The sequence below is a fragment of the Coraliomargarita algicola genome (assembly GCF_033878955.1).
GTDB classification, from domain to species: Bacteria; Verrucomicrobiota; Verrucomicrobiia; order Opitutales; family Coraliomargaritaceae; genus Thalassobacterium; species Thalassobacterium algicola.
Map to the genome: position 1 here is coordinate 5,118,532 of NZ_CP138858.1, position 115,343 is coordinate 5,233,874.

Annotated in this window: 94 protein-coding genes and 1 pseudogene (2 of these 95 only partly in view); 70 read left to right on the forward strand and 25 right to left on the reverse strand. The window is 50.2% G+C overall.

Annotation, left to right across the window (positions count from 1 at the left end; genetic code table 11):
- From SH580_RS20910 to SH580_RS20965, 12 genes are all read right to left on the reverse strand, one after another.
- Window positions 1-747 carry the 5' portion of an aldehyde dehydrogenase family protein gene (locus SH580_RS20910; protein WP_319832752.1) on the reverse strand. Its footprint begins 729 nt before the window's first position, so the window shows 747 of its 1,476 coding nt (coding positions 1-747); the start codon lies at window positions 745-747; its stop codon lies beyond the left edge, outside the window.
- Between the two features lie 10 nt (window positions 748-757).
- Complete coding sequence (locus SH580_RS20915) at window positions 758-1,804, reverse strand: hypothetical protein (RefSeq protein ID WP_319832753.1); 1,047 nt, start codon at window positions 1,802-1,804, stop codon at window positions 758-760.
- 2 nt (window positions 1,805-1,806) lie between these two features.
- Window positions 1,807-2,568: a DeoR/GlpR family DNA-binding transcription regulator gene (locus SH580_RS20920; RefSeq protein WP_308950898.1), complete on the reverse strand. Its 762-nt coding sequence runs from the start codon at window positions 2,566-2,568 to the stop codon at window positions 1,807-1,809.
- Between the two features lie 525 nt (window positions 2,569-3,093).
- Window positions 3,094-3,858: an imidazole glycerol phosphate synthase subunit HisF gene (gene hisF, locus SH580_RS20925; RefSeq protein WP_319832754.1), complete on the reverse strand. Its 765-nt coding sequence runs from the start codon at window positions 3,856-3,858 to the stop codon at window positions 3,094-3,096.
- A gap of 138 nt (window positions 3,859-3,996) precedes the next feature.
- Window positions 3,997-5,772, reverse strand: a complete 1,776-nt coding sequence (locus SH580_RS20930) for a hypothetical protein (RefSeq protein WP_319832755.1) — start codon at window positions 5,770-5,772, stop codon at window positions 3,997-3,999.
- 214 nt (window positions 5,773-5,986) lie between these two features.
- Window positions 5,987-7,162, reverse strand: a complete 1,176-nt coding sequence (locus tag SH580_RS20935) for an aldose 1-epimerase family protein (protein ID WP_319832756.1) — start codon at window positions 7,160-7,162, stop codon at window positions 5,987-5,989.
- 26 nt (window positions 7,163-7,188) lie between these two features.
- Window positions 7,189-8,286 (reverse strand): PfkB family carbohydrate kinase, encoded by a 1,098-nt coding sequence (locus SH580_RS20940; protein ID WP_319832757.1) that lies wholly within the window; start codon window positions 8,284-8,286, stop codon window positions 7,189-7,191.
- A 94-nt stretch (window positions 8,287-8,380) separates the two neighbouring features.
- On the reverse strand, window positions 8,381-8,989 hold the full coding sequence (locus SH580_RS20945; protein ID WP_319832758.1) for a LutC/YkgG family protein: 609 nt from the start codon (window positions 8,987-8,989) through the stop codon (window positions 8,381-8,383).
- 7 nt (window positions 8,990-8,996) lie between these two features.
- Window positions 8,997-10,388 (reverse strand): lactate utilization protein B, encoded by a 1,392-nt coding sequence (locus SH580_RS20950; protein WP_319832759.1) that lies wholly within the window; start codon window positions 10,386-10,388, stop codon window positions 8,997-8,999.
- Between the two features lie 3 nt (window positions 10,389-10,391).
- Complete coding sequence (locus tag SH580_RS20955; RefSeq protein WP_319832760.1) at window positions 10,392-11,165, reverse strand: (Fe-S)-binding protein; 774 nt, start codon at window positions 11,163-11,165, stop codon at window positions 10,392-10,394.
- 108 nt (window positions 11,166-11,273) lie between these two features.
- The gene (locus SH580_RS20960) at window positions 11,274-12,752 is read right to left on the reverse strand and encodes a rhamnulokinase (protein WP_319832761.1); all 1,479 of its coding nucleotides are present in this window, start codon (window positions 12,750-12,752) and stop codon (window positions 11,274-11,276) included.
- Window positions 12,753-12,763: 11 nt separating this feature from the next.
- Entirely contained in the window at window positions 12,764-13,528 is a 765-nt protein-coding gene (locus SH580_RS20965; RefSeq protein ID WP_319832762.1) for a DeoR/GlpR family DNA-binding transcription regulator, read from the reverse strand.
- Window positions 13,529-13,633: 105 nt separating this feature from the next.
- Between SH580_RS20965 and pduL the strand changes: the two genes are divergently transcribed.
- The 12 genes and pseudogenes from pduL (at window position 13,634) to SH580_RS21025 (ending at window position 22,706) form a co-directional block, all read left to right on the forward strand.
- Window positions 13,634-14,305, forward strand: coding sequence for a phosphate propanoyltransferase (gene pduL / locus SH580_RS20970; protein WP_319832763.1), 672 nt, complete (start codon window positions 13,634-13,636; stop codon window positions 14,303-14,305).
- Window positions 14,306-14,388: 83 nt separating this feature from the next.
- Window positions 14,389-14,658: a BMC domain-containing protein gene (locus tag SH580_RS20975; RefSeq protein ID WP_308985030.1), complete on the forward strand. Its 270-nt coding sequence runs from the start codon at window positions 14,389-14,391 to the stop codon at window positions 14,656-14,658.
- Window positions 14,659-14,684: 26 nt separating this feature from the next.
- Entirely contained in the window at window positions 14,685-14,963 is a 279-nt protein-coding gene (locus SH580_RS20980) for a BMC domain-containing protein (RefSeq protein WP_308985031.1), read from the forward strand.
- 93 nt (window positions 14,964-15,056) lie between these two features.
- A complete protein-coding gene (locus tag SH580_RS20985) occupies window positions 15,057-16,241 on the forward strand; it encodes an acetate/propionate family kinase (protein ID WP_319832764.1) in 1,185 nt (394 codons plus the stop codon).
- A 63-nt stretch (window positions 16,242-16,304) separates the two neighbouring features.
- Window positions 16,305-16,610 (forward strand): BMC domain-containing protein, encoded by a 306-nt coding sequence (locus SH580_RS20990; RefSeq protein ID WP_308950880.1) that lies wholly within the window; start codon window positions 16,305-16,307, stop codon window positions 16,608-16,610.
- 6 nt (window positions 16,611-16,616) lie between these two features.
- Entirely contained in the window at window positions 16,617-16,931 is a 315-nt protein-coding gene (locus tag SH580_RS20995; RefSeq protein ID WP_319832765.1) for a EutN/CcmL family microcompartment protein, read from the forward strand.
- A 171-nt stretch (window positions 16,932-17,102) separates the two neighbouring features.
- A pseudogene (locus tag SH580_RS21000) lies at window positions 17,103-18,392 on the forward strand (aldehyde dehydrogenase); the annotation flags it as partial.
- Between the two features lie 45 nt (window positions 18,393-18,437).
- Window positions 18,438-18,701, forward strand: a complete 264-nt coding sequence (locus tag SH580_RS21005; RefSeq protein WP_319832766.1) for a EutN/CcmL family microcompartment protein — start codon at window positions 18,438-18,440, stop codon at window positions 18,699-18,701.
- Complete coding sequence (locus SH580_RS21010) at window positions 18,698-19,003, forward strand: EutN/CcmL family microcompartment protein (RefSeq protein ID WP_319832767.1); 306 nt, start codon at window positions 18,698-18,700, stop codon at window positions 19,001-19,003. The genes SH580_RS21005 and SH580_RS21010 overlap by 4 nt, the downstream gene beginning before the upstream one ends.
- Before the next feature lie 124 nt (window positions 19,004-19,127).
- Window positions 19,128-20,228 (forward strand): class II aldolase/adducin family protein, encoded by a 1,101-nt coding sequence (locus tag SH580_RS21015; RefSeq protein ID WP_319832768.1) that lies wholly within the window; start codon window positions 19,128-19,130, stop codon window positions 20,226-20,228.
- Between the two features lie 139 nt (window positions 20,229-20,367).
- Window positions 20,368-21,366 carry a malate dehydrogenase gene (locus SH580_RS21020; RefSeq protein ID WP_319832769.1) on the forward strand — a complete coding sequence of 333 codons (999 nt, stop codon included), beginning with the start codon at window positions 20,368-20,370 and terminating at the stop codon, window positions 21,364-21,366.
- A gap of 107 nt (window positions 21,367-21,473) precedes the next feature.
- Window positions 21,474-22,706, forward strand: a complete 1,233-nt coding sequence (locus SH580_RS21025; protein ID WP_319832770.1) for a zinc-dependent alcohol dehydrogenase — start codon at window positions 21,474-21,476, stop codon at window positions 22,704-22,706.
- 9 nt (window positions 22,707-22,715) lie between these two features.
- On the opposite strand, the gene SH580_RS21030 is transcribed toward SH580_RS21025, so the two are convergent.
- The 5 genes from SH580_RS21030 to SH580_RS21050 form a co-directional block, all read right to left on the reverse strand.
- Window positions 22,716-23,318 carry a flavin reductase family protein gene (locus SH580_RS21030; RefSeq protein ID WP_319832771.1) on the reverse strand — a complete coding sequence of 201 codons (603 nt, stop codon included), beginning with the start codon at window positions 23,316-23,318 and terminating at the stop codon, window positions 22,716-22,718.
- A gap of 147 nt (window positions 23,319-23,465) precedes the next feature.
- Window positions 23,466-26,981: a caspase family protein gene (locus SH580_RS21035; protein ID WP_319832772.1), complete on the reverse strand. Its 3,516-nt coding sequence runs from the start codon at window positions 26,979-26,981 to the stop codon at window positions 23,466-23,468.
- Between the two features lie 122 nt (window positions 26,982-27,103).
- Window positions 27,104-30,607 (reverse strand): caspase family protein, encoded by a 3,504-nt coding sequence (locus SH580_RS21040; RefSeq protein ID WP_319832773.1) that lies wholly within the window; start codon window positions 30,605-30,607, stop codon window positions 27,104-27,106.
- Between the two features lie 176 nt (window positions 30,608-30,783).
- Window positions 30,784-32,277, reverse strand: coding sequence for a C1 family peptidase (locus SH580_RS21045; RefSeq protein WP_319832774.1), 1,494 nt, complete (start codon window positions 32,275-32,277; stop codon window positions 30,784-30,786).
- Window positions 32,278-32,326: 49 nt separating this feature from the next.
- On the reverse strand, window positions 32,327-32,788 hold the full coding sequence (locus SH580_RS21050; RefSeq protein WP_319832775.1) for a hypothetical protein: 462 nt from the start codon (window positions 32,786-32,788) through the stop codon (window positions 32,327-32,329).
- A 279-nt stretch (window positions 32,789-33,067) separates the two neighbouring features.
- Here SH580_RS21050 and SH580_RS21055 point away from each other — a divergent pair, with 279 nt between their 5' ends.
- From SH580_RS21055 to SH580_RS21085, 7 genes are all read left to right on the forward strand, one after another.
- Window positions 33,068-33,913, forward strand: a complete 846-nt coding sequence (locus SH580_RS21055; RefSeq protein ID WP_319832776.1) for an SCO family protein — start codon at window positions 33,068-33,070, stop codon at window positions 33,911-33,913.
- 127 nt (window positions 33,914-34,040) lie between these two features.
- A complete protein-coding gene (locus SH580_RS21060) occupies window positions 34,041-35,120 on the forward strand; it encodes a type IV pilus twitching motility protein PilT (RefSeq protein WP_319832777.1) in 1,080 nt (359 codons plus the stop codon).
- A 1-nt stretch (window position 35,121) separates the two neighbouring features.
- Window positions 35,122-35,817: a ribonuclease HII gene (locus SH580_RS21065; RefSeq protein ID WP_319832778.1), complete on the forward strand. Its 696-nt coding sequence runs from the start codon at window positions 35,122-35,124 to the stop codon at window positions 35,815-35,817.
- A 228-nt stretch (window positions 35,818-36,045) separates the two neighbouring features.
- Entirely contained in the window at window positions 36,046-36,282 is a 237-nt protein-coding gene (locus SH580_RS21070; protein WP_319832779.1) for a hypothetical protein, read from the forward strand.
- Window positions 36,283-36,390: 108 nt separating this feature from the next.
- Window positions 36,391-37,242: a metal ABC transporter substrate-binding protein gene (locus SH580_RS21075; protein WP_319832780.1), complete on the forward strand. Its 852-nt coding sequence runs from the start codon at window positions 36,391-36,393 to the stop codon at window positions 37,240-37,242.
- A complete protein-coding gene (locus SH580_RS21080; protein ID WP_319832781.1) occupies window positions 37,242-38,045 on the forward strand; it encodes a metal ABC transporter ATP-binding protein in 804 nt (267 codons plus the stop codon). Before SH580_RS21075 ends, SH580_RS21080 begins: the two co-directional genes overlap by 1 nt.
- On the forward strand, window positions 38,005-38,880 hold the full coding sequence (locus SH580_RS21085) for a metal ABC transporter permease (protein ID WP_319832782.1): 876 nt from the start codon (window positions 38,005-38,007) through the stop codon (window positions 38,878-38,880). The genes SH580_RS21080 and SH580_RS21085 overlap by 41 nt, the downstream gene beginning before the upstream one ends.
- A gap of 95 nt (window positions 38,881-38,975) precedes the next feature.
- Here the strand turns inward: SH580_RS21085 and SH580_RS21090 are convergent, their stop codons facing one another.
- Window positions 38,976-39,578 carry a chromosome partitioning protein ParB gene (locus tag SH580_RS21090; protein WP_319832783.1) on the reverse strand — a complete coding sequence of 201 codons (603 nt, stop codon included), beginning with the start codon at window positions 39,576-39,578 and terminating at the stop codon, window positions 38,976-38,978.
- A 62-nt stretch (window positions 39,579-39,640) separates the two neighbouring features.
- A complete protein-coding gene (locus SH580_RS21095; protein ID WP_319832784.1) occupies window positions 39,641-39,805 on the reverse strand; it encodes a hypothetical protein in 165 nt (54 codons plus the stop codon).
- A 195-nt stretch (window positions 39,806-40,000) separates the two neighbouring features.
- On the opposite strand from SH580_RS21095, the gene acs reads away from it, so the two are divergent.
- Together acs and SH580_RS21105 are read left to right on the forward strand one after the other, a co-directional pair.
- A complete protein-coding gene (gene acs, locus SH580_RS21100; protein ID WP_319832785.1) occupies window positions 40,001-41,965 on the forward strand; it encodes an acetate--CoA ligase in 1,965 nt (654 codons plus the stop codon).
- Between the two features lie 182 nt (window positions 41,966-42,147).
- Window positions 42,148-42,597: an REP-associated tyrosine transposase gene (locus SH580_RS21105; protein WP_319832786.1), complete on the forward strand. Its 450-nt coding sequence runs from the start codon at window positions 42,148-42,150 to the stop codon at window positions 42,595-42,597.
- 123 nt (window positions 42,598-42,720) lie between these two features.
- Here SH580_RS21105 and SH580_RS21110 read toward each other — a convergent pair whose 3' ends face one another.
- Window positions 42,721-43,770, reverse strand: a complete 1,050-nt coding sequence (locus tag SH580_RS21110; RefSeq protein ID WP_319832787.1) for a LacI family DNA-binding transcriptional regulator — start codon at window positions 43,768-43,770, stop codon at window positions 42,721-42,723.
- Window positions 43,771-43,851: 81 nt separating this feature from the next.
- Between SH580_RS21110 and SH580_RS21115 the strand changes: the two genes are divergently transcribed.
- From SH580_RS21115 to araD, 3 genes are all read left to right on the forward strand, one after another.
- On the forward strand, window positions 43,852-45,510 hold the full coding sequence (locus SH580_RS21115) for a ribulokinase (protein WP_319832788.1): 1,659 nt from the start codon (window positions 43,852-43,854) through the stop codon (window positions 45,508-45,510).
- Between the two features lie 88 nt (window positions 45,511-45,598).
- Window positions 45,599-47,089: an L-arabinose isomerase gene (araA, locus tag SH580_RS21120; RefSeq protein ID WP_308951847.1), complete on the forward strand. Its 1,491-nt coding sequence runs from the start codon at window positions 45,599-45,601 to the stop codon at window positions 47,087-47,089.
- Window positions 47,090-47,111: 22 nt separating this feature from the next.
- Entirely contained in the window at window positions 47,112-47,810 is a 699-nt protein-coding gene (araD, locus tag SH580_RS21125; RefSeq protein ID WP_308986264.1) for an L-ribulose-5-phosphate 4-epimerase AraD, read from the forward strand.
- Window positions 47,811-48,101: 291 nt separating this feature from the next.
- Here araD and SH580_RS21130 read toward each other — a convergent pair whose 3' ends face one another.
- Window positions 48,102-48,890: a VC0807 family protein gene (locus SH580_RS21130; RefSeq protein ID WP_319832789.1), complete on the reverse strand. Its 789-nt coding sequence runs from the start codon at window positions 48,888-48,890 to the stop codon at window positions 48,102-48,104.
- A gap of 25 nt (window positions 48,891-48,915) precedes the next feature.
- On the opposite strand from SH580_RS21130, the gene SH580_RS21135 reads away from it, so the two are divergent.
- The 19 genes from SH580_RS21135 (at window position 48,916) to SH580_RS21225 (ending at window position 71,523) form a co-directional block, all read left to right on the forward strand.
- Window positions 48,916-49,563, forward strand: coding sequence for a phosphopantothenoylcysteine decarboxylase domain-containing protein (locus SH580_RS21135; RefSeq protein WP_319832790.1), 648 nt, complete (start codon window positions 48,916-48,918; stop codon window positions 49,561-49,563).
- Between the two features lie 9 nt (window positions 49,564-49,572).
- A complete protein-coding gene (locus SH580_RS21140; RefSeq protein ID WP_319832791.1) occupies window positions 49,573-50,742 on the forward strand; it encodes a sensor histidine kinase in 1,170 nt (389 codons plus the stop codon).
- Between the two features lie 759 nt (window positions 50,743-51,501).
- Entirely contained in the window at window positions 51,502-52,146 is a 645-nt protein-coding gene (locus SH580_RS21145; protein ID WP_319832792.1) for a helix-turn-helix transcriptional regulator, read from the forward strand.
- Between the two features lie 93 nt (window positions 52,147-52,239).
- A complete protein-coding gene (locus SH580_RS21150) occupies window positions 52,240-52,644 on the forward strand; it encodes a hypothetical protein (protein ID WP_319832793.1) in 405 nt (134 codons plus the stop codon).
- 149 nt (window positions 52,645-52,793) lie between these two features.
- Entirely contained in the window at window positions 52,794-53,171 is a 378-nt protein-coding gene (tnpA, locus tag SH580_RS21155) for an IS66 family insertion sequence element accessory protein TnpA (RefSeq protein WP_319832794.1), read from the forward strand.
- Window positions 53,164-53,514 (forward strand): IS66 family insertion sequence element accessory protein TnpB, encoded by a 351-nt coding sequence (gene tnpB, locus SH580_RS21160; protein ID WP_319832795.1) that lies wholly within the window; start codon window positions 53,164-53,166, stop codon window positions 53,512-53,514. Before tnpA ends, tnpB begins: the two co-directional genes overlap by 8 nt.
- Window positions 53,515-53,628: 114 nt before the next feature.
- Window positions 53,629-55,068 carry an IS66 family transposase gene (gene tnpC, locus SH580_RS21165; RefSeq protein ID WP_319832796.1) on the forward strand — a complete coding sequence of 480 codons (1,440 nt, stop codon included), beginning with the start codon at window positions 53,629-53,631 and terminating at the stop codon, window positions 55,066-55,068.
- Between the two features lie 282 nt (window positions 55,069-55,350).
- Window positions 55,351-57,330: a glycoside hydrolase family 97 protein gene (locus tag SH580_RS21170; protein ID WP_319832797.1), complete on the forward strand. Its 1,980-nt coding sequence runs from the start codon at window positions 55,351-55,353 to the stop codon at window positions 57,328-57,330.
- A gap of 33 nt (window positions 57,331-57,363) precedes the next feature.
- Entirely contained in the window at window positions 57,364-58,758 is a 1,395-nt protein-coding gene (locus SH580_RS21175; protein WP_319832798.1) for a sulfatase, read from the forward strand.
- Between the two features lie 6 nt (window positions 58,759-58,764).
- Window positions 58,765-60,186, forward strand: a complete 1,422-nt coding sequence (locus SH580_RS21180) for a sulfatase family protein (protein ID WP_319832799.1) — start codon at window positions 58,765-58,767, stop codon at window positions 60,184-60,186.
- A 44-nt stretch (window positions 60,187-60,230) separates the two neighbouring features.
- Window positions 60,231-61,550: a tetratricopeptide repeat protein gene (locus SH580_RS21185; protein WP_319832800.1), complete on the forward strand. Its 1,320-nt coding sequence runs from the start codon at window positions 60,231-60,233 to the stop codon at window positions 61,548-61,550.
- Window positions 61,525-63,342: a tetratricopeptide repeat protein gene (locus tag SH580_RS21190; RefSeq protein WP_319832801.1), complete on the forward strand. Its 1,818-nt coding sequence runs from the start codon at window positions 61,525-61,527 to the stop codon at window positions 63,340-63,342. Before SH580_RS21185 ends, SH580_RS21190 begins: the two co-directional genes overlap by 26 nt.
- Window positions 63,342-64,451, forward strand: coding sequence for a tetratricopeptide repeat protein (locus tag SH580_RS21195; protein ID WP_319832802.1), 1,110 nt, complete (start codon window positions 63,342-63,344; stop codon window positions 64,449-64,451). The genes SH580_RS21190 and SH580_RS21195 overlap by 1 nt, the downstream gene beginning before the upstream one ends.
- A 25-nt stretch (window positions 64,452-64,476) precedes the next feature.
- A complete protein-coding gene (locus tag SH580_RS21200; protein ID WP_319832803.1) occupies window positions 64,477-65,283 on the forward strand; it encodes a MotA/TolQ/ExbB proton channel family protein in 807 nt (268 codons plus the stop codon).
- Window positions 65,284-65,307: 24 nt separating this feature from the next.
- A complete protein-coding gene (locus SH580_RS21205; RefSeq protein ID WP_319832804.1) occupies window positions 65,308-65,724 on the forward strand; it encodes an ExbD/TolR family protein in 417 nt (138 codons plus the stop codon).
- Between the two features lie 9 nt (window positions 65,725-65,733).
- Window positions 65,734-66,165 (forward strand): ExbD/TolR family protein, encoded by a 432-nt coding sequence (locus SH580_RS21210; protein WP_319832805.1) that lies wholly within the window; start codon window positions 65,734-65,736, stop codon window positions 66,163-66,165.
- A 32-nt stretch (window positions 66,166-66,197) separates the two neighbouring features.
- Window positions 66,198-67,292, forward strand: coding sequence for a hypothetical protein (locus SH580_RS21215; protein WP_319832806.1), 1,095 nt, complete (start codon window positions 66,198-66,200; stop codon window positions 67,290-67,292).
- A gap of 106 nt (window positions 67,293-67,398) precedes the next feature.
- Complete coding sequence (locus SH580_RS21220; RefSeq protein ID WP_319832807.1) at window positions 67,399-70,791, forward strand: hypothetical protein; 3,393 nt, start codon at window positions 67,399-67,401, stop codon at window positions 70,789-70,791.
- 18 nt (window positions 70,792-70,809) lie between these two features.
- Window positions 70,810-71,523, forward strand: a complete 714-nt coding sequence (locus tag SH580_RS21225) for a hypothetical protein (protein ID WP_319832808.1) — start codon at window positions 70,810-70,812, stop codon at window positions 71,521-71,523.
- Between the two features lie 502 nt (window positions 71,524-72,025).
- On the opposite strand, the gene SH580_RS21230 is transcribed toward SH580_RS21225, so the two are convergent.
- Both SH580_RS21230 and SH580_RS21235 read right to left on the reverse strand, forming a co-directional pair.
- Window positions 72,026-74,080, reverse strand: a complete 2,055-nt coding sequence (locus SH580_RS21230; protein WP_319832809.1) for a sensor histidine kinase — start codon at window positions 74,078-74,080, stop codon at window positions 72,026-72,028.
- Window positions 74,081-74,082: 2 nt separating this feature from the next.
- Window positions 74,083-74,739 carry a response regulator gene (locus SH580_RS21235; RefSeq protein WP_319832810.1) on the reverse strand — a complete coding sequence of 219 codons (657 nt, stop codon included), beginning with the start codon at window positions 74,737-74,739 and terminating at the stop codon, window positions 74,083-74,085.
- A gap of 211 nt (window positions 74,740-74,950) precedes the next feature.
- Between SH580_RS21235 and SH580_RS21240 the strand changes: the two genes are divergently transcribed.
- The 11 genes from SH580_RS21240 (at window position 74,951) to SH580_RS21290 (ending at window position 92,157) form a co-directional block, all read left to right on the forward strand.
- Window positions 74,951-75,754 (forward strand): PEP-CTERM sorting domain-containing protein, encoded by an 804-nt coding sequence (locus SH580_RS21240; protein WP_319832811.1) that lies wholly within the window; start codon window positions 74,951-74,953, stop codon window positions 75,752-75,754.
- A gap of 304 nt (window positions 75,755-76,058) precedes the next feature.
- A complete protein-coding gene (locus SH580_RS21245) occupies window positions 76,059-77,507 on the forward strand; it encodes a sulfatase (RefSeq protein ID WP_319832812.1) in 1,449 nt (482 codons plus the stop codon).
- A gap of 66 nt (window positions 77,508-77,573) precedes the next feature.
- Window positions 77,574-78,959, forward strand: coding sequence for a sulfatase (locus SH580_RS21250; protein WP_319832813.1), 1,386 nt, complete (start codon window positions 77,574-77,576; stop codon window positions 78,957-78,959).
- 104 nt (window positions 78,960-79,063) lie between these two features.
- A complete protein-coding gene (locus tag SH580_RS21255) occupies window positions 79,064-81,538 on the forward strand; it encodes a glycoside hydrolase family 95 protein (protein WP_319832814.1) in 2,475 nt (824 codons plus the stop codon).
- 85 nt (window positions 81,539-81,623) lie between these two features.
- The gene (locus SH580_RS21260; RefSeq protein ID WP_345786238.1) at window positions 81,624-82,238 is read left to right on the forward strand and encodes a sulfatase-like hydrolase/transferase; all 615 of its coding nucleotides are present in this window, start codon (window positions 81,624-81,626) and stop codon (window positions 82,236-82,238) included.
- Window positions 82,239-82,246: 8 nt separating this feature from the next.
- Complete coding sequence (locus tag SH580_RS21265) at window positions 82,247-83,236, forward strand: family 43 glycosylhydrolase (RefSeq protein ID WP_319832816.1); 990 nt, start codon at window positions 82,247-82,249, stop codon at window positions 83,234-83,236.
- A gap of 107 nt (window positions 83,237-83,343) precedes the next feature.
- Window positions 83,344-84,744: a sulfatase family protein gene (locus SH580_RS21270; RefSeq protein WP_319832817.1), complete on the forward strand. Its 1,401-nt coding sequence runs from the start codon at window positions 83,344-83,346 to the stop codon at window positions 84,742-84,744.
- Window positions 84,741-86,162 (forward strand): sulfatase family protein, encoded by a 1,422-nt coding sequence (locus SH580_RS21275; RefSeq protein ID WP_319832818.1) that lies wholly within the window; start codon window positions 84,741-84,743, stop codon window positions 86,160-86,162. Before SH580_RS21270 ends, SH580_RS21275 begins: the two co-directional genes overlap by 4 nt.
- Before the next feature lie 9 nt (window positions 86,163-86,171).
- A complete protein-coding gene (locus SH580_RS21280) occupies window positions 86,172-87,578 on the forward strand; it encodes an arylsulfatase (RefSeq protein WP_319832819.1) in 1,407 nt (468 codons plus the stop codon).
- A 104-nt stretch (window positions 87,579-87,682) separates the two neighbouring features.
- Window positions 87,683-90,595, forward strand: coding sequence for a putative glycoside hydrolase (locus SH580_RS21285; RefSeq protein WP_319832820.1), 2,913 nt, complete (start codon window positions 87,683-87,685; stop codon window positions 90,593-90,595).
- Between the two features lie 14 nt (window positions 90,596-90,609).
- On the forward strand, window positions 90,610-92,157 hold the full coding sequence (locus SH580_RS21290; RefSeq protein ID WP_319832821.1) for a sulfatase family protein: 1,548 nt from the start codon (window positions 90,610-90,612) through the stop codon (window positions 92,155-92,157).
- A gap of 79 nt (window positions 92,158-92,236) precedes the next feature.
- Here SH580_RS21290 and SH580_RS21295 read toward each other — a convergent pair whose 3' ends face one another.
- Window positions 92,237-92,896 carry a response regulator gene (locus SH580_RS21295; protein WP_319832822.1) on the reverse strand — a complete coding sequence of 220 codons (660 nt, stop codon included), beginning with the start codon at window positions 92,894-92,896 and terminating at the stop codon, window positions 92,237-92,239.
- Window positions 92,897-92,915: 19 nt separating this feature from the next.
- Entirely contained in the window at window positions 92,916-94,898 is a 1,983-nt protein-coding gene (locus SH580_RS21300) for a hypothetical protein (protein ID WP_319832823.1), read from the reverse strand.
- Between the two features lie 194 nt (window positions 94,899-95,092).
- Between SH580_RS21300 and SH580_RS21305 the strand changes: the two genes are divergently transcribed.
- The 16 genes from SH580_RS21305 to SH580_RS21380 form a co-directional block, all read left to right on the forward strand.
- A complete protein-coding gene (locus tag SH580_RS21305) occupies window positions 95,093-95,839 on the forward strand; it encodes a hypothetical protein (RefSeq protein ID WP_319832824.1) in 747 nt (248 codons plus the stop codon).
- Window positions 95,840-96,177: 338 nt separating this feature from the next.
- Window positions 96,178-98,628, forward strand: coding sequence for a right-handed parallel beta-helix repeat-containing protein (locus SH580_RS21310; protein WP_319832825.1), 2,451 nt, complete (start codon window positions 96,178-96,180; stop codon window positions 98,626-98,628).
- Window positions 98,629-98,643: 15 nt separating this feature from the next.
- On the forward strand, window positions 98,644-98,958 hold the full coding sequence (locus tag SH580_RS21315) for a hypothetical protein (protein ID WP_319832826.1): 315 nt from the start codon (window positions 98,644-98,646) through the stop codon (window positions 98,956-98,958).
- 87 nt (window positions 98,959-99,045) lie between these two features.
- On the forward strand, window positions 99,046-100,539 hold the full coding sequence (locus tag SH580_RS21320) for a sulfatase-like hydrolase/transferase (RefSeq protein WP_319832827.1): 1,494 nt from the start codon (window positions 99,046-99,048) through the stop codon (window positions 100,537-100,539).
- Window positions 100,540-100,666: 127 nt separating this feature from the next.
- Window positions 100,667-100,888, forward strand: coding sequence for a hypothetical protein (locus SH580_RS21325; protein WP_319832828.1), 222 nt, complete (start codon window positions 100,667-100,669; stop codon window positions 100,886-100,888).
- On the forward strand, window positions 100,885-101,568 hold the full coding sequence (locus SH580_RS21330; protein WP_319832829.1) for an alpha/beta hydrolase family protein: 684 nt from the start codon (window positions 100,885-100,887) through the stop codon (window positions 101,566-101,568). The genes SH580_RS21325 and SH580_RS21330 overlap by 4 nt, the downstream gene beginning before the upstream one ends.
- 65 nt (window positions 101,569-101,633) lie before the next feature.
- The gene (locus tag SH580_RS21335; protein ID WP_319832830.1) at window positions 101,634-103,151 is read left to right on the forward strand and encodes a sialate O-acetylesterase; all 1,518 of its coding nucleotides are present in this window, start codon (window positions 101,634-101,636) and stop codon (window positions 103,149-103,151) included.
- 12 nt (window positions 103,152-103,163) lie between these two features.
- A complete protein-coding gene (locus SH580_RS21340) occupies window positions 103,164-104,684 on the forward strand; it encodes an alpha-L-fucosidase (protein ID WP_319832831.1) in 1,521 nt (506 codons plus the stop codon).
- 367 nt (window positions 104,685-105,051) lie between these two features.
- Window positions 105,052-105,339 carry a transposase gene (locus tag SH580_RS21345; RefSeq protein WP_319832832.1) on the forward strand — a complete coding sequence of 96 codons (288 nt, stop codon included), beginning with the start codon at window positions 105,052-105,054 and terminating at the stop codon, window positions 105,337-105,339.
- Window positions 105,340-105,341: 2 nt separating this feature from the next.
- Complete coding sequence (locus SH580_RS21350; protein WP_319832833.1) at window positions 105,342-106,331, forward strand: IS3 family transposase; 990 nt, start codon at window positions 105,342-105,344, stop codon at window positions 106,329-106,331.
- A 127-nt stretch (window positions 106,332-106,458) separates the two neighbouring features.
- Entirely contained in the window at window positions 106,459-107,085 is a 627-nt protein-coding gene (locus SH580_RS21355; protein ID WP_319832834.1) for a histidine phosphatase family protein, read from the forward strand.
- Window positions 107,086-107,157: 72 nt separating this feature from the next.
- Window positions 107,158-107,334, forward strand: coding sequence for a hypothetical protein (locus SH580_RS21360; protein WP_319832835.1), 177 nt, complete (start codon window positions 107,158-107,160; stop codon window positions 107,332-107,334).
- Between the two features lie 541 nt (window positions 107,335-107,875).
- Entirely contained in the window at window positions 107,876-111,079 is a 3,204-nt protein-coding gene (locus tag SH580_RS21365) for a chitobiase/beta-hexosaminidase C-terminal domain-containing protein (RefSeq protein WP_319832836.1), read from the forward strand.
- A 12-nt stretch (window positions 111,080-111,091) separates the two neighbouring features.
- Entirely contained in the window at window positions 111,092-112,738 is a 1,647-nt protein-coding gene (locus SH580_RS21370; protein WP_319832837.1) for a hypothetical protein, read from the forward strand.
- Between the two features lie 43 nt (window positions 112,739-112,781).
- Complete coding sequence (locus SH580_RS21375) at window positions 112,782-114,362, forward strand: hypothetical protein (RefSeq protein ID WP_319832838.1); 1,581 nt, start codon at window positions 112,782-112,784, stop codon at window positions 114,360-114,362.
- Window positions 114,359-115,343 carry the 5' portion of a hypothetical protein gene (locus tag SH580_RS21380; RefSeq protein ID WP_319832839.1) on the forward strand. The gene runs 521 nt beyond the window's last position, so only the first 985 of its 1,506 coding nucleotides appear in the window; it begins with the start codon at window positions 114,359-114,361; its stop codon lies beyond the right edge, outside the window. Before SH580_RS21375 ends, SH580_RS21380 begins: the two co-directional genes overlap by 4 nt.

Consider the following 115,343-nt stretch of genomic DNA (forward strand, 5'->3'; position numbering starts at 1 on the left):
TTTACCTATGAGTTTACCGATTTGAGGTGAGCCGGTAAAAGACATGTGTTTGAGCAGTGAGTGTTCTGCCAGAGGTTGGCCGCAGGCACGACCCTCGCCAGTATAGATATTAATGACACCATCCGGGATTCCAGCTTCTTTTATTAGATGACCAAGATAGAGAGTGGCTAATGGCGTCACTTCGGATGCTTTAACGACAACAGTATTACCCGCCGCGAGTGCAGGTGCAGGACCCCAGCAGAAAAGTGTGAAAGGGAAGTTCCAGGGGAAGATGAAGCCGCATACGCCGTAAGGCTTACGCTGAACGTGCGCATCGATGTCGTTGACTTCTAGCGGAACAGTATACTCTGCTTCATTGCTGAGATTGGCAAAGTAGTCAAAACAGTCTGCGCCGAAGGGGATATCGAATCCACGTGAGTTTTCGATGGGTTTACCCACATCGATGGACTCCAATTGAGCTAGAGTTTCTAGGTTTTCTCGAATTAAGCCCGCAAATCGTTTGAGCAGAGCCGCTCGATCAGATACGGGCATCGCAGCCCATTCAGGGAATGCTTTGTCGGCAGCCTGCATGGCTTGATCAACGGTGGATGCCTCGGCGGAGGCTACGGAGGCTACGACCTCGCCGCTGGTGGGGTCGATGACCGGTATGGTGGATTTACTCGAATACCATGTGCCGCCAATAAAAGAGGCAATTTGCTCTTGTGCGAGGAATTCGGTGACGAGGGAGTGGGGAGGGATGAGTGACATATCTGGGGTATTAATAGGTGAGTTTGTTTTCGGTTAGTATAAGGTCGTCTTTCAATTCTCGTAACGGGCTGATGTTGACCCTCGCGAGGTCGCCGTGGTAGGCTTTGACCGCTTCGATGGGGGTGATTTCGCCATCGGTGATGCGCCGCATGTATTGAATAAAAGCTAAGGGGTGTTCGGATAAATTGATCTTTCGACCAAAGAGAGCTACCTTTGCGCCGTATTTTTGAGCGTCATGAATGAGTTGAAAGGCATCTAGAGTTGTTCCCGAACTACCGCCTAAAATACCAACGACTAGATTGCTATCATAAGCGACGAGCTCTTCCAGTGGCCCGGGGCCATTGTAAGGGATTTTTAGGAAAATTGGACGACCGACCTTGGTGACACCTGCTAGGCAGCGAATAATACTATCGTTGAGGAAGGCTCCTGTTTTTTGAGGATCAAATCCTGGATCTACGTTGGGGTTGAACACTTCCAAAAAGTAGCGAAACTTCTTGGCTTCAGCTTCGAGACGAAACTTGTGGAAGGCTTCGAGGGCGGCGTAGTCTTGGTCCAGATTATTGGTGAAGGTGACTGAATAAAGGCCGAGATCCGCACCTGTGTAGGGCTTGTTGTAGTCTGTTTCCGTCTTTCCGTATTTGATGTGATCCAATGTCGCAGTGCGGAAGTGGCGTGAAGGGTGATTGGCGTAGCTTCCTCCGCGAACGGCCCAGATGTCAGTGGTATCGTTGGCTCTGGCGGCAGGAGTGATCGGGGAGTTTTTAAAAAGCCCTTCATCAATGCCAAGACGCTCGAGGTTGGATGCTGAGAGCAGCATGATGTCGACGACTTGCTGCTTAATCACCTCTCGTATCTGCTCATGGTATTGAGAGAGTGTTTTATAGCGGTTGCAGCTTTGGCTGTCGCCATCTTTATTTTGAGCTAGCCGTTTGGGACCTGGTGCCATGGCGCCAAATGCCATGTCGGCGTCTTTGGCATCCGCAATAATGAAGTCATTACGCGTATCGATCCCTTGGGAAATTCGCTGTAGTTTTTGATCAAGAGTTTTTAGTGTCATTATCATTTGACTCCAACTACGTTCACTTGCAGCTGCTGTTGAAGATGTTTTTGAGTGGTAGATTCTGGCGCTTTGTCGGTGATTAATCTGTCGAAGTCGGACCAGCGAGCGAATCGGACGGGAGCGCTGGATATCCATTTTGAATGATCGCAAACAAGGATCGATTGATTCGAAGATTGAATTGCATGTTGCTTGACTGAGGCTTCTAGAGTTTCAGTGGTATAGGCACCTCGGGACACATTTAACGCACTCGCTCCGATGAGTGAGTAATCAACATTTAGATTCTCGAGCCAACTGAGTGCGGCTGATCCAATTAAAGCGCGCGATACTTCACGTAGGGTGCCTCCAATGCCTGTGACGCGAGCATTGTATTTGCATGCATCAATTAAAATTGGCAGGGAATTGGTAAATATAGGGCAATCACCGCGGCGCAGTAGAATCCTTGCGACTTCTAGGCAGGTAGTGCCTGAGTCGATGTAAACCGATGCACCTGTTGGAATTATGTTTGCTGCATAACTCGCGATTTCCCGTTTCTGTTCTGGAGCGGAGAGTTCTTTGTCTAAAAAAGAGGCTTCATTAATCGCTTCGGGACGAAGCAGGGCGCCGCCATGCGTTCTGACAATTTTTCCGTTCTCTGCGAGTTCCGACAAGTCGCGACGCAGCGTCGCCTCAGAGATGTCAAGCTGCTCTAGTAGAGTGCTAATTTTTACTTCTAGATCGATTGAAAGTAAGGAAAGTAGCTTTTGTTGTCGTATGTTTCTCATGTAATATGTGATTACATGTGATTGAAATAATCATTATGTCGAGCGTTTTATTACGCGTGATATTGTAAATGCGATATGTGATCATAGCGCTTCAACGCTTTGATGCCGTTTCATCGCAGGAAATATTAGCCCCACTTGCGATTGCTTGGCTGCTTCTGCAATTGGGCTTCCGCTTGTTTGGAGCTCATTCAGTTCGTAGAGCGAGAGGAGAACAAATCCCCATCGAGGTTCATCGCACGTGTCAGATCGGCAGGGGGCTGACTTATTTTCTGTAGGCCTGGGCGACTGTCTTCGTTTTTTTTTATCCTGCGCTAAGGCTTTCACTTGCACGCTTGGAGCTACGCCGTGGCAAGCGCTCGGGTACAGTGAACCATTAGTAGCCAAGCTATAGAAGTCGGCTCAAAGGGTTTTGGAGAAACACTATATATAAAGCGATAGTCACGGATGCCTATATCCCGCGGACTAATTTGAGGCAGAATCATTCTAAATTTTGATTTGCCCTAGGCTCTGTTTCCTTGTGGCCAGTTAAAGGCGAACGGGAAGGCCCTTTGACTGCAGGTGCTCTTTGGCTTGCTTGATGGTAAAGGTGCCAAAGTGGAAAATCGAAGCGGCTAATACAGCGCTGGTTTTGCCTTCGGTGATGGCGTCGGCTAGGTGATCGAGGGTGCCGGCGCCGCCGGAGGCGATGACGGGCACTTCGACGGCTTCGCTGACTGCGCGATTGAGTGCATTGTCAAAGCCAGCCTTGGTGCCATCGGAGTCCATGCTGGTGAGGAGAATCTCTCCAGCTCCGAGGGAGACGACTTTCTTCGCCCATTCAACTGCGTCGAGGCCCGTTGGCTTGCGACCTCCGTGTGTGTACACTTCCCACTTGTCTGTTTTGTTAACCACGCGCTTCGCGTCGATCGCAACCACAATGCATTGATTGCCGAAGCGGGCGGCGGATTCTTTGATTAAATCGGGGTTGAGGATGGCCGCTGTGTTGAGGCTGACCTTATCGGCACCTGCATTGAGCATGGCACGGATATCGTCTACGGTGCGCAGGCCTCCACCGACTGTGAGTGGCATAAAGCACTCCGAGGCGGTGCGCTCCACCACGTCGATCATGGTGTTGCGCTCGTCGCTGGACGCTGTAATGTCGAGGAATACGAGTTCGTCGGCACCTTGTTGTTCGTAAGCTTTGGCTTGCTCGACGGGGTCACCCGCGTCGATTAGATTGACGAAGTTAACGCCTTTGACCACGCGTCCGTCATGGACGTCGAGGCAAGGTATGATGCGAATCGATAACACTTTTTTTTGAATTAAGGATTAAGAATTAAGTATTAGGAGTTAGAATTAAAAGTCGGGAATGACGAATTGGGCGCACTGCAAGGCGAGCCTAATAAAAGCATTTCCTAATTCTTAACTCCTAATTTCTAATTCTCCTGTCTACTCGTCGGCAAATACGATGTCTGGCTCGAAGGAGAGCGCGAGACGGTCCTGAGTGCCTGGGCGCATGACCAATGGGCGGTCGCGCTGGAGGATTTGCAGGTAGTGTAAGTTCCCGTAGTAGGTGCGATACTTAGGATCGTCTGTGACGACTTCGAGTTCTTTCCATTCGGCTTGGAAGTCGTCTTTAATGACTTCGGTGCGATGCCCTTCATCTCCTAGTGTGAAGGCAGTCGCGACGCGGTAGCGACTGTGAGGGGCAGCGATGCCAAGAATGTAGCGCATTTTATCGAGTGTCACTTGCTGCTTCACGGTGAAGCAAAATTCGCATGTGATCTTACCCTTCAGGAAGGTCCATAGCACCTTGCAACTGCCGAGACCGTTAACGATTTCTTCATCTTTGGTGATGAGTTCCGGTTGATCGTATTTGAAATTGAGTGCATTGCGCAGTCCCATGCTGGTGGTGCAATTCTTCCCGTAAAAGGAGGGCACGATCACCTTGTCGCCAAAAGTCAGTTCTGGCTGCATGATGGGCAAATACATGTCCACGGGCCAGTCGAAAACCCCAGGGGAGTGCGGGAAGGCCAAGTAGTCGGAAGTGCCTTTGCCTAGCTTGCTGGAGCCCAGCAGAGGCAATTGCACTGCAAGTCCGGAATCGGGGTCTTGGTAAACAAAGAGACCTTGTTCCTTGCGGTGTGATTTGTCGAAGCTGACGTAGCGAGCTACTTTGCGAGCTGGCACTGGCGAGGCGGGGGCGGCACTGCCACCTGCAGAGCGTGCCAAGCGAGACCACTGGCAGAGGTAGCGAGCGGCGTCGAAGTTGGCCATACGTGTGGTATGGTAAGGCACTGTGCTGCGCTCTTCGTCGCGTATCACGAGATAGCCGTGTTCCTGGTCGAGGTAGGTGACGAAGAAATTCATGAAGAGACGGCGTACCGCATCGACGTAGAGGTCACGCTGATTGGCGGGAATCCAACCATCACGCAGTGCTTGTAGTGTGAGGCTGATGCAGTGCATCTGACCATAGGCACCGAGCGAGCGACCGTAGGCCCAGCCCACACCGTCTTGGCGAGCCAAGTCTGGAATGAGTTTTAGATATTTCTCCGAGTAAGAGCGCAAGCTTGGCAGCTTGCGTTCGCGCAGGTGCAAGTTTGCGTGAAGTTGCAGGGATTGGCGAATAAAGACGAAGCTCATGACACCGTAGATGTCGAATGCGCCGCCGAGACGGGCATCGTCGCCCGCCGCATCGTCGATGTAGCCAGTGGAAGACTTGCTGTCGATGCGCTCCAAGAAGCGGTCGATCAGGCGACCCGTTTCGTCTTTCTTAGACAGGCCTAGGCTGAAGCGAGTCACTGCTTTCGCAATGTTGAAAGCTTGGTAGTGGTTTTCGTAATCGCTGCGTTCGAGTAGAAGCTTGTCGAGTTGTTCGCGAGTGGGATCCATCAGGCGTTCCCAAACGGCGTTGCGATCTTTCGCGGGGCTGAAGGACAAGAGGCCCAGCGCTGCATAAGCGAGGCCGTTTTCCATTTCCTCCGGGGCAAAGGCCTGGGCGGTGACCGTGCGTGCTGCCAGGTCGACTAAATCGTAATCTCCGAGAGAGGTCTCATTGGTCGCGCGGTAATACTCGCCGATGGCAAGAGCTGCGTGTCCGGGCTCATCCAGACGGCTATTTTCGCCGGCTACAGGAGTGATCGTACCCTGTTCGGTGATTGATTCTAAATTATGTCCCAAAATGGATTGGGCCATGTCGAGGCATTGATCTGCAAAATTTTCCATTATCGAAAAGCGCGTCTTATGAGCGCATTAAAAAGGTCATGAAGCTTGCGCCATGGGAGCTTGTCAATAGCTTTCAGGCATTCAAATTTAGAGAAATTGCATATTCTGTGTGCTGTGTTTCCAAAATACCTCAAAAATGATGCCAACGATTGTGTTGGCATCATATTTATGAAGAAAGCGACAAGCATTCCGAAGGGAGAATGCGTCGACTTGATTAGCTGCCAGATAGGTGCCCAAGTGGCTGTGGGTGCACGGTTCCTTGCGCAGTTTTCTGAAGCGCCTGAATCTCAGATTCTACTGAGTCGACTGCTTCCTTAGTATCCAGGGCTTCGATTGTGATATTTGTGGTGCGCGACTCGCCTCCGGCTAAGCTGAGAACGCGGCCTTGCTCTCTTTCAAATCGGCGGGAGTTTGGATAATTGGTCGCGGGTTCGAGTCCGGTGACGTAGCCATCGGCGGTGCCTGCGGTGTTTTTCCACTGTGTGAAGCAGGGGAAGTCCTTGAGTGAGAAGCGCAGCAGGGAGGCTTGATCACCGGCGGCGTTGCGCAACATAGTAATTGTTTCCTGGTTGTCCGCCTGACCCGCTAGGTCATAGAGATAGGCTTGTTCGACGAAACCGATTTGAGGCGCGCCGTATTCGCCGAAAGTGTCGATGCCCTCGGTGGAGCGCGGGTCGCGCGGTGCGACTTGCTTGAAGGGGGCGACTAGGCGGGCGCCTTCTTCCAGGATGGGGGCTCCATAGTTTATGTGGTAGAGCATTTCGTGCTCTTGTGGGTTATTGCCTAGATTGGTCACTGTGTCGGTGATACGCATCGCGCCCGAGCCGAACTCGGTGCGGATCTCGGTGTTGAGTCGCAGGGCGGGGCCGAACATCATGGATTCGTCGACTTCACCACGAACGATAATTGCCTCGTCGGTGACTTCGATACTGACTGCGCGGGCGGGCACGTTAGCGATGTTGCCATGCAGTGTGAGTGGCACTTCGAACTCGTTGCCACTGTAGTCGAGCACGGTGTCCATGCCGGGGGCTCCCATGCTATTGAGACCACAGCGCACGAACCATTCGTTAAAGCCCTTGAGCCAGCCGAGACCTCCGCGATCCTGTAAATTGATAAACGCGGGGTTGACCGGATCTTTGACGGGGGAGTCCCAGCCGAGTGCGACCTCACCACATTGGCCCTTCCAGATGCCCATGCCGCGAGTGGGCAGGACGGCGAAGGAGAGTTTGCCGTTGTTGATCTCCACGACTTGGACGCCTTCTTGTAGGCCGCCGCGCAGAGTGTAGCTATTTACAGACCAGTTTGTGGGGCTTTCGCCTTTGAGTTGGACGGCTTTGAATCCTTCGGTTGATTGAGGGTCCAAGAGGGGTAGTTTATAAAGTGTCTTCATAATCGTTTCCTGTGTTTGGAGTTCCCTTATTTATCCGAGGCTTTTTCGATTTGTGCGATCAGCTCTTCCTTGGTCGGGCCCGTGGCGTGGGTGACGAAGAAGGCGGTGGCTGCATTGGCCATGACTAGGCGTTCCTTGAGTGGGAGGTCGCCGAGGGAGGCGCACATGTAGCCTCCGTTGAAGCTGTCGCCGGCTCCTGCGGAGCGGATGACTTTGGTTTGACGCTCTTGGATGGCATAGGCTTCGCCATCTTTCGCACTGGATGCGGCCGCAAATTCGGGCGTATGAACGACTAATTCGTCGAAGCCAATCTTCTCGCGGGCAAGTGTTAAAGTGGTCGCGATGGTTTCTGGCTTCAACTCGGGACGCTCGATGCCAATGCGTGAGCAGAGCTCTAGCACCTCGTGTTCATTGAGGCTAAAGGTCATGGGGATCTTGCTGTTGTATGGCTTGATCAGCTCCAGTGAATTTACGAAGGACTCACTGGATTTCTTTTTGATATCAGCGAAGTCGAAGAACATGCGGCGAGGCGGTGTGAGCGTCTCGTATTGCTTCATGAAGCCCTTGAAGAAGCCATCGAAATCAGCAGTCAACGACCAGTAGCCGAGGCCTAAGATGTCGACATCGGAGAACAGTTCTTTGAGCTGTGCTTCGGTGAAATATTCTTCGAAGTCCGCCCACGTGAGGTTGGAGACCGCTTCCAGGTTGCTCATCAATACCTTGCCGTCGCCAAATTCCAGGGCGATGGTGAGGGCGGGATCGCCGAGGGAGTAGATGTCGCAGATGTCCTCAAACTCGACAAAGGCCGGATCGATGCTGGCTTTGCCGTAAAGGCCCGGCAGGCGGGGCTTGAGTCCGAGGATGGCGGCGATGCGCCCGGAGTTGATACCGAAGCCACCTTCGCAGCGGCGTTTGGGCACGAGTTCGACGCCCACGCCACCGTCGGCGCGTTCGACCAGTAATTCGCCAAACATCTTGAGATTCGTCATTGCGCTATATTCGCTCTGACTTTTGCGCTCTTGGACGATCTCATAGGTCTCGTCGACGAATCCGTCGCAACCTAATAAAATGTTACCGCTGAGCTTGTTAATATAACCGACGTATTTTTCCATAACCGTATTCATAATTTGTATTTCTATATTGTGATATTATGTAGAACACGCCCCGGCGTGGGGAATGTTCGTGCTGCTTTGGTCGGTATAGAAAGTTGGTAGCTTTCTAGGAAAGTACGAGTGCGACTTGAATGCCAGGGCCGTGGACGCCTTCGATGAGGATGCCCTCGACGTCGGCCGTCTTGGAGGGGCCGGTCGCAAAGATGATCGAAGGGTCATCGCCGAAACGTTCGATGGCCGCCGGTATGTGTGGCACGATGTCGGCCTCGTCGATGACTGCGATGTGAATCCAGGGGGCGAGGGCGCCTAGGCGGGCCGAGGTATCGCCGTCTTTGAGCATGATGGTGCCGCTCTCGGCGATGCCTGCGCTACCTTTTGTGATGCCAAAGCTGTATTCGTTGATCTTGGATTCATCATATTCGGTATCGAAAGTAATGCCTTCGACGCCGTCGAGGAGGTGTGCCAGCGCGGGATCGCAGTAGCCGAAAGTGCTTTGCTCGGCTTTTAGAAACTCGGCCAGTGGCTCGACGGAGTCGTAAAAGCGACCACTGGCAAATGCGAGTTTGTCAGCAAACTGTGCCTTTAAACTATCGAACTGTCCGGAAGGTTTGCAGACCACTAGGGACTCTTCCCACTCAGGCTTTTCTGTGCGAGTGGGCAGGGGATCGAGGGCGGCGCGAATGGCGCTAAAGATTTTTTCTCTATCAGAACTCATGATGAAATTACTTTCTATTTTTGAACCATTTACGGAATTCGCCACCTTGGAATTTAGGCAACTTACGTGCGCCTTGCCAAGATTTAGCGGATGGGTGAGGCACTAATTCGGTGGGAATGTAGTTCATGGTGTGCCCCATGGAGAGTGCGGTTTTCCACATGGTAGGCTGTGAGCAAAGTGTGGCCCACATCGCGAGGTTTGGAGTGCCCTTCATGGCAACCTTCGCTCCTTCGCGCTTGGCCTTGTCGCGCAGGCGTAGCAATAGGTCCGGGATCGGAATATTGACCGGGCAGACTTCGTTACATGCGCCGCAGAGACTGGAGGCTTTGGGTAAGTCTGCGAGTTCCGGAAAGCGATTGCCTGCCAGTAGTGGACTCAGCACCGCACCGACGGGGCCCGGGTAGACGCTGCGGTAGGCGTGGCCACCGGACTGACGATAGATCGGGCAAACGTTGAGGCAGGCACCGCAACGGATGCAGCGGAGAATTTCGCGGCAGTCACTGGCCAGCACCTCGGTGCGACGATTGTCGACGAAGATAATGTGTGTTTGTTCGGGGCCGTGAGGTTGGTCCTTTGATTTGGGGCCCGCGATAAATTGATTATATACGGTGAGCTGTTGGCCGGTGCCGGAGCGACCGATTAAGTTTAAAAACAGGCCGAGGTCGCGGTCAGTGGGCACCAGTTTTTCGATGCCGATCACTGCGATGTGAATTTTGTTGGCCGCCATGCAGAAGCGCGCGTTGCCTTCGTTGGTGACGAGCACCACGCGGCCACTCTCTGCCGAAACAAAGTTACCACCTGTCAGGCCGACATCGGCATCGATGTATTTTTGGCGTAGGTGCTTGCGGGCGCGGCGGGTGATGGTTTCGGGGTCGTCGTTGTAGTCGCCGAGGCCTTCACGCTCGAAGCTCTTGGCGATGCCGCGACGGTTCTTGTGCACGATGGGCGTGACGATGTGCGAGGGGTGATCGTTATCGATCTGAAGAATGAACTCGCCCAAGTCTGTCTCGACGACTTCTTTGCCGTTCTCCTCAAGGTATTTGAGCATATGCGTCTCTTCAGTCAGCATGCTCTTCGACTTCACCACGCTCTTGGCGTTGTTCTCGTTCATGATGCTGAGCACCTTGGCGTTGACGGCGTCGTCATCGACTGCGAAGTGCACCGTGGCACCGTTGCGCTGGAAGGAGGCTTCCGCCTGTGCCAGATAGGTGTCGAGGTGTTCCAGCGTGTGTTGTTTGATCAGGCCGGCGGTCTCACGCAGCTTGTCAGGATCGTCGTAGTCGCGGTGCAGCGTTGCGTAGCGGCGCTCGGACTTGAGCTTGGCGCCCATGAAGTTGGAATCGTGAACTTCGGGGTCGAGGTCGCGTGCCGTGCGGTCGATTTGTTGTTGAGTCTTCATAGCTTAGATCTTGCCTGCGTTTTTGAGAGAGTCGCGGAGGATTTGGGCGACGTGCATACGTTTTTGCGGGTAACCTTGTTTTTCCATCATGCCGCCGAAGTGCATCATGCAGCCCATATCGGCCGCGGCAACGATGTCGGGCTTGCTGGCGGTGAGTTTCTCAATTTTGAGCGTGCCCATACTGTTGGAAATGTTGGGGAAACTGACCGCGAAGGTGCCGCCAAATCCGCAACATTGTTCCGTCTCGTCAATGGGTTCTACAGTGAGGCCTTCGATCGAGCCTAAGAGGCTGGCCATCGCTTCCGGGCTACGTGAGCCGCGTAGGTGACAGCTGCGGTGTACGGTGATCTTGGCGTCAAATTTGCCGGGCCATTCGGTGACGCCGAGGCCGAAGACGATAAAGTCCAGCAACTCCCAGGTGCGGTTGGCCAGTGCTTGGATTTCCGGCAGGTCGGCTTCTTTTTCGAAAGCCAATGGTGCGCCATGGAAGACCATGGCTGCGCAGGAGCCCGAGGGAGCGACGATCGGTTTATCACCCGCAAATACCTTGGCGGTGTGGCGCACGACTTTGCGGGAGCTGACCCAATCGCCGGAGTTGAAGGCAGGCTGTCCACAGCAGGTCTGCCCGTCGGGCAGTTCGATCTCGCAACCGAGAAACTCAAGTATTTCGACGGTGGCTTGGGCCACGTCGGCATAAAAGGCGTCACAGAGGCAAGTCGTCATCAATTGGATGGACTTGCCTGCCGGGCGATTGGGAGGTGTGTGGAGCATGCTCATGTTGAGGAGATATTGAACGATCGACGCTTAACTTTGAGTGTGAAAGTTGAGTGTGTTTCGTGGATGATTGATGTTGTTTGTTGAAATCGTGTGCGCGTGCGTAGCAGTCTAGCTGCTGAGCTGCGCGAAGCGTTCTTTCACCGCGTCCCAAGCTGCGGTGTCGGTGGGTTCATAGGTGGTGATCGGGAAGGAATTGGCGACGATCTTGCGTCCTTCGGCGAGTGTGGTGATTACGCCGTCGGCCATCATTTGGGCGATGATGTTGCCCAGGCCAGTGGCTTCGACCGGGCCGGCCAGCACCTTGGTGCCCAGGGCATTGGCGGTGAATTGATTTAAGAGTTTGTCCTGGCAACCTCCGCCGACGATGTGGAGGCAGTCGGGCGCTTCGTCGGTGTAGTTGGGCAGTTTTGCCCAGACCTCCGCGTAGCGCAGGGCGAGGCTTTCGTAAATGCAGCGGATCGTTTCGCCCGGAGTTTCAGGGACTTGTTGCTTGGTTTCGCGGCAGAAGTCCTGAATCTTTTCCGGCATGCGTCCCGCCTCTGTGAAGCGAGGATCGTCCGGGTCGACCAGCGAGCGGAAAGGTTCGACCTTTGAGGCGAGGCCCGCCATATCGGCATAGCTGTAGTCGTGGCCGTGATCGAGCCAGTAGCGACGGGATTCTTGAATCAGCCAAAGACCGCAAATGTTTTTCAAGAAGCGCACGCTGCCATTGACACCGATTTCGTTGGTGAAGGCATCTTGAAAGGATTGCTCCGAAATGATCGGTTTGGGTAGCTCCAGTCCCATCAGCGACCAAGTGCCGCTGCTAAGATAAGCTGGCGTCGCCTTTTGGCTGGGGACGGCGGCCACTGCGCTGGCAGTGTCATGACCACCGACTGTGATGACTTTGAGCTTTTTCAGGCCGGTATGTTGCTTCAGGCCGGGGCGTAGCTCACCGAGCGTGTCGCCCGCGTCGCTGATCTCCTTAAAGAGGCGCTTGGGCAAGCCGAGGCGTTCGATGAGTGAGTAGTCCCAGTTCTCAGTGTTGGGATTGTAGAGTTGCGAGGTGCTGGCGATGCTGCGCTCATGCGTTTTGTTGCCTGTGAGCCAGTAGCCGAGCAAGTCGGGAGTGAATAGTATGTCCTCGGCCGCTGCGAGGGCGGGACTGTTTCGCTCTACTTCGGAGAGTAATTGAAAGGCCGAGTTGAAGGCCATGAATTGGATGCCGGTGGCTTCGTAGACTTCTTTTTTAGGAATAATGGAAAAAGCTTTGTCCATCATGCCGTCGGTGCGGGGGTCTCGATATTGGAAGGGCAGGCCCAGCAGGTGGCCGTCTTTGTCCAGCAGTGAGTAGTCGACGCCCCAGGTGTCGATGCCGACACTGATGGGTTGCTTACCATACTTTTTGGCGGCTGCCTTGAGCCCGTCTAGTATATCTAAATAAATTCCGGTTAGGTTCCAGTGGCGGCCGTCGGGGAGTTCCAGCGGGCGGTTCTCGAAGCGGTTCAATTCGTGGAGTTCGATGCGCTGGCCGTCGAATTCTCCGGCGAGGACGCGTCCGCTGCCACCGCCGAGGTCGACAGCGAGGTAGATCTTTTTCTCTGACATGTGTATGGTAGTTATGGTTGGGCAATCGTTACGGTGCAACCTTCTGCTCGTAGGTCTTGTACGAATTCAGTGGGGGCACCGTCGTCGGTTATGATTTCGGTAATGTCGCGTAAGTTTGCGAAGAAGTATTCGGAGTTCTTGTTTAGCTTTGTGGAGTCAACCAGTAGGACGACTTGTTGAGCAATCTGTATGAGTGTCTCTTTGAAGACCGCTTGCTGTTCGAAGCCTTCGGAGGGGCCTCGATGCCGATCGAGGCCGATGCAGGAGACAAAGGCGCAGTTGATGTTGTGTCGACGTAGCATGTTATAACTGTCGCCACTGATAAAGGTTTGTGTCTTCGGGTGGTAGTTGCCTCCGGTTGAAATGAGATCGACCTGTTCCATGCTGACTAATTGGTCGATGACTGCATAGGCGTTGGTCAGAACACGGTAAGGGAGGTCGGGGAGCATTGTGACCAGTGCAAAGCTAGTCGTGCTGCTGTCGAAAGCATAGGTTTGGCCGGGTTGAATTCGCTCCAGTGCGGCCCTTGCGATAGCTTCCTTTTTCTCGACCTGTAGTAAGTGGCGCTCTGTGAAGGATTGGAGCTTGGGGCGTCCGTTCAGACTGCTGGCGCCTCCATGGATGCGACTTAATTGTTGGTTTTCAGCTAGTGTTTGCAGATCGCGACGTATTGTTTCGTCGGTGACTTGAAATTCTTCAGCCAGATCGATGGTACGTACGGTGCCACGTTCTTCTAGGAGCGTGAGTATTTGCTGTTGGCGTTCTGGGGCTAGCATGCCCATTAATTTTTGATTTATTTGGGAAAACGCAAGAAATATGTTGACTTATGTGGGTAAAAAGTGGATTTCTTTCGTTAATTCCAACTTTATAAAGATATTTCTATGAGTCAATCACCCCTAAATCGTGCTCAAGTGGAGCAATTAGTGCGTCAAAGCCTCTCTCGTTTTGTAGGTCAAGGTAGTTCGCAGCAGAAGCAAGGTCCCAATCCGTTGGTCGTTAATATTAGTGCACGCCACTGTCACTTGTCGCAGGAGTCTGTAGAGGTCCTGTTCGGTAAGGGGCATAAGTTGACGCCAATGAAGGATTTGTATATGGACGGGCAGTATGCGGCTCAGGAGTCGGTGACAATGATCGGTCCTCGCAGTCGTGTGATTTCTAATCTGCGGATCTTAGGGCCTTGCCGTGATTTTGATCAGGTGGAGCTTGCTTATACGGATGCAGTTTCATTGGGCTTTAAGATTCCAATTCGCAACTCGGGCGACATCGCAGGCACGCCAGGTTGCATGTTGATGGGACCTGCTGGCTTTCTTGAGATGAAAGAGGGTGTCATTCGTGCTGCACCGCACGTGCACATGGCACCGGAAGATGCCGAGTATTATGGCGTCGAGAATAAGTCTTTCATGAAGTTACGCGTCGGCGGTGAGCTCGGTGTGACTTTTGATCGGATTTTTGTCCGGGTGGACCCTTCCTTTAAATTGGAAGTTCACATCGACACTGACGAGGGCAATGCCTGTGGCTTTACCCAAGATACACCCTGCGAGCTCATCAAGTAGTCGCCTTTTAATTATCCTAATTTTTTATTCTTCGCTTTCAGGCGTTTAATTCAAACACAATACACAACCAACCCACACATATTATGAGTGAATCCATCGGATTAGTAGAAACAAAAGGTCTTACCGGCTCCATCGAAGCCAGTGATGCTATGGCTAAGGCAGCTTCGGTTAGCCTTGTGAAGCAAATCTCCATCGGAGGCGGTTTTTTGACCGTTCTCGTTAAAGGAGATGTTGGCAGCGTGAAAGCAGCTGTTGAAGCGGGAGCCGAAGCGGCAAACCGCGTTGGCGAACTCGTCGCCTCCCACGTGATCGCGCGTCCGCACGATGACTTGATGAAATACTTTGAAGCTTAACCCTTAAAATCGGGAGATAAAATATTATGGCAAAACAAGCAATTGGAATGATCGAATGTAAAGGGCTCGTGAGCCTTATGGAAGCATGCGATGCCGCACTTAAATCAGCTGACGTCACTATGACTGGCTACGAAAAAATTGGTTCTGGCCTGGTTACTGGCTTTTTCACGGGTGATGTGGCTGCTGTAAAAGCTGCCGTTGAAGCCGGTGCAGATGCTGCTGGTAGCATTGGTGAAGTGGTCGCTGTGCAAGTGATCCCTCGTCCACACGACGACCTTAGCAAACTCGGCAACTGGATCGCCTAAGCGAGCTCGTTCGGTTTATCAGTGTTTCGGTTTTCAGTTCTCCAATTTATTTACGGGGAACTGGTAAACTGAAAACTATTTAACTCAAAAGATATGAAGATTCTCATCGCAAACCTTGGTTCCACTTCATTCAAGTATCGTCTATTCGATATGGATGATAGTAACGCTGCGCAACTTGCCAGTGGTGGCTACGAACGCGTCACCGACTATACAAACTGCATCGAAGATATGCTGGAAACTTTAGTCGGGGAGGGACATCTTCAATCAGGTGAGGAAATCGATGCCGTTGGTTTTAAAACCGTACTAGGCAAAGACCTCAGTGGTTGTGTAACAGCGGATGCGCGCGTCCTTGAAGCCCTCGAAGGTTTCAAGGAGGTCGCACCCGCCCACAATCCTGCATACGCAACGGGGATCCGTTGCTTCGCAGAAAAATTACCTACGGTCCCACGGGTCGCGCTCTTTGAGACGGCCTTTTATCAATGGATGACGCCAGCCGCATACAACTATGCGATTCCGCAGGCTTGGCGCGATTTGGGCATCCGTCGCTATGGCTTTCACGGTGCCAGCCACAAATTCGTAGCGGAACGCTCGGCGGAAATGCTAGGCAACGAAGTGGTCGCCGAACGCGTGCGTCAGCTCTATGTTGACGGCCCTGGTGAATATGAAGGCGCTCCCTTGCGCGTGCTCTCTTGCCACCTTGGCGGTAGTAGCTCCGTAACTGGGATTCAGAATGGCGTCGCCATCGGAGCTAGCATGGGCTTTAGCCCACAAGGCGGCTTGCCTCAGAATAATCGTGTCGGCGATCTGGATTCGATGGCCATCCCTTACGTTTGTAAGATGTTGGGCATCTCCGTCGAAGAAGCGGAACGTCAACTCAATAAAGAAAGTGGTTTGCTCGGGCTCTCCGGTGTGAGCAATGACGCTCGCGATATCTGCGAAGCGATTGAAGCGGGGAACGAGAATGCACAACTTGCGATCGACGTCTTGATCGATAGCATCCGCCATTGGGCAGGTTCTTTCTTCTTCAAAATGGGCGGTGCTGAAGCGATCGTATTTACCGCAGGTATCGGTGAGAATGATGCGGACCTGCGTGCATCGGTTTGTGCGGGGCTTGAAGACCTTGGCGTGCAGATCGATCCGCTTGCCAATGCAAAAGCAATACGTGGTGCCGAGGGCATTATTAGCAGCCCGGATTCAAAAATTAAAGTGCTTGTGATTCCTGCCAACGAAGAACTCGTCATCGCACGGGAAGTCTTCCGCAAAGTAAAAGCCAGCTAACTTTATTACCTAACTTTTTATCAATCTAAATTCAGACAATTAACATCAACCCACAAAAATATTATGGCAAAACAAGCAATTGGAATTCTCGAAACTAAAGGACTCATCGGTCTCGTTCAAGGCACAGACGCTATGCTCAAGTCAGCAAACGTTGAACTCGCTGGCCCTATGAAGGGTGTCGGTAGCGCACTGGTCAGTGCCGTCGTCACTGGCGATGTCGCTGCTGTAAACGCTGCGATCGAAGCAGGCGCCGAAGCGGCTGGCCGTTACGGCGAAGTCGTGAGCGCACACGTGATCGCTCGTCCTCACGAAGATGTTGAAAACGTCGTGCCTGCTCTTAAGTCCGCTCCTAAGCGCGCTGCTAAGTAAACTCCGATGTACCTCGGAAAAGTCATAGGATCCGTCGTATCGACGAAAAAGGATGAGTCCATGCGGGGGCGTAAGCTCCTCATGGTTCGCCCCATGCTGGTCGATCCGGAAGATCCCTCTAAATTCAAGCCCGGTAGCAATACCATCATCGCGATCGATACGCTCGGTGCTGGTGAAGGAGAGCTCGTCATGTTTGCACAAGGCAGTTCGGCTCGTCAGGCAGAGGGTTTGAAGCAACTCCCCGTCGATGCTGCCATCGTCGGACTGATCGATACGGTCAGCATCGGAGGTAAGAAGACTTACGAAGCCAAGAACAGTTAATTAATAGAAAGAATTTTATATGAGTCAGTTGAATGAAGCCGCGATACGCGATGTGGTGAGTGAAGTGCTCGCACAGCTCCAGTCCAAAGGGTCGTTTGGGATGCCGACGATCCAGTACGCCCCGGTAAGCATGGTGTCTTTGATGATGCCGATCAAGCCGTCACCGCTGCACGCAGTGGCTTCGAGCAGCTACAGAAAAAGGGTTGGGCTGCACGCACCCAGATCGTCAATATCGTTAAGAAAATGTGTGTCGATAACGCGGAGCGTTGGGGCGACATTGAGTATAACGAAACCAAGATCGGACGTCGCGCACACAAGCCTTTGAAGTTGCAAGGTGTCCAGAATGTGCTGGGACCTGAGTTCCTGGTGCCACAAGGCATGAGCGGTGATTTTGGTATCACAATGGATGAAGCCGCTCCTTGGGGCGTGATCGTGGGGGTGACTCCACTGACACACTCCGTGCCGACCATTGCGGGCAACATCATCAATATGGTGGCTGCGGGGAACTCTGTTGTCTTCAATCCTCACCCGGGGGGCGCTGCAGTGGCTGCATTGGCAGTCAATGAAATCAACGAGGCGATTAAGGCAGAAACAGGGATCACTAATCTGGTCTGCACCATTGAGAAGCCCACTCTCGATTCTTTCAATGCACTGTGTTCGCATGAGGATGTTGACTTACTCTGCATCACCGGTGGCCCCGGTGTGGTGGATGCGGCCATGAAAACTGGCAAACGCGCGATTTGTGCAGGTCCAGGTAATCCTCCGGTAGTGGTCGACGATTGCAGCGCACTTGATTTCGATCGTGTCGCTCGTGACATCATCACTGGTGGTGGTTTCGACAACAATCTGCTCTGCATCGCGGAGAAGCAAATTATCGCGGTGGCAGATTCTTACCAAAAGACTCTGGATGCGATGGTTCGTCAAGGTGCCGTTCTACTCACTGCACAGCAACTCGAAGCTATCAAAAAAGAAGTCTTCGACTTCAAGGATGGTGTAGGCTGTGGCAGTGCGGTTCTCAATCGTAAGTGGGTGGGTGCAAACCCTGATGCGCTCGCTCGCATCGCTGGCCTCAACATCGATTCCAGCGTTGAAATGCTGATTGCGGAAACAGATGCCAACGATCCATTTGTTCAAGAAGAGCAAATGATGCCATTACTTCCGATTGTTCGCGCCAATGACTTCAGCCAAGCGCTGAGCATCGCGAAGCAATCCGAGCACGGTGATAAGCACTCTGCAATGATCCACTCCATGAATGTCGAGCGTTTGACGCAGATGGGGCAGGAAATGGATACCACGATCTACGTGAAGAATGGTCCTTGTGTGGCCGGCCTCGGTATGGGTGGTGAAGGCTTTATTAGCTACTCCATTGCGACGACTACAGGTGAGGGGATTACGACACCACGCACCTTCACGCGCTATCGCCGCTGCACTCTGGTCAATAACCTAAACATCGTTCGATAGAGGTTTTTTATCCTCATTCTGATTTCCTAATTCTTAATTATTGTAATGATACTCGCCCGCGTAGATGGCCATGCTGTAGTCAGCATCGGTCACCCCAGCCTCAAGGCTCAGAAGATCGTGCTTTGCACGCCGATTGATGAGCATGGGGCGGACGCGGGATCGCCGTTTGCCGCACTCGATCCGATCGGAGCCGGGCAGCATACCCGAGTTTTCATTACCACCGATGGTTCGTGGACGCAAAATTCTGTTCACGATGACACTTCACCCATACGCAACCAAGTCATGGGCTTGGTCGACGACGCAGAATGAAAGTAGGTAAAGTCATCGGTAATGTGACACTTAGTCATGCGGACTCTGGTCTACGTGGCGGGCGTTATCTTGTGGTGATGCCGCAGGGAGCTAAAGAGTTGACGGGGCAGAATCCAAGTGGGCTTTCCGATGCTTGGGCACTGGTTGCTTACGATAACCTAGGAGCCGGAGTGGGGGACGACATCCTTTACGTCGAAGGTGCCGAAGCCATGCAGCCCTTCGAGCATCGCACTCCTCTGGACGCAATCAGCGTCGCACTTCTCGATACCTATCGTTATGAGCCGCCTCAGAGCGTCACATAACGGTTCATCACTTTCCTGTTCATTCGTTCCCAGTTGAAATCAGTGACTCCACCGAAAACCAATTCACTTTAACAATATTTAACACAAACCCGACCAGCTGAACACTGGTCAACCCACCAATATTATGAGCAAACTCTACACCGCAAAAGATCTCGAAAAAATGATCAAGCAAGGTCAGTGCCTCAGCACTGTTCCAGAAAATGCAAAGCTCACGCCCATGGCGCGCGACATCCTTCGTAAGAATAAGGTCAAACCGGGAGCCACCGCCGCAGCGCCTGCTGCAGCACCCGCTGCCTCCGCTTCAGGTGCGCCTCGTATCCACAATCCAGAGTTGCCGGATGCCGAGGACAATTGGAAGCCAGGCGGCGACCCCAAGACTGCAGCGGAGCTTGAAAAGTTTTTCTACTCGCCCGAGATTCAAGCGATCAAGGAGCGCATGTGTGGCATTGGTAAGCGCATTTGGAGTAAGGGCTATGTCGATGGCAACGGTGGTAACATCACTGTTCGCGTAGGCGACAACATGGTGCTTTGCACACCAACTCTGATCTCTAAAGGCTTCATGACTGCGGATGATATCTGCATGGTCGACCTCGATGGAAATCAAATTGCCGGCACACGTCCACGCACATCTGAGGTCAACACACACCTCGCGATTATGAAAGCGGAGCCTAAGGCAAAGTCTTGCGTGCATGCGCACCCAGTTTATGGCACTGCATTTGCGGTGGCAGGTGTCGTGCCTCCAGCTTGCTTGATTCCTGAGCCAGAAGTTTTCTTAGGTGTGATCGGTCTCGCTAGCTACCAAACTCCAGGCTCTCCAGAGAATGCTCGCGAAGTGGGCGCACTCGCCAAGAAGCACCAGTCTATTCTGATGCAGAACCATGGTGTGATCTGCTGGGGTAAAGATGTGGAAGATGCATACTGGAAGATGGAAAACACCGACGCTTTCTGTCAGACTGTTGCCGTCACTATGCAGATTGGTGGTCCTAAGCAATACGGTCCCGACAAGCTGAAGGAACTGATCGAGATTCGCAAAAAGCTCGGCATGCCTGATTCTCGCCTGGAAGAATTGAAAGAGTGTGAGCTCTGTGATGCGGGTGAAATCACCGTGCATACTCAGCCTCAGCCCTCTGCCTGCGCCTGTAATTTAGGCAGCGCTCCGACCGCAAATGCAGACGAAGCTTTGGTCCAGAAGATCACTGATATGATCATGCAAAAGCTCAGTTAGTTGACTTCGGTTTTTTGTTCTTTGTTTGCAGGTATTCAGATCCTTTATCAGCGATGGCTAGGTCGAGAAATATTGCAGGCATACAGAAAACCAATTAACTGAAAAATTGTTAACCTAAACCGTAAAAATAATTCTTCTTATGAAATCAAAAGCACCTATTCGTGTTGCCGTTACTGGCGCGGCTGGTAATATCGGCTACGCACTTCTCTTCCGCATTGCATCGGGGCAAATGTTTGGTCCGGATCAACCAGTTGCGCTGAACTTGATCGAAATCGAACCCGGAATGGCTGCACTTAAAGGTGTTGCGATGGAATTGGATGATTGTGCATTTCCTTTGTTGACCGAAATTGTGCAGACCTCCGACCTCGCGGTAGGTTTCAAAGATGTCGATTGGGCGCTGCTAGTCGGCTCCGTCCCGCGTAAGCAGGGCATGGAACGTGCCGATCTACTTGGCATCAATGGCAAGGTATTTGTCGGTCAGGGCAAAGCGATCAACGACAACGCAAAGCCAAGCGTGCGTGTGGTCGTGGTTGGTAACCCTTGTAACACTAACTGCCTGATTGCGATGAAGAGTGCGCCGGACATTCCAAATAATCAGTTCTTTGCAATGACTCGATTGGACGAGAATCGTGCCAAGACGCAATTGGCACAAAAGGCGGGCGTGTCGGTTAAGGAAGTTTCTGAGCTTTGTGTTTGGGGCAATCATAGCCCCACAATGTTCCCCGACTTTTATAACGCCAAGATCGGTCGTCTCAAAGCCACTGATGTCATCACTGATGCGGCTTGGTTGAAAGACACTTTTGTGCCAGTCGTCGGACAGCGAGGTAAAGCGATCATTGAAGCACGCGGTGCATCGTCGGCCGCTTCGGCTGCGAATGCAGTGGTGGATACTGTGCGTGATTTGTGCACCCCCACCCGTGGCGATTTCCACAGTGTCTGCGTGATTTCCAATGGTGAATATGGTACGCCTGCAGGTCTGATTACATCGATGCCCATCAAAGTCGATGCCATCGGTAAGTGGCGCGTTGTCGAAGGCATTAAATTGACTGATTATGCGAAGGAGAAGATTGCCGCTTCCAATCAAGAGCTACTGGATGAGCGTGAGATGGCCTTTGGTCAACTTGGTCTCAGCATCTAGCGGCTTCGTGCATATAATTTGATACCAGGCACCTTTAATCAGGTGCCTGTTTTGTTTCCACCTGAATATTCAGTGTATATCAACTGAGCTAGCATAACTTTTTTTGTATGAATGTAAGTAAAGAGCAAATTGACCGCATTGTGCGTGATGTCATCGCAGGTGTCGGCGCGCAGAATAAAGCAACACAAGCCCCACAGGCTGCAGCGGTTACATCGAGTTCCGCGGCTAAGACTGCCCGTGCTGCAGTGTTGGTTGAGCCGCGCAAATTTGAGATTAAGGAATTTCCGATCCGTGAGATCGGTGAGGATGAGATCTTGGTCAAAGTCGAAGCATGTGGAGTATGTGGCACCGATGTTCACTGCTATAAGTCAGACCCCTTTGGTCTCACACCCAACGTGCTCGGGCACGAAGGCACCGGAGAAGTTGTCAAGGTCGGTAGCGCCATCAAGATGGACAGTGTCGGCAAGGCCGTGAAGCCTGGCGATAAGATCGTGACCAGTCTGCTGGAAACCTCTCCCGATTGCTTGGTGGCCAAATATAATCCTGCCAAAGCCAACTTGAGTGATGATCTTAAAGTCTATGGTTTGCTACTCGATGAGCCCGATAATCATTTGAACGGCTATTTTGCTGAGTATATGATCATACGTCCCGGCTCTTCCTTCTTCGTGGTCAATGATATGAGCGTTGACCTACGTTGCCTGATTGAGCCTGCTGCCGTTGTATGTCACGCCCTCGAGCGTGCCAAGAGCTGTGGCAATAATCCTTTGAACTTCCGTACTCGCGTTGTCGTGCAAGGCTGTGGACCTATCGGATTACTGATGATTGCTGTGCTGCGAACACACGGCGTGAACAATATCATCGCACTTGATGGAAATCCCGATCGCCTCGAAATCGCTCGCAGCATGGGAGCCGATGAAGTGATCAACTATAAGGAGTATTCAGGCATCGACGAGATCGCAGAGAAGGTGAAGGGGCTAACCAAGGGACTCGGTGCACACTGGGGCTTCCAAGTCACTGGCGTGCCTGCCGCGCATGCGAATCTCTATAAGTTGATTCGTCGTGGTGGTGGTATCTGCGAGGTCGGTCACTTTGTGGATGGTGGCGAGTGTGCGATTAACCCGCACCGAGATATCTGTGCTAAAGAGATCTCACTGGTCGGTAGCTGGGTGTATAACAGTTTTGAATATCCCAACGCCTATCACTTCCTGCAACGTGCCGAGCGTATTGGACTGCCGGTTTCCTCATTGATCACCCATAAGTTCCCACTCGATCAAATCGATGAGGCGATCCAAGTGAACCTGCGCCAAGAAGGCATCAAGGTGGTAGTCGAAGCGAAGTAATTCTAGCAATTATTTCGGGCGTTCCATTTCGAACAAACGATCTGTTTGGCAGTACCAACTTGGGGAGGCCATGCGCCCGATTGGTTGGTAAGCGTCGACGTCGATGCGTTTCGTATTGGTGTCAATCATGCCTTCGCGCACATGCACGCGCTGGACAATACCCAGCACCACACGGTTGGAACCAATTTCAATCGTGCTGTGCTGACGGCATTCCAACGCAGCAGGTGCTTCGCGTATCCAAGGCACGGAGACACTTTCGCCCGCGACTAGACTTAACCCAAGTGTGTCCAGTTCACTTTGGCCATAAGGTAAAGAGGCCGCAGTAGCATTCATTGCGGCGGCCACCGCTTGGTCCACTAAGTGGATAATAAATTCGCCATTTTCTCGGATATTACGGGCTGTATCCTTAGGTACCCCCGCAGCACGGTCTCCCGGTGCAAAGGCAACCAGCGGAGGATTGGAACCAAATACATTAAAAAAGCTAAAGGGGGCTGCGTTGACCACACCTTCTGCATTCAGAGTGGTCACCCACGCAATCGGGCGCGGAGTGACCAGACTGGATAAAATTTTGTAGGCGTCTGCGGAATCTTTATTGATTAAATCAAAGGTCATTTCGTGGTCTTACAAGTTATAGAACCATTTGACCAGCCAGATCAGCCGTTTTCCGTGGTTCGCGTATCGATTAAGCTGTATAGTTTCGGAGGAAAAGCGTTTTTCGATATACATCGTTGAAAGCGCGCGGCGTGGGGCGCGAAGTTTTCACTCGGGGAGTGCGATTGGGAAGTCCTGACCATAGCCGTAACTGGCGGGGTATTGGGCGCTGCCTTTGTGCGCTTCAGTGACTTCGGGGACGCGTGCTTCGATGTAGGCTTTCAGCTCATTGACGGAGACGATGCCGTCGCCGGTGTCGGCCTTGCCGTTGAGGGCTTCGAGTAAGGTGTAAGTGAAGGCGCCGTGCCCGAGTGTTTTAAACTCAATTGCAGTTTGATCGCTCGCTGTCGCGGTCAGCCAGTGGGTGCCTGTGCTGCGGGCGAGTTGAGCGATGGCTTGCTCTTCCGCGGCTCCGCGCATCGCGACGGTCTTGAGTGCGCCTTCAGATTGGCAGGCGTCGAGTATGAAGAGTTGTTTTTGCGCGGCGATATCACGTGAGTATTCGAGTAGCTCGTAGCTGGATAGACCTCGTTTTTGCAGTGTGCTGCGATCGCCGTAGAGCTGGGTCATGTCGGCGGGAGCTAGGTAGAACTCCGCGTATTCGTCTTCGGAAACGACGCCATGACCTGCAAAGAAGAAGATGAAACTATCGCGTGCGGTGGCATCTGCCTGGATGTTTTCTAAGATGCCAATTATGTTTTCACGGGTGGCTTCGCTGTTCTTGAGTTGATAGACTTTGGTTTGCGAGTAAATCGTTTCAGAGCCTGCTTTGATGCTTTGGCTGATGGCCTCGGCATCGGCGACGGCATAATTCAAATTGTAGTCTGAGTTGCTGTACTCATTGATGCCGATGACGAAAAGATGTAGGCGCATGCCGGTGGAGTCGCTTTCCTCGCTGTTGGCGGAATAGACTATAATCTCGTCGGGCACGGACTCGGTCTCTTGTTCGTTGATGGCGATGGCACGAAAGCGGTTTTTGCCCTGTGCTAAGGGGAAGGTGTAGCTGGCTTCTTGGGTAAAGAGTTCGTCGCTGGGTGCGTCCTCGTCGTCTTCTACGAAGAGCCCACGGGTGCCGCCTGAAACGAGTTTTCCGTTTTGATAGATACGGATGTCTTTGATGGGGCTGCCTTCGCAGCTGGCTGAAATGTTGAGCGTGACGGTATCGGTGGCGATTTCGACGCTTTCGAACTCGTCTTCAACGGAGAGGCCGCGTTGTTGGGGGCCGTCGATCTTTAAGTGTAATCGGGGAGCGTAGCGTAGCTTGTCCAATCGGATCGTGGGCTTGGGGCTGAGGCCGTTAATAAGTGAACCCAATAGTCGTGGCCGATAGAATTTATCAAAGTAAGCGGCGAGTGGATTGATTTGATCGCCTTTTACGTAGAAAATGTTGGCGTGTGCATCCTGATTGGAAGTGAAGAGGCCGGTTTCAGGATTACGCACCAACCATTGATTTGTATTTTCAAATAGATAGAGGTCGGCTACGACAGCTGCCACTGCACTGTCGATGAGCTGTAGGCTTGAGCTGCCCAGTGTGTGAGCGAGTAAAAAATGGCTGTCAGCCAGGGGTGTCAGGATGTCGGGCTTTTGACTTAATTGAATTGTCGCTCGGGGCTTGGCACTGGGCAGTGCATATTGTGTGATCGAGGCGCTTTTAGATGCGGTTGCGATCCGTGAAAAGACGCTGCCTTTCGGGGAATACACATAGGGGTGTTCGTTGGCATAGTAATCGTTTAAATCACCGACCTTTGCGCCATCCACTGTTTGGAATTTGGCGATTTTTGTCTGCGCGTTATTGCTGGCTACGAAATGAGTGCCGCCTTCGATAAATTTGAGGTTTCGCATGTAGCACGCATCCTGATCGTAGCGTGCTTCTTTGCGCCATAGCTCTTTGCCAAGACTGAGGTCATGTAAGGTGAGGCTTTGACGATATTCGCCGTCTTGATGTTTGGAATTTCCATAGAGGATTCTGTTACCATCGTCGGAGATGGCGAGGATGGGGTCTGCTTCGACCATCGAGCTGATGTTATTCGGGACATCGATGGTGGCGACGACCTCAAGATCGTTGCTGCTGCCACTGCGGCAGACGACTAAGCGGTTATCAAACAGTAGAGCGATGGATTGTGCGTCGGGTGTGATTGCGATCGCTTTACGCCCACCCACTCTGTGGTGAATGCCGTATAGGGTGTAGCTTGTAGGTGATAATTGAATACGCTTACTTGTGGGGGCGCGGGGCGAATCAAGCATGGCGACTTGAGGGGATTTGCCGTCTATGTAGTAGATGGCGCCATCTTGCTCGGGGATGAATACCGCGATGTCCTGCAGGTCGCTAGGAGGCGGAGCCAGTTCTCGCACCTGGAGACCAGCTTCGTTGAGGTGGATCAAGCGAACGCTATTTCCTCGTACTGCCGCGAATTCAAAGCGATCGCCTTGCGGGTAGATGCTGTCAGGAGTCCAGGCTTGTTGCATCCAAGGCCCACGGAACACTTGACGGGCGGCATCAAAGAACTGTAGCGAGCTGGAGCCGTCTCGCTGTTCCATGGCGAGTAGCGGGCGGGTTGCTTCCTTTGTCTTAAAATTGCTGACGGCACGCGCTCTTTCCGAAGTTGGCCGTGTTTCTTGGCTAGCTGTCTGCGTTTGAAAATCATAGAGAACGAAACCCGCTTCGGTGGGGAGCAGCAGGATTTGCTCAATTGTATTCGGGAAGTCGATGCTTCGTAGCCGAGGCGCGTCCTGGCTATGTGTTGGTATGGTGCGGAGGACTTTATCGCTTTCTGGCGTAATGATGTGATAAGCCCAGTGCGAATCAGCCGGCTTTGCAGTGAGTAAGCTGCCGTCTGGCAAATAGCCAAGTAAGCCTTCCTGTGCTGGGTGCATGCGGTGGGCTCCGGTGTGGGGATTTATCTCTAAACTAGGATGTTGAGTGCCTGCTGCGAACAGCAAAGACTGCCGATCTTTGCTGGCGGTGAGTGTCCAATCGGGAGTGGGGGATTTTAGGTAGAAGCCGGGGCCAAAGCTATCCAGTGGGAGTTCTAGCTCGCAAAGCTTAGTGTGTTTACTGTCTGTGTCGGCTGTGATTTTGACCAGTGTGAGTAAGATGCTTTGTGAAGTCTTCGCGTCGTAATAGGGACTGCGTTTGAGGACATAGACGGCTGCTTCATCTGCAGCATACCAGTGTGCGATGCGATAGGGGGTAGATGCCTGTGCTGACCACTTGTATTTGTTGAAGTTGAATTCATCGTAGTAACTTACATTATTCTTTGAAATGACACACACCTGGCGTGGGATATGGGTGAAATGAACTGCAAGGAGTTGGCTGGCGTTATTCGCAGAGAAGTTTTTCTCGATGAAAGGAACGCGTTGTTCACAATCCCAAATTTTTAGGGAATCTTGATCATAGGTAAGTAAATATTTGCCATCGGGTGATTGTTCCATCCCGAGCAGTTGCCCTGAATGTGAACTCGGTGCCACGAGTCGCAAGGGCCCCATGGCCGCTTGGCGTTTTTGTTCGATAATGACTTCGGGCTTGGTTTCTTCGGAAGTGATCAATGCCTCGTATTGCGCATGCAGTGATGAGATCAATGAGAGGCCGATCAAGCAGAGACTGTAAAGGAAAGGACGCATCATAGTCGTAGGGGCGCCACTTGTGGCGCCCGCGGTAGTTTTAACGGGTGGGTGCTTTTTTAGGTTTGAATGTGTGCAGGCGGTGTTGGTGCTTTCGCGGTCTTCACAAGTGAAGACACCTAACGTTATTGATTTTTTAGGGCGACTGGGAAATCGCGGCCGTAACCGTAGCTGGTGGGGTATTGTGCGGTGCCTTTGTGCTGGGCGGTGATGCGTGGTAATTCGCTTTCGAGGTAGGCTTTGAGTTCGTTGATGCTAACGCGGGCGTCGCCGGAATCTGCGGCGCCGTTGAGCCCTGCGAGGAGGGCGTAGGTGAATGCGCCGTGGCCGAGCTCCTCAAACTCTGTGGCGAATTGAGAACTGCTGGAAGCGGTTAGCCAATGAGTTCCTGTCGCTCGCGCAAGTTGGGCCAGGGCTTTCTCCTGGCTGGCTCCTCGGCTTGTAAATACTTCGAGCGCGCCGCCTGAGTTACAAGCATCGAGAATGAATACTTGTTTTTGTGCCTGGATTGTTTCGGCGAGTTGTTTGAGTTTGAAGCTGGAGATGCCGTTCGTTTTCAGGGTGTCGGATGCTCCGTAAATCTGAGTGACATTGGTGGGGACGAGGTAGAAGAGGTCGTTCTCTTGTGACATGACTCCGTGCCCGGCGAAATAAAAGATAAAGGTGTCCTGCGGTTTTGCTGTGGCACGAATGCTGTCGAATTGAGCGAGTATGTTGTCGGCTGTGGCTTCGTGGTCAAAGATGGCATAGGTTGAGACCTCGTCGTAGAGTGCGGCATTTGCGGTTTTTAATGTTTCAAGAATGCTACTCGCATCGGGCAATGCGTAGTTGAGGGAGTACTTTGGGTTCTGGTATTCGTTGATGCCGACGACGAGAATGTGGAGTTTGTGACTGTTGCGATCGCTTTCGTCCGGATCTCCGAACTGGAGCTCGGCGAGCGCGGGGATTGATTGTATGCCATTTACATTGATGGCAACTAGTTTGAATGCATTCAAACCTGGGATGAGCTGCACTGGAAATTCATGGAAACTGGTCGGGCTTCCGGCGACTTCAAAACTTTTGATGAGCTTTTCGTTTTGGTATAGATTGAGTTCTGCGAGATTACCTATGGTCGAACCGGCCGAAAGCTTGAGCGTCATTTGCTCGCTAATGTAGGGCTGGTGTCGTATTTGGGCGGTGGGTGCGCGCTCGATTTGTTCAAACTCCAGGGCCTGCTCTGGGAGCTGAATGCCGGCTAAGAGCTTGGGCAGTAGGGTGGGCTCGTATGCCTTATCAAAAATTTGAGAGAGTGGCAGGAGTGCGATTCCTTGTTGGTAGCTGCCTTTGGCTTGAATGCTTGCAGTGGCATCGAAGTGTCCGTTGTTGGACTGTATCAGATAATCGCTGCCACCGTTATAGAAGGTTAGCGATGCGAGTTCATCGTGATTGGAGTCGGGTGCGAGCGAGTGAAAGTTTAAGGTGCCTGCGTCGGTTTGGCGTATCATTAAATCGGCTCCCGCAGGGAAGTGAATCGCGCTGGTGCCTGAGGCATCGTTGAAGGCGAAGTAACGTGGAGCTTTTTGTGTGAACTGTAGGCAATGAACTTCTTCTGAATTGTAGAATACGAGCAGTTCTTTGGATGGCTCATAATGAGTGTTAAAAATGAGGCGAAAGTCTGTGGGGTTCAATGCCGCCTCGGATAGTTTGAAATTTATCGATCGGCGCTCTAACAGGGCGCCTGTAGATGGCTGATACCATTCGATTTCACCGCTGCTCGCATTGAATAGACGGATCGCTTGATCGGTGTCGCGGAAGCCTGCGAAGTGTCGGTGCGGTCCGTCTAAGGGAGTCGTCCAAGACGCTTGCGGATAGTCGCTGAGCTCGCCATCGAGTGCGAATGCGCTTAGAACGCTGCTGGATGGAGTCGCATCGGGCTTTAGCTGAGTCTTGAGCTGATAGAGCCGGGAATCGTCAGGGGCAAAACTGTAATGCACGGGGGACTGCTCGATACGACCGTCGTTATCTCGCGGTGTGCCATGTTGATCGATTTGCAGGCCATTTTTCGGAGATTGATATTCGTAGAGGTACGCGTGGAAGCTATCCAGTTGCAGCAGCCACTTTTGTGAGGCACTTTGCAGAAAGTCGTTGGAGTAATTGGGGAGTATACTAGGCGGTGGATTCGTTGCAAAGCCGAGCTTGGTTCTTTCAGGATCATGCGGAAATACCTCGGGCGCGTAGCGATAGAGGATGTCTTCGGGGTCGACTCTGGAGAGAATGGAGGCGCCATCGGCTGAATACGCGACATCGACTGCTGTTTGTCCGCGCAGGCTATGTTGTATGCTAGAACGAGTGATGCGAAAAAAGTGCACGTTGTCGTTCTCGTCGGTGGCAAAGAATTCTGGTTTGGATGGATGAAAGGCGAATTCACGAAATTTAAATTTGCTCGGCCGGGCGACCTCTTTGATTTCGGTCTTTTCGGCTAAGTCATAGTGCACAAGTTGCGTGTCGCTGCCGTAGTCCTTTTGCACCGCTAGTAAGAGTTTGTTCGCATCTTGAGGCGCGTGACCCAGTAGCCGAATGCGGCTGTAGTCGAGAGAGAATCGCTGCAGTTCATTACCAGATTGTTTATCCACTTGAAAAAACGCGCCACTACGTGACAGCCATTGCGTCGCTTCCTCTGCGAGATAGTCGCCTTCAATCCGAGTGGCACGCATCTCTTTTTTATCCGCCACTTCGAAGTTTTGTAGTGTTTTCAAGCTTCCTGATTCAAGGTAATCAATGAAGAAGCGTTCTTTGCCTTCCTCTTTAATTATGCGTTGGGCGATGACCATACCCGCACGGCCTAGTTCGAATTCAACTCCCGGCACGTCGATAATACGTAGCACTTCGCCTTTGTATGGATCGAGTAAGTGATAGTTGCCCTTGGTGTTTGTGAATTCAAGAACCGTTGAATTCGGTTTTGTGGGTCGAACATGATTATACTCGATCTGAGTCGTTTGCGGGAATGTGTTGAGTGTTGTCAATTTTCCACTCTCCATCTCAAGCTCTATGACGCGCGTGTCGCCGTAGACATCGCTCTGCATGTGCGTTTTCGCGGGCGTGAGCTCGTTGGCTAAAATCAAAATACGCCCCGACTCGATGTGGGATAGTAACTGAAAAGCTCCGATTGCAGGAGCGGAATCGGGGGTGACTGTGGTGAGTCGTTTGGTGGCTTTGCCGGGATCTAAACGATAAATGTGGTAGGCTGTGCTCTTGCTCCAACTGCCTTCGGAGGTGACTAAGTAGAAGCAATTCGACTCTGGTGATTCGTAGACGAATGTGATTTCTTTCAAGTCCGACAATCGATCCGATTTACCTGTAGCAAGGTTTAAGCGATAGAAGCCTTGGACTGGATCCACATAGTAGAAAAAGCGGTCATCATTGGAGAAAAACGCAATCTGGGTGTGTGCGTCACTGACGATGAACTTTGGCAACAAAGTTTTGGCACTGGAGATCACGGTTCCAAATTGCCCGCTGGTGAGTGCGTAGTTTCTTTGAGGGCTGAGTGTATCCAGGCTCGCATTGCGATCGATGATCGTATCGGCGATGGCTGAGTGAGTGAGCTGCAAAAAGAGTGCAATGCAAAGAATTAAGGTTTGTAAGCGTTTCATGAGAATTTGGACAGGGCTGTGTCTGTATAGTCGAAGGTTTACAGTGCTTGAATTCGTAGGGGCGCCACCAGTGGCGCCCTCGGTAGTTTTAGCGGGTTGGTGTAATTTAGGTTTGGTTGTGTCCGGGCGGTCTTAGTGGTTTCGCGATCTTCACTAGTGAAGCACCTAAGTTTGGCTCAGTCATGTACGATTTCGACCATTAGTGGCACCACGTGGCCTTTGGTGTTTTCTTGCACGGCGAAGCCGATGCCGTCGGAGTCGTATTGGATATACTTCTGGTCAATTAGTCGGCTGCCGAGTGCTTTGCTGACTTTGACCGATAGGGTTCCGGTTTCGGATTCCATTGATTCAATCAATGAGCTGACGCTGAGTGGCTCATCGGAATAAAGCATGAGCAAGTAGTCGGTGCCAGGTTCCTTGTCCATGCGTACGACCTTGCGCTCGGAGGGGAAAGCGATGGTGCTGTTGCGCCCGATCATGGGGGACATGTTATCGTCGAAGGGCAGGATTTTAGTGATCTTTCCGGTCAGATCTGTGGCAAAGGCATAGAGGTAGGCGCGCGAATTGGTCGTCACAAAAAAACGGAAGCGTGTGCCGGATGGATAGGCGCGCGCGAGTCGATAGCCTTGGTAGCGATTGCCCGAAGCCGACTTGCCGTCTTCGACGATTTTAATCGCGGGCATCGGGGGGCCGTCGCGTTCTTGAAAGGCGACACTGCCTGCCAGCAAGAGCGGGATTTCGGGCGGGCGAATGGTATTCTTCTGATACGGCTGTGCCTTGGGTTGCTTACCATAGGCCTGAATGGCCGCAAAGCAGGCAGGCGCAAAATGTTCGTAGGGCACCCAGATATAGCCGCCATCGCCCCAGCCAGTGCCCCAACTGTTGATGATGCGAAAGGCGCCACCGTGCTTGTTGTCGTCGTAGCCGACGATGGCCATGGCGTGCGCCCCGTGACTGTCGGAGGCTTCGAGGTCGCCGGGTTGACGTGTCCAGACGCTGTGGCCACGTCGATGGAAGGAGGGATACACCGTGAAACCGATCAATACTGGAGACCCTTCAGAGAGTGCTTTCTTGATCGAGCGCACTTTGAATTCATTGTCTGGTTTGTTATTCACGTAGAAGAGCACTTGGTAGTCTACCAAGGGAAATTCGGTGGCTTTCAGCATATCGTTCGAATCGATGCCGATCGAGCACTGGTAGGGGACGTCCTTAATTTTGGCGGCCCCGACGGTAAGCATGAGCTGGAGTGCCTGCGCGATGTCGGTGCCTTCCTTACAATTGGGATCCGGTGTGACGAGCCGGATCTGCTCATAAATAAAGGAGGGCGAAAAGATGTTGGCGTTGATCTGTGCCTTTGAGGTTAAGCCGTGCTCAATCGCGTAGAGCATGGTGCGCATATGGTATGCGGAGACAAAGGCGGTGCAGGTGCCGTGCGGCCCCTGATTGCCAGGAGTCGGGCAGTATTTTTCCAAGGAAACCGAGGGCGGTAAATTGGCATACGTCTCCTCTGTGACGGGCGCCTTGTACGGGATGCTGCGATAGGTCTGCTCATTGAAGACCATGCCGGTGGCGTAGCGTGTGTCTTCAGTCGCGGGCTCTTGTGCCTGACCATGTTGGCTGCACAAAATCAGCGTGCAGATAGCTAATAGAAATTGAGATCGTCTAAACATATTAAAATTGAAACGTCACAGGGCGATTTTCCTTCGCGGGCTTATGTAGTCATGCCAGAATCTTCTCCAGCAATTGCTTCCATTGTGCACCTGCTGCTTTGCCGCCGAGCACATCGACGTCTTCCTGACCTGCGCCTCCTGCCCAGCGGTATTGATCTTCTAAATAATAGCTTGGCTCGACCGTGTTTTGCGGACGGATGAAGGAAAACTTGTAGCTTTGATTGAGGAGAGTGATGTGAATGCCGCCCTTGAAATAATACCAGGGCATTTTGTAGCCGCTGATCTCGCCCTTGCTGGCGCGTAGCAGGGGGCTCGGCTGTTCTTTTAGAATCGCGCCGCATGTTCCGTCCGGCATGGCGAAGCGATCCGCCAGCATCTGGATGTCGTGTTCACTAAACTTGCCCGGCCCACAGGCGACAAAAGTCAGGGCATTCCCATCCCAATGGAGCATGCCGGGGATACTTTTCGTCGCCCCCTCGAGGAGCCAGGCTCTGCTTTCGAATGCTGTCATCTTATCATTGTGGTTGGAACTGTGCTACAATGTCGTTTGAGAGATCGTTACGGAATACGTGTTTTCTAAGATATATACCTCATAATAATTTAGTATTTCGAGTTTTTATTATCTGAAATGATGGGCTGTATTAATTCTTATTTTAGAGGCTGGGAGCATTCGCATTCTTGTTAAATTTACTGCTGAAACTTTGCCGTGCGGGCTTTGTGGTGTCTTGAGCAGCTGCGAGTACTTGTTTAGTAGACTTGCATACGGGGGCGCTTTATTCTAATTGCGAGTATGCGTATTTGTCTTCTATCTTTTGTATTTTCTTTGCTGTTGGCTCTGACGGCACATGCGGTTGCCGTGCAGGGGCGGGTGAGCTCGGTTTTAATCGATGAGCGATCACTTGAAGTTGAGCTGACAGCATCGGAGGAGGGCGAGCTCGCCGTGGGTACTCCGCAGACTTTTCGTGTCGGAGCAGGCGATTTGGCGATCGGCTACGAAGGGCGTTTAATTAAGGGGAATGCTGCTTATTACGGTAAGCGCTGGCACTTAGAGCAGGTTTTTCCCTTGGATGGACAGGGCGCAAAAGCTGCTGGTGATGTGAATCAGCAATTGCATCAAGTCACCGCAGCGATGAGTCGCCGGAAATATGTGAAGCAGGGGGAGTATATCCCGAATTTTGCGATGATCGATCAGCATGGCGACTTCTTGCAAATTCGCCAATTGCAAGGAAAGCCATTCGTACTGAATTTTATTTTCACACGTTGCACTGTGCCGACCATGTGTCCGGCGTCGAGCACGCGTATGTCTACGATGCAGGATGCGGCTCGCGAAGCGGGGCTAGAGGATCTACAGTTTGTGACTATTACTTTCGATCCTGCCTTTGATTCACCAGGTATTTTGAAGCAATACGCTGAAGGCTATGGCATGGAACCTGAGAATTTTCACTTATTGACGGGCGAGCCTTCGGTGGTGGAAGACTTGTTGCGCCAGTTTGGAATTCTGACCATGGATGAAGCAGGCACGATCAATCATACCATGGCGACCTTGTTGGTGGATGCTAAAGGTCGTGTGGCTTATCGCAAAGAGGGGGCGACGTGGACCACTGACGAATTTCTTGCTGCGGCGAAAAAACTCTAGTTGAGATGGCCGGTCGTGCTTGTTGTTGTCCTATGTGAGACGATCTGCATGTGGCGGTAATACATTTATTAGATCTCAGTAATTCAGCTTGAGTTTCTACGTTTATTTCGGGAGCATCTTTAAGTATATGGCTCAGATTGATGTTTTCTTTGATGCGTTGCTCGAATTTAAGGGCTCCGATTTACACCTGACGACGGGAAATCCGCCTTTAATTCGTATCAATGGTGAACTGGAGTCGCTGGATTATCCGCCTTTGACCGATTCGGAGCTGACCGAGATGCTGTATGAAATATGCCCGGGGGATAAGGTGGCTGAGTTTCGAGATAATGGTGACATTGATTTCGCGCTGGGCTATGGCGATAAGGCTCGGTTTCGGGCTAATTATTTTCAGCAAAACAAGGGGATCGGAAGTGTTTTTCGTACGATCCCGATGAAGATTTTGACAGCGGAGCAGTTGGGCTTGCCGGACATTTGTCGTAAGTTTGCGGGTTTAAAAAAAGGCTTGGTTGTTGTGACTGGGCCGACGGGCTGTGGGAAGTCTACCACTTTGGCGGCAATTATTGACCAAGCGAACTCGACGCGCTCGGATCATATTTTAACGATCGAAGATCCCATTGAATTTGTTCACAAAAGTAAAAAAGCACTGATTAATCACCGAGAGGTGGGAGGGCACACTAAGTCGTTTGCAAGTGCCTTGCGTGGTGCATTACGAGAGGACCCGGATGTGATTTTGGTGGGTGAAATGCGTGATTTGGAAACGATTTCGTTGGCGCTTGAAGCTGCGGACACCGGGCACTTGGTCTTCGGTACCTTGCATACGCAGAGTGCCGCGAAGACGGTTGATCGAATTATTGATGTCTTTCCCTCCTCGCAACAACAGCAAATTCGGGCAACCTTGGCTGAGGCGCTGGTAGGTGTGGTTTCACAAAATTTGTTTAAACGAGTGGATGAGCCCGGGCGAGTGGCTGCATTTGAGGTTTTGGTGGTGGATACGCCGATTTCGAATCTGATTCGCGAGGGCAAGACCTTTCAGATTCCCTCAATGATCGAGGTGGGGCGTAAGAAGGGAAACCGCCCATTGGATGATTCGATCATGGAGCACCTCATGGCACAGCGAATTAGCGGCGAAGAGGCCTACGAGAAGTCGATCCATAAAGAGAAATTTCGTCCTTTCCTTGAGCGCGTACCTGAGCCATGGGAAGAGTAGTATGAATCTACTTCAGCAATACGACGCCGACTTACTTGAAAATTATACCACTTTAATTGGAATCGATGAGGCCGGGCGTGGTTGTTTGGCGGGGCCTGTGAGCGCGGGCGCATGCGTCGTCAGCCGTGCTCTGTTTGGCTCTCCGGCAGCGCTGCAGCAAAGTGCTTTGATTAACGACTCTAAGCAACTCAGCGCGGAAGCACGCGAGGGCCAATACTTGGTCTTGGAACAACTACAGGCACAGGGCTTAATCGACTTCGCGGTGGCTTTTGGTTCGGTCGAGGAGATTGCGGCACTCAATATTTTAGGCGCAACCCGTTTAGCCATGCAGCGGGCTGTAGATCAATTGGCAGAGCGTGCGAAAGACTGGAGCTTACCACACACCGCATCGGAAGATCCGCTTTTTCAGTGTGCTCGTGAGGTGAAGCTCATTGTGGATGGTCGTGCGCTTAAGCCTTTTCCCTATGCGCATGAAGGTTTGGTTAAGGGGGATGCCAAGTCTCTTTCAATCGCAATGGCGAGCATCGCGGCTAAGGTTACGCGGGACCGCGAGATGTATGCACTGGCTAAGGTCTACCCCGCGTATGGTTTTGAGCAGCATAAGGGATACGGTACTGCTGTGCATCGGAATGCGTTGAAGATGCATGGTGCCTCTCCGATACACCGCGAACTTTTTCTGCGTAAGGTCTTGGGCTAGCGGGGCTCGCTGATATTGGCTCTTATAGCATTTAGAATCTGGTTTACGGCCGGATCGCTACGAGTTCGTATTCTCTGGTAGCGATGCGACGGCAGTCGCGTCGAAGCAGTCGGTGGCTGGGCGACAGATCGACCTTGCTCGCGCAAGTTCGCTACGAGTTCGTATTCTCTAGTAGCGATGTGACGCCAGTCGCGTCGAAGCAGTCGGTGGCTGGGCGACAGATCGACCTTGCTCGCGCAAGTTCGCTACGAGTTCGTATTCTCTAGTAGCGATGTGACGCCAGTCGCGTCGAAGCAGTCGGCGACTGGGCGACAGATCGACCTTGCTCGCGCAAGTTCGCTGGAAAAAAATCAGCCCGAGCCGTTTGAATTGATTTCGTTGCCGCTTTATCTGATTGCCCGTGACGGCTTTTTCATTTGGCTTATGGTGGAGGCGGGACTCCAACAAGCGCAGCCAAATCGATAAAGCACTGTGATTGTCTATGAAGCCGCTTGAAAGTGCGCCAAATATTGTCTGTTATTTGTAAGACGCATCCGTTTTGTTCGTTTCATTACTATGCGTATATTAAATTCAGTGAAAGGTCTTCTTGTTTATATACTGTTTTTGACTGGGTGTGTCCCACAGTCGGAGCAGGCATCTACAGATCTACAAATTTGGGTCAGTTTGCTGCCACAGCAAACGATCGTAAAAGCGATCGTGGGGGAGCACGCGACTGTGAACGTGATGGTGCGTCCTGGGCAAAGCCCTGAAACCTATTCACCCGGAGTGCCTCAGATGGCGGCCTTGGCGAAGGCTGATTTATACTTTGGTATTGGCATGCCTTTGGAGCGTATGATTCAGGCTAAGATGGAGCGTTCTATGCCGCAATTGCACTTTGTGCAAACTGCAGATTTAGTCGATGCGGGGCATGAACATGATGCGGGGCATGTGCATAGTGAGGAAACTGACCCGCATGTTTGGATGGATCCACAATGGATGCTGGGCTTTGTGGACTATGTGCGGGATGCTTTGATTGCCCAGGAGCCGATGTTAGCCGATGAAATTATTGCCAATGCCGCGGCGGTGAGTGCACAGTTAAAAGCCTTGGATACTCGCCTAGCGGCTCAGCTTAAGCCTTACGAGGGGCGGAGCTTCTATATTAATCACCCCTCTTTGTCACACTTCGCTAAACGCTATGGTATTGTTCAGCGATCGATTGAACATGGGGGCAGTGCGCCTTCAGCAAAGCAGGTGGCAGAATTGGTACAGATTGCAAAGTCCGAGCAAGTCGGTGCGATTTTTACCCAGCCCGAGTTCGGGCGTAGTAGCGCCAGTGTGCTCGCACGTGCGCTTGATGTGGAACTCGTGGAGGTCGACGTGTTGAGCGCAGATTATTTTAGCAACATGCTAGACATCGCTCAGCGATTGCAAGATAGCTTTAAGTGATGAGCGAATCGGCACACAGTAGTTGTGGATGTCAGACGCATTCGGGCGAACCAGTGGTTTGCTTCGATGGCGTCTCGTTCAGCTATGGACGCAATCTTGTTATAGACGACGCCGACTTTGATATTTACCAAGGCGAATCGGTTTGTGTGATTGGTCCCAATGGTGGTGGTAAGTCCACCTTGCTTAAACTCATGTTAGGGCTGTTGACGCCTGATCAGGGTGAGATTCGTCTCTTCGGGCAATCAACCAAGCAGGGGCGGGCGCGTGTGGGTTATGTGCCGCAGCAGATCGAGTTCGATCCGCTCTTTCCAGTTTCCGCTTTGGATGTTGCTTTGATGGGGCGTTTGGGGAAGGGGAGCTTTGGTTTCGTGAGTCAGGCGGATCGCGCCACTGCGCGTGACGCATTGGCCAAGATGGGCTTGGCAGACCAGGCGAAACAGCCCTTTGCCAGTCTTTCGGGAGGACAACGTCAAGCGGTGTTAATTGCGCGAGCACTGGTCGCTGAGAGCGAATTATTGCTGTTGGATGAGCCCACGGCCCATGTTGATGTGGCCGCGGAGGAGCGCTTGATGAAGAGCTTGAAGGCGCTCGGCAGTGAGCTGACAGTGATCACGGTGTCACATGATTTGGCTTTCGTTTCCCGTTCCGTGCCGAAGGTTGTCTGCGTTAATCGTTGTGTGCATGTGCATCCAACCGCTAGGTTGACTGAAGCGCGTATTCGCGAACTCTACGGGCACGAAGTCCGTATGGTGCAGCATGATCATGAGCATCTTGACAGTCATGGGGGGCACCATCATGACTGATTTTTTCAGAGCCTTATTGGATCCGGATCTCGGTTTTTTACGCAATGCGCTACTACTGGGCTTGATCGGCAGCATCCCGTTGGGAGCGGTGGGCACATTTGTGGTGGCACGGCGGATTAGCTATTTGGCTGCGGCGATCGCGCACTCGGTGTTAGGCGGTATTGGAGTCGCACTTTATGCGCGCGAAGTGTTGGGCTGGTCTTGGTTGCACCCGATGTTGGGTGCGCTGTTGGCTGCGTTGACCGCGGCCGGGGTGATTGGTTGGGTATCGTTGCGCAGTAAGCAACGCGAAGACGCGATTATTGGCGCGATCTGGGTGACAGGTATGGCGATTGGCTTGCTCTTTATTTCGCGCACGCCGGGGTATGTGGATCCGATGGCATATTTGTTTGGCGATATTTTATTAGTGACTGCATCTGACCTGTGGATCGCCAGTGGGGTGGGGGCCTTGATTGTGGCGATACTCTTACTCTGGCACCGTCAGATCGTGGCAGTCTGTTTCGATGCCGAGTTTGCCGCGATTCGAGGTGTGCATGCAGATCGTATTTATTTGTTATTGCTGCTTTTGACTGCGTTGACGGTGGTTACACTTGTTTCGCTGGTGGGGATCGTTTTGGTGATCGCTCTGTTGACTTTGCCGCCGGCGATTGCCTCATTGCGCGCACGTAGCCTGGGGCAGATGCTCATTCACTCGATCCTATTTACCAGCTGTTTTGTATTCTGTGGCTTAGGGCTTAGTTATGCGCTGAATCTACCAACGGGACCGACGATCATTTTGTTGGCAGCGTTGGTCTATTTATTGGCCAACGCTGTCAAACGTGTCTGCGGCAATTAAGGCAAAATGCGCTTATCCCTGCGTGTTCGCCTGGGGGAGCACATCGTTACATAATAGATGATTGCGCTCTAAAGATAAGGAGTGTTGCAGGAGCTCTATGCAGTGCCTTTTTCTTTGGCCAACCAGCGTTCGATACGACGCACGGCGTCGGGGCGGCGTGGATCATCGGGCTTCATGCGGTTGAGCAAATTGAGTGCGGTTTCAGCGTAGTCGATGGCTGTCGCGCTCTTTAGTTTGTCGAGTTCGGAGTGCTTGATTTCGCCTTCGCGAATCATCTTACGGGCGTCGGCTTCGATCTCCATACTGGCACCGCCGGTGCCACGTTCTTCGCCTTTACCTTTGGCACCGCCGCCCCCGCCGCCGCCTGAGCCTTCGCTGGGCGAGCCGTCGTTTTCAACTTTCTGACTGCCGCCGCGTGGTTCACGTTCGATACCGGCCGGGTATTGTTTGCCATCTTTGCCAGTGACATGGCTTTGACTCTCGATACGGTTTTCCTTTTCCATCTCCATCCGGCAGCGACGGACGAGATCGGGGGAAACTTTACACATGGAGGCGATCAGAGCGTTGGACATTTCCGGCCATTCTTCGAGTGCAATCTCCGCTGCGTTACGCTTGTCGGCGTTGGAGCGGTAGATGCCGTTGGTGACATTGGCACCGAGTGCATGGCGCAGGGCATCCGTACGGGAGCCTTCATGCACTTCGGCTGCAATTTCTTCGTATTCGTTGCGTTGCGCTGCAAGAAAGCGGTGAAAGCCGTCGGCTAGCCAATACTTGGTGCCGTCGTAGTAGGTGACGATGGGGGGAATTGAGCGCCTTCCAGCATCGCTTCAGCGTAGCTGGAGATGGCTTCGTCGTTGGTGGCAACACGTGCTTGAGTGCCGCCGTAAATGTCGATTTTGTCGAGTCGTAGATCTTTGGTTTGCATAGTTGAGCGCGCTTTTTTGATCAAGGGATTGCTGGAAGACAACTGGAGATTTTAAATTCTAGAAAAATAGACCGTGAACGTGTGTTTTTTCGTAAATGTCATTGACCTTATTTCCGTGCGGCTTTGCCTTTCATCACTGATATCAGGTATGCTTTTGTGCCTGATTAGACCCTGAACAGAATTCTACCCACTACCATGACAACTGATAATTCCTCTATGGAATCGGTCTCACATGAGCACCGTAAGTTTCCCCCTGCCTCTGAGTTTGTTAAGTCCGCACATATTAGCGGTGAGGCAGCCTATAAAGCGCTCTACGAAAAGAGTATTCAAGATCCTGAGGGTTTTTGGGCCGAAGCGGCTGAAGAACTGCATTGGTTTAAAAAGTGGGACAGCGTGTTGGACGCATCCGAAGCGCCGTTTTTTAAATGGTTTGATGGCAGTCGCACTAATCTTTCTTACAACTGCCTAGACCGTCACATTGAAGCGGGGCGTGGTGACAAGATCGCGATCCACTGGGAGGGCGAACCGGGCGATGCGCGTGACATTAGTTACAAGCAGATGCACCTCGAAGTCTGCCGTTTCGCCAATGCGATGAAGGCGCGTGGTGTGAAAAAGGGCGATCGTATCGCAATTTATCTGCCGATGATTCCGGAGTTGGCCATTGCGGTGCTGGCTTGTGCGCGTATCGGTGCGGTGCATTCGGTGATTTTTGCGGGCTTCTCTGCGGACTCGATTCGTGACCGTGTGCTCGATAGTGAGACCTGCATGGTGATCACTGCCGATGGAGGCTACCGCCGTGGCAAGATGTTAGAGTTGAAGCAGATCGTGGACGAAGGCATTGCGAGCTGTGAGTGCGTGAAAGATGTGGTCGTGGTGAAGCGTGGCGATGCACACCCGGTCGACTGCAAGATGCAGGAAGGTCGCGACAGCTGGTATCATGATTTAGTGGCAAATGTGGACGACGATTGCCCGGCCGAAGAGATGGAGGCGGAGGATCTCCTCTTCTTGCTCTACACTAGTGGTACCACTGGTAAGCCTAAGGGCATCATGCACACCACTGCGGGCTACCAAGTGTATAGTTACCTCACCTCGAAGTATGTCTTCGACCTCAAACAGGATGATGTGTATTGGTGCACCGCTGATGTGGGCTGGATCACCGGACACACTTATATCGTGTATGGCATCATGCAAAACGGTGTGACACAAGTGATGTATGAGGGCGCGCCCAACCATCCGGATGAAGGGCGCTTCTGGGACATTATTGAGAAGTATAAAGTATCGATTTTCTACACGGCACCGACTGCGATTCGTGCCTTTATGAAGTGGGGCGACGACTGGGTAACTCGTAAAGATCTGTCGTCTTTGCGCCTGCTTGGCACCGTGGGAGAGCCAATCAACCCTGAGGCGTGGATGTGGTATCATAAGATGATCGGGGCGGAACGTTGCCCGATTGTGGATACCTGGTGGCAAACCGAAACCGGCGGCCACATGTTGACGCCGATGCCGGGCGCGACGGCGACCAAGCCAGGCTGTGCGACTCTGCCGTTTTTCGGGATCGAGCCTGCAATTTTGACCGACGATGGTGAGGCGGTGGAAGCGGGCATTCTCGCAATTAAGAAACCATGGCCGGGCATGTTGCGCGGTATCTATGGCGATCCGCAGCGTTTTAAAGACACCTATTGGTGTAAGTGGGGCGGGAAGTACTATTTCCCCGGCGATGGTGCCCGTCGTGATGAGGATGGCTACATCTGGATTCTTGGCCGCGTGGACGATGTCGTGAATGTATCCGGTCACCGTATCGGCACTGCCGAGTTGGAGAGCGTATTTGTCGAGCACAAGGATGTGGCTGAATCTGCGGTGGTCGGTGTGCCACACGAGATCAAGGGGCAGGGGCTGGTCGCCTTTGTGACCGTGATCGATGGGCGTGAGCAAGATGATCAGTTGCGCAAGGAGCTGGTCACGATGATCGATAAGAGCATCGGAAAATTTGCCCGCCCTGAGCGTATCTTGTTTTCCTCGGATCTGCCCAAAACACGTTCTGGTAAAATTATGCGCCGCATCTTGCGTGACATCGCCGAAGGCAAAGAGCTCGGTAATGTGACGACACTGGCCGATCCGACAGTGGTCCAGGATTTACAGCAGCAATATTTGAAAGGCTGAGGTAGGGCTCTTTCGCCGAAAGAGCCGTTGGCGGGTTAGAGGCTGTGTGCGTCTGCGATGTTCGTCTTCGTTTGCGGCTGGATCGGCGAACGGACGCCTCGGCGAGGCGTCCCTACCTGGCGTGCCTACTCATCGGACTCTTTTAATTGCATTTTGGGCAGGCTTTTGTTGTCATTTTTTGTATGTTACCAGAGCGTAAGCAATTGCCACATGGTGTGCCTTCTTGGGTGACGGAGGGGGCGATCTATTTTGTGACAGTTAATTGTGCGAAGCGTGAGACGAATCAACTTTGTCGGGAAGATGTGGCTGTTGAGTTAAAAGGTAGTATTCAGCTTCGACATCAGAAACGAGAGTGGTGGGTTCGACTATGTGTGTTGATGCCGGATCATCTTCATTTACTGATTTCCTTTTCTCGTGAGGTGTCGATGAGTGCTTCGATGGCTAATTGGAAGTGTTTTACGGCGCGTAAGTTGGGAGTTGGTTGGCAGCGTGATTTTTTTGATCATCGTATTCGTGATCTTCATTCACTTGAAGAAAAGGAGCATTATATTCGTCTGAATCCAGTCCGAAAGGGGCTGTGTAAGCAGCCATGTGATTGGCCTTACTGTTGGAATTCGGACGATTTCGCGTAGAGCGGTCTGTTCAGGTAGGGCTCTCTCGCCGAGAGAGCCGTTAGTCGAGGGCGTTTTGTGTGTCTGTAATTTTCGTCTTCGTTTGTGGCTGAATCGACAAACGGACGCCTCGGCGAGGCGTCCCTACCTGTTGATTACTAATGATCGCACCGTTTTCCCGTCGACCCAAGAGCCGCTGATCAAGGTGGCTCTTGGGTAGGGGGGCACGCCGCTTTCGCCGCTGTGAATCATACTGATGACCATGTCGATGGCGGCCTCGCCGCAGACATCGTTGTGCTGATTCATGCCAGCCCATTGGGGCGCGGCTGCGCGGTGCTCTAATTGAATTAGTCCGACTTGCTCTGGTATAGAGTAGCCGAGTGCTTCCATCCAGTCATACACTTGATTGTAAAGGGTGAAGATTACGTCAGGTTTTTCCCCTGTGAACCATTCTTGGAATAGCGAGAGGTTTTCTTTGGCCTCGACCACTCGATTGAATGGTATGAGTCGCTGTTGGGGAGGCAGGGCAGTTTGACCGATCTGGTAGCCTGCTGTAAAACGACCTTCGACCAGTTGATCGATTTTTTGATCTAAGACTAGGCCTGGACGTTGGTAACCGCGGGCCAGGGCATTTTCGAAAGCGCGTAATGCGATGATGTGATGGTCCGTGCATGCGAAGGAGAGCGCGGGTTTGCGCGTGCGCACACCCGTGACTACGCAAGGGTAGTTTTCCCAGATTTCGTTAAAAGCTTCTGGCAAACGATTGCTGTGCATCAGGCCGACGATTACTACGCCACGAATGCCGCGTGCTTTCAGGATCTGGTTTAGTCGCCGTCCGTCTAGGTCGGGGTCGTGTAGCCAGAAGTTATCCAAGCTATAGCCCATGAGTTTCGCGCGTCGTTGGCAGCCTTCTACGTAGGTGGGGATGGTTGGATGTCGGCTGAAGGCCTGTTTGTCCTGGTTCGCATTGAGCAGCGCCAGAGAGGCTTTGAGCCCAGTGTTGCTGCCGGAACGCAATTCGGCCATTAAGTGCGCTACGGTGGGGTTGCGCTGGTAGCCGAGTTCGTCGGCGATCTGCTTGATGCGCTGGCGTGTGGCCTCCGGGATTTGAGGATCGTTGCGCAATGCCAGCGATACGGTGTTTTTGGAAACTCCGGCTTTTTCGCCGATGGTGGACATGGTGACGCGCTTCATCACACTAGCTATGTGTCTGCTTACATTACTGTCAAGTATTGGGCGGCTTCCTTCTGTGCGGCGAGCCTGTAGTTTTACAGCATGTCTTATACCCTCGGAATCGATTATGGCACCAATTCGGTGCGTGCACTTATTGTCAATTGCCAGACTGGCGAGGAACTTGCCGCTGGGGTAGTGAATTATCCCAGTGGGCAGCAGGGCATTTTATTGGATGCCAAGGACGCGCATGTCGCGCGGCAAAGTCCGGCTGATTATTTGTATGGGCTAGAAGAGTCGGTGCGCATCGCCTTGGCTCAGGCGAATCAGCGCGACGATTTCGACGCCAAAGATGTGATTGGCATTGGCGTGGATAGCACGGGCTCCAGTCCCATACCTGTGGATGCCAGCAATACACCGCTGGCATTGGACGCGGCGTGGAAGGATCACCTCGCTGCGCAGTGCTGGTTATGGAAGGACCATACCAGTCATGCCGAGGCGAAGCGTATTACCGAACTGGCGGCGGCGCATCGTCCGCAATACATCGCGAAGTGCGGAAATATTTATTCCTCCGAGTGGTGGTGGAGTAAGATCTGGCATTGCTTAAACGTGGCTCCCGAGGTCTTCGAGGCCGCTTACAGTTGGGTGGAACTCTGCGATTATGTGCCCTCTGTGCTGGCCGGTGTTAAAGACCCCAAGCAAGTGGTGCGTGGGATCTGCGCGGCGGGGCATAAGGCACTCTACGCGGAAGACTGGGGCGGTTTGCCGGACAAAGAATTTTTGAGTTTGCTCGACCCCAAGCTCGCCGATTTGCGTGACCGTCTTTACACGCAGGCGGTTGATATTTCCCACTCAGCTGGCAAGCTCTGTGCCGAGTGGGCAGAGGCCTTAGGCTTGCAAGCAGGCATCGAGATCGCAGTCGGTGAGTTCGATGTGCACTTCGGCGCGATCGGCTGTTGCGTGACTGAGGGCACCTTAGTCAAAGTGATTGGCACGTCCACCTGTGATTGTGGCGTCGTGTCGGCAGAAAATACCGTAGCCGACATTCCCGGGATTTGTGGCATCGTGAAAGGTGCGATCTTGCCGGGATTCTACGGCATCGAAGCCGGTCAAAGCGCTTGTGGTGATCTCTTTAAATGGTGGGTGGAAACCGCCTGTCAAAACGACGAGTCCATGCACCGCGACTTGACCGAAGCCGTGGCTAGTCAGCGTCCCGGGCAGAGTGGCCTCTTAGCTTTGGATTGGAATAATGGAAACCGCACCGTGCTGGTGGACCAACGATTGACCGGACTCATTCTGGGCCAAACCTTGCACACCACACAGGCTGAGATTTACCGCGCCTTGATTGAAGCCACCGCCTTCGGGGCGCGCATGATCATTGAACGCATCGAGGCCTATGGCGTGCCGATCGAGCGCGTTGTTTGTGCCGGGGGCATCGCCGAGAAGAACGCGATGCTGATGCAGATCTATGCAGACGTGACCGGACGTGAAATGCGCGTGTCCGGCTCCTCACAAGCCTGCGCCTTGGGTTCCGCTGTCGGAGCCGCCGTGCTGGCGGGGGCACACCCTGACTTTAGCAGCGCGCAGGCCGCGATGACCTCACTTAAGGACATCGTCTATCGCCCTGATCCAGCGGCGCATGCCACCTACAATCAACTCTTTAAATTGTATCAGGAAATTCATGACGCCTTCGGTGGCGTCAACAGCAATGCCGACCTGGGGCAGGTGATGAAGCAACTGCTCAATATTAAGGAAAGCATTTAATCAGACCACTGAGTCGTGGCCTAGCCACTGCGGTCTTCACAAGTGAAGCCCCTACAACTCCCTTTAAAATTTAACTTTAAACAAAAATATGACACAACAAATCTGGTTCATTACTGGTAGCCAACATCTCTATGGCCCCGAAACTTTAAAACAAGTCGCTGCGAATGCAGAGACGATTGCACGTGCGCTGAATGCGGATGCGAGCATCCCGGTTGAAATTGTATTCAAGCCGATCGTGACCACGCCGGACGAGATTCGTGCCGCGTGCACGGCTGCGAGTGGGGATACGAATTGCATCGGACTCATTACCTGGATGCACACTTTCTCGCCGGCGAAGATGTGGATCAATGGCTTGTCCAATTTAACTAAACCGATCTGCCATCTACACACACAGTTCAATCGCGACATCCCCTGGGATACGATTGATATGGACTTTATGAACTTGAATCAGTCCGCGCATGGTGGTCGCGAGTATGGGCATATTTTGACTCGTATGCGTATCCAACGTAAAGTCGTGGTCGGGCATTGGGAGGATCCTGCAGTTCGCACACAGTTGGCCGACTGGAGTGCCGTCGCTTTGGGCTGGCATGAAATGCAACATCTCAAGGTGGTGCGCTTTGGCGATAACATGCGTTTCGTATCGGTCACCGACGGTGATAAGGTGGAAGCCGAACGCGTCTTTGGCATGTCCGTCAATACCCATGGCGTGGGAGATCTGGTCGCTGTGATCAACGAGGCCAGCGATGCACAAATCGATGCTTTGTGTGAAGTGTATGCCGAAGAATATGAGCTCGCGCCCGAGCTTGCAAAGGGCGCCGCACGTCACGATTCCCTGCGCGAGGCCGCGCGCATCGAGATTGGCCTGCGTCGCTTCTTAGAGGAGGGCGGTTATGGCGCCTATACGAACACTTTCGAAGACCTGCATGGCATGGAGCAACTGCCCGGCCTGCCAACACAGCGCTTGATGGCCGAAGGCTACGGCTTCGGTGCCGAGGGGGACTGGAAGCATGCGGCGCTGGTGCGTGTGCTCAAGGTCATGAGCCAGGGCAAGAGCGGGGGCACTTCCTTTATGGAGGACTACACCTATCATTTCGATCCCGCAGGTGCGCGTTGCCTTGGTTCGCATATGTTAGAGATTTGCCCCAGTATTGCGGCGTCCAAGCCGCGTTGTGAAATTCACGAGCTGGGCATCGGTGGCAAGGCTGACCCTGTGCGCCTAGTGTTTAACGGCGCCGAAGGACAGGCCATCAACGCATCCCTGGTGGATCTCGGCAATCGCTTCCGTTTTCTTGTCAACGAAGTCGAGAGCGTGGCTATCGAGCAAGATATGCCCAAGCTGCCCGTCGCGCGTGTGCTTTGGGATGCCAAGCCCGACTTGCAGACCGCAGCCGAAGCATGGATTCAAGCGGGCGGGGCGCACCATACCGCGTTTAGCTTCGATGTCAGTGCCGATCAAATTGAGATGCTCTCCGAGATGGCGGGCGTGGAATGTGTGTTCATCGATGAAAAAACCGAAATGCGTGCCTTCAAACAAGAGCTGCGCCTCGGCGAAATGTATCACGGAATCCGCGGACTTTAAAACGCGCAACTGAAGATAAGTTATGAATTATAAGGACATCCGTGAAGAATGCTGTGAGGCCAATATCGCCTTGCCGCGCACCGGTTTGGTCGACCTCACCTTTGGTAATGTAAGCGTGCTCGATGCCGCAGCCGGGGTATTTGCGATCAAGCCGAGCGGGGTGGATTATGCCGCGCTCAAGCCAGAAGACATGGTGATCGTCGATCTCGAAGGTCAGACCGTCGCAGGCGAGCTACGCTTTTCCTCCGACACACCGACCCATCGCTGTTTGTTTCTCGCATTTGCCGAGCATGGCGTGCGCAGCATCGTGCACACGCACTCGCGTAAAGCAGTGGCCTTTGCGCAGGCGGCGATAGAGATTCCATGCCTCGGCACGACGCATTGCGACTACTTCAACGGTCCCGTGCCCGTGACTCGTGACATGACCGCAGCCGAGGTACAGGGAGCATACGAGTGGGAAACCGGAAATGTGATTGTTGAGCGTTTTGCAGAGCTCAACCCCATGGAGATTGCAGCCGTGTTGGTGCGCAATCATGGTCCTTTCGCTTGGGGCGTGAGTGGCGCCAAAGCCGTCGAGACCGCGCAAGCCTTAGAGATCGTGGCCGACATGGCTTTGCATAGTTTAAGTCTCAATCCAACTGTCTGTCCCGCGCCGAACTATTTGCGTGAGAAGCATTTCTTCCGCAAGCACGGAGCTGGAGCGTATTACGGACAAAAGTAGGTGGACGAGGTCGAAAGCGGTTCCCGCGTCCGCAACGTAAGTGTAGCGGAACGAGGAACTCGTTTCGATTGCTGTGGAATTAGGGTGAGAAGCATTTCTTCCGCAAATACGTAGCTGGAGCGTATTCCGGTCAGAAGTCGGCGGATGCGTTCGATCAATGAGGTCGATCGTTGAGGTAGGGCTCTCTCGCCGAGAGAGCCGTCGGTTCGAGGGGCAGTGAGCGTCTGTAATGTTCACCGTCGTTTGCGGCCAGGTCGACGAACGGACGCCTCGGCGAGGCGTCCCTACCTGTTATTTCTCTTCTTTCGCTTGCGCACCGCGCAGCACGTCTTCCAGTTCGAGGCCGGTCATGGCTTTGATGCCTTTGAGTAGTTGCATCAGCGCGACCATCATGATCACCATACTGGGTACCGCGATGACGGGCCAGCTCCAGGCCATCATTTTACTGACTTCAGAATTAAAGGCATCGGTGCCGCTGGGGCTGACGACGATCCAGCGGGCGAGGAAATAGTTGAGCACTCCGCTGAGTAGAAAAGAGGCTGCAAGCAGCCAAGTGCAGCGCACTAGTAGCTTTTCGAAGGCGCTCTCCGACTGGTGCTCCACCAGCGCCTCATGCACTTTGTCCACGTCGATCATTTCTGGGTTGTAGAGCAGTGTGCGAATCAGCGGGTAGGGGGTCTTGAGCGAAATAAGCACTGCCAGACCTAGTAATAGCGGTATGGCGGCTTCTTTGACGGCAAACCATTCGGTCGGGATTTCGAGAATGCCGATGCCTCCGGTGAGTAACACGCTGACCAGTCCTAGAATGGAAAAGATATTGTATTTCGAGCGCTTGACGTAGTCGTAGATGAAATAAGCGATGGGAAAGGCGATGGCGATCAGTAAGATGCCGACGGCTACGTTCTCAAAATATGGTTCTAAATAGGGGCCCAGCCATTTTTTACCCTTGTTGAGTAGCAGGATGGGAAGGATCAAATTAAAGCCCAGGTTCAGAAAGGTATTCTCCTTTTTGACGGGCTGTTTATCCGTGGGTTGCGGATTTTTTGAAATAGGTGAGTTGCTGGGTTGCGATTCTGGCATGAGTTCGCCTAGAGTTTTAAGGCTTATGTCGAACGCAAGCTCTATTCGTTGTCTTATTACTGCGGGTCCCACCCGTGAATTTATCGATCCGGTGCGCTTTATTAGCAATCCATCGACTGGAAAGATGGGCTTTGCCCTCGCCGAGGCCGCTCTGGAAGCGGGATGGAACGTCGACCTGGTCGCCGGGCCTGTGGCCTTGGAGGAGCCGGATGGGGCGATTCTTTACCCGGTGGTGACCGCGGAAGAAATGTTTCATCAAGTCGATGCGCTCTTCGATGCCTGTGATGTGTTGATTATGACGGCCGCGGTCAGTGATTTTCGTCCGGTCGTCCAGCATGCGAAAAAGGAAAAAAAAGATATGGCCTCGATGAACATCGAGCTGGAGCGCACCACCGATATTTTAAAGACAATGACCGATCGCAAAGTCCATCAAACTGTAGTTGGCTTTGCGGCTGAGACGAACGATGTGGTGACTTATGCGAAAGAGAAACTCTTGTCGAAGAATCTTGATTTTATTGTGGCCAACGAAGTCGGCCAGCCAGGCGTTGGCTTTGCTGCGGATACGAATGAGGTGCTGTTGATCGCTGCGGACGGAAGTTCCGTAAAGCTAGGCCCAAGCACGAAAGCTGCCATCGCCAAGGAACTGATTCAGTTGGTGACGCCAAGTGCTTAAGACACAATTATGAAAACCACCGGACTTGAAAAAATCTTAGGACGAATCGAAGATCTGGATTCGGTGAATCTTGGTATCCTCGTGCAGCGACTGGCGCGTGAGCGTAAGATGCAGGAGACTGTCTTTAATACCATCCATGATGGGATTCTGGTGATTGATTCGGATGGAGTGGTGCAATACGCTAACAATGCGGCTTTGCTGTTGATTGGTTTAAAGGAGAACGACGTTGGGGTGACCCGACTATGGAAGATGGTGCCGGATCTGGCCAAATCGATTCATAGTGAGACCGTCGGGGGGCAGAAAAAGTCGGCTCCGGTGCTTTCGCGTGAGATTGAGCTGAGCTATCCGGAGCATCGTGTGGTGCGCCTTTATATGGTGCCGATCGATGCGCAGGTCGGGCATGATGATTCCGGGGGCTATGTAATTGTATTATCCGACATTACGGAGGAACGTGTTTCCATGGAGGAGCGAATCGAAAGCGAGCGCACTTCGTCGATCGTTCGCTTGGCGGCGGGGGTGGCTCATGAACTGGGGAATCCGCTTAATTCATTGACGATTCATCTACAGTTGATTGAGCGCAAATTAAAGAAACTGACAGAGCAAAAAGATGCGGCTAAATTAGCGGAGTCGCTGCAGGTGTGTCAGGGAGAGGTGCAACGCCTGGACGGTATTATTACTCATTTCTTAGAGGCGGTACGTCCACAAAAGCCTGAGTTGAACGAATTGGACCTGTTAGAATTGGTGGAAGAGGTGCTGTGTGTGCAAGAAGTCGAGCTAAGCAATCGGCAGCTATCCGTGAAAGTAGAAGTGAGCGATGATTTGCCTTCGATATTAGGCGATCGGGGACAGATCAAACAGGTCTTTTTCAATTTGATTAAAAACGCGATGGAAGCGATGCAACCGGGGGGCAGCTTGCGTGTCTTGGCGCGTCGTGATGCAGACCATGTCTTCTTACAGTTTGTAGATACCGGTTCCGGCATTTCCGAGGAGGATTTGTCGAAGGTGTTTCAAGCCTATTATACCACTAAGAAAGAAGGGCATGGCCTGGGGATGATGATTGTGGAGCGTATTATGCGTGAGCATGGAGGCTGCATAAATATTGAATCGCACAAGGATAAAGGCACGGCGATCACACTTCAATTTCCTCGCCAGCTGCGCCGAACCCGTCTCTTGGAGTAGGGGCTCCGACATCTGCTCATGCCATTGTATAATAAGACGTAGCACGTCGGGGATAGTCGAGCTGACCGCAGGTTTTGTGACGAACTGAACGGGGGCGGCTGAGGCACTGGTTATCGCCAGCATTCTACAACTTTACCTTATTTTCCGCTTACTCTGCAATGACATTGCGTCATGTGCGGCGCTCCGTGCGGTTCCTTAAAGTCGATTTGTCGATAAAGTTTTTTTTCTGCGGCTACAGGCAGATAGTCACAGGCAGGCGTGGTAAATGCCCATTAGGTATGTTGAGTTTTGCGATCCTCAGTCATCAGTCATCAGTCGTCCGTGTATTCTGTCAGCCTGAGCAGCCCTTCTTATTGTTTAAACAGAAAACCCTCGGTCGTGAGACCGAGGGTTTTAAATGGGTGCAGGGCTAGGATTTGAACCTAGGACCTTCAGGTTATGAGCTCACTTGGCTTTGTTGTTAATCAATGATTTGCGTAAAATTTAGCCATTGTTTGGCGGTTTGTTTGGCTATTGGTAGCCAAAATGTCTGACTGTGTTCATAAATGTTCACTGGCGTTCATACGTGTGCGCGTAGACTTGTTTTGAGGATACAACTATTAGATGATATTCTTGCTTTGATATTGATTCGGATGTCATTGCTCCTGAGGTCGATCTTATGCCTTGTTAGCATGCACGTCCAGTCGTCTTTTTTAGCCATTTCAGCGGTAAGAAGAATATGACTTGTCCTTGGTTCAAAGTCTTTTAATTCTTAGCATCGTGAGCAAACAATCAGACAAACCAAACGAAGGGGTCAAGAATCTCGCGGAAATTCGGAAGATCGCTGGAATCACTCAGAAGGAACTAGCCCGGCTTTCAGGTGTTGCTCATATTACGATACGTGCGGTGGAAACTGGGCGTCAGCAGTATTCCGACCAATTGGTTGAAAAGCTAGCCAGAGGCTTGGGGTGCGGCGTTCGGTTTAGTCGAGGGGAGCAACCCCCGGAATTGACCAAAACACGATTACAAAGTGTTGAGGAATATACTCGTGAGTGGTTTGAGCATTGGAAGCTCGTTTGCGAGCGTAAGCGGGTTTATTCGCGTTTCTTGATGCAGTATTCAGATATACTTTCAGACATGGCAGTGGCCGCATGCGAACTTGATCTAGAGGAAGAGCAAAAAGATGCAGAGCCTGATTCTCGCTTCATACAAGCAGATAAGCTGGCTGAAAAGTTGCTTGGCGTATTTATTGAAATGTCGCGGGAATCTGATATGGGCGAAAAGCTACTCGCAATCTCAAACCGTGAGTTTGCTGAGCGGTGTTTTACTGATGCGAGTGATATGTTAAGTCACCGTCTTGATGAGCTTAAAGGGGCAATTGATACAAGTAAGCGTTCATATCTTAAGGGAAGTGACAAGGGTTGATTATAGTTAGATTTCTGGGCTAGTTTAAAGTAATGTAGTAGTAAATACATTTTACGCTTGCAATGTGCTTGCTAATACATTTTTATGTTCGGTATGCAAAACGAACACCAAAGGATTTCAGATGCCATGATCGAGCGGATCGCGGGTATCGCAGGTGATCTAAAAGGTGTTCCTGAATCTTTTTGCAGAGATTTTAGAGCTTGGGCGAAGAGGTGGTCGAAGAATGAGGAGGAGAAATCAACGAAATCTTTCGCTGATTTTCTGCCATGGCGGATCGAGGCTCGTCCTTATTCGGTTACTGAGTTGTCACGCCTGCCAGGTATGCCGGGGCGCACACGTCTTTCGAAAATGGTAAACAGTCCGCCTCTAAATCAGATGCAGACGCGGAACTTTGCCGGGAAACTGACTCCTGACACTGTGAGACAGCTAGTTGAAGTAGTGTGTGAGCCGGTTGATGTTGATTTGAAACAGGGAGTGGAGGTAGTCAATGAGCCTTGAGTTAAGGAAGACTAGCCGTTTTTTCTACTCGAGAATTTACGTGGGGAAGGATCGTCCTGCATTTAAACTGAACACCGAGATCCAAGGTAGTTATCGTCCGAACATTGACCCACTATACGAGAGCTTAACTTTAGGTTAATCTCTAGGGCATGGAAAACCAAGCAAGCCCAATCACACTTCAGAGCCGCCATCGGCGCTTCAACGAATCCGAACGCCGCGAGCATGTCGCGCATTGGAAGCAAAGCGGATTGTCCGCAAGTGCATACGCGCGTGAACACGCGCTCAATTATAAATCGCTGTATGCCTGGCGCAGTCAGTCACAGCGCAAATCGAAGCCGACGAGCTTGCAGCCAGAAAATGCGACTTTTGTTCCAGTGCGTGTCAGCTCGCCTCTGAGCAGTTCCAGCTCGGCAATCAGCATTACATTGCGCTCCGGTTCTCTGGAATGCGCGATTATCGCAGCGCCGAGTGAGCAATCCTTGGTCGCTCTGGTTAAATCCATCAAAGAGGAGATATTTGATGTTTAACTTTTCGAGTTCGCTGAGGATTTACTTGTGCGTGGATCCCACCGATATGCGCAAGGCCTTCAATGGCCTCTATGCAATCGCCAAGCACCAACTTGACCTAAATCCGATGGACGGGAGTCTATTTTTATTCGCGAACCGCCGGCGTGATCGCGTAAAATTGCTTTATTGGGATGGCACCGGTTTCTGGGTCTTGGCCAAGCGCTTGGAGAAAGGAACCTTTTGGTGGCCCGGGCGCACCGAAGCGAATCAGGGATCGATCGAGATGAAACCTAAAGCACTGGGTATGTTACTCAATGGGATTGATTTAAAGGATGGCAGTTTTCGAGCATGGTTTTGTCGTTAAATTTTAAATATAGTCTTTACATAACTAAATTAAGATGATCTCATATTTGTTATTACAAAGCTTGAAGCCAGTCTATCCAAAGAAGTCTCGAATCTTAAGGTCGAGAACGCGAACTTGCAGCTAAAGATCCGTGCCTTGGAAATTGCACAGGCAAAGCGAGTGAAACAGGATGACGAGGCTCAGCAATATTTGCATATTGAGCATGCCGAATCTGTGTGCGTCCACTCTGATGAGGACTGCGATGACCAGGCGAATCAGGACGAGGAAGTTCCCAAAATCCCCAGCAGTAGCACAAAGCGTAAAGGCAAGAAACGTATTGGTATCGAGGAGAAGCTTAAGGGGCTGCCAGTTATCCGCGAAACCGTGCGCATTCCGCGCGAAGTAGAAGCATCGCCCGATCAGTGGGAAGAGATCGGCGAAGTCGTCACTGAAGAGGTGTTGGTGATCCCTACTAAATTAGGTCGCCACCTGATCCGCAGCAAAAAATATCGCAACAAGGAGGATCGCACGAGCGCTCCAATTATCGCGAAAGCGCCGATTCGTTTTAGCAGCAGCTACGTCTCCAGTAGTCTGGCAATTTACATCGTGCTGAGCAAATATCTCGATCACAGCACCCTTTACCGCCTTGAGAAAAAGTTCGAACGCATGGGCCTGGAGATGACTCGTCAGAGCCAAAGTGATGCAGTCCAGCGCATGTCCGAATGGTTGCGCCCCTTATATGAGTTCATGGATAAGCGCGCAAAATCCAGCGGCTATCTTCAAATCGATGAGACCTTCATCAGATACATCAACGGTAATAAACCGGGAGTCGGCCAAGGCTACTTCTGGGCGATCCATGCGCCCGGCCAATCGATCGTGCTCAAATGGATTAATAACCGGCGTCATGAAAACGTCGAAACACTTGTCGACGATTTTTCAGGTATCCTGCAAAGTGATGGCTATGCCGCTTATGGTAACTACGCTGAGCAGCACCCTGATATCACCTTGGCTGCCTGTTGGGCGCACACCTTTCGAAGGTTCCGTGATGCACTTGAGCACGAACCCGCACATGCCAAGAGCATGATGAAACTCATTAGTAAACTCTACAAACTCGAAGAGAAATGGGATCTAGGCGATGTAAGCCCGAGTAAACGCAAGCTCCTCAGGCAGACCGAATCGATCCCAATTGCGAAGGAGATCAAGAACAAGCTCGATGGCTATGCAGTCGACATGACCATCCCCAAAAATGACTTCAGAGTTGCCCTGAATTATACCGCCAATCAATGGCCAGAACTATTAGAATGCCTGAAGCATGGTCACACACGATTGGATACAAATTTACTAGAGAGTAAGTTCAGACCTACAAAAATTGGAGCTAAGAACTGGATGTTCATTGGACATCCAGACGCAGGACAGAAAAGCGCCGTCATTTACTCTCTACTACAAACCTGTACCATCCACAACATCAACCCATACGATTATCTCACTGACGTATTGGCAAAATTGATCCCTCACGATGGCCGTCCTCCTGAGACGATCTTAGAACAGCTGCTACCTCAGAACTGGAGCAACTAGCGCAAGCTAAAAGATCGAGGTCAATGTTCGGACGATAACTTAAAAGCTTTAATCGAGTGCTTTCTAAATGTCGCGGCAATTGATATTCCGCCCCTTTTTGCTGTCCAAGGTTCAGGTGCAGTTCTCTGGGCCGATTGATCATTCAAATCCTAAAGGCTTTGCCTTTGTTTCCCCAGAAATGCAATCAGCGGGCAGTAAAAAAATATATTTGGTGCGATCATTCACCCATTCCAGCGATATGCAGATCGGTTGAAATCGTTTATACTATTGGTCGATCATCAAATGAAACTAAGAAAAATTATAGTCTCAATACTACTTGCAAGTGGAGTCATGCACTTTGTTGCGCAAGCCTCGGGAATCTCTTCGCCAGATCGGAGTATTACGCTTCGCGCGAAGGCGACGGATGGGAAGTTATTCTATTCGGTGATATTCGATGGTAAGCCGATCATCAATGACTCGCGCCTTGGGGTCGAGCTACGTGGCGGTGCCTTCGCTGGTGATTTAGTGGTCACTGGATCTGAGACGACAAGTTTCGATGAAACGTGGAAGCCTGTCTCGGGAGACTTTAGTGAATACCGCAATCATTACAACGAGTTGACGATCAACCTCGAAGAGGCAGTTGCGCCACAACGTAAGATGCAGGTGATTCTTCGGGCGTATGATGACGGAGTTGCCTTTCGTTATGTGTTTCCAGAGCAGCCTAGCTTGAAAACGGTCGACTTCCTCAACGAGTATTCCGCGGTTTCGATTCAATCTGAAAATCCTGTGGCATGGTATGCTGCCTCTTCGACGGGCATTTCTGGGCCGAGTCAGTTCGACGCGATCCAGGGAAATTGTCGCACTCCGTTTACCATCGAAGTTGCGGACGATTGTTATGTATCGCTCCATGAGGCTGCTGTTGTGAATTCATCGGATGCAATGCTACGGATCGGGGACGATCAACGCACGCTTACTTATGTTTCGAGTATGAAACGGCCTACTGGGGCAGTGTCTGCATGGCGCACTGTGAGCATCGCTTCAACTGCGGCTGAATTAGTCGAGTCGTCTTTGATTTTAAATCTTAATGAGCCGAGCAAAGTTGTAGACACTAGTTGGATCAAAACCGGGGTGAGTCTATGGGATTGGCGCAATCATGGCGGGGTTGCAGATGATGGGTTTGTCTATGGAATCAATACCGAGAGTTATATCCGTTACATCGATTTCGCGCATGAGAATGGTTTGCCGTTCGTAATCATCGATGCCGAGTGGTATGGGCCAGAGCGCGATGTTGAGTCAGATCCCACGACCTACGAACATGAGATTGATATGCTTCAAATTTGTGCCCACGCGAAGAAAAAAGGCGTCGGCATTTGGCTCTATATCAATGATAAAGCTTTGAAGCACTTTGATCTAGATAAGACGCTTTCCACTTATCAAGACTGGGGCGTTGTTGGTATTAAACACGGATTTTTAGGTGGTGGGAATCAGGTAAAAAACGAGTTCAGTATTAAGGTGCTGGAAAAGTGCGCAGAGTATCAGATCATGTATAACTTACATGAGCCGAATAAGCCGACCGGAGTGCGTCGCACCTATCCGCATTATATATCACGTGAGTATGTAAACAGCATGCTAGATTCCGCGAAGCGCCCGTCGGCTACGCCTGCTGAGATCTGCACCTTTCCCGTGGTGCACAATCTCGCGGGACCAGTGGATCGTAGTTGCGGCCTGTTTGACATGGATGATTCGATCGCACGCTCAAAGGTGCATAAGCAAATTCCGAGCACCGTGGTGTCGCAGGCGGCGCAGTGTCTTATTTTCCCAAGTGGCATTTTGACACTACCAGACATGCCGGATGCGTATAAGCGTAAGATGGACTTATTTGAATTCATCAAACAGTTGCCGATGACTTGGGATGAGACGCGCGCTCTGAATCTTGAAATCGGTAAGTTCGTCACGATCGCACGTCGTTCGGGGAATGAGTGGATGGTGGCCTCAGTGGCAGATGAATCGGGGCGTTCATTTGAACTCGCACTTGATTTCTTGGAGGCAGGAGTGACTTACGATGTGACTCTATATGAAGACACCGATGAGAGTCATTATCAATATGCCGGAGGGCAGAATCGCGCCGAGGCAAGGAAGCTGGGAGTGAAATTTGTGCCTACTCCGACGAAACGTGAACTCTATCAGGTTCGCAAAGAACAGCTAAAAAAGGGCGATATCATTGATGTGAAGATCGCACCTGGTGGTGGGCATTGCCTATGGATTCGTCCATCGAAGTCTTAGTCGGTGAACACCTTTTATTAACAGATTTAGATTATGATATATTACTTCGCTCTTTTGGTTTTTGCATTCGCTGCTTGCACGCCAGTGTTCATGCATGGCGCGGAGAAGCCGAATAGCGTTTTCATTATGGTCGATGACCTGGGGCCAGGTTGGGTGGATTTCGATGGCAGTGATCCAACAATTAATACGCCGAATTTGGAGCGCATGGCGGATGCCGGCATGGTCTTTACCCGTGCTTACGCCGCCGCGTCGGTGTGCTCGCCCACGCGTGCTGCTTGTATCACTGGCATGTCACCAGCTCAAATCGGTTTGACCACACACATTCCTGGAGCGCCAGGACGGCGACACTCTGCAGTGCCAGGCGGCCCCTCGGATGCGCCATCGATTAATCAGTTGCCGCTTGAATTGCCGAGCTATGCGCGTGAGCTCAAGAAGCTCGGTTATGCGACGGCCTTTATTGGAAAGTGGCACTTGGCGGGCGAAGGCTCGATGAGGACGAAAGATGGCATCGTCGACAGCCAGTATCACCCAGAGCACTACGGGTTTGATAGTAACCTTGGTGGCTGTGCGTATGGTCAACCCAAGTCGTGGTTCGATCCGTTCAAGAATGGCACCCTTGAAAATCGTGAAGAAGGTCAATACCTGACAGATCGTTTGGCCGAAGAGGCCGTGGCATTTATTCAGGCGAACAAAGATCAGCCCTTTCATCTTACACTCTGGCCGTATAATGTGCACAAGCCTTTTAGGGCTCCCAAAGATTTATACAAAAATAACGGGAACGATCATTATCGCGCCATGCTGGAAAGTATGGACAATGCCATTGGTCGCGTGCTCGATACGCTCGAAGCGGCAGGGGTGAGTGAAAACACTTTAGTTGTTTTTTATTCTGACAACGGTGGAGATAAGGCGACTGAGTGGCTTTCGGAAAAGAAGGGTTCGCTGCTTGAAGGCGGCCTGCGGGTGCCGATGGTCGTGACATGGCCAGCAGTGATTCGAGGTGGAACCAGCACGGCAGAGCCAATCACGAGTATGGATTTTTTCCCGACATTTGTGCACATGTCAGGTGGCAGCACAGACGAGATCAAAGAGTTGGAGGGGATGGATTTAATGCCACTATTCAAAGGGGCAGACCAGCTCGACCGTGAATCGCTTTACTGGCATTATCCGCACAACCGAAACGGGGTGAAATACAGTATGGGAGGTGTGGTGCTTTCTCGCGATTGGAAGTTCTACAATGGCTACGGTGTGCAGCCCGATGTGTTGTTTAACCTAAAGGAAGATCCGATGGAACAAACCAATGTTATCTCCAGCCATCCTGAAATGGCTGATCGTATGTTGAAGGAGCACGAAGCGTGGCTAGCGAGTGTCAAGGCGGCTGAGCCTGACTATTCCACAGATACTGCAATGATCCCAGCGAAGCAGCGTTAAACAAGTATGAAAGCATTGATACAACAAGCAGCCAATTTAGCGATAATCTTTTGTGCGATTACGGCATTACCTGCGTCGGAAGTTCGCTCCCCGAATGTTCTTTGGATCTATGCGGAAGACCAGAGCCCGTTGCTGAGTTGCTATGGGGTCGGCGTGAATGTGACACCAGTAATAGATCAACTTGCGGCGGATGGGGTGCGGTTTGCGAATGCCTTTATGCCGGCGCCTGTTTGCTCCGCGACACGATCCGGTTTGATGGTGGGTGCGATGCCGACGACTTTCGGACTGCACAATCATCGCAGCTCACGGACTGCGGATAGTATGATTCCGCTGCCAGCGGAGGTGAAGACCGTGCCGGAGCTTTTTAAGCAGGCGGGCTACTATACATTCAATGTTGGTAAAGATGATTACAACTTTGAATACGATCGAGAGGCGTTATATGACGGGCCTTACAGTCTAAGATTTTGGCAAGGTCATAAAGGGGCTGCAATTGACTGGAATGCACGTAGGGGGGATCAGCCTTTCTTTGGTCAAATCCAGCTGGCAGGGGGCAAACATGGTGGTAAGATTGAGCCAATCGATTTGTCGATGGTGGAGCTGCCGCCATATTATCCAGAGCACCCCGTCATCCGGAAAGGGTGGGCGCGCCATTACGATACTGCGCGTATTATGGATCGCGAAGTCGGTGAGATTATCGCGCGTTTGAAAAAGGATGGGCTGCTCGAGAATACCATTGTCTTCGTTTTCTCGGATCACGGTTTCAATAACGGACTACGAGATAAGCAATTCTGTTACGATGGTGGCCTCCATGTGCCATTGATCGTGACATGGTATGGTAATCCGGAAGCTCTTCGCTCGGGTGATGCTCGCTTAGATCTTGTTAATGGAATTGATATTAGCGCGACCTCATTGGCATTGGCGGGCTTGCCGATTCCTGAATACATGGAAGGGGAAAACCTGTTTGATCCTGAGTATCACCGCGACTTCGTGATCGGCGTGCGTGACCGCTGTGACTTTACGATTGATCGTATACGGACGGTGCGCACCGAGCGTTTTCGTTATGTTCGAAATTTCATGACGGACCGTCCTTATATGCAACCGCAGTATCGAGACGGAAAGTCTTATACCAAGGTGCTGAAACAATTGTATGCCGAAGGGAAGATGAACGAGCAGCAGGCTTGGTTTTTTGCAGAAGAGCGCCCCGAGCATGAATTCTACGATCTGGAAAAAGATCCGCACCAGACTGTGAATGTTGCGGCGAATGCTGATTACGCAGATGAACTTAAGCGTCATCAGCAGATTCTCAATGATTGGATCATCAAGACGGATGATAAAGGCCAATATTCAGAAGGTCAGGCATCACTCACCGCCACCAAGAAACGCTGGAAGGAGAAGTGCGTGAATCCAGAGTATCAGGACTTGAAATGATGAACTTATGATCGATCCGCTTATTGGCACATTGCCTCGTTTGAATGAGTATCTCGCCTCCATTTCAGTTTATCCCTCGCTACATTCTTTTATCTTTTATTCTGCTGCGTTCGTTTGGCTACCTACCGGCGCAGGGAATGCAGGACGAATCGATGGCAGGTCGTATCAAGCGAGCTACGACGCTGATACATTCGCAGCAATTGGTTGAAGCTCGTCCATTGTTGGTGAAGCTGCGCACTGAAGTGGATTCTGGGATGCATGCTAATCTCGACTTTTATATCGCTCTGTCCTATGTGTTTGAATACTATGAAAACAATAATCAGGCGTTCTTAGAAACTGGTTTAGAGAAATTTCAGGCTTATATTAAAGCCTATCCTGAAGATTCCATGGTTCCGCTTGCGCGTTACAACATCGCGGATATTTATGCGATTTCTAAGAAATTCAAAGAGGCGCTACAGTGGTATATTCCACTCTATAAAAGTCCGCAGGTGGGGGTGGATCGTAAGGAGATTCTCAAGAAAATCGTGCTCATCTATGTGGCCAAGCAAGAGTGGGTGTCAGGGATGCCTTATTTCGAGGCGAGTGTGCGTTTGGCTGAAAATGGAGCTGAACGCACGACCTATGCGGCTTATTTATTAATTGCGCAAGCCAAGCAGGGTGCGGTGACAGACTCTCGACAGCTTTTGGAGTTCTTTAAGAGCCCGGCACCAGTGTTTTTTACACCACGTTTCAATGCGGCATTGATGGACGTGGGCGATCAGTTGAAAGAGGAGGGCGACTTGGCCACTGCGAACTTATTTTATCAATTTGTGCGTTATTATGAGACTCTGGAGATCGGGCTTACGAATCATGTTAGCCATTTAAAACGGCGTGTTGCGCAATATGAAGGTAATGTCGTGATGAGGAATTTCTATCTCGATGCGAAGGCAGAGCTAGACAATGCCGTGGCGGATTTGGCTGCGCTAAAAGCGACCACGAACTATACCCCTCTGTTAAATTGGCGTATTGCTGGAGTTTATATGGATATGGGGCGCGATTGGGAGGCATATGGACGCTTCCGTCTGATGGTGGATCAGTATCCGGATCATAAATATGCTGAAGAGATCCTGTTCTCGGCATATTCGCTCGGGTATAAATTGGAGCAAAGGGATATCGCCGAAGAGTTATCTAGGCGCTATTTAGGCAAACAAAGTAACAAGACCTACCGAGCTACAGTTGCCGATGAGATGTCCACTTTGTATCTACAAGAAGAGGAGTATGATAAGCTCTATAAGATGACACAGACGTATTTGTCACACTCCGCTGGGGACGCAGCTTCTTCGCACTTATTGTTTAAGCATGGTATGGCGCGTTTTGCGATTTGAGAATAAAGAGCTGATTGAAGATTTTCAGACTTTTGACACTAAATACGGTCAGACTCAAAGTGCAGTGGTGATTCGTTACTTTCTAGGACTCGGCTATTTGATTGAAGAGGAGTATCAAAAAGCATTGGATAACTTCGAGTTTGTCATTGCTGATTCGAATACGCGATTCAAGGCGGATGCGTCCTTTCGTAAGGCCCTCGCAGTCATGGGACTGGATCGTATTGAGGAAGCGCGCGATTTAGTCACTCAGTTTATTTCCGATTATCCGAACAACCCGTTGCGTGGACAGGCGGAGTTAATTCTTGGTAATCTGGTGGATCTGATGGGCAATGCAGATGAAGCGCTGGTGCATTACTATTTGGTGGAGCAACATTCTGATGACTTAGGTTTAATCGCATCTGCGGAATTAAAAGTATCACGTATCCTCGTTGATAAGCGTGAAGTGACAACTGCGATTGATCGCTTGAGCGCTTTTATTGAGGCGTATGAAGCATCTGCTGAGACGATTCCAGTGGTGGCTGCCTTGGCTGCAATTTATTCGGATTCAGGGCAGCCACGGGTTGCTCTATCGATCCTGAAAGATCCGCTGACGCGCTTTTTCACACTAATTGAAGTCGAGAAGATTGATACACTGTTGGTTGATTATATTAAAAAAGACCGAGCCGTGCGGAAAATGGAGATTGCTACTAAAGCGTTCTTTGAGGCCGTCGCGGATTCGCCGGTATTGTTTCGTGAACTCATTAATGACCGTGCTAAGCAATATCGTTATTTCAAGAAGCATACTCAGATCGATGCGCTGGTGCGTGAACACTTTGTGGGTGATGATATTTTTAGAAATGCGGTGAAGGCGTATTTTAAGAAAGAGGATGAGATTGAGGCGGCCATTGCTGCAGCAGAAACAGCTGCAAATACGGAGATTTCGATTGCGAAGTCCGTTGTGGTTGAAGAGTTGCCTCCCATCATGGAGCTAGAGGTTGTAACAAAGCTACAGGCACGTATCGCTGAGCTGAATGAGAAGATCCCTAAGCAAACTGCCGATGAGTGGTTGGGCACTCAGTTGACTGCTGCAAAGTTATCAGGCAATGCAGCTCTCGAATTGCGCATTCTGACAGCTTTAGCTAAGACTCAAAATCCGGAGGATATTCCGAGTTTTGATACGGCTCTATTTTTTCAAGATCCAGAAATCTGGGAACAGCTAGGGATTGCGGGGAAACTTTGGATTATGCGGGAAGTAGCAAAGCAAGATCCCGTTCAAGTTGTGGCAGAGTTGGATCGATCGCGTATTCAATACATGAATACTGATTACGAGTTGGAGATGCATAGTTTGCTTGCTAAGACGTATCGGAGAATGGGGAAGCTCGAAGCTTCAGTCGAAGCCTACCGCACGCTGATTAAGCGATTTTCACAAGCCAATGAATCCGGCGAGGCAATGCTTGAAATTGGACGCATGGAAATTGAGCTAGGGAATTACGAATCCGCTCGTCAACAGTTGGAATTGATTCTGCATCGCAATGATTGGCGTGGTCAGATGCATGGTGACGCGCTGCTCTGGATTGGGCGCGCGTATGTCGCTGAGGGGAAATATTCTGATGCGCACGGATTCTTCGAACGCATCATCTTAGGCTATCCAGGGTTTTCGGAACTACTAGCACAGGGATACTATGAAGATATTCAAGTGCTCAAAAAGATGGGGCATGCTGACAGTGTGCAAACTGTCTATGAAGCCTTTAAATTAACCCCAGGGCTTGAAAATACCATCGCTGGCGCACTCATCAGAAAGGAATTTGAATAATGTCTGTGAAGTTACAATTACTCATAGTGTTGCTTGCGGGAACTGTTGGCCTCCAGCTGACGAATGCGGACACTCAGCCTTACGTCGCACCGGATTTTTCGGATTTAGAGCCTGTGCGCTTAGAGATCAGTCAGCAGAATGGTCCGATTAGCGCACGCTTCGTGCATCCAACTAGCGAGGGTGTGGAAATTGAGATGATCGATGGCGAAGGTCGTATCATTTTGAATTGGGGGCATATGGATCAATTTACGATTAATGCGCCGATGACGAAGAGCCTAGAGCGTGCACTTGCGCACCCTGTGCCAGCCAAGCGAGTGCAGTTGCTCAAAGCTGAGATCGTGCCTTTACTACCAATGGCCAGTGTCCGTGAGGGCACTACGAACCTGCATGAGTTGATCAATGCTTATATTAAGGCTGAGATGGAAATGGAAAATTGGTTGAGTGCCTATGATATTTCCCAGCAGATGGCACTCGATCTGAGTCCCGCGAGCACGGTTCAGCACTTTTATAAAGTGGCAGAAAATCTATTTGTCAGTGGTGAGCGAGAGAAGGCGTTGCATCTCCTTGATCAACTCGTTGCGGCACGCCCTGCAGAGGAATCACGAGAGCAGACTCTGAGTGTGGCTCAACGTCTATTAGACTTACGCTTGTTCGAGCCATCCTATAGCTTATTTCGCGCTATAGCTGAAGATGCCACTGGCCTACTGGCGAAGCAGGTGTTGCTGCGTTGCGCATATCTTCGCCTCGAACTAGGTGATTCCGGAGAGGCTGAGCGTTACCTATCCAAGGCGAAAGCCATTGCGGAAGATAATGAGGAAACACTCGGCGGGTTGCAAGTCGTGCTCGGTGTGCAGGCATTCCAAAAGGGTGACCCTTCGCTCTGTTTAAAGCACCTCGGGATCGGTCTAGCGTATCTTTTGCCAGACAGTAATTTTAAACAAATCGGACTCTATTTTAATTATCTGAGTTACGAGGATATCAAAGTTGCAGAGACGTCCAATGGCTCGGAGCCGATAGACATTCCCCAGAATATACTCGATGAGATGCAGCTACTTTTTCCTGATGGCGCTTATACCGCAGCCTTAACCACTCAAACTGACACATTTTAATCAAAAAAATCCCATGCTTACGATTATGAAACATTCTAAATTAAAAACTCTACTGTATGGCCTACTTTTTATCGGCGCATCCACCTTCGCCTTTGCTCAAAGTGAGGCGACTGTCGAAGAACCAGTCACGTCATCCAACAGTCTTTTGACAAAAGTGAAACAGGGGGGCTGGGCAATGTATCCACTCGGTATCCTTTCGATGTCTGCATTTGCGCTGACAGTTTACAATTTCATTGCCTTGCGTAAGAAGGACTTCTTCGACGACGAAGTCGCTAGACAGGTCGGCGATAAGCTCAACACGCTGGACATCGAAGGAGCCCACGCACTTTGCGAAGAACAACCTTCTCCGCTTACACGAATCGTGAACCATGGCTTGGACTCCATCAAAGGGGGCCACATCGATACCGAATTATTTCGTCAACGCCTAGAGGCTGGGTCGAGTAAAGAACTCGCTAAGCCCTTCGTTGTGATCAACTACCTCGCGATCATCGCTTCAATTGCACCTATGGTCGGACTACTCGGCACCGTCTCCGGTATGGTCAAGGCCTTCGACTCGATTGCAACGGTCGGCATGGGGCAGCCTGAAGTGCTAGCGGGTAATATCTCGGAAGCACTGATCACCACTGCGTCTGGTATGTTAGTCGGTATCCCCGCCATGTTCTTCTTCTTCTATTTTAAAAATCAATACGGCAATCTCGTTGCGGACATGACGATGTATCTCGACGACATGCATGGAGACCTCGTGCATGGCACACGCGCGACGACTGCGAAAATGCTGCCACCTGCCGCGAATCGCCCACATCCTCAAGCACCACGCGATCCACGCGGATAGCCGCAACATCAGCACTCCATATTGATGAGCTTAAAAGGCTATAAACTCCCACAGGGAAACGAAGGCTTTGATCTGACGCCCATGATTGACGTGGTCTTCCTGTTGATCGTTTTCTTCATGACTGTGGCCAGTGCGTTGACCACCAATAAACTCGACCTCAAGCTCGCTGTTGCTGAGGAATCAGCCATACCGAAAGATATCAAAGACCGTTTCACCGTCTCAGTGGACGCTGAAGGTAAGTTCTTTTTCGGAGTTCAAGAACTCAGCGAGCAGGAACTTTCAAGCCGATTGGCAAAGGTAGTTGAGGGGAATACGAACATCAAAATTGTCGTTCGTGCTGGCCGCATGGCTGAGCACCAGCATGTAAATAAAATTTTAACAGTATGTGCACAAAACGGTATTAACGATATCATTTTTGCCACTTACCAAAGTGAGCTGTAAACTGAAACTATGAAAGCTAGCGACATTTTTGAGAGTGCAGGCAAGCCCGATCTAACCCCGATGATTGACGTGGTGTTCCTCATGCTCGTCTTCTTTATGGTCACCACAGAGCTGATTAAGCAGGAGGCTGATTTGGGCATTCAATTGCCCTCGCAAGCTCCACCGACTGCGGCTCCTGAATTACCTTCAAAGCATACTGTTGATATCTTGCCAGATGGCACGGTGCTGCTGAATGGCGGTAATACTGGCGACGATATTTACGGAGAGCTGATTGGCTTAACTCAAATGCTAGGAGGGCTCAAAGCCTCCGCCGACCGCTTGAAGAAGCACACGATCGTGACGATACAAGCAGACAAGTATTCACCGCATTATCGATCGATTGATGTGCTCAACGCATGCGCCAAGGCAAATTTGAAGTTCGTCTCCTTCAGCCAGATGTAACGCGCATATTTCATTTAAAGATAACCGATACAATGTCTACAGCTCACAACGATCAAGAATTGGGAAAGCCGCTGCGTCATAAGAAAAAGCGGAGCGCGGTATTTATCGTGATTATCGTCAGTATCGCTGTGCACCTTTTAGGGCTAGGCGGTCTTGCGGCTATTAAGATCATCGAAGTCTTACAACCCGCACCTGAATTTGAAGCACCGCCGGTTCAGGCTATCGTGACTCCGCCACCGCCACCGCCACCACCTCCGCCAACGACTAAGCGCACGCAGCGCAGTTTGCCACGTCCGCAGCCTTTGGCGGCAGTGAACCCGCAGAGTATGAGTGTGCCATCAATCAATATGCAGGACTCCAACCTTAGCCTGAGTGGCGGTCGTGGTATGGGCGGTGGTTTGGGAGAATTAGGCGGCGGCATGCTTGACCGTGTTGACTTTAGTTTTTTTGGAATCCAATCCACGGGGAATATGGTAGTTCTTCTGGATCGTTCTTTGTCGGGTGCCACTGTATTTAACAGAACACGCAGTGAGTTTTTGAAGACGATCGAAATGATGAAACAGGACTCCGAAGCACGTTATGCTCTGATTTATTTCGGTGGAAATATCGCTGGCCAGAATGCTGTGGGCAAGCTGGCTGGCACTAAAGATCCTACTAAATATGATTTTTGGTTCCCAAAAGGGGTTCGTAGTCATTCATGGTTGGCACCTGACAGTCGCGAAACGGAAGCGGTGATCCGAGAGCTGAATTCGGTTAAAGACCCAAGTGCGAAGGCAGCTAAGGTTAAAACTGCGAAAGATTTAAAGAAAGGCAAAGGAGCTTTCTTTGTATTGGGCACTCAATATTGGGGTGCGTTTAATGCAGCTTACAAAATGGAACCTGCTCCCGCCACGATCTATTTCATGGTCGAGCCTAAGGTTGCTTTTCCCAGTGTGAAAGTGGTGAAAGAAAGCTTTCAAAAATTCAAAAAATATGGAGTGCCGAAACCAGCTAATACGAAGGTGATATTCGTGGTGGCGAAGCCTAAAGAGAATGTCAAAAACGTCACCGAATTAGAGCTAATGGTGAATCTCGTCCATGGAGGCAAGCTCACCAACAAAGAGATTCAAGAACGGATTGTATATTAGGCTTATATTTTGTGTCTCAATCGCTCTTTTCGGCGATATTTATATTCGGTCAAATTTGTTATAGTAGCGCCATGCCCCTATGATTTCTTATGCCTTATCTCATGTTGTGAAAACTCCTCTGATGCTTCGTTCGCAGCGTAAATGCGGCTTTGCTTTAGTCATTGCTTTGAGCCTGATGGCTTTTGTGCTGCTGCTATTGCTTTCGATGACTACTCTGGTGCAGGTTGAGTCTCGATCGGCACAGACGCATATGCAGCGACTGAAAGCCGAGCAGGCAGCCTTGCTCTCTCTGAATATCGCAATTGGCAAACTGCAAGAGACCGCTGGTTTAGATCAGCGCGTGACGGCGCCAGCAGAAGCACTCGCAGGTGTCAATGGCGCGAAGCAGTTGACAGGGGTCTGGCGCTCATGGGAAGGGCGTGATCATCAATCAAATGGGCTACCGATTGAGCCCGATTATGCTTCAAAAATTGACACTGGGGATCAGGATATCGATCCGTCTACTTCGGGTGCCGGCCGATTTCTAGGTTGGCTGGTTTCGGATGCTTATGACCCAGCTGTGGCGGATGCTGAGACCCCTCCCGATTTAGTCAGTAGCCAAGATACAGTGGCTTTGGTTGGGGCAGGGACTGTTGGAGTCAATGCAGTGGCTGAGGAAGTGCACGTCACACCAACAGAACTTCCAGACGGGACTTGCGAGTATGCGTGGTGGATTGGTGGCGAAAATACCAAGGCCTTTTTGCCAGTGCCGGAAGCGAGCGCGGGGGTTTTGGATGCAAGTGCGCGTCTGTCTAGCTCACGTCAATCCGATCCAGCGGTCTTTGATGTTACGGATGCAGATAAACAGGAGCAATTAGGTCGTGTAACGACTCGGAGTGCTCTGAACTTGCTGTCAGATCGGACTGCAAGCGATTCTCCGGTTTCAGAAGAATATTTCCATGATCTGACTGCATTCTCACGGGGCTTGTTAACCAATACCGCGACTGGCGGGTGGCGGCGTGATTTATCACTGATGAGTGAACAATGGGAAGATATGCCTGAGAGTGAACTGCCATTTTTTACGCTCGCTCCAGGGGTGGAAACTGCCGCCAATAAGTTCTCCACACAGTTGGCAGGATTGATCTACCCTTGGTCATCTCGTGTTACCGAAGTAGAGGAAGGAGAGGAAGATGTCGTTTCAAACCTGTCACCCGTTTCCAGTTGGGATCGATTGATGGACTACATGAATTACTATAAGAAACTCGAAGGCAGTGAAGGGAGCGTATTAGTGCATTTCGACCCAATCTTAGATGGTTCTGGTGTTGCTGATGACCTCGCCGTGCATTTGATACCTGCTCGTATTACTTGGCTGCTGGCTTATCATGCTAAGTTCGATTCTTCTAGTGGGCAGTATGAACCGCGATTGGTGATAAAGCCGATTGTCACCATGTGGAACCCTTATAATGTCGCGATCCAAGTCGATGAGGGGTATCGTTTTAGGAGTTGGGCTGCCGGCAATAGGTTTCCGCTAAGTCTTAAATTTTCATTGGATAATGAGGAGATTGGAACCTATGCCTTGAATAAATTAATGTCTGCTAAAACAAGTGGAACTAGTCAGGCAATAACTGTGGAGACTGACTCCTCCGATTCGGCCTCGATTTGGAAGCCGGGGGAGGTTCGAGTTTATAGCGGTGCGGGGGATCGTATTGTATCGAAGACGAAGCTTAATGTTAGTTTAGAGCCAGGCTTACGGATTGATTCGGGTTGGAGTCTTCCATTGCCAAAAGTTGTTTCAGGGGATGCTGACAGCGTATTTAAAGCAGAAATAAGTATTCCTAGCGGCAATTCGTCGACTGTCGTTACGGTTATTTCGAGTGCCATATATCAAGGTAGTTATACTAGCACTTATTCTAACGATCGACTCGCAGAGATTTGGGAAGGTGAGGAGATTACTAATAGTGGCACATTAGGCGATTTGTCAGGTTCAGATTCTCCTTTTTTAATCGCAAGTTGGGGGATTCGACTAATCAACTCGATTGGTGATATTGATAACGTATCACATGAAAGTAAGGGGGCTTTCGAAACCAGCCCATTGGGGTATGCGCCCCAGGCAAATACGCCTTATAAGTCTCCCCATGATTGGTTGTTCATTCCTGTCAATGATTGGGCTGACTCAAACATGCCGACTGCGGATGATGACCTCATTTCAGGCTTAGATGCGGCAGGGTATCTCGGTTCGGGGTTAGATTCCGCTGAGGGGCTGGCGCGACTCGTAGTATCAGAATTGCCGATTCGTCCGCTGATTTCATTGGGACAGCTACAACATTTTGATCATGCTTATTGTAATCGAACTCCGCCACACTTTCTAAATCCAATTGGTAATAGTCATGCATCTTCGCAGATTATGCCTAATGCGGTTTTCATCAATGACAGTGGTGCTTCAGATTCTGAAATATTTGTATATGACCATAGTTATGTTGGAAACCATCTATTGTTTGACGATTGGTTTGTCTCTTCCATTGCGCCCGAAATGGAGGACTGGTCAAAGGCTGAAGCGAGGGACACTCAGACGGTTTATGAAGACTTTGTATCGGGAGAGTTTGCCTTACCGAATCGAGCCTACCTGCCAGCCACCGAGTTGAGCGAGGCAGCTGCCGAAACCGCGGCAGAGGCGTTAATGGTAGATACTACGGCGTGGCATGATGTTGCCTCCGAGATCGAGGTCGAGGGGATGTTTAACATCAATTCGACCTCTGTCGAGGCGTGGACAGCATTGCTGCGTAATATGAATGATGAAGGGGTTGCCGAATTGACCATAACGCCAGATAGCTGGGAGATCGGCCTCACGACTGGCACGGGGCAACCTGTTAGTCGCACGACCATCGCGGGCCCGAGTAATGCTTCAGGCAATTATGCGAACGTTTTAGCGACACACAAGCGGTTAAGCGAAGAGCAAATTGAAGCACTTGCAGAGAAGATAGTCGAACAGATCAAATTACGTGGGCCTTTTCTATCGTTGTCTGAATTCGTGAATCGTCGACTGGTTGCGGATGACGTAGAGTTGGCAAAATCAGGCGTGATTGAAGCTGCGCTGAATGAGTTATCCGAACTTGGAGAAGACTCAAAGAATCCTTATCAGGAGATTCAAGCGGTCTTTGGTGATGCAACTGTTACAGGCACGCTCGAATTTTCTGAGGCAGCGGAGGGGAATGTTGCGTATGCATTTCCTGGTTGGATACGGCAGGCCGACATCTTACGTCCAATCGCACCAGTCATCTCTGCTCGCGACGATACTTTTGTGATTCGAGCGTATGGTGAATGCAAAGGCTCGATTACTGGAGAAAAAGGTGTCGGAGCCTGGTGTGAAGCAGTGGTGCAGCGACGTGCTGAATATGTTGATCCTACAGATGCTAAGACTGTGCTGCCGAGTGAGGCGACTCTAAGCTCGGAGGTTAATAAGCGCTTTGGGCGTCGCTTTTCAGTCATTTCGTTCCGCTGGTTGTCGCCCGATGAGGTGTAAGCTCTGAGTATTCATATTATGTTTCGTTTATACAAATATAACTTCAAGGCGATTTGTCTCGTCATATTCAGTGTTTTCACCGCGTTATCTGTGCATGCGGATCGTGTCGCGCGTATCTTATATTACGGTGCATCGAAGACCGCTCCGAAATCCTCATTTGTTTACACTGGGAAGGGAGATTCGTTTAGTCTTGAAAAACCTCAAGAAGTGAGCTTGGAGAGGCACAATTTTTCGGAGTCATTTGATCTAGCTCGTGGAGCGATCTCTCTCGGATTTCTTCCGGAAAAACTCTCTGAGGATGAACTGTTCCCTGCCTTGGCTCCTAGCGTGAGCATCCCTAAAGGCTGGAAGAAAGTTTTGATTCTGGTATTCGAAGATCTCAGTAATCCAATTATGCCGATCCGGTTGAAGGCGATTGATGCGAGCGAAGATGTGTTTGGCCCTGGCGAACTGTTGTTTATTAACTATTCCGAAGCCTCCATCTTTGGTTTGGTGGGAGATAAAAAACTCCTACTTAAGCCACAAACGACGGTCTTGGTATCAGATCCAGTGAAAAAGAAGGGTTCCTATAAGGTTAAACTGGATTCAGTTCAGGAGACAATTGAGACTCGGCAATGGTTGTTGCGCCAATCTTGGCGTCATGAGCCTGATGTGCGTCGTGTTGTTTTTGTATTTCCATTACCCGCGCCGCGGGTAGCCAAGTTGTATACGACCCCCATTCGAGGTTTTTAAAATGTATAAGTGATTGTAGTATAATTAGATTTCTAATGCATCGCATTTGAAATCAATTCACCCAGACGGTGTTTCAAAACGCTTAGGCGACAATCGCACATCGCTGCCCTTCAGGGCTGTGGTCACGTATGTTTATACGCTCCCGTGCCCGTCGGTTGCGGAGCGCAATTCTCATCCTATTGCATAATCCGGGTTGAAGCGGGCATCCGACATGATACTTCACCATGAGGATTGGCGGTGCTTAGAGCGTTTCTCAAAAGTAATGACGTAAATCGTATGATGAAATGAAGAAATCTAAATGAAACGCCTCGTGTCCCAAAGCGCTGAAGCGCTCACTCTTACCTGAGGATATACAGTCAAAGGTAAGAGTGACGGCTTTAGCCGTTAAGCATATTCTAAATTCTTATGTTGTAGTATAAGCGCAAAGACATTTGAGAAATGCTATGACGAGTGCTCCTAAGTATCGCGACTTCGAGGATGATTATTTTTACGGCAACGCGACCTACGCAGAACGCCGTCTGAGTGTATTGAGTGGTAATTCTAAGGTCAGGCGTGTGCCTTTTCCCTTCGCGGAATCAATTGTTAGTGTGCCGCTAAGCCATTCGGCTCGTTTCTTGAGGGTGCGTAGGGTACTTGCCTTGGAGAGCGCTTTTGCGTCGATACCGACGCCGTCGTCGCCGATGCATAGAATTAACGCACGCGTGTCTTTCTTGATAGAGATGTCAACGTGTTTGCACTGCGCATGCTTCTTCGCATTATGGACGGCTTCTTTGTAGAAGAGCATGAATCTGCCGCGTGTGAGGTTGTCGGTGAGCGCGTCATTCACGATCGGGTCGATATCGATCGTGTATGGCGTCTGCCCGAGCATGAGCTCGGTTAGTTCCTGCAAATGTGTTGCTAGGCTTTTGTGGTGCCCTATTTCAGGCGAGGTGGTTTGAAGCACTTCCTGTAGGCCGAGCACACTCTCTTTGGTCAATCGGAGGATCTTTTTTAAACGATCCTGCTCGTGTTGTGTGTGTATCAGATCTTGTAGGCGCTCGGTTTGAAGTATGATGGTGCCGAGGTTACTGCCGACATCATCGTGCAGATCACTGGCAATCTGTGCACGTAAGTGGAGGACATGTTGGCGGGCTTTTATACGGCTGCGCACGATCAAGGAAATTGCAGTGGCTAGGATGATCACGACTAAACCAATGCTTCCCATTAGGATACCCCTTCGGATTGCGGTTAAGATTGCGGTCTGAGCGCTTCGTAGCATCAACTGCTCCTCCATCAGCTGTTGTTGTTGGTGGAGTCCTTCTGTCCACTCCCGCTGGGAGATGATGCGCCCATTTTCGGTTTCACCATTATTCAGTGTGGCCATCCGTCTGAGAGTGATGTCGCGAGACTTAACTCCACGAGTGTATGTTTGAATCTCGTTTCGCCATAGCAGATCAATTTTTTTAGCAGGAATGAGTGGGAGTCCTCGATGCAGCGCTGTGATTTCACTGAGTTCAATGGTCGGCGCTCTAGGTGTAACTCCTTGCTGTGTCTCAAGGATCGTAATCCTTATTGAGCTCGCTTTTGTTTCATCGAAATTGGCAATAAAAGGGTTTAGCGCCGGGTTGCGCAGTGCGATTCGTCGGTATTGATTGTGGGGCAGGAGTATGTTCCCAGTCTCGTCTAGCAGCTCAATTGTGAAGCGCACGGGGAACCCCTGCCCGTAGTAAAAATGATTTACGGGGTCGATTCGAAGGGCATCAATGGCAATTGGTTCAAGGTAGTGCAGTGTTAGTGTGAGCGGAGTCTCGTTGAGTGCTTTGTTCTCGGTTACTTGGCGGAAATAGTTGAGTTTTTTCTTGTCCTCGATGGCTTGCTGAGGGAGGCCCAGTGGGGTTTGATTATCGGTGAGAAATTTGGATGAGAGCACATATTTACCATCTCGACTGCCGTTGGTCTGTAGCTTCGCGATTGGAGCCAGATTGTGATGCTCTGAAAAAATGAAGATCTCGGCAAAACCTGCGGCATGCCAATCTCTATTTGGGTGCTGCTGTAATCCGGTGCAGCGAATGGTTAAGTTGTCGGTTTTAGTCGGGCTGAATGTCACGAGTTCAGGCAGTGACTGGCGTAGCCTGGCTTGAGCACCATCAAGTTGAGCGAGAGTGGTCGTCGAGCCATCCACATTGGTTTCAATCGTGATCAGTTTTGGCCAGTAGAGATTTTCGTCATAAACTTCATCCATGAACAACCGCAAGGGGAAGAGGGCGGTGGCATCTATTCGATGTGCTTGATCCCAGTTAAAGGTGATCACGACTTCATCGTCGGCGTGTTCTTTATTGTCGGATAGGAATCCGCCCGTGCCCGTGGGTTCACGCAGATTCGGGATCGGTAAATTCTCAAGCTGCTTGCTGATGGCTTCGAGTCGCCGCTCGTTTTGTTGGTAAGTGTCTAAATAGTTGGCGGCGATTATTTGCTCCAGATGTTCGGCTCCTGCGCTGATGTGCAGCCAGAAGGCGGCAAAGATGGTATACTTGCAACCAGCTAATAAGAGTCTGGAATAAACTGTATGGCTATGCATCGTTAGATGATATTCATTGAGGCGGCTTTGTTTACGGCTCCAGACAGGTTGTGGACTTGTAGTTTTTCGTAGATATGGCGAATGTGTGTGTTAATCGTGTGGATACTAACTGAAAGTCCATCAGCCGCTTCCTGTCGAGTATCCCCTGCTGCCAACCGCTCTAAGACTTCCACTTCGCGCTGTGACAGTTCGGCTTCGATGGCCTGAGGCTTGATATGTGAGAATGTGTCGAACACCATTTTTGCAATGTCAGCGCTCAGTGGGGAGATGCCGTGATAAGCATCCTCGATGCCACTGACAATGGCCTTGAGGCCAGAGGATTTGATCAAATAGCCACTGGCTCCAGCTCCAAGCGCTTGTAAAACTTTCGCCTTATTATTGTAGACGGTCAGCACTAAAGTCATGGTTTGAGGAGCGAGTTGCTTGATCTTAGGAATCGCCTCAATGCCTGACATGCCAGGAAGCCCCAGATCAAGAATTATGATATCTGGTGGCGTCGCATCTTCTAGGTATTCGAAGAGAGCTTCAGCGGTCGAAAAGGTTGCATCAATGGCGAACTTCCCAACAGATTCGATTGCTTCGCACAAGGTTTCTCGGAAATCCGCATGGTCTTCCAATAGGCAAACGTGAATAGGAGAAGTGGCTTTATCGTGTCTCATACAAGAACCGATTGCAAACCATTGAACATGGTTGTTCAAGGTTCTGTTTGGTTAAAGTGAGAATAGCGCAAGCGCTGTAGTCTAAGGTGATGTAAGAATCACCTATTCTGGCGATAGACAGATTTCCTCATTTTAGGTAGGATATAAAGAGTGTTGCACTTGATGTGCCGCATTTGCGTCATCCTAATATAAGTTACCATTGCCCAATTATATGAAAAAAATACTGATCCCCGCATTTACCATCGTAGCCATAGTCACATCGTTGAGCGCGCAGACAAGCCTTAGCTTTAACGATCTAAATTCGGACGTGACCACCGCCAATACGCTGAGTTTGGGCGGGCTCATGGCAGGCTTGACGGTGACTGGAGCTCCGAGTGGTGATAATTACCTCTATTCGGTGACTTATACTGGTGCTGATTATGATGGTGATACTTTGAATGACACTCTCACGTTTGGTGTGTTGGTCGAACGATGGACTGATAGCACGCAGACTTTTGGTTCTACAACTCCAAGTAATTCGGATTCGTCGGTAACGATTGGAACTACTAGTGGTCAAGTGCAAATCGACACCGCTGAACACACATGGCATTCATCGGATATTCCAGTGAGTTCAATTACTCGATTTGAGGCGAATCAATCACTCCAGTTCAGTATTGTTTCCTTAGATGTTGATTTTGCGGATGCTGAAGGAACTGCAGTTTTCGCGACAGGTTTTACTCAGGTCAGAATGGAAGAGAATGCGGGAAGTGGTCACCGAACAATCTTCGGTGCAGGAAGTGGTCTGGATGGACATGCCTACAATGCAGATCTTGATAAAACCTTGAGCGCGAGCTACGGCACAGGAGATCTTTTTGTAACGGGTGCGGCAGGAACGGGTAGTAACAATAGACGATATGGCGTTACCAATGTTGATTTCGATATTGTGATTACGGTGATTCCCGAACCCGGCACCTACGCGCTGTTCGTTGGCCTCACTGGTGTGGCTTTTGTGATGCTTCGCCGTCGTCGCGGCTAGTCTGCTATAATTCATTGTTGGGGAGCATCGAAATGATTTGATCTTTGGTGTTCGACGGAGCCTCCTAGGGGGAGGGCTCCGTCACTCTTTTATGAATTAGAAGGCTTGTCTCTCGTTTTTACTAAGGCATGGCAAAGGGGCTGCCATAAAGAAATCGCTTGTAGAATAACAAGAAGGACAGCCAGTGAAACAGGGGGGCAGAGTGGAACTCATTCGAGTAATACTGTGGGAACGTGCGATCCGAATCAGCCACGTGCTCTTTCAGTCGAAACGAATATGATCATGAACAAGCAGGAATAATGAAATGAAATTGTTTTTGAAGTATATGCTGGTGATCGGACTGGCGTCTCATGCCTTCGCGGCAGTCAAGCAACCTAATGTTGTGTTTTTTCTGGTGGATGATCTCGGATGGAAAGATTTAGGGTGTTTCGGAGCTGAGCTCTATGAAACACCGAATATCGACCAGCTGTGCTCGGAGGGCATCCGCTTTCCTCAGGCTTATAGTTCGGCCGCCATTTGCTCGCCAGCGCGAGCTACTGCGTTGACGGGAAAGCATTGCTTGAACTTAAACATGTGGAGCCATCAGCACACGATTCCGCAGGGGCAGAAGATACTTCCGCACTATTTGAAAGAGGCGGGCTACCAAACCTGGCACGTCGGGAAATGGCATCTGGGGAATGAAAAGAAGAAGACGATGCCTACGGACCTTGGCTTCGATGTAAATATTGGCGGTTGGACGGCTTGGGGGCCCGGTTCCTATTTTTGGCCATACAACTGGAAGCCAAATGGAAAAAGCCCTTCTCGCACAAGTGTGCCGATGTTGAAAGAGGGTGGTAAAGAGGGAGAGCAGCTCACGGATCGGTTGACCCAAGAGGCGTTGAGCCTAATCGATCAGCGTGATCCTGATAAACCGTTCTATCTGAACTTTTGGTATTATTCCGTTCATAATAAAAAAGAGGCAAAGCCAGAGCTGATTAAAAAATACGAGCAGAAAATCGCGGACATGGGGTTGGTAGAAACGGTTCGTCACGACCCTAAGACAGGTGCGAAGTTCATCACTAGTGAGACGAATCCGCTGTATGCAGCGATGATCGAAACACTCGACGATTCGGTGGGACGTGTCATCGCAAAGCTCAAAGAGATTGGTGAATATGAAAACACCTTGTTTGTCTTCTTCTCTGACAACGGTTCAACCACGAATGATGTGCCGTGTGCGCCGTTGAATGGCGGTAAGAACTCCACTTACGAAGCGGGCGTGCGCATTCCTGGGTTTGTGGTTTGGAACGGCGAAATTAAGCCCGGCACGGAATACGAAGGGGCGGTATTTATTGGCGATATATTTAATACAATTATGGCGGCAACGGGGCAGGAGATTCCGACTGACCACCCCACCGACAGCGTCTCCTTGTTGCCGGTCTTTGCGGGCGAAACGCTTTCGCCGCGTGAGTTTTACTGGTATTTTCCTGATAGCCGAAAACATTGGGGGCAACGGGCGAATGCCGCGATATTTGATGAAAAAAACGGCATGAAATACATCATGTTCTTCACGGGAGAAGAGGACGAATTGTATGATATACGAGCGGACATTGGTGAAACTACAAATTTGATGGGACACTATCCCGAAGTGTCACAGGTTTTGCAGAAAAAGCTGATTAAATTTATGAACAGTCATTACGGAAGCCTCCCGACACCGCCTAAAAAATATAAGGAAGGTGTTATGAAGCGGCTGAACGCAAATGATAATGGCAGCTGATCTTGTTGCTACGAGCTAGGTCGTCGGCCAATCGAGTAGAAGGCATTAAGGTTATCAGGTATAAGCATGAAGAAATGGATAGTTCTAGTTGTTTTTACAGGTTTGTTTTCGTCAGTCGTTCTAGCGGATGGTTTGTCTGGCAGTCGTCCGAACATTATCTTCATTCTGGCAGATGATTTGGGATGGGCGGATACCAGTCATAATGGTGCAGAGTTTTATGAGACACCGAATTTCGACCAGTTGACTCAAGACGGGATGGCATTTACTCGAGCCTATTCGGGCGGTCCGAATTGTGCGCCGACCCGCGCATGCCTGATCTCTGGGATGTATACGCCGCGTCACAAAATATGGACGCCGGGCATGAAATCTAAGGGCAGCTATAAGAATATGAAACTTCTAGTTCCTAATCGGGAGGGGCAACAGGGCGACTGGTTTGAGTCTAAAGATAGTCTGGATCCGAGCGTTGTTTCCATTGCCGAAGTGCTCAATCAACAGGGATACAAAACCGCGATGATGGGGAAGTGGCACTGTGGTGACGATGAGCAGGGCTTTGATGTTTTCAGTGGCGACGGCACGGATAAAAAGTATAAAAAACACTACGGAAGTCCTACAGTTGCTGATTCATTGACCGAAGGAGCGGTGAAGTTCATTTCAGAGAATAAGGATGGGCCCTTTTTTCTTTATCTAGCGCATTGGGATGTTCATGCACCTCACCGTGCAAACAAAGCGGTGATTGAAAAATATGAAGCTAAATTGAAGGCTCGAGACGATTGGTCCGAAAAGTGGAGGCCGACGTATGCTGCAATGATCGAAGCGTTTGATACGAGCATCGGTAAAGTGCGCGACACGGTCAACGAACTTGGTCTTGCCGAAAACACACTCATCATTGTTACCTCGGATAATGGGTCAATATGCCAGATCAAGGGCGGGCCTCTACGAGGCGGTAAAGGTAGTTTGTTCGAAGGCGGGGTTCGTGTTGCAACTAGCATGTCTTGGCCAGGTGTTATTCCCGCGGGGACTGAATGTAACATCCCGATTACTAGTGTTGATATGATGCCTACTTTTGCGCAACTCGCTGGAGGGGAGTTGCCCGCAACCCAGCCAGTTGACGGTCAATCTTTTGTGCCGCTTTTGAAAGGAGAAAAAGCTCTGGAGGATCGCAGTATATTTTGGCACTACCCCATGTATTTAGACTCCAAGGGTAAGGCTGTCATTCCGATACACGGGACGAATCGAATGTATTGGCGCGGCGTTCCAGCGACTATGATTGTTACTGGAGACTGGAAGTTGATTTATTACTACGAGGATCAATCGGTGAAGCTTTTCAACGTTCAAGCAGATCCTTATGAGGCGAGTGAGCTGTCGTCTCGGCACCCTGAAAAAACGCAGCAAATGTTGAAAGAACTCAAGGAGTGGTTGCCGCAACAGATGCGCCTGTTCCGGATAAAATGAATCCCGACTTTTTTCCGAAGGTCGGACAGGGAGATCAGAGGCTTAAGGGAACCAAGAAATAAGCGATAGGAATTCGGCCTAACTTTAATCGTGCTGAACAAACTATGAAAAATCCTGCTATTTACCTATCGATCTGTATTGCTGCCTGCTTGACGCAAGTGCCACTGAGCGCGCAGCATGTGCTTCACTACAACGCCCCAGCTATACCTGGAGAACAGGCAGTTGAGAAAAAGGCCGAGAAGGAATTCATTGCTAATGCCTTGCCGCTGGGAAACGGCCGCTTGGGGGCAATGTTTAGCGGGGGGATTGATCGTGAGCTGATCGTGACTAACGAAATTACTCAGTGGGCGAATTCTAATCGTGGACTTGATCCTGTTGCGCAGTCTGGCTCAAAGCCAGGAGCTGGCAAGGATCTTGAAAAAGTGCGCGAGGTGTATCGGGCGGGCAAATATGGCACTAAAGAAGGAGGCATGGAGTGGACTGCAAATAAATACCTTTGTGCCGATATGAAACTAGGGAACTACTCGACGTTTACCGAAGTGCAGATCGATACGGGGCATGATCCGAAACAAGTGTCCAACTATCGTCGAGCGTTAGATCTTGAGAATGCGCTTGGTCAGGTGAGTTATTCAATTGGTCAGGCAAACTATACGCGCGAGTATTTTGTCAGCCATCCACATGATGCGATGGTGATGCACTATACGGCGGACAACGCTACGCTAGATTTGAAAATCGGCACTACCACGCGTCACAATACGCAGGTTTTAAAGGCTGCAGGAAATCGAATCACGCTGTTGGCAGAGGTTGAATTGGCAAACGATATGGCGGGCTTTACGCAGGTGATTGAAGTCGAAACTACTGGCGGAAAAGTGACTCCATCTAAAGATGGTCGCCTACAAGTTTCGGGTGCGAGTGCAGTCACCATCTACCTCGTTGGTTACAATGATTACCTGCCAGTGTTCCCGCATTTTAAAGGGCGCGATTATCAGTCGGAGGCGAAGGTTGCACTGCAGAAGCTCGTGGCGGGTGGCTATGCTGCGGTGAAGGCCACGCACCTCGCCGACTACAAGTCACAAGCACAGCGCATGCAATTGGAGCTCGATTTTGAGCCGTCCGGATTGACGACTGACAAGTTACTCCAGGCAGGCGGTAGCGTTGAACTTGATCTACTGTATTTTAACTATGCACGCTATTTGCAGTTGGGGTGCTCGCGTTCGGCTCCAGTGCCATCGAATTTACAGGGTCTATGGAATCCTCATACAAAACCAGCATGGAATGCTGATTACCACTTCGACATTAACTTGGCGATGAACTACTGGATGGTGGAGACCGCAAATTTGCCGGATTCCTTTTCGCCCTACGTAGAATACATGAAGATTATTGCGGAGTCTGGAAAGCATGTCGCTAGTGAGAACTACGGTATTAATAAAGGGTGGTCCGCCGCGCTGAATAGCAATGTCTATGGAGTGGCAGGCCCTTACAATACAGGTCGTCGGGTGCAGCAAGCAGGGCACTGGTTGTCGCAAAATCTATACGATCACTACGCCTTCAATCAGGATCCTGAATACCTGAAGGAAATCTATCCAATCATCAAGGGGGCGTCCGAGTTCTTTGTCGATTTCCTAGCTCCATGGAAAGATGGCACTCTGGTGGTCTATCCCACTTGGTCTCCAGAAAATTATTTTCTAAAGCGCCCCTACGGAGCACGAAACAAGCAAAGCTATGGTGCCTCGTGGGATCAACAACTGGTCTTGAACCTTTTTACTGACTGCATCGAAGCCAGCCGAAAACTCGGCGTGGATGAGAACTTCCGCAAGACGCTGGAAGAAATAATCCCACGGCTATGTCCACAAAAAATTGGTCAACATGGACAGGTTCAAGAATGGCCTGAAGACTGGGATGATCCTAAGAACACCCACCGCCACATTTCTCACTTGATCGCGCTGCATCCGGGTAGAGATATTTCTCCTCTGACAACTAAAGAGCTTTCTGACGCAGCATTGGTGACCATGGGGCATCGCGGAGATCAATCGACGGGTTGGAGCACGGGTTGGAAAACCTGCTTCTGGGCGCGCCTTCACAATGGCGACAAGGCACACTGGTTTTACCGTTTTCTCAATGTAGAACGAGCCTATTCAAATCTCTTTGATTTTCATCCGCCGTTTCAGATTGATGGTAACTTCGGTGGCCCTGCCGGGGTCTGCGAAATGCTGCTGCAAAGTCATCTGCGTAGTATCGACAATGATGCAATGGATATTGCGCAAGCGGCCTATGTTGCCTACCAGCGTGATCCGAAGGCGCCGACTCATTACATCCCTGTGGTGCCGCCAGCCGAGTTGGCTGATGCGCCATTTATTCTGCACCTACTTCCAGCACTTCCGTCGGCATGGCCGAATGGTTCGGTGAAGGGGCTGCGTGCTCGCGGCGGATTCGAAGTCGATCTGGATTGGGAGGAGGGCCAGCTTGTGGCTGCGCAGGTTCGTGCGATGCGCGATGGCTCCTTCCGTATTTATGCAGATGGCAAGTTAAGCGGCTTAATCACTCTGAAGAAGGGTGAAAGCTATCGCCCGAATATATAGAGTATAAAGCCATACCATGGAAACATATCAAATCAAACAATGCACTGCTAGTTTGGTCGCATTCTGTGCATTGGCTTACTCCTGTATGCTGCTTTCTAGTGGTAGCACAGTCCATGCTGCCGAGAAGTTTCCTAACGTGGTGCTAATTTTTTCGGATGATTTGGGCTACGGCGATCTTGGTTGCTATGGCGCGACGAAAGTTCAGACAGCAAACATCGATAGCCTCGCAAAGGACGGGCGAATGTTTACCGATGCGCATTCTGCTTCCGCCGTATGCACACCTTCGCGCTATGCACTATTGACCGGGGAATACATATTACCAGCATTACTTGAAGATCCGAAAGAAAATATTCGCGAAAACCTATTATTAGCTCCTAAAAGTGCTAGGCACCTAGCTATCCGTAAAGGTAAATGGATGTATATCCCAAAGCGTGGCAGCGGAGGCTTTTCAGGTTCTAAAGCGACTGACCATGCCTGGGGAGGCCCACCAGCTATATCATTTATGGGTAGTGAGAATAGCGATGTCGAAAACGGTGAATATAAGCAAGGTGCGCCCACCGCTCAACTTTACGATCTAGAGGCTGACCTAAATCAGACCACAAACCTGTATCAGCAACATCCAGAAGTTGTCAAATCGATGGAAGCGTTACTCACCAAAATCAAAAAAAATACAATAAAGGAAAACAGCCGTAAGCACTAGGCTGAAAAATGAAAGAAACAAAAGATAGAATGATGAAAATGACTAAGATGATTATGTGGGCCTTGCTTCCAGCATGCCTTTTGTCTGTGCCTGTTGCAAACGCTGAGGATGCGCACGGAACCGTTACATTCACGAAGACAGACTTGACCGGTATTGGCCCGGAAAAGAAGGTCTCGCGCCGTGATCCGAGCGATGTGATCAAGGTGGGGGATCTTTATTATGTCTGGTATTCGAAAGGTCCGGTTAGAACTGGTTACGATGCCACAGTCTGGGGAGCAAGCTCTCCGGACGGTGTGAACTGGACGGAAATAGGCGAAGCGGTCTCCAAAGGCGGAGCTGGCGCCTGGGATGAAGCGAGTGTTTTCACCCCCAATATCCTTGTTGCCGAAGGGCAATACTGGCTATTCTACACGGGTATTTCGAAAAATCCGAAGGTAAAGCCCGATTCCAAAATCGGCATCGCGGTATCAGACTCTCCGAATGGGCCGTGGCAAAAGCTAGATACTAATCCAGTTCTGAAGAACAGCGATAATAAATCGGACTTTGACAGCCATCTGGTTGATGATGCCTGCCTGATTGTCCGCGACGGAAAATATTGGTTCTACTACAAAGGCCGTCAGCTGGGTAAGAAAGCCAGTCAAACCCAAATGGGACTAGCGATTGCGGATCACCCCGGAGGCCCCTATCTCCGTCATCCAGAAAATCCTGTCATTCCCGGCAATCACGAAGTCGTGGTCTGGCCGCAGGGTAAAGGGGTTGCGGCAATGATCGGGAAGGTTGGCCCCAAGGATATCGTAAAGACCATCCAGTATGCTGAGGATGGTGTGAACTTCACAAAAACACATGATATGGCATCCACGCCTTTTGCAGGTGGAACTTATCGGCCCGAGGCTTTTTCAGACACGAATCAGGGGGAAGCTCCAGCGTGGGGCGTGCACATTGGAAAAGGTGGAAAACTTTACTGTATTCAGCGCTTCGATATCGAGTGGTCTGAATAATTTACCGGAATTATACTGAAAGTGCGGGGCGGAGTGCTGAAGAGCTGACGCCCCGCGAGAGATGAATCGCGAAGAGGAAAGCCATTGTGAGCAATGGAAATAATGTTATGAAAAAGAAGTTTTTATCGTTGTGTTTGTTGGCGGTTACGGCGGTCGCTTTTGCCCAGCCGAACTTTGTGGTCATCTTGACCGATGATCAGGGGTATCAGGACCTTGGTTGTTACGGTTCACCTAATATCCGAACTCCAAACATTGATCGGATGGCTCAGGAGGGCATGAGATTTACGAGCTTTTATGCCCAGACCGTCTGCGGTCCTTCCCGCGTGTCGCTAATGACGGGGTGTTATCCTATGCGCACAGAAAGAGATGCTGGAGATAATGGAATGACTCCGCACCCCGCGATGTCGTTGAATGAGATAACGATTCCGGAAATACTGAAACCGCTTGGCTATAAAACCGGAATGGCTGGGAAATGGGATCTGTCTGGACGCTTTAAAGCATTCCGAGTGGAGCTGAACCCCAGTAATCAGGGATTTGACACTTCTTTGTGGACGAAAAATAGCGATTCAAAGCTTATCTATGAAGCAGGTAAGCCCTCCCTAGAGAAGTCTAGCAGAGCCTCACTTACTGAGCTATATACTAATAGAGCCATTGAGTTTATCGAAACCAATAAAGACGGACCCTTCTTCTTTTATCTCGCTCATCCCATGCCGCATACGCCTCTCGCTGCTTCGGCACAATTTAAAGGGAAGTCAAACGCGGGGCTTTACGGTGATGTTGTCGAAGAGCTTGATTACCATACCGGCCGTCTCTTGGATAAAATTAAGGAGCTGGGCTTGGATGATAACACCTACATTATATTTGCGAGTGATAACGGCCCTTGGTGGAAGGAGAAAAAACATGCGGGACATTGCGAACCACTTCGCAGCGCTAAGACTAGCACTTATGAGGGAGGACTCCGCGTTCCCTTCATTATCCGAGCACCGGGTAAAGTTCCAGCAGGGACTACATCCGATCTCGTGACTGCAATGATCGATCTCCTCCCTTCGATTGCCAAAATCACAGGAGCAAAAGTGCCGGCAGATCGCGTGATCGACGGGCTCGATATCTCTGATATTTTCCACGGAGACCAGACCGATCTAGATCGCCCCTTCTTCTTTTACCAGCATCAGGCACTGCGGGCTGTGAGGATGGGGGACTGGAAACTTCATCTTCCTCACTCCGAACTGGACCGCACGAAGCAGGGGAAAGGTTGGCAATCTCACGTTCCTGAAAAGGATCGTCCGTATATTGAGGAACTCACGCTCTATAATCTTAACGATGATATTGGCGAAACCACCAATGTGGCCAAGCAGCACCCGGAAGTGGTGGCCTCGCTCCTGAAACAGTTGGAGTTTGCTAAGGAGGACATTGGTTATCACGAGGTGATTGGGGAGAATTCTCGACGAAACGAGATTGAGGCTAAAGCGGGGGCAAAGGCATTGAGCAATGAAGGGAAAAAGAAATGATAGCGAAGAAAGTATATTTACTGTTTTGTTTACTGGTAGTTGCTGGAACTGCATGGGCTAAACCCAATTTCGTGATTATCTTGACCGATGATCAAGGATATGGAGATCTCGGCTGTTTTGGTGGCACGCATATCCAGACACCAAGGATCGATCAAATGGCGGCCGAGGGAGCAAAGCTAACCAGCTTCTATATGGCTGGAGCGGTTTGCACCCCGTCGCGAGCAGGCTTGATGACGGGGAGTTATCCCCAGCGCGTCGGCATGGCTAACAGGGTTTTACTTGCGGTAGATTCGGTTGGGCTCAACCCGACGGAATTGACGATTGCCGAAGTGCTGAAATCGGCGGGCTATAAGACTGGGATGGTCGGCAAGTGGCATTTGGGCGATCAACTTCAATCGATGCCCATACAACAGGGATTCGATGAGTTTTTCGGGATTCCCTACAGCCACGATATCACACCGTTTCATGGCAATAAAAAGTATAAATTCCCGCCCCTGCCCTTACTGGAAGGCGAGACGGTGATCGAGTTGGCGCCGGATGCCGATTATCTGACCAAGCGAATTACGGGGCGCGCGGTTCGTTTTATTGAAGAGAATAAGGATTTCCCGTTTTTTCTCTATATCTCGCATCCCGCGCCGCATCGGCCGATCTCGGTATCGCCTCCGTTCAGGCAGGATTTGAGTGAGTCGCTTCGTGCTAAACTCGCGCTGGAAAAATCGAACAATACAATAGAGGCTAAAGCCCGGGACGCGATGTATTCGTGTGCGATCAGTGAAGTTGATTGGTCGGTCGGACAAATTTTGGATGCTCTTAAAGAACAAGGAGTCGATGAAAATACTTTGGTGATCTTTACATCGGATAATGGTCCGAAGCTTGGAAATTCTGGTCCGTTGAAAGGTGGTAAAGGGTCCACGTTCGAAGGCGGTATGCGTGTGCCAACGGTTATTCGCTGGCCGGGGAGAATTCCGGCTGGTGTAGATCGTGATGAACTGATGACCGCAATGGATTTGTTGCCTACCTTTGCAAAATTGGCTGGGGCGGATGTTCCGATCGACCGAGTGATCGATGGTAAGGATATCTGGCCGGTGTTAGCCGAAAATCACGAATCCCCTCATGAGGCCTTCTTTTATCATAGTAAGAATCAACTCAAAGCCGTGCGAAGCGGTCAATGGAAGTTGCACTTGGCCTTTCGGGTGAAAGAAGCCGGTCTGGGAAAGGGAAAAGGGAAGGGAACTGTGGCACCAGCGCTCTTCAATCTAGATGAAGATCTGGGGGAGCGGAAAGATGTTTCGAAGTCTCACCCCGAAGTTGTTGCGCGGTTGCTTGAGCTTGCTGAAGTTTTTGAACAAGAGCTAGCCCACAACAATCGACAAGCGGCTTTTGTCGATAATCCCGAACCGTTAACTATTCGTAAGTAAGCACGAATTTTGAATACCTTATTTAATCGAGAGAAAAGTATGAATTGGAAATTGTTATCTTTATCACTTGCGGTGGCTGTGGCCATAACGAGTCATGCCGCAGAGAAGGCACTCGATACAACGCCGAATATTATTTTCATTTTAGCTGATGATCTAGGAGTTGGTGAAGTCGGCTGCTATGGATATAACGATATCATACAAACGCCGAGTCTGGACAAAATGGCTCTTGAAGGAACTCGTTTTACCCATGCCTATTCAGGATCACCAGTGTGTGCGCCGTCTCGCTGCGTATTAATGACTGGTAAACACACGGGGCACGCTCGACGCCGTGATAACGGCACAAAAGATGGTTCAAAGACCTTGGTCCCGCTACTCCCTGAAGATGTTACCAATGCTGAAATGCTAAAACAAAATGGTTATGTCACTGGAGGTTGTGGCAAATGGGGATTGGGCAATGAGGGGACCACTGGGACTCCTGACAAACAGGGATTTGACCATTTTTATGGTTACCTTGACCAAAGGAAAGCTCACAATTACTATGTCAAAACACTTTGGTCTGACGGTGCACAGAAACCCGTAGAGCTTGTGGATGGTAAACCCCGTTATTCGCATGATTCCATGGCTGATGATATGCTTGACTGGATTGATCAGAATCATGAAAAGCCATTTTTTTATTATGCGGCATTTTGTATACCACACGATAAATACCAGGTGCCAGACTTGGGTATTTATAAAGACATGGAAGGTTTGTCGGAAACGGAGAAAATATTTGCGGCAATGATCACCCGCTTAGACGCAGATGTCGGCCGCCTATTCGAACTGCTGAAAGAGCGCGGCATTGATGAAAATACAATTGTATTTTTCACCAGCGATAACGGCCCGAGTAAAATCTGGGGTAAAAATAAATTTAACTCAGCTGGAGACCAACGCGGTAAAAAGAGAGATCTCCTACAGGGCGGGGTGAATGCACCAATGATTGTGCGCTGGCCTGGTAAGGTTCCGGCTAATAAGGTCTCCGACTTTAAATGGGTGTTTTATGATGTGATGCCAACACTGGCCGAGATCGCCGGTGCTCAGGCTCCTGATGGTGGGGACGGACGTTCTGTGCTACCAACCCTTCTGGGAGAAAAGCAAACGCCGCACGAGTTTATCTACTGGGAATTTTATACCGAATTTCAGCAAGCGCTTATTATGGGTGATTACAAGGCGATCCGGTATGGAACCAAAGACCCTATTCAGCTTTACAAGTTGAGTGATGACCGAAGAGAAGAGACGGACATTGCGGCCAGTTATCCGGAAATGGTTGATACCATGGCAAAGATTATGGATCGCGAACATGTCGACGATCCTTATTGGCCAACTATTGAGCATGGCAAAAAAAGTGGTAAAGGGAAAAAAAGAAAAGGCGGAATGTAGAAAGAGCTCGTTCAAAATATCCGGCCAGCGGCTTTTCATCGTAACCCTAAGCCGTTGCCTGTTCGGCAGTAAATATGAGTTGTGAACCACCTGATCAATTTAGAATGACCATAAAATGGATGACATATTTATGTGTAGCAGCCTTGTTATTGTTACCGGTGGTCGGTCGTGGAGATGATGTTACTTGGAACGGTTCAGTTGACAGTAATTGGAATATGCCACGCAATTGGTCATCGGGGAAAGTTCCGGGGCATGAAGTGGGAGAGCAGGTTGTTTTAAGTGGCAAGAGTGTCATGCCTGTTGTCGCAACGCCAGTGGAAGTTTCGAATCCTTGTTCAGTCAAATTGCAGGACGGTGCTAAGCTTGAGGTGTGTCACGGGGAGTTGATGTTGGACGATCTTATTTTGGGAGATGAATCAGGCGCTGCTGGTGGGCTGCTGGAACTCTCTAGCTTTTCCAATGTAAACATCTCTGGCGACCTACAGGTGGGCAGTTCCTCTAGGGCTACATCAAATTCATACTTTCAGATGATGAAAGGAAAGTTAGCGGTGGGTGGAGAGTTATTTGTGGGCAAAGGATCTTTTGTGGTTACAGGAGACGTATCTGATATCAAGGTGACGAATCTCACTTTGGCATCGACTGCAAAACTCAGGTTTGATTTTGATCTTAAGCCTCCCAAGCCTATTGAGGTAAAGAATCAGCTATCCATTGCCAAGGGAGCGACACTGCAGATTGACCTGCGGAACTATACCATGGGGAGCAACGAGATTGAACTGGTAAAGTTCGGCTCAGTGACAGGCGCTTTTGATCCTGAAAACGTCGCTTTTCTGGGGTTGGACGGTGGTGTTGTCACTATGGACAATGACAGCCTAAACTTGAAGGTGATTGATGATGTTGCAAAAAGATCCAGCACCCTTTGGTTTATTGCTACGGGTGGAACAGGTAATGCCCCACTGGATCTCCAGGTCAATACAGGCCGACGCATTCGCAATCTATCATCTCCTGATTTGAGTTATCAATTGAAGTCAAGTAAGGGGGCAATTGTGTATTCAACTCGCTGGAGCGGTTCCGATTTTGATGGAGACGGAAAAAATGATACAATCACCTTTGATCTGCACGTCGAGGGATTTGCTGGATCAACCTATAATTATATCAAAGAAGACGAAGGTGAAGCGGTGTCGGAAGACGAGGAACCGGAGCTGGTTTTAGGGAAATCTTCAATGACTAAGCTCGGACATTCATCAGTAGTCAAAGGCAACAGTAATGGATGGGGTGTCGGTAAGGACGGTGATGTGGATGAAGGAGAAACACTTCGGTTCAGTGTCAAAAATATTAAGTTGTCCACAAATTTTAAACCCCAGCCACAAGGGTTTGTCAGTGCATCGGTAAAGGGGCGGGGGAATCATATTATGATTTTTGGTGAAGGTGACAATTTGACTGCTTTTGCTTCAAGAAAAGGAGGAGGAACAGCTCTGAGGCACCTTGATCCCATGTTGGCTACCTCGGCTGCAAAATCAGGATCGATCGTGAGCAGCGTTGTTTATAAAATCATTGTCTCAGAGTTGCCTGATTTTCTGGATACAGAGGTGGGTGATTATTCACATTATCCGACTGGGCCGACTCACCGAAAGGAGTATGCCCCAGCTAGTAATATCAGGTATCCAGATTGGTCGTGGGATACTCTGCCGATGAGGGCAGGTGTCCAGAGTCAATCGCCACTGCCTGACGAAGCTGCCAAGCTGATTGCAGCCTCGTATCCGGTAGTTGCTTTGGGAGGGCGGAATACGTATGGGACAAAAAGCGTAGAAGAGGGAGTTCGTGTGACCGCAGCTAAGCTCAAATCATATAATCCCAGGGTGCATACGGGGACGTATAAGAATGCGGGACTTCATCACGATCGAACGGCTGCGAATGCTCATTTTGATGAAAAGGAATGGACTCTTTATGACTTAGATCAAAACGGGAAGAGGCGATACGATAAAATACGAAATTGGTATCGCTATAATCACAATCATCCCGAGATGCGTAAGTGGTGGTCTGATTGGTGTGTGGCCAGGCTTCAAGACCCGAACATTGATAGCATTTTTATCGATAAGGCAACTGGGGGTGACAAGGCTCTTCAGTTTTATGAAGGGGGTGTTATAGAGGGCAATAACCGGCAGAAATCGTATGTGAGCATTCGGAGGCGATTGCCTAAAGGAGATATTTTGACTGGGAACGTTTTACGCTCCAGCCGCCTAGGAGGGAGCCGTGAGCTGATGCATATATTTAACAGTTCATACTCCGAGGGCTGGAAGCACGGTAGTGGAGCTGGATTGGTAGTCATGAGTCGAGCCGAGGCTGCGGCTGCGAGTATTCAACTGTTCCGTGAGGCATCAGTGAAGGGGATGATGGTTCAACCGAATCACGGGAACCTGAACCATTTTTGTTTAAGTAGTGATGAGGCACAGGGGATGATCGACGAAGGGCGTAGAGATGAAGTGATCGATATTATCAGAGAAGAGATTCAGCTGCCTCTGGCCTATCATTTGATTTATGTGAATCCATACAGCTACTTTGGTTTTCAGGTGTCTAAAAATACGTCTCATGACAAGTTGCTCTGGCATACAAAAGCGTATATCGAGGAATTTCGCCATCCTTTGGGGAAACCTCTTGGGCCCCCCGTCAGAAACGGATACATTTTTACCCGCTCATTCGAGCATGTTGATGTATGGTTAAACGTGGAAACAGAAGAGTGCCGAATGACGTGGGATTGGATGCCGATTGCCTTTCCACAAACTGTAACAGTAAAAGCTGTAGGGGCTGCTAAGATTTCTCTAAGGGGGGCTGATCCGCAAAAGAGCAATCTGACTTATGCTGTGTTCAGTCAGCCTAAGAATGGGAGGCTTTCCGGTAATGCTCCGAACCTAACTTATACTCCGAACGCTGGTTTTAGCGGTAAGGATAGCTTTACCTTTAAAACTAAAAACGATGTGGCCAAGAGCTTAAAGGCGACAGTTTCTATTTCAATACAATGATTTTAACTAAGCGAATGAATATAAAAATAAAGAAAGCAGTAATGGTAGGCTTTGCGACGGCCGTTCTTGGTCTCACTACAAGTTTTGCCACGGATTCGAGACCCAATACTTTGTTCATCATCGCAGATGATGCTTCCTTTGAGCATTTCGGTGTAAATGGCTGCACTTGGGTCAATACTCCAAATGTTGACCGAGTTGCTGAGCAGGGGATCAATTTTACCTCAGCTTACACTCCGAATCCCAAATGCGCTCCATCGCGCTCAGTCATCATCACAGGTCGTAATCCCTGGCAACTTGAAGCGGCGGTCAATCATCGGCCTATTTTCCCCGAGAAATTCAAAACCTACGCAGAGGCGCTGGAGGAACATGGATACGATGTCGGCGTCACCGGCAAGGGATGGGGACCCGGTGTGGCGCAGGGGCGCGATTTGCTTGGAAAAGAGTATCAAGCGCACGAAGTTCAGGAGCGTCCCGCAAAACAAATTTCGACCACGGACTATGCCAGGAATTTTGAACAGTTTTTAGACGACCGTGACGCTTCTAAGCCTTTTGCATTTTGGGTCGGTTGCAAAGAACCACACCGCAAGTATGAATTTAAATCAGGCGTGAAAAACGGTAAAGCCTTAGACTCCATTCCGGAGGTGCCAAACTATTGGCCGGATACGGAAGCGGTGCGACACGATATGCTCGATTATGCTGTGGAGGTGGAGTATTTCGACCGCCAAGTTGGGCGTTGTATCGAGGCGCTCAAGCATGAAGGCTTACTTGAAAATACCCTGGTGATTGTGACTTCGGATAATGGCATGCCATTCCCCCGTGTGAAGGGGCATCCGTATCATAATTCGGCGCACATGCCTTTTATGGCGATGTGGAAGAACGGCATCAAGGAACCTGGGCGTAGTTTTGATCAGTTCATTAGTTTTATAGATATTGCACCGACTTTTATGGAAATGGCTGGAATCAGTCAGGAACAAAGTGGGATGCAACCTTGGACTGGTCGCAGCTTGTTAGAGATCTTCAAGGGTGGCCGTGAGATGGCAAATATTCCACAACGTGACACGATCTTGATGGGGCGTGAGCGCAATGATGTCGGGCGTCCAAATGATTGGGGCTATCCCGTGCGAGCGATTCGGAAAGGGCAGCTTTTATATATTCACAATTTTAAGCCAACCCGCTGGCCGTGTGGTAATCCATCGACTGGATTTCTGGATACGGATGCGGGCCCGACGAAGAGTGCGATTATTGCGGCGGGAGAGAATTCAGAGTATTGGAAGCTGTCGCTCGGGAAGCGTGGCGCCGAGGAGTTGTATGATGTCTCTAAGGACCCTGAGTGTATGACGGATCTTTCTGGGAATCCAGAATATGTCCAGCAAATGGCTGCACTGAAGCAAGAGCTATTTGCGCAATTAACTGAACAAGGGGATCTACGTATGACTGATGACGGAGATTGGTATGATGGTCCTGCGAATCCTTATGCGAGTCGTGCTAAAAGGAATTTGTATAAAAAGGTGAACGAAGGGAAAAGTAAGGGGAAGCACGCTCACTTAGAGGATGGAATGTAGTGAGTTTCGGGAGAGACATACACGAAATTGGATACTTCAGTTTCAAAACTTAAGCCTAAAATGTTGGAGATGAAATATACTAGCCGGGGAGCAGGCCTCTCTTGTAGGCTTTGTTAATTGCAGCGGGTGCGTTCTGCACTTCGAGTTTCTCGTAAATGCGACGTAAGTGAGTGCCGACTGTGTTGTTGGTGATGTTGAGGCGAGCGGAAATTTCTTTTTGCACGAGTCCATCGCCTAGTAGTGTCAAGATTTCCAGCTCTCGTGAGGAAAGCGCCTTTGTATTGCCTAGATCCTTTGGGGATGATTTTAACTGCTTGAGTATATATTGAGCAACTGCAGGGTCAATCATGGCGCCGCCATTGTTGACACTGCGAATGCCGTCAAAGATCTCTTTGCGAGTAGCCCCCTTTAAAAGGTAGCCGCTCGCTCCTGCTGAAATGGCTGCCAATACATCGGCTTCTTGATTCGATTGGGTGAGGACGATTACTTTTGTTTTGGGGATGTATTTCTTGAACCACGGTAGGGCTTCGTTACCACTCATGCCAGGGAGATTGAGGTCGAGTAGCACGATCTCCGGTGCAGTGATTGAAGAAGCGCCCTCGACTTTTCTCAAGGCTTCTTCTGCGGTGCTATACTGGCTGATGAGCTCAATGTCTTCTTCCTTCTTGACCGCCATTGTGATGGTTGTCCTGTATTCAGGGCTATCTTCGACGAGCATTAGTTTGATTTGTTTTAACATGATTTATGTGTGCGTTTGCTTATGCTCGTGACGACAGTAGTCGTGCGAGCCAGTTTCTACGTATTTTTAGTTTAAGTTGGATAGTCGTGCCCCCCTCGATCGGTGTCTCTAGTTTGATTTGACCTCGCATTAGACGTGCTCTGCGCTCTAGCGACGCAGGGATCTTTTGTATTCCTTGACCATTATCACAGACCGTTAGTAGGATTGTATTTGATTCTGCTATAATACGAGTGGTTAGTTGAGTGGCATTGGAATGACGGCAGATGTTGATGAGACATTCTTTGTAAAACAGAAAAAGGTCAATTTGGGTGCGTGGTCTCAGTTGTTTGGTCAACTCGCTCCCTTCGGCTGAAAAGTCGTGCTGGTAACTCACGGTGATACGTTGTGCAGCGCGTTCCATATCTTCAATGAGCCCCAGGTAGAGTCCCTCTGCTTCGAGCATGTTGGTACAGTAGCGCACGGCTGTGCCGGTGCGTTGGCTGAGATCCCATATTTCTTTGTGGAGCGACTGTAGCTCTTCGGCGCTATCTGCGTCGTCGGCTAAATCACTGAGCATTCCCATTGAGTGGACGTTGGCTCCTAACTCGTCGTGTAGGTCGGCGGCCAGACGTTGTTTGATTTGTGCGACTTGTCTTTGGCGCATCAGCCGCTCAATTAGGATCGTCAACGCGATACCGACCGTGAGTATTGCTGCGAGCCATGTCAGTCGATTTAAATTGGCCTTTTGGCGGGCGTAGCGCTTTTCGAGTTCTGCTGTGATGAGTGGTAGTTCTGTTTCTAAGTTGTGTCTGCGTGCCAGTTGCTCCATCCAACTGCGTATAGACAGAATATGGCCATAAAAGTTTAGGCCATCGGTTAGCCTTGACAGGGGGCGTTGTTCTGATTCGACATAAAAATTACTCGATACTTGCTTGCCTAGTGCAATATTCCGCCCGTTTGATAGGAGTTCGATTTCTGCGAAACCGATGCGTGTCCCTTTATGCACTCCGTTGTTGAAAATATATGGTTTTAGTGCCGTTAGCCGAACGTAACGGCAGGCCGTTGCTGGGGTGTTCCAGCTCATTATCGGGCCGATGTCGTAAATGGATTGATGCTCAGCTTCTAGGAGCGTTACGGCATCTGAATAGTCAGATTCCATGGCACCTTCGATTTTGAAATGATGAGGTATTCCAAAGTCTCCCAGGAAGCCTTGAGGCACAGTGTCGCTTTGATCGACGGCATGTAGATTGATTTGTGAAATGGTTTGAACTTCGCCAAGATCGATTGTGAACGATGGCTGATCGGCGGCACCGACCGCATTAATAAATGCGATGCCCTTATCGCCTGTCGCAGCATCCATAAAATAGGGTGTGGCTCCATCGGTGAGGTATCGAGCGCTCCAAGGGCTGATTAAAGGACTGATTGGCTCTGAGGATGCCACTGGCCGTCTTAATGCCCAGTTGGTGTTGCCTTCAAATACAAAGATCTCTGAAAGCTGGAGCGCATATTTCCCGTCGATTACACGTTTGGGAACCCGACTTGCTTCAATTCGAATCCAGCTGGCGTTAAGGCCTTCAGTTGGCACGAGCACAGGCGCGATACGAGGGAGTAGTTGGTCAGATTCATTGAACGAAGCGATGAGAGTTTGTTTCTGTCTGTCGTCAGATGTTCCGGCCAGTATGCGAAATTCTGTGGGAAATCCGTCAGCAATATAGCCATCTTTGCTATCACGCACTAGTGTCGGGACGACTACAATGAGATCGATCGGAACCATTTTTCCTAGGTCGATCTCGATCCACTTGGTATTGTCAAGAGCTAGATGGGGAGCGGATCGGTAGCCGTTCGAGCCGACTCCACTGCGTAAACTAAAAGTCGCGAGTTGAGCGAGCTCAGCCTTGATGACATCTCGACGGGCTTCCAACTGGCTCAGTGGCATCGCTTGGATTGCATCGTTTGCGCTTACTTCAGATGTAGTAAGGGCGGTCAGTAGGAGCAAGTAACTCGTGTAAATTTTGAGATTCATTTTTCGAGTGTGATAGATTTAGTGTGCATAGCCTTGGAGTCATGACACTCAAAAATAATCTGAAATTTGTCGCATGTTTATGTGACAGGCTAATGAGGGGAGGTGTGATAGTATGATCGAGAATATCCGGTGACTTTAGTTTTTTAATGTCATTACGGAGTCAGTTATTACCATAAATCAACTATCGATACCATATGAAGAAAAATACAGTTCTCCTTACTACCGCAGCGACATTCGTGCTAGCGCATGTCGCTCAAGCCGCAACTATTTTTACGACTCAGACGTCGGCTGATAACACTTTTGCAAACAGCAGTTTCTCGGTGAGCAATTCCGACTTGGTGAACGATGGGCAGTCGTCGCTGGCTAATGTCATTAATACCGGTATCACTGCAGCTGGAATAATTGAAGTAAATGATGGTTCGGTGCCTGCGGCTACAAATACCACTGGCGATGCGAGTATCGTGCCTGGTGATGTGCTGACTTTCAATTTTGATACCTCTGTCAATACTCTGGGGTATGATATTACTAGTATTGTTACTCTGGCTGGAGGGAATCAGCGTGCTGCACAGGGCTTTGACGTGATTGTTACTTTTATGAATGATTCTACGGCGACTGTAATCTCCGCTGATACGGCGGCAGGAGCGGTAGCAGGCACTTACCATGGTTTAACTGATGATTCAACTTATTTTAATAACTTTGATGAGAATGGTTACACGGTCGTAACGATTACTGAAGATACGAGTGGTATCGTCGCAAGTGGCGTGAAGGCGATTACATTTACGAATTTCTCAGAAGCAAATCGAAATGGCAGCGGTGGAGCCGTGATTTACCGGGAGTTTGATGTTTTTGGAGTGGCTACTGCGATTCCCGAGTCAGGCACTTACGCTTTGCTTACAGGCCTGACTGGTTTGGTTAGTGTCATGGTTCGCCGTCGCCGTTAGAATCGAGCAGATTAAATATTATAAATGTTCTTTTATTCGGGAAATCAATCGATCGGGGGTTGATTTGAAGCCCGAGACACTGAGTTAAGTGTCTCGGGCTTTTTTTATATTTGTCGCACGATCATGTGACGTACAGGCGGACGGAGAACTGATAGTATGGAATTCGTGCTTTAACGCGTTCGATGCGCTTGGATGAGCCAATCTGAAACTCTTACTAAATACATGATAAATAAAAAGCTATTACTAGGCCTGTTGGTGGCTACGAACATTGCTCGTGCGGCAGATATCTATGTCAGCCCGACTGGGCGTGACACGAACTGGGGCAGCAGTCTGCGCCTGTGGCGACACTCGCACAGGCGCGAGATATCGTGCGTTCACATGCGGGCAAGGCTCCGGTGACAGTGCACGTGGCGGATGGAGTTTATTATTTACCTGAAACGCTGGTCTTTACACCAGAGGATTCTGGCAGTGCAGCGAAGCCAGTTATCTATAAAGCGCTGAATGAAGGGGGGGCTGTCTTGAGTGGCGGTTCAATCTTAGACCTTAGCTGGACGGTTTATCGCGATGGTATTTATCAAGCTACGACGCCGCAGGGAGTGACGATTGATCAACTATTTATCAATGGTCGTAATCAGCGCATGGCGCGCTACCCAAACTACGACGCGAGTCAGAAGGCGGTGGCCTATCAAGGCGCGTCTGCGGATGCTTTTTCCAAAGAGCGTGCGGCGGGATGGGAGGATCCTACGGGAGGTTATATCCATGCAATGCACCGCGGACAGTGGGGCGGGTATCATTATCGCATCACTGGTAAAGATGCCGAAGGAGAAGTGACCTATGAAGGTGGTTGGCAGAACAACCGTAAAATGGGGATGCACGATGAATTTCGCATGGTAGAGAATATCTTTGAGGAGCTCGATGCGGAAGGTGAGTGGTATCATAACGCCAAGACCAGCACGCTCTACTATATGCCCCCAGCAGACCTAGATCTTGGCAGCGCGACTGTTGAAATCGTGCGCCTGCGCCACCTCGTTGAATTTAAAGGCTCAGAGACTACTCCAGTAAAGCACATCACGCTCCAAGGTTTTGTGGTGCGTCATGCGGCTCGCACGTTCATGGATACTAAAGAGCAGCTGCTTCGCTCTGATTGGGCGATCTATCGAGGGGGGGCTTTTATGTTAACCGGAACTGAAGATATTAGCATTCTCGATAGCGAGTTTGACCAAGTCGGCGGCAACGCGATTTTCGTCAACAATTACAACCGCCGAACAATGGTGAAGGGCTGCCACATTCATGATACGGGAGCGAGTGGTGTTTGTTTCATTGGCGATCCAGATGCAGTGCGTAACCCGTTGTTTGAATACAGTGAGAAAAACGATCTCGCGACGATTGATCGCACACCTGGGCCGAAGACGAATAACTATCCATCGCTCGGTGTGGTTGAGGATTGCTTGATTCATGGTATCGGACGCACCGAGCGTCAACCTGCGGGTGTGGTGATCGACATGGCGATGGAGATCACCGTGCGGGATTGCTCTATCTACGATACGGCACGCGCGGGGATCAATATCGGCGACGGTGCCTGGGGTGGGCACTTAATCGAGCGCTGTGATGTGTTTGATACTGTATTGGAAACGCATGATCATGGTTCCTTTAACTCATGGGGGCGTGATCGTTACTGGCGTAGTGATCACTTAACTGCATCGCAAGAGGCCGTTGATCAGGATCCGAGTTTACCGTTTTTAGATGCGATGAAGACAACTGTCATCCGTGACAGCCGTTGGCGCTGTGAGCATGGTTGGGATATCGACTTGGATGATGGATCGAGCAACTATGATATCTATAATAATCTAATGCTTAGCGGTGGTCTGAAGTTGCGTGAGGGCTTCAGGCGTCGGGCTTGGAATAACATCGTGATCAATAACGGTCTGAGCTCTCATGTTTGGTTTAATAACAGTAATGATATGGTAGAGTCGAATATCATGGCACGAGCAAATGCGCCATATATTCGTGGGGAGGTGACAGTCGATGGGCTCGTAGACCGTAATTTCTACTACCAATCGAATGAGGCCGCACTGCAAAAGAATCGTGAACAGCATAACTGGGATGTGAATTCGATCCTCGGTGATCCACTCTTCGTTGATCCGGATAACGGTGACTTCTCGGTTAAAGAGGGATCACCTGCGTTTGCGGTTGGATTTAAGAATTTTCCGATGGATCAGTTCGGAGTTAAGAAACCGTCGCTTAAAGGGATCGCAAGAATTCCCTCGTTTCAGAAAAAGGCTCCTAAGCCGAGAGCTACTTCAAAGAAAGCGACTCCTGCGGTTGATACAGTGAAAACGTGGTTGGGCGCTGAATTGCGTTCGTTGAAAGGCGAAGAGTATTCAGCTTTTGGCACCCGCAAGGAGGACGGAGGCATCGCTCTACGAGTGCCATCTGGTTCGTTGGCTGCAAAGGCAGGTCTGCAGGACGGTGATTTGATTCAGGGATTGGATGGAAAAGCAGTGTCTAATGTCGGTGCCTTCTTTAAAGCACTGTCCGAAACCAATGCAACAAGTCTAACACTCAAGGTCGTCCGTAATCAACAGCAGTTGGAATTAACGGTTAAGAGAAACTCAATTGTTCAAATCGAGACTGCGTCTGGCACCAGCGGATTTGTGAAGTTGCCCATTCCAGCCGCATCAGGGAAATCCGTAACTGCCAACCCTAGAACATCAAATGATGGAATCGAGACACTGGTCGATGGTCAGCTTGGTCAAGGTTATGGACCGGTTTTCGGAAATAGCGTGTAGGACGGTGCTTATAAGATGGACCTGGGGAGTGTGCAGTCGGTTGCTGCGATCACTAGCTGGTCTTTTCGAAAGGGGCATCGTGGCGCGCAGAAAGTCGCACTATATGGAAGCGCATCCGTAGTGGACCCAGGCTGGGATTTGTCTGCATACACGCCACTTGGTATGATCGATACGACTGATCTCAGTCAGGCGACCTATACCGCGGCCTCGTTACGTGCTCTTGATGGGCAGACGATCGGTCAATTCCGCTGGATTGTGTGGGCCGTTTCACCCGTGACTGCTGCAGGCGAGAACAGCGCGTTTCAAGAGCTAGCCGTCGAGCTTCGATAGATCCACGCGGGGGAATTTTATGTAAAAACTAAACGCTTACCAGCAGCGTGCATTCTAGGAATATTTAAAAGCTTGGAGAAGCAAATTATGAAAATAAATAAACGCATACTGTCAGTCGCATCTCTGGTGCTGCTCGCAGTCACTTCCTATGCCCAAACAGGCTTGGGGCAGAAACCTAATATCGTCTTCTTGATGACAGATGATCAACGCTGGGATACACTCGGTTGTTATGGCCGGACAGACGTGATTACGCCGCATATCGACCAGTTGGCAGAGCAAGGGGTGACCTTTGACAATGCGTATTACGCGGTGGCCATCTGCATGCCGAGTCGAGCTACCATGTTTACTGGTCGCTATTTTTCTGATCACCAGGTTGGGTTTACTTATCCGTATAATCGAAGTCTGCCCAAAGAAGAGTTTGCTGATAGCTATCCTGCACGGCTGAAAGAGGCGGGCTATCGGACTGGCTTTGTTGGTAAGTTCGGCATTCGTCTGGACCATATGCCGAAGACGGCAGCCGAATACTTTGATTTCTTTGCGGTTGGCGGCATGATTTGGCCGAAAGAGGACACGGCACTTAAAAATATATTCCGTGAAGACCGTCCGAAGACTGAGCGGACGTTGAAAAAAGGCGATGCGATGATTCGTTTCCTCGAGACGCAACCCAAGGGGCAGCCTTTCTGTCTCTCTATTAGCTTTGATGCCGTAAAGAATGATCATGACGATGACATGCATACGCCACATGTGGAGCTCTTTGAAGGCCGGGAAATGTGGGTTCCTGAAAACTGGGTTGAAGGGAAGAATATGGAACTACCGAAGCTGCTCGATCATTGCCGAGGCACCTACTTGCATGTCGCTCGCACCTCGACGCCTGAACAGTATCAAGCGACAACACGTCGCTTTGCAGTGCAAGGTTATACCGTGGATCAACAAGTCGGCCGATTGATGGCTAAGCTGAAAGAGATGGATGTTTTAGAAAATACCATCGTGATCTACACCAGTGATAATGGTCGATTCCACGGATCTCACGGACTTTATGATAAGGCGCTCCTTTACGAAGAATCGATCAAAGAGCCACTGATCGTCTTCGATGGAAGAGCACCTAAGTCGCAGCAGGGCCGCCGAGAAAAGGCGATGGTTTCCTCCGCAGATGTAGCACCGACGATTGTTTCACTGGCTGGGTTAGAGATCCCAGAGATTATGAAAGGGCGTGATTTGAGTGGTCTCTTGAATGGCACTCAAGACATGTCACAGTGGCGCGAGACGGTGCTCATGGAAAATTTCTTTATTCAAGAACTCCATACGGCGATTATTCAGAAAAACCCTGATATTCCCGGGCTTAATGATGAGTTGATCGCTGACAATCGATCCTATCGCACGCGTGGTGTGCGGACAGAGCGCTATAAGTATTTTAAATATCACGAGCACGATCCAGTGATTGAAGAACTCTATGATTTGGAGACGGACCCATCCGAGATGAATAACCTAATTTCCAATCCTGAATATGCAGAGGTGTTATCGAAGCTCCGTAATCAGATGGAGGATCTTTATGCTGAGGCAACTGCTACGGCTACGCCTTAAGCATTTCAATTATATTGAACTAAACCAGAGACGCATAGACAACTGACCTGAATAAAAACTCTATTCACGTAAATACGGGATCGTTCATCCGTAAGGTAGTGTGTATGATTCAATAAATAATACGCATATGATTCTTCGAGACTACTTACTTACTGGTTTATTCATGGCTTCAATGTCATTGATCTCTGCTGATTTATACGCCTCGACTGTGGGCCCGGACTCTAATCAAGGAAACCAGTCGGCTTCGGTTTCTACGTTAGCTCAGGCACAGGCGTTTTCCGGCGAGAAGAAGGACTTCAAAGGATACGATCGCTACCAAATTCAAACAGAGCAGGGGAGTTTTCAGTGATCTGCCCGAAGCAAGCCGCGCCGGGGAAACCTTGGTTGTGGCGGAGTCTGTTTTGGGATCAGCTAGCAAAAGTTAACGAAGCAGATTTGCAACTAGTGGAGCAAGGGTATCATGTGGTGCTGGCTTTCGGAGATGTGCATGGGCATCCCAAGGGGAATGCTAATATTGATGCGGCTTACGAATTATTGACGACCGAGTATGGGTTCTCTAGAAAATGTTCGATGGCATCGTTCAGCCGCGGAACTTTGTCGCTGTTCACCTGGGCTTCCGTGAATCCTGAGAAGGTGAGCAGCATCAATGTCGACAATGGGGTTTGCAACGTCGATAGCTGGCCAGGCGGAAAACTGGTGGCTGGTAGTGATTCTGTCGGGAGTGGAGACGCTAGATCATGGAAGGGCATGAAGGCTGTGTATGGTTTCACCTCCGATCAGGAGTTACTCGAAGCTGAAGTGAGTCCGATTGATAAGCTGGAGCCACTGGCCAGAGCTGGAGTGCCAATTCTAATGGTTTGTGGCAACAATGATGCCGCCGTTCCTTATGAAGAAAATGACGCTCTCATGGAAGCACGTTACAACAAACTGGGTGGCTCCATTGAAGTGATCATTGAAAATAAGGGGCATACACATGGAATGGATGATCCCACGCCGGTGCTCGAGTTTATTAAACAGCACACTCGATAATCCGCACGACTAGCCCCATGTATTTAAAACGTCAAATTTCTCTCACGTGGATTATCGCTCTTGCTATGAGCACTTCTGCAGTCGCGGATGTGACATTGCCAGCCATCATTGACAATCAGATGGTGCTGCAAAGCGAAAGCAACACACCCATCTGGGGCTGGGCAGATGCGGGTGAAACCGTCACTGTTTCCTTTGCGGGGCAGACTAAGAAGACGACCGCAGCGGCGAACGGGAAGTGGATGATCACATTAGATCCGCTATCGGTGTCGACAGAATCACGTACGATGACGATCCAGGGCAATAACGTGATCGAACTCGACGACGTGCTTGTTGGCGAAGTCTGGCTTGCATCTGGCCAGTCCAATATGGAATTCAGTATTGGCTCGATTCCACTTGAAGAGAAAGCGATCGCATCGGCTCAGGTCGATAACAGGCTGCTACGTATGTTCTGTGTGGCTCCGAAGGTTTCGAGTTCGCTGCCGATCAAGGATGTAGCGGGTTACTGGAGTGACTGCAGGTATTTTATCAAGCAGATGCAAGCAGGTAAGATCAAAGGCTACGGTAGTCACTCGGCGGTTGCCTTTTTCTTTGGATTAAAACTTCAGCAAGCGCTGAAAGTTCCCGTTGCGGTAATTGACAGCTCTTGGGGCGGAACAAAGATCGAATCCTGGATTGCTGATGAAGGCTATGAGATGGAAGGACTGGCTCTGCGAAAACTCGCATCCAAAGACGAAGCGGCGGCCATCACTGAGAAGGCCGCATTGGAGACCGTCGTAGCAGAGTGGAATGACGCAGCGCGGACTGCGGTTGAAGCTGGTGAATACCCCAGGCCAGATCTTAAAGCGCCGCGCAGCCGCGTTCCCAATGCGATCTACAATGGAATGATCGCTCCGCTGGTGCCGTTTGCCATTAAAGGTGTGGTCTGGTATCAGGGGGAATCCAATCGAGGCAGTCAGGACTATTTTGAAAAGTTAAAGGCGCTGACAGGCGGTTGGTCGAAGGTATTCAATGTGCCGGATATACCGTTCTATCTAGTGCAAATGGCGCCTTACAACTATGCTCATGCTAAAACTAAAAACGTGAGCGAACAAATCATTTACGACTCAGTGGTGAGTGCCCAATACAAAGCAGCAGACGAGATCAAAGGTTGTGATGTGGTTACGATTCCAGACACCGTGTTTGGCAAGGTGGCAAACGTTCATCCACCGCATAAGAAGACTGCGGGAGATCGATTGGCGGCGTTGGCACTCCATCATGACTACGGCAAGTCAGTGGTCTACTCGGGGCCACGCTTCGCTCAGGCAACCGCCGATGGAAATGTCGTGAGGGTGACTTTCGATCCAATCGATCAAGGGCTGGACACATCCGATGGTAACGCACCCAATTGGTTTGAGCTCGCCGGAGCTGATCAGCAATTTTTCGAAGCCACAGCCAAAATTGAAGGAGCCACCGTGTTGGTATCCAGTCCCGAGGTGTCGACGCCCAAGTTCATCCGTCTGGCATGGAACAATATCGCGGAATTAAACCTACGCGACAAGAACGGCTGGCCTGTATTTTCCTTTAATGCCGAAGTTAGTCGCTAAAAGATCATCATTATGAAAATCACCAAACGACTTCTCTTCGTCAGTCTTTACTTAGCTTGCCTCGCCCCGATAGCTGCTCAACTGGGAAATGGAGGCGACGATTACGGTGTTACCCCAAATACGGTAACTTTAGCCGAGCCCGCAGCGCTAGCAATCGACCCCGATGGGATTACAGTCTTATCACCAAATCTGGGAAAGCTCAGTGCCGGGATTCTACCGATAGTTCGGAATTATATGATTCTGTGGTGTGCGGCGAAGCAGGGATCGAACCAAGTTGAATGGATGGTGGATGCGCCAGCTGATGGGGACTATGTGGTGACGGCCTCGGTTGAAGGAAAAGGCTCTGGATTGGTCCTGAGTTGCAACGATGAGGAACTTGAAGCAACGGTCACGCAGAACGGTTGGCACCGCATCGAACTTGGCACAGTTTCTTTAAAGTCTGGAGAAAACAAAGTGTTGTTAGATATTGACGCGGTAACTATTAAAGCGGGAAATCGCAGCAAAGAGTTTCTACTCAGTGCACTTGAATTGACGCAACCATCCGTCAAAGACGCCATTGAAAAAGAGACCCTCGCAATGAGGAAGCAGCCCGATTGGTTCAAGGATGCCGGTTATGGTTTGATGTTTCAGTGGACCAACCGTGCCACACCGCTTAAAGGCCCCATCAAGGCTTGGGAGCAAAAGGTGAACGACTTTGACTTGGATTCCTTTATTACGTTCGTTGAGGAATCTGGCGCGGCCTATGTGGTCTGGTCTATTACTTGGGGGAATCAGTATATTTCAGCGCCCATCAAGTCCTTGGATGCGGTCATTGCCGGCCGCACCACCAGTCGGGATCTGTTGGGAGAGATGACGGATCGCCTGCACGAAAAGGGGATCAAGGTGATCTTCTATTACCATTACGGATATGACTGTATGCACTCGCAGGATACCCCTTGGTTGGAGGCAGTTGGTGGAATGGATGCGGATAAGACCAAGCTCTATGAGAACTTGTGTGCTATTCTTTCTGAAATCGGAAGCCGCTATGGCGACAAGCTTGATGGCTGGTGGTTTGATGGCGGTGCGCGCTATCTGAATTGCCATTTCGATGGCTCTTCTGCAGCAGATGGGATTTTGACCGCTCCGTTTAAAGCTTACACCGCTGCCGCACGCGCAGGAAATTCCGAGCGAATGATTGCTTACAATTCGTGGATTAAACCGAAGATTACGGAGTATCAGGATTACTATGGCGGTGAGGGCAGGACATCTTTTAACCCAGCCGAATTAACAGATGGAGTTTTCAAGGCCGGACGTCAGCAGGGGTTGCAGGCGCATGGCTGCTTTATCTTCGAAAAAAGTTGGGGGCACATTGCGCTCAATCAACCTATTCCAAAGCCGAGATATAACTTGAAGCAATTGACGGGGCTGGTGAAAAAGGCACAGCAAGGACGTTACCCGCTATCGATCAACTTGGAGATGTATGAGGATGGCTCCGTGGCGCCGGCGTCGGCCGCATTATTGAAAGAACTTAAAGCTGCGGTTCGTGGGAAATGAGGAGGGGAAATGCAGTTTTACCACGTCACTTTTTAATGATGCTATTACTTGATGCCATTAAGTGAGCGCAGATTTCCTTGTTGCGAATTGGCGAAGCCTTTTCGAAGCACCACCCTAGTTTTTGGGACAAAGAAAGGTTCACTTGGACGGAGGCGTTCGATCGTAGTTCGAGAAACAGTCAGTAATGCTTACATTAAGCAAATAATCATCAATAAATGAAATCATATATAATCCTAACCGTCGTATTGTCTTCTGTCATTGCCAACGTGGCAAACGCTGGCCTTAAAATTTATTATATCCGCCATGCGGAATGATGTGTCCTGAGAAAAGTGGACATGTGATTCTCTTTAAAAGAGGATCATAAATAATGAAAAGACGACAATATACCGCAGAGTTCAAGAAGGATACAGCGTATCAGATAATCATCGAAGGAGTAGCCGTAAAAGAGCTTTCGGGTCGATTGGGAGTGCCGATCAGCCAGCTTTACCGGTGGAAGGGAGAGCATATCGAGGAGATGGAGGCGAACAATCCTGCGGCTGCCCCGAGCCCGAAGAAGATGGCAGCTGAGATCGACGAGCTTCGCAAGGAGCTGGCGAAGTCCAAGCGGATGAACGAAATTCTAAAAAAAACGGTTGGTTTTTTCAGCCAGGATTAACGATGAAATACGAATTCATCGACATTCATAAGGTAGCTTTCAGGGTCAGTGAGATCTGTGACTGCTTTGAGATCAAACCAAGCGGTTACTACGCATGGAAGAAGCGAGAGCCCAGCGCTCGAAGCATCGCTGATGCTACCCATGCAACACGCATCGAAGAGCTCTATGAGGCATCCGATAAGCGAGAAGGTCATCGTGTGATTCATGATCATTTGAAAGACGAATCAATTGCTTGTGGCCGTGATAGAACCTTGAGGATCATGCAAGATATTGGCATCGCCGGGATTCAAAAGAAAAGCTTCAAGCCACAAGGAACTGACAGCAATCACACTCTAGGCTACAGCCCGAATCGGTTGAAGGCACAAGGCATGCCGCAGGCATGTGATCAAGTCTGGGTCTGCGATACGACGTATCTGATGACCGATAATGGCTGGAACTATTTGGCCACAGTCATGGATCTGTTTAGTCGCCGTATCGTGGGCTGGGAGGTCTCCGAGCACAATGACGCCGATCTTGTGCGCAAAGCGCTCTACAAGGCTTCTCAGACGCGCCAAGGGTTCCTCAATGAAGATCTAATCTTACACAGTGATCGCGGCAGCACCTACGCCAGTGAGAAGCATCGAAAGCTCATAAAAGAACTCGGCATCAAGCAGAGTATGAGTACGCTGGGGAATTGCTACGATAATGCTGCAATGGAGTCCTTTTACGGACGCTACAAAACCTCATCGGTAGGCAAGTTTGTCTTTGCCGACCTAGAGGCCCTCAGGGCCAACGCTTTCGAGTATATCGAGTGCTACTACAATACGTATAGAAAGCACTCATCGCTAGGCTATAAAACGCCCATGCAAATCGAAGAAAAAAATTTCCCCCTAGGGGGAAGGAAGTTAGGAGGTGCAAGCTTGCATTACCAACACACAACAACTAACAATGAAAACCAAGTCGCCCTAGGCGACTTAACGCCGGGCGCACTGAACTGCAACCGCACCAAATAATACAACATAAACAAGCATACTTAGAGAATCACTTCTCCACTGCTTTCAGTGCACCTCAGAAGGTGGGCACAATGTCAAAAAAGCCTGGCAGGAAAAAGGCATTCCCGAGTCGGATTGGCCTGCTTACGTGGGGGATGCAAACGTCTTCACCCCTAAAGGAATCACACAGGTCGCAGACGCCACCGAGAAACTTCAGAAGTATCAGTTTGATTTTGTGGCCACTAGCAATCAGTGGAGAGCTTATAATACGATTGCGCCGTATCTGAAGGCGACCAATCAAAAGGCTGAAGTATGGCCTGAATTGAAGGAGGGGAAGGGGATGCTTACGATCCTTTCGGATGATATTCCTGATGTGGAAGAAGAGATCTTGAACAAAGGCAAAGCGATTGTTTTGACGGAAGAGGAGGCTGCCTATCTTATGATTCGCCCCGGTTCGGAGAACGACTACGAGAAGTATCCCAAAGGCAGTAGCGACAACGAGAAGGTGGCCTACACGAAGCATGTTTCTCTTCATGCGATTAAAATGATCGAAGAGCGTTTTGGTGGAACCGATCAATCGATTCTGCTCGCAGGACATAATAGTTCTGGGGTGTCGCTATTGAAGTTGTTACTTCAAAAAGAACCGACCGGGGAAGCCAGGCGGGGCTTGACCAATACCGGAATATGGATGGTTGAGCAGCAGGAGGACGGTTCGTATAAGCTGATGATGTATAATGATCAGCCTTATCAGGAAGAAGTGAAAACGAGTAAATAAAGAGATTTTATATGAATGGTTTTTTAAAACACACCGTGGTATTGGTGACTCTATTCACTGCATGCGCAAGCTTTGCGGAAACCAGATCCTAAGTTTAAGCATATTTACGCCGGAAAGAAGTTTACCAAACTCGCAAACTATGGCCGCGAGGCGGGGGAGCATCTTTCGGAGCAAAGTAAGCAGGATCGGCAATATGAGCGCTTTGAAAGTTGGGGCTATGCTAAAAATTACGATGACGTTATGGCTTAATACTATCAGCAGGTTTATGCGATTGATGTCGCGCTCGGTATGATCCGCCTAATAGCAGAACAATAAAGGTTCTCATCTGTCACGCAATCATGTGACAGACAGTTCGCGCCTCAATCGGTATATTGGATTTTGATTCAATATTATATGACAACTGGAGCGAAAGAGTGAATTTACCCTTATCATTTTTGATAGTCTTGACCTGCTATACGACTGCGAGCGCAGCTGTAGTGTTTAATGTGCAAGAATCGAGTCAGAAAGATTTCTCTGATACGGGGTTTTCGCCTGCTGATGCTGGGGACCTTGCAAACGCTGGACAGAGTTCGCTTGCGTCAGTTGATGAGCCGAGGACTAGTGGCATCTCGAATCTGGAGCGCGTAAACGATGGTGTTACTGGCTTCTCTATTTGTGATGGTGATTCAAATATACAAATACAAGCAGGTGACAGTTTCACTTGGCGCTTAGTTCCTAGGCCTAGTCGGAGCGCAGTCGTTTAGTCGCTGCCTTTGATAATTTGTAAGAGATTTTAAAAATATAAAATTAGATGCTTAAAGAAATAAAAATACTCAGCTCATTGTTACTCTCGCTCAATATCCTCGGCGCTGCTGAAATTTATGTGACACCCAGTGGCAATGATTTAAATCAAGGCACTCAGGCCAGTCCACTCGCCAGTCTTGAGGGGGCGCGTGAGTTGATCGCGTCTAATGGACTCGCGGGTAAAGAGTCTGTAACAGTTTGGGTCGCGGAGGGGGAATATCACATGGCGAAACCGCTTCTTCTCGGACCAGGAGATTCGGGAACAGCCAGTGCTCCGATTTATTATCGTGCGATTGCTGGCGCCGAGGTGACACTGAAGGGCAGTCAGGCTTTGAATCCCGATGCGTGGAAGTCATGGAAGAACGGTGTTTACATGCAGTCACTGAAGGGCACAGCACTTGAAGGCGCTGATATTAATCAGCTCTTTATGTCAGACACGCGGATGATCCGTGCTCGCTACCCGAACTGGGATTTTGAGAATCCGCTTCGTTACGGTAAAGGTTATCTGACTGTAACGGGTGGATCACAAGAGCATCTTAATTGGAAGAAGGGGGATTTGGATGCAAAGCAAAGCCTTTGGAAGAAACCTCAAGAGGCCATCGTGCATGCCTTCCAAAAGAACAATTGGGGGAATATGCAATTTCGAATCGGCGATATTGATTGGGCGAATCGTCAGATCAATTTTGGGGAAGGAGGCTTGCAAATGCAGCGTCGCTCTGGCCTTGGGCTACATGGTAAGACGGCATCACAATACTACATTGAAAACGTTTTTGAGGAGCTGGATACAGAGTTTGAGTGGTATTTGGATTCCGATACGCAGATGCTTTATTTTAAGCCACCTGCTGACGTTGCTATCAGCGATGTGACTGTTGAGGCGGCGACGATTAGCCGGCTCGTCGAGTTTGTTGGAGCCCAGCACGTTCATTTCGAAGGCTTCCACTTAACACAGACACGTGCGACCTTTATGGATGCATATACCGATCTTGCGCGTGGCGATTGGGCGATTCATCGCGGCGGCGCGGTTTACTTCCTCGATAGTAATAACTGCTCGATTAAGGACTTTCACATCGAAGAGGTGGGTGGAAACGGAATCTTTGTTGATGGGCATAATCGCGAAATTCATATTTCGGGCTGCTTGATTGAGAATACTGGGGATAGTGGTGTCGCCTTTGTTGGAAATGAAAAGGCATATCGCGAATATCAAACATGGGTGTCGCGGTATCCAATTTCTGACTATACCGACTTTGAGGTTGGACCTAAGACAGATGACTACCCTGCTAACTGTAGTGTGAGTAATACAATTACTCGTGATGTTGGTGTCTATGGTAAGCAGACTTCAGGTGTAATTGTTTCAATGGCGATGGATATTACGATCAGTCATTGTTCAGTCTATCGCATCCCGCGTGCTGGCATCACATTTAACGACGGTGCATGGGGTGGACATATCATGGAGTTCTGTGACATCTATGATACAATCCTTGATACGGGCGAGCATGGCCCGTTTAATGGATGGGGGCGTGAGCGCTATTGGAATGGCGGAAAATCGCAAAAAGAGCTCGTTCGACTGGATGTGCTAAAGACCACGATTTTACGTAATAATCGGGTGGGGAACTACCGTGCAGGCGTGAGTGCGGGTAATTGGACCATTGATTTGGATGATGGTTGCTCGGATTATGAAATATATAATAATCTGATGCTCGGTTCCACGCTCAAGTTGCGTGACGGATATTACCGTAAGGTCTATAACAATATTATCGTAAGCGCGATCCCGATTGGCCTTCATTGCTGGTTCGAGGATAACAGCGAGGACATTTTTAAGCATAATATCACAGTCGTTGCAGGAGGGGCCGAAGGCTCAGGCCGCACTTCAGGCAGTGTAATCGGACCCGGTCTCATGCCAGACGATATCGGCGTCTGGGGCACCTTTGACTATAATCTATGGTGGAACTTAAATGCCGACGATTTCTCTGCGGGGCAGCATGCGCGGTCGTTAGAAGCATGGCAGGAGAAGCAGGGAGCGCACAGTGTGTTTGCAGATCCGCTCTTCGTCGATCCAGCCAACGGTAACTACCAAGTGAAGCCAGAGTCGCCGGCGTTGAAGCTCGGCTTTAAGAACTTTCCTATGGATCAGTTCGGGCACCGTATGACACGTATCATGCAGGGGTATCGCGAATTCACCGACACGGTTGAAGTGGTCATTCGTGCGGATGCGCGCGGCGGAGAAGTTCGTTACACGTTGGATGGTTCACACCCGACGAAGACTTCGACTCTTTATACAGATCCGCTCATCATTGATCGCACAACGACGATTCGAGCGGCGACTTTCAATGAAGTTGGGCATGAAGTCGGTTTTCCAGATGAAGCGACGGTGACTAAGGTTGAGAAGCTGGAGCGACAAAGTTGGTTAGCTTCATTGCTTGCGGGGGAGTATGTTGGCCCAGATGGAAAAGCTGGGAGCGCCAGTGCTAGCAGCCACGGTTCCAAGGAGATCAAAGAAACGCTGCCAGAGATCACGGGGCGTTACGTTCGTATCGAGTTGCCTGGTGATCGGCAGACGCTCTCTTTGGCGGAGGTGCAAGTCTTCGAGGAGGGGACTAATGTCGCAATCAAGGGTGTCGCCACTCAAATCAATACTCGTTCGGGTGCAGGACCAGAGCGAGCGATTGACGGTAACACGAGTGGTGATTATCAATTGAAGACGGTGACACATACGGAGCAGGATATTGCGAATCCTTGGTGGGAAGTAGATCTAGGCCGCAGTGTTGCGATCGAGCGCATTGTGATTTTTAATCGTAGTGTGATTCAGAATCGTCTGGATGGTTATACTTTGAAAGTGCTCGATACAGACCGGAAGGAAGTCTTCGTCAAGGCAGGCAACAAGTCTGCGGACAAGATGAGCTATGTCGGTGCTAATGCTGAACCGATACCAACGATGGAATTGGTGGGGATGGATTTAGTGACCATTTCCGATTACCCAGATTATATCGATGCCTCTGGTGGTCAGTTCTTCGGTGCCTTCGTGCGCCAGTTGGAAGCTAATTCGAAGGCTGCCAAAGCAGGTTTCAGAAACGGTGATACTTTGATTAAAGTTGGGGAGATGGACGTGCGTAATTTGAATGATCTGGATAAGGCGCTCAAAGCACAGCCTGGAGTGCTTACTGTGAAAGTGTTCCGTGGCTATGAGCATGTTGAACTTGAATTAGAGCGTTAGTTCTGAATTTGGATGAATAGTAAACCGACATATCTTTTTTTACGCCTGCTGGCTCCCTTTCTGGGAGCCGTGTTCCTTGCAGATGCATCAGCCAATGAGGAATGGCTGATCAACAGCCAAGCAGAATGGAGCGCCGCACTTGCTGGGCACACGAACTTGGAAGTTGTCGATGGTTCAGTCGTCCCGACAGCGCATCAAGCGAGCTTTACGAGTGTGTTCAAACAGTTCGAGGATGTGCGGGAGTTAGATTCCATCAAGTTTTCTCAGTCGGCTGTCTGGGAGAACTGGGAACCGATTCGATTCGTTCAGCCCAATCTGTCGGATGCACCTGTCTTGTTGAGCATGGGGCCGAAGAACTACTGGATGTTTGGACGCTATAATTCGGTTGAAAAAATGCAACAGCGTGAGGCCAGCACGAATGCCCGAAAAGGCGCATCCAATCCTTACGCGGACTATCAGTTGGACAGCTTTGTTCCGGAGGCTACGACTTTGGAGGGCTTCGATATGCCTTTATTGACCACACCTTACCCGAATCAATTTACTGCGCCGGGTGGACTTGAATTCCCAGAGCAGGGGTATCATGGTTGGCAAAGTAAGGACATGGTCAACTGGGTACATCATGGTTCGGTGACTAAAGGCCGTGCATATTTGGTAACCAGTGCTGAGATGGTCGGAGACCATGTGTATTTTTATTATGATTATCCAAATGATCAAGACCCTCACTTAGTGATTGATCGCGACCTGACCGATGGCATTGCAGGCGAAGACTTGGGCATGGTCTTTCAAGATCCATCGGATGGTTCAGATAGTGCGATCATTCGTGGATTGGATGGGAAATTTCACTTAATTCTGGAAGATTGGAGCCCAGTGAATGCTTCCACCCATGCTTGGGATTCACCACTCGCGATGCATGCTGTCAGTGATGATGGTATCCAGGACTTTAAAATCCTGGAGCCGCCGGTCGATGAGCGCACGACGCCTACGGGACAGTTTGCCGAATATGCGCATCCGCATTGGCATGCAAGTGATCCCAAAAACTATCCGGGGAAACCGTCTCCGGTGGATGTGCCACAGCACCGGATTAAAGCGGGAGACGTCGTGGCTTTTGCTCAATACGAAATCCATGAGCCCGAGCAGAATGCTTATGGTGATTGGGCTGCCATCGCGATTGGTGGGCAGCATTATCTCTTTTGTGATTATGATCCAGTGGGCGGTCACGGTCAAAAGTCGATGAGCGTAGGCTTGTTTACTGCATCGAGCATTGATGGCCCGTTCGAGTGGTGTGGTCATGTGGGGCAAGGCCACCCGGACCCCGATATCATGTTTGCCGAAGGGCGCTTTTATTTAGCCACTCAAACTGGGAGCGATTTCGTCAGCCCTGGGCCTTGGGTAGAAACTGTCGAAGTGCGCGTCGGGGTCGATACTACGAATGATGGAGTCGTCGATGAATGGTCGCAGTGGCAGGCGGTTTCTGAGCAATACGACTATATTCCGGGCTTCGCTAAGCAGGTGGCGAAAACGCCCGCACAGATGGATCTGTCCGGTTTACCCGCAGGCTACGGATTTCAGTTTGAAGTTAGAATGACGGATACCACCGAAAATGATTCAAAGCCGATTCTAGATCAAATGACGCTCTCTTTTGCTGAGCTCAAATTGTAATGATCTGCACTGAACTGTAACACTAAAATTTATTTATAAAAATATGAAAAAAATAGATAGAAAAATCCTTATTCCATTGGCTGCGATCGGCTTGAGCTGCACGATGTCTTCAGTCTGCGCAGAGTCTGCGGGTGCTTGGGTCATCGAAACTCAATCCGACTGGAGTGCCGCTCTGGCAGAGCAGACGGATGTAGAGCTGAACGATGGCCAGCTCGCTCCAACGCAGAAGCAAGCCAGCTTTTCCAGTGTGGTTCAATCGTTTAAACAGAAGCGCAAACTCGATTCGATTGAATTTGCTCAATCGACCGTATGGCAAAACTGGGAGCCGATTAAGTTCACGCAGCCCAATATGACGAATGCGCCGATTGCCATCAGTTGCGGACCGAATGATTATTGGATCTTAGGCAACTATAGAACCTTTGAGAATATGTCGAAGTTACTTGATCGGCAACGTCTGCATTACGAGCGTCGCAATAAAGGAGGCGAACCGTTTGTGCCCCCCTATAATATTGTCGATTTTGTGCCAGAGACAGTCACTTTAGAAGGCTACGATGTGCCACTTGAAACCACGCCTTATCCGAACCAATACAGGCTTAAAAATCCCCATGTAGATTATAAAGTTGGCGGTTATCATGGCTGGCATAGTCGAGACATGGTCAACTGGGTGCACTATGGTTCGATGGGGCGCGCAGGCATGGCCACGACTGCTGAGTATGTGGATGGAGAGTTATACCTGTATTATGATCAACCCAATGACCGTGATCCCCACTTGATTATTAATCGCGATATGAAAGGTGGAGGGCCTGCTGAAATGATGGGCATGGTATTTGATGCGCCGTGGGCGGGGTCGGATTGCGTTGTGATTCGTGATTTAGAGGGTAAGTTTCACATGATCTCTGAAAATTGGGGACCAGTGGACGCCTCCGAGCGTTCTTGGGATTCGCCACTCGCTACGCATGTCGTAAGTCCTGATGGCATCAATGATTTTCAGGTGGTCGGGCATGCGGTCGACGCGAGAACTGAGCCCACGGGGGTGATGGCAACGTTTAAACACCCTCACTGGGGGGATGATAACGTGGTCGAATACGAAGTGCATGAACCCGAGCAAGAAGCCTATGGTGACTGGGCTGCGATCGCTATTGGAGGGCAGTATTATCTCTTCTCCGATTATGACCCAGCTGGAGGTCATAACATGAGCGTAGGCATTTTCACCTCATCGAGTATTGATGAACCGTTCACTTGGTGTGGCAATCTGGGCGATGGGCATCCCGATCCGGACATTATGTTTGCCGAGGGGCGCTTTTATTTAGCCACGCAGACCAAGAGTGACTTTGTCAGCCCCGGCCCATGGGTGGAAACGGTAGAAGCCCGCGTCGGGGTGGATACCACTGGCGACGGTGAGATTAATGAATGGTCTGACTGGCAAGAGACCTCTGAGCAATACGATTACATTCCAGGATTTGCCAAGCAAGTGGCGAAAACCCCTGCGAAACTTGATTTGTCCGACTTGCCTGCTGGTTATGGCTTCCAATTCGAAGTCAGAATGACGGATACAACTGAAAATGAATCCAAGCCAATTTTGGATAAAGTCGTGCTGTCGTATGCGAAGGAAGGCGCTCAATGAGAAAGACAGGGCAGACCGGGCGATCCGTTATATTTATGTTAGGGGTCGCCACCTCGACCGTCTTTGCCGATCAGGCATGGATCATAGATACTCAAGCGGAGTGGGAGCAGGGTATCAGTGCCCAAAAGCAGCTTGAGTTTAAAGACGGTATGGCTACGCCCACAGCTTCAAGCGCGGCATTAAGGAGCACCCTCAAGCGTTTTAATGCCAAGAGGGAGGCCGGGATGTTGACAGTAAAGCAATCCGATCTGTGGCAAAACTGGAATCCGCGTCCGAATATCGGGCCAAAGTTGGGAGATTCTCCAGTGTTTATATCGGTTGGTCCTCAAGATTATTGGATGCTCGGTCGTTGTCATATGAAACCCCAAAGGCCCTTGGAGACGGTGACGTTACCAGGCTATGACGAGCCGTTACTGAAGACGGCTAAACCTAATGAGTTTGTCGCGCCGGGCGGCTTACAGCCACATGCGGGCGGCTATCAGGCATGGCATAGTCGTGACATGGAAACTTGGGTCTATTACGGCTCGGTGACCGAGACGTTTTCAGCATGGGTGACGACTGCCGAGTATGTGGATGGGAAGTTCTATATCTATTATGATTTTCCAAATGACCAGGATCCACATTTGTATATCGACGATGATCTAACCGACGGTAAGCCTGGCAAGAACATGGGCATGGCCTTTGAAGATCCATCGCACGGTTCCGACTGCGTCTTCATTCGAGACAAGGAAGGCAAGTTTCATGTGATCTATGAGGATTGGAGCCCCATTTTCGCCAATAAATATTCTTTCGATTCCCCTCTAGCAGGCCATGCAGTGAGTGAAGACGGGATCAAGGACTTTGAAATCCTGGCACCTGCAGTGGATCACCGCACAAATCCGACGGGCGTGATTAAAACCTATAATCACCCTCATTGGGTCAAGGAAGCGCCAGAGCGATTTTCGTCGAATATCGGCGAATATGAGGTGCACGAACCGGAGC

What these genes read in the sequence shown, in the direction of transcription:
- SH580_RS20915 (WP_319832753.1), bottom strand. Translation starts at nt 1,804, where the DNA reads ATGACACTAAAAACTCTTGATCAAAAACTACAGCGAATTTCCCAAGGG.
- SH580_RS20920 (WP_308950898.1), bottom strand. Translation starts at nt 2,568, where the DNA reads ATGAGAAACATACGACAACAAAAGCTACTTTCCTTACTTTCAATCGAT.
- SH580_RS20930 (WP_319832755.1), bottom strand. Translation starts at nt 5,772, where the DNA reads ATGGAAAATTTTGCAGATCAATGCCTCGACATGGCCCAATCCATTTTG.
- SH580_RS20935 (WP_319832756.1), bottom strand. Translation starts at nt 7,162, where the DNA reads ATGAAGACACTTTATAAACTACCCCTCTTGGACCCTCAATCAACCGAA.
- SH580_RS20940 (WP_319832757.1), bottom strand. Translation starts at nt 8,286, where the DNA reads ATGAATACGGTTATGGAAAAATACGTCGGTTATATTAACAAGCTCAGC.
- SH580_RS20945 (WP_319832758.1), bottom strand. Translation starts at nt 8,989, where the DNA reads ATGAGTTCTGATAGAGAAAAAATCTTTAGCGCCATTCGCGCCGCCCTC.
- SH580_RS20950 (WP_319832759.1), bottom strand. Translation starts at nt 10,388, where the DNA reads ATGAAGACTCAACAACAAATCGACCGCACGGCACGCGACCTCGACCCC.
- SH580_RS20955 (WP_319832760.1), bottom strand. Translation starts at nt 11,165, where the DNA reads ATGAGCATGCTCCACACACCTCCCAATCGCCCGGCAGGCAAGTCCATC.
- SH580_RS20960 (WP_319832761.1), bottom strand. Translation starts at nt 12,752, where the DNA reads ATGTCAGAGAAAAAGATCTACCTCGCTGTCGACCTCGGCGGTGGCAGC.
- SH580_RS20965 (WP_319832762.1), bottom strand. Translation starts at nt 13,528, where the DNA reads ATGCTAGCCCCAGAACGCCAACAGCAAATACTCACGCTCCTAGAAGAA.
- pduL (WP_319832763.1), top strand. Translation starts at nt 13,634, where the DNA reads ATGAGTCAATCACCCCTAAATCGTGCTCAAGTGGAGCAATTAGTGCGT.
- SH580_RS20975 (WP_308985030.1), top strand. Translation starts at nt 14,389, where the DNA reads ATGAGTGAATCCATCGGATTAGTAGAAACAAAAGGTCTTACCGGCTCC.
- SH580_RS20980 (WP_308985031.1), top strand. Translation starts at nt 14,685, where the DNA reads ATGGCAAAACAAGCAATTGGAATGATCGAATGTAAAGGGCTCGTGAGC.
- SH580_RS20985 (WP_319832764.1), top strand. Translation starts at nt 15,057, where the DNA reads ATGAAGATTCTCATCGCAAACCTTGGTTCCACTTCATTCAAGTATCGT.
- SH580_RS20990 (WP_308950880.1), top strand. Translation starts at nt 16,305, where the DNA reads ATGGCAAAACAAGCAATTGGAATTCTCGAAACTAAAGGACTCATCGGT.
- SH580_RS20995 (WP_319832765.1), top strand. Translation starts at nt 16,617, where the DNA reads ATGTACCTCGGAAAAGTCATAGGATCCGTCGTATCGACGAAAAAGGAT.
- SH580_RS21005 (WP_319832766.1), top strand. Translation starts at nt 18,438, where the DNA reads ATGATACTCGCCCGCGTAGATGGCCATGCTGTAGTCAGCATCGGTCAC.
- SH580_RS21010 (WP_319832767.1), top strand. Translation starts at nt 18,698, where the DNA reads ATGAAAGTAGGTAAAGTCATCGGTAATGTGACACTTAGTCATGCGGAC.
- SH580_RS21015 (WP_319832768.1), top strand. Translation starts at nt 19,128, where the DNA reads ATGAGCAAACTCTACACCGCAAAAGATCTCGAAAAAATGATCAAGCAA.
- SH580_RS21020 (WP_319832769.1), top strand. Translation starts at nt 20,368, where the DNA reads ATGAAATCAAAAGCACCTATTCGTGTTGCCGTTACTGGCGCGGCTGGT.
- SH580_RS21025 (WP_319832770.1), top strand. Translation starts at nt 21,474, where the DNA reads ATGAATGTAAGTAAAGAGCAAATTGACCGCATTGTGCGTGATGTCATC.
- SH580_RS21030 (WP_319832771.1), bottom strand. Translation starts at nt 23,318, where the DNA reads ATGACCTTTGATTTAATCAATAAAGATTCCGCAGACGCCTACAAAATT.
- SH580_RS21035 (WP_319832772.1), bottom strand. Translation starts at nt 26,981, where the DNA reads ATGATGCGTCCTTTCCTTTACAGTCTCTGCTTGATCGGCCTCTCATTG.
- SH580_RS21040 (WP_319832773.1), bottom strand. Translation starts at nt 30,607, where the DNA reads ATGAAACGCTTACAAACCTTAATTCTTTGCATTGCACTCTTTTTGCAG.
- SH580_RS21045 (WP_319832774.1), bottom strand. Translation starts at nt 32,277, where the DNA reads ATGTTTAGACGATCTCAATTTCTATTAGCTATCTGCACGCTGATTTTG.
- SH580_RS21050 (WP_319832775.1), bottom strand. Translation starts at nt 32,788, where the DNA reads ATGACAGCATTCGAAAGCAGAGCCTGGCTCCTCGAGGGGGCGACGAAA.
- SH580_RS21055 (WP_319832776.1), top strand. Translation starts at nt 33,068, where the DNA reads ATGCGTATTTGTCTTCTATCTTTTGTATTTTCTTTGCTGTTGGCTCTG.
- SH580_RS21060 (WP_319832777.1), top strand. Translation starts at nt 34,041, where the DNA reads ATGGCTCAGATTGATGTTTTCTTTGATGCGTTGCTCGAATTTAAGGGC.
- SH580_RS21065 (WP_319832778.1), top strand. Translation starts at nt 35,122, where the DNA reads ATGAATCTACTTCAGCAATACGACGCCGACTTACTTGAAAATTATACC.
- SH580_RS21080 (WP_319832781.1), top strand. Translation starts at nt 37,242, where the DNA reads ATGAGCGAATCGGCACACAGTAGTTGTGGATGTCAGACGCATTCGGGC.
- SH580_RS21085 (WP_319832782.1), top strand. Translation starts at nt 38,005, where the DNA reads ATGAGCATCTTGACAGTCATGGGGGGCACCATCATGACTGATTTTTTC.
- SH580_RS21095 (WP_319832784.1), bottom strand. Translation starts at nt 39,805, where the DNA reads ATGCAAACCAAAGATCTACGACTCGACAAAATCGACATTTACGGCGGC.
- acs (WP_319832785.1), top strand. Translation starts at nt 40,001, where the DNA reads ATGACAACTGATAATTCCTCTATGGAATCGGTCTCACATGAGCACCGT.
- SH580_RS21105 (WP_319832786.1), top strand. Translation starts at nt 42,148, where the DNA reads ATGTTACCAGAGCGTAAGCAATTGCCACATGGTGTGCCTTCTTGGGTG.
- SH580_RS21110 (WP_319832787.1), bottom strand. Translation starts at nt 43,770, where the DNA reads ATGAAGCGCGTCACCATGTCCACCATCGGCGAAAAAGCCGGAGTTTCC.
- SH580_RS21115 (WP_319832788.1), top strand. Translation starts at nt 43,852, where the DNA reads ATGTCTTATACCCTCGGAATCGATTATGGCACCAATTCGGTGCGTGCA.
- araA (WP_308951847.1), top strand. Translation starts at nt 45,599, where the DNA reads ATGACACAACAAATCTGGTTCATTACTGGTAGCCAACATCTCTATGGC.
- araD (WP_308986264.1), top strand. Translation starts at nt 47,112, where the DNA reads ATGAATTATAAGGACATCCGTGAAGAATGCTGTGAGGCCAATATCGCC.
- SH580_RS21130 (WP_319832789.1), bottom strand. Translation starts at nt 48,890, where the DNA reads ATGCCAGAATCGCAACCCAGCAACTCACCTATTTCAAAAAATCCGCAA.
- SH580_RS21135 (WP_319832790.1), top strand. Translation starts at nt 48,916, where the DNA reads ATGTCGAACGCAAGCTCTATTCGTTGTCTTATTACTGCGGGTCCCACC.
- SH580_RS21140 (WP_319832791.1), top strand. Translation starts at nt 49,573, where the DNA reads ATGAAAACCACCGGACTTGAAAAAATCTTAGGACGAATCGAAGATCTG.
- SH580_RS21150 (WP_319832793.1), top strand. Translation starts at nt 52,240, where the DNA reads ATGCAAAACGAACACCAAAGGATTTCAGATGCCATGATCGAGCGGATC.
- tnpA (WP_319832794.1), top strand. Translation starts at nt 52,794, where the DNA reads ATGGAAAACCAAGCAAGCCCAATCACACTTCAGAGCCGCCATCGGCGC.
- tnpB (WP_319832795.1), top strand. Translation starts at nt 53,164, where the DNA reads ATGTTTAACTTTTCGAGTTCGCTGAGGATTTACTTGTGCGTGGATCCC.
- SH580_RS21170 (WP_319832797.1), top strand. Translation starts at nt 55,351, where the DNA reads ATGAAACTAAGAAAAATTATAGTCTCAATACTACTTGCAAGTGGAGTC.
- SH580_RS21175 (WP_319832798.1), top strand. Translation starts at nt 57,364, where the DNA reads ATGATATATTACTTCGCTCTTTTGGTTTTTGCATTCGCTGCTTGCACG.
- SH580_RS21180 (WP_319832799.1), top strand. Translation starts at nt 58,765, where the DNA reads ATGAAAGCATTGATACAACAAGCAGCCAATTTAGCGATAATCTTTTGT.
- SH580_RS21185 (WP_319832800.1), top strand. Translation starts at nt 60,231, where the DNA reads ATGAGTATCTCGCCTCCATTTCAGTTTATCCCTCGCTACATTCTTTTA.
- SH580_RS21190 (WP_319832801.1), top strand. Translation starts at nt 61,525, where the DNA reads ATGGTATGGCGCGTTTTGCGATTTGAGAATAAAGAGCTGATTGAAGAT.
- SH580_RS21195 (WP_319832802.1), top strand. Translation starts at nt 63,342, where the DNA reads ATGTCTGTGAAGTTACAATTACTCATAGTGTTGCTTGCGGGAACTGTT.
- SH580_RS21200 (WP_319832803.1), top strand. Translation starts at nt 64,477, where the DNA reads ATGAAACATTCTAAATTAAAAACTCTACTGTATGGCCTACTTTTTATC.
- SH580_RS21205 (WP_319832804.1), top strand. Translation starts at nt 65,308, where the DNA reads ATGAGCTTAAAAGGCTATAAACTCCCACAGGGAAACGAAGGCTTTGAT.
- SH580_RS21210 (WP_319832805.1), top strand. Translation starts at nt 65,734, where the DNA reads ATGAAAGCTAGCGACATTTTTGAGAGTGCAGGCAAGCCCGATCTAACC.
- SH580_RS21215 (WP_319832806.1), top strand. Translation starts at nt 66,198, where the DNA reads ATGTCTACAGCTCACAACGATCAAGAATTGGGAAAGCCGCTGCGTCAT.
- SH580_RS21225 (WP_319832808.1), top strand. Translation starts at nt 70,810, where the DNA reads ATGTTTCGTTTATACAAATATAACTTCAAGGCGATTTGTCTCGTCATA.
- SH580_RS21230 (WP_319832809.1), bottom strand. Translation starts at nt 74,080, where the DNA reads ATGCATAGCCATACAGTTTATTCCAGACTCTTATTAGCTGGTTGCAAG.
- SH580_RS21235 (WP_319832810.1), bottom strand. Translation starts at nt 74,739, where the DNA reads ATGAGACACGATAAAGCCACTTCTCCTATTCACGTTTGCCTATTGGAA.
- SH580_RS21240 (WP_319832811.1), top strand. Translation starts at nt 74,951, where the DNA reads ATGAAAAAAATACTGATCCCCGCATTTACCATCGTAGCCATAGTCACA.
- SH580_RS21245 (WP_319832812.1), top strand. Translation starts at nt 76,059, where the DNA reads ATGAAATTGTTTTTGAAGTATATGCTGGTGATCGGACTGGCGTCTCAT.
- SH580_RS21250 (WP_319832813.1), top strand. Translation starts at nt 77,574, where the DNA reads ATGAAGAAATGGATAGTTCTAGTTGTTTTTACAGGTTTGTTTTCGTCA.
- SH580_RS21255 (WP_319832814.1), top strand. Translation starts at nt 79,064, where the DNA reads ATGAAAAATCCTGCTATTTACCTATCGATCTGTATTGCTGCCTGCTTG.
- SH580_RS21260 (WP_345786238.1), top strand. Translation starts at nt 81,624, where the DNA reads ATGCTGCTTTCTAGTGGTAGCACAGTCCATGCTGCCGAGAAGTTTCCT.
- SH580_RS21265 (WP_319832816.1), top strand. Translation starts at nt 82,247, where the DNA reads ATGAAAGAAACAAAAGATAGAATGATGAAAATGACTAAGATGATTATG.
- SH580_RS21270 (WP_319832817.1), top strand. Translation starts at nt 83,344, where the DNA reads ATGAAAAAGAAGTTTTTATCGTTGTGTTTGTTGGCGGTTACGGCGGTC.
- SH580_RS21275 (WP_319832818.1), top strand. Translation starts at nt 84,741, where the DNA reads ATGATAGCGAAGAAAGTATATTTACTGTTTTGTTTACTGGTAGTTGCT.
- SH580_RS21285 (WP_319832820.1), top strand. Translation starts at nt 87,683, where the DNA reads ATGACCATAAAATGGATGACATATTTATGTGTAGCAGCCTTGTTATTG.
- SH580_RS21290 (WP_319832821.1), top strand. Translation starts at nt 90,610, where the DNA reads ATGAATATAAAAATAAAGAAAGCAGTAATGGTAGGCTTTGCGACGGCC.
- SH580_RS21295 (WP_319832822.1), bottom strand. Translation starts at nt 92,896, where the DNA reads ATGTTAAAACAAATCAAACTAATGCTCGTCGAAGATAGCCCTGAATAC.
- SH580_RS21300 (WP_319832823.1), bottom strand. Translation starts at nt 94,898, where the DNA reads ATGAATCTCAAAATTTACACGAGTTACTTGCTCCTACTGACCGCCCTT.
- SH580_RS21305 (WP_319832824.1), top strand. Translation starts at nt 95,093, where the DNA reads ATGAAGAAAAATACAGTTCTCCTTACTACCGCAGCGACATTCGTGCTA.
- SH580_RS21315 (WP_319832826.1), top strand. Translation starts at nt 98,644, where the DNA reads ATGGACCTGGGGAGTGTGCAGTCGGTTGCTGCGATCACTAGCTGGTCT.
- SH580_RS21320 (WP_319832827.1), top strand. Translation starts at nt 99,046, where the DNA reads ATGAAAATAAATAAACGCATACTGTCAGTCGCATCTCTGGTGCTGCTC.
- SH580_RS21325 (WP_319832828.1), top strand. Translation starts at nt 100,667, where the DNA reads ATGATTCTTCGAGACTACTTACTTACTGGTTTATTCATGGCTTCAATG.
- SH580_RS21335 (WP_319832830.1), top strand. Translation starts at nt 101,634, where the DNA reads ATGAGCACTTCTGCAGTCGCGGATGTGACATTGCCAGCCATCATTGAC.
- SH580_RS21340 (WP_319832831.1), top strand. Translation starts at nt 103,164, where the DNA reads ATGAAAATCACCAAACGACTTCTCTTCGTCAGTCTTTACTTAGCTTGC.
- SH580_RS21345 (WP_319832832.1), top strand. Translation starts at nt 105,052, where the DNA reads ATGAAAAGACGACAATATACCGCAGAGTTCAAGAAGGATACAGCGTAT.
- SH580_RS21350 (WP_319832833.1), top strand. Translation starts at nt 105,342, where the DNA reads ATGAAATACGAATTCATCGACATTCATAAGGTAGCTTTCAGGGTCAGT.
- SH580_RS21365 (WP_319832836.1), top strand. Translation starts at nt 107,876, where the DNA reads ATGCTTAAAGAAATAAAAATACTCAGCTCATTGTTACTCTCGCTCAAT.
- SH580_RS21370 (WP_319832837.1), top strand. Translation starts at nt 111,092, where the DNA reads ATGAATAGTAAACCGACATATCTTTTTTTACGCCTGCTGGCTCCCTTT.
- SH580_RS21375 (WP_319832838.1), top strand. Translation starts at nt 112,782, where the DNA reads ATGAAAAAAATAGATAGAAAAATCCTTATTCCATTGGCTGCGATCGGC.